Origin of the sequence: Flavobacterium sp. NLM (genome assembly GCF_002210235.1) — a bacterium.
In the GTDB taxonomy this organism is placed as follows: domain Bacteria; phylum Bacteroidota; class Bacteroidia; order Flavobacteriales; family Flavobacteriaceae; genus Flavobacterium; species Flavobacterium panici.
Genome location: NZ_LIAC01000002.1, coordinates 1 through 115,343 on the forward strand (window position 1 = coordinate 1; position 115,343 = coordinate 115,343).

The following is a 115,343-nucleotide window of genomic DNA, read 5'->3' on the forward strand; positions in this document are numbered from 1 at the left end:
GTGGTTATTGCGGCGGGGCTCACCTCTTCCCATCCCGAACAGAGTAGTTAAGCCCGCCTGCGCAGATGGTACTGCAGTATTGTGGGAGAGTATGTCGTCGCCTTTCTTTTAAGAATCCTCATCATGTATTTGATGAGGATTTTTTGTTTTATAATACTTTTGGAAACTAAATCAAAGTTGCCTTTTGTCATATTGACAAGCACAAATTGTTTTTTGAACCCCCAGCAGGTAAATAGTCTATGGAATAGTGTGAATTGTTCATTTTGAATCTCCTTTTTGTGTTGGAATTTTGTTTCGAAATTTTAATCAGCATATATGAAGACTTTATTTGTTAATAGCCTGCGGACTACCTCACCATACCAGATTAAATCTTATATAACAGCTTACGGTCTTATTTTGTTAATGATGGTATCGAAAAAAATGCTTCTTAGACAAAACACTGTAAACCATAAAAACGATCTAACAAATACAATAGTTACGATAGGATATTATGCTTTAATCGATATAAAAGACTGCAAGATAAACTGCAGCAGAATTAGTATATACAAAAGATGGAAGCATGCTGAAGAGGCAGGAGATTTAATTTTTGGCCACAACCAAATGTTAGATCTTGCCTTTTACCAGTTTAGTAAATCAGTTCGTGAATCACCAATTCTGTTTAGCTTATTGACTGAAAGGTTTACTTTAAATCAACTTTCTAAACTTACCAGCAAATTTTCGGGCTGGAAATCCATGAAATGCTATTATGCATGGGCTCCTGACTGTATTAAAAAAATGGTAAATATTATTTTTATTATCCGACAGATCAGGATAACATTGGTGTAGCCGTAATTAATCATCCATATGGGCCGTTTAAAAATCTATTAGGAAAACCATTATTGTCACGAAAATCCAAAGGAGTTATTGCTAATAGGGATTTATTGACCTCAATGTATTTATTGATGATGATGGGCAAGCTTATCTGTTTGAAGGCCAGTTAGAGGTAAACGCTGTAAAGTTGAACGAGGAAATGATTTCTTATAAAGGTGATGTTACAATCATAAAAGGAACTGAAATACCCTGATCATTATTGTAGCAAGAAATATCTCGAATTTTTTACCGGATTATATCTCAGAAACAGCAGTTAAAATATTGCAATATATTCAGCAGAATATTTATAATCCTGAAAAATTAAAAGCGGAACAAATCAGCAATGTATTTTCTGTATCAATTGCTTATGTTGGAAGGTATTTTAAATAGCATACTAACGATACCTTACATCAGTATATCGCTAAATACAAGGTTAACCTGATCGAGCATAGAATTAGGTTTAGTGATAAACGTATGAATGAAATTGCATATGAATTTGGCTTTACGGATGTAAGCCATCTGAACAAATTTTTTCAGAAAACAAAAAGGATATAGTTTAAGGGATGTAAAGAAACTTTAAACAAAAAATGATATTCATCGAATTGATTATTCAGATATTATAAACAAGAAATTATAATATTAAATTATACTCCTTGAACTCAATCAGGATTTGAACTTTTTTTTTCATTTTAATTAAGATTGCAAAAAAGTTTAAGTTTTTAAATAAATTAATCAACAAACTATTAATCAATGTAATATAATTATTATATTTGTTTCATATTTAATTTTACTAATGAGAAAATTTTACTTTTTAGCATTTTTATTATTAGGTTTTTTTATAATGCCTAGTAACACTTTTGCTTGTGTAAGTAAATCTAAAACAGGACATTCCACCACACAAATGTCTTCAACTAATAGTAAAAAAGATTGTTGTGCTGCTGGGCATATGGGTAAAAAGAATCATTGCTGTGATAATAATTGTAAAGATTCTAAATGCATTTGCGCACCATCTGCAGGTGTTTTTTTAGTATTTAATGAAACATCGTTAAAAACCAGAAATTATTTTTTTGGCACTAAAAATCAAAAATTCAATCATCCTGAAAGTTCTGTTTCTTCAGGTTACTCTTCTCTTTTTTTGAAACCAAAAATAGGTTAAATTCAAAAGTGACAGCCATAAGTGTATCAAATTAGCACTTAATATTCTACTGTCAAACCTTTTCTATTCAATTTTTGAGTTAATTACTATTTACAGATTATAAGTATTTCTGTCAATACGTAATTTATTAACTTATTTCATTTTAAAAAAATAACTATATGTATTCATTAAAAAAAATAATGACAGCAATACTTTTATTGGTGTCAATCCTTTCGTTCAGTGCTAATTTTTTAAATTCAGCAAGTACAGCATCAAAAATATCAAATAGTACTTCTAATAATATAATGATTAGCGATTCTCTGGAAAACAATCAGCTGCGGAATGTTTATGATTCCTATTTCCTTGTAAATGAATCTTTGGTAAAAACCGATAGTAAATCAGCTTCCTTAAACGCAGAAAAACTCAAAACAGCTATTACTGCTGTAAAGATGGAAAGTTTAAAAATGGAAGAACATACAATTTGGATGAAACTATCCAAAGCTTTATTAGCGGATGCCGAAAATATTTCTAATTCGCAGGATATAAATAAACAAAGAAAGTTTTTTAAATCACTATCAAAAAACCTGTACGATCTGATTAAAGTTTCAAAATCATCAGAACCCGTTTATTATCAATATTGTCCAATGGAGGATGCTAATTGGTTAAGCAGAGAAAAGGAAATTAAAAATCCTTATTATGGAGCCAAGATGATGACTTGCGGAAAGACCATTGAAACACTTTAAAATATGAAAATACTCTATATATTATTGCTGTTTACTTTAACAGTAAATGCGCAGAGAGTCGTTCGTTATGATTTATATGTAAAAGATACTTTGGTAAACTTCACTGGTAAACCCAAAAGAGCAATTGCTGTTAATGGACAAATTCCAATGCCGACACTTATATTTACAGAAGGAGACACTGCAGAGATTTATGTACATAATGAAATGGATGAAGAAACTTCGCTGCATTGGCATGGCTTGTTTTTGCCCAATAAGGAAGACGGAGTTCCATATCTGACTCAGATGCCTATAAAACCTCATACGGTTTATAAATATACTTTTCCCATTATTCAGAACGGTACTCATTGGTATCACAGCCACAGTGGTCTTCAGGAGCAAATTGGTATGTATGGTGCATTTATAATAAATAAAAAGCCAGAAGATAAAACCTTTAGAAAAGGTATAGATGATTTACCTTCAGTACCGATAGTTTTGAGCGAGTGGACCGACATGAATCCTGAAAATATCCACAGGCTTTTACACAATGCCAGTGATTGGTTTGCAATTAAAAAAGGTACTACACAAAGTTATACCGAAGCCATAAAACAAGGATATTTTTCAACCAAAGTGACAAACGAGTGGAAACGAATGAACGCCATGGATGTGAGTGATGTATATTATAATGCATTTTTAATTAATGGTAAAAATAAAAACCAGCTTTATCAATTTAAAGCTGGTGATAAGATTCGTTTACGAGTTTCTAACGGGGGAGCATCAACCAATTTCTGGCTCAATTATGCAGGCGGTAAAATAACTGTCGTAGCAAATGATGGTAATGATGTCGAACCTGTTGAGATTGATAGATTATTAATAGCTGTATCTGAAACCTATGATCTTGTGGTAACCATTCCGGAGCAAAATACATCTTATGAATTTTTGGCAACCCCTGAAGATCGTACTAAATCAGCATCTTTATATCTGGGAGAAGGAACAAAACAGTCAAGTGTGCCATTACCGAAATTGAAATATTTTGAAGGCATGAAGATGATGAACGGTATGATGAAAATGAATGGCGATTTGGATGATATGGGGATGGCAATGGCACTTAATCAGATGGATATGAATGCAGTTATGTACCCTGAAATTACTGATGGATCTTCTGAGATTAAGACATTAAACTATGCAATGCTGAAAGCGACGTCAAAAACTAATCTTCCTGAAAATGCACCTGTAAAAGAATTAAAATTTGAGCTTACCGGTAACATGAATCGTTATGTATGGAGTTTAGACAATAAAGTAGTATCAGAAACTGATAAAATCCTCATAAAGAAAGGAGAAAATGTTCGTATTATTTTGCATAATGGTTCTATGATGCGCCACCCCATGCACTTACACGGGCATGACTTCAGATTAGTAAACGGGCAGGGAGATTATGCGCCTCTTAAAAATGTGGTCGACATTATGCCGATGGAAACAGATACTATAGAATTTAATGCTAACGCAGATGGAGACTGGTTTTTTCATTGTCATATTTTATATCACATGATGAGCGGTATGGGAAGGATTTTTAGTTATGAAAATTCAAAACTAAATCCCGAAATTCCTAATCCAAAATTAGCCAAGCGTATGCTTTTTGCTGATGATAGAAAATTTCATTTCATGGCAGAAAATGATTTTGCCACTAACGGTAATGATGGAGAAGCAATGTTTCAAAACACACGTTGGAGTATTGGAACAGAGTGGAGGTTAGGCTATAATAATATGCATGGCTACGAAACCGAAACACATATCGGCCGCTATATTGGAAAAATGCAATGGCTTATGCCATTTATAGGTTTTGACTGGAGATCAAGAAAAATGGAAATGAGCGAACAAGAGCAAAATTTATTTGGACAAACCAGTACTAAAGATAAAAGGGCTGTATTTTCTGCCGGTGTAAACTATACTCTGCCAATGCTTGTAGTAGCGCAAACGGAAATCTTTACAGACGGTAAAATACGTTTTCAATTAGAACGCAAAGACATTCCGGTTTCAAAGCGATTAAGAATGAATTTGATGTGGAATACCGACAAGGAATATATGGCAGGATTAAAATATATTGCCGGAAAGAACTTTGGAATTACAACACATTATGATAGTGATATGGGGATAGGATTTGGTCTTAACCTAAATTACTAAGATATCTTATCAACATAATTTAACTAAAACAAGTAATTACATTTTAAATAAATTTTTAAAAATGAAATCAATAATACTACTAATAATATTTCGCGTGATACTGATGCTAAGTGCTTTTACATGTCAGGCAAATATAAACCCTAAGGCAGATTATCAAAATAATAAAATACAAACATTAGACACTATACGAGATGAATTTAATTTAAAAAAGAAAAACATAAAAAACCTTATTAATGGTAAAAGCCCTGATGTTATGCTCAAATTTTATGAATATTATCTGCAGGAAAAAGACATAAGTAAAGCTGATTTGTTGATTCCAAGCATCTTAAAATCAAATGATGATGTTGCTTATAAATATAAAATCAGCTTGATTTCTTATAATTATACTTCAGATGCTAAATCAAAGGCATTATTTGTCTCAGATGCGAATCATATAAAAGAGTATCGAGCCTACTTTTTAAAGTCTGGTATTTCATCATTAAAAACAAATAAGGATATAAGGGCTCACTACCTCGGTTTGGTTGCTTTAGACTCTGCTTATTATAAAATTGCTCCTGATAGCTTAATAAAGAAACAAATGGGGATACATTATAATAGTTTGGCTTGGTACAGCATTGTAACTCAAAAATTAAATGATGTAGAGTACTACTTAAACCAAAGTATGAAGTATGATCCCGAGTCAAAATATCCGCTTTCTAATATGCCGCTCCTGCTTTTATTAAAAGGAAATTATAAGGAAGCAGAGGCTCTTTATATAAAATTAAAGGATCTGCCATTTGAAGAAAACTTAACTTTTAAAGATGAGTTTTTAGAAGATTTAAAGTTAGTGGAGGGAGAGGGAATCAAGATCAAAAACGTAGAAAAAATCAGAAGGATATTAATTGCAAACAAAACTGTAGAAGTAAATATTAATTAGCAATGTAAAAGATGATAAGGTTTTGGTGACTGTTACAGTACCGGAAGTAAAAACTGACGAAGTCATTTATAGTATTCCTAAAACTCTTCCGGGATTTTGTGCTTGAACTGCTGTCATTACAACTAGTGATGCGAACAGGAAAAAATTTAATTTCATAATGTGGTAATTGATTACTGCGATTGATTGACTATTTTTATTGGCTCACAGCGCGCACATCCGTTATAGAAAATTATTATGTTATAATGGACTATTTGAATCTAAATAGCATATATAAATATTTTTATTGTGCTATGTTTAAATTACATTGCAAATTTGTCCTATTATGAAATAAAAGGAAAGGTAGAAAAAAGCCTTTCCATGATACTTTTACGCCAATTTGAGTTTTTCTCATTAATAATATTCAAGCCTAAATCTCTTTCTTGTTTTTATGGATTTTTACTTTTAAAAACACCATGAGAAGTTCCTGTTGCATGATATAACTATGGGAAATAAAAAATCACTATTTATAATGATTTTTTTGGACTTCAATACAGGTAGTTTTGAAAAAAATATCATCCCAGATCTGATGAGTATAAGTGAATGCGATGCTAAACCAATAGGAATTTTAAATATTCCCATTACTGTAATTATGAGCATTCCGAATTTTACTATAAGTATGCGTTTTGCTATGCCGTTTTTATTAAATAAGTTTATATAATATGTTAGTTGCAAGAAATTCAAATTCATTTAAACTTAAATCCAAAAAGGAGTTTTAGTTCCAAACCCGTTGTAATAACAAAACTTCAGCCGTAATGCCAAAAATTCCCCTTGAAACATTGACAGTCAAAAAAAATGAACGAAAATGAGACTACACGACTTTCACGACTGACTGCAATTTTAATACAATTGCAAACAAAACGACTTTTGACGGCAACAACTCTTGCAAACAAATTTAACGTAAGCAATCGGACAATTTATAGAGACATTAGAGCACTTGAACAATCGGGAGTTCCAATAATTACTGAAGATGGAAAAGGCTATTCACTAATGGAGGGCTACAGACTGCCTCCCGTAATGTTCACAGAAGCACAAGCAAATGCGTTAATTACCGCAGAACAATTAGTTCTTCAAAACAAAGACACTTCATTCATTAAAGATTATACTGAAGCTATTGAAAAAGTAAAAGCAGTCTTAAAATACAACATACTAGACAAAGCGAACTTACTTTCAGAAAGAGTACGATTTGACCAGAATAACAATCGGGAAAGAAACAGTAGTCATTTATCTGACTTACAATTTGCATTGACAAATTTTCGTGTTGTAAAAATTGAATACACCAATGCGAAAAATGAACCCACAACCCGAAGCATAGAACCATTTGCGTTGTTGAGTACAGAAAATTGGTTGTTAGTTGCCTATTGTCGATTAAGAAGAAAGTTTCGTTTTTTTCGTTTAGACAGAATCAATGAATTAGAAATACTTACAGACAAATTTGAACCACACAAAATGACCCTGGAAGAGTATTTTAGCACCTATCACTAATTTATTTTTAACCCCTGACATAAGGCTGTCACTTTCCAGCTATAAGTTTGCATCATTAATAATCTTTAAAGGAATAAAAATGACAAACGTAATAAAGACAGGATTTAATCCCATCTCATTTCCTAAGGCTACAATGATTTCAGTTAATAGTGTAGTGCTGGAAGTATTTGAAGCAGGTCAACAAAATTCAGCAAAACCTATCATTCTCTGCCACGGTTTTCCAGAGCATGCATTTTCTTGGCGTTATCAGATACAGGCTCTTGTTGATGCTGGCTACCACGTAATTGTTCCAAATCAACGCGGCTATGGTAATTCATCTCGTCCGACCAAAATAACGGATTATGACATTGAACACTTAACAAGTGACCTTATTGCACTACTTGACCATTTTGGTTATAAGGATGCTGCCTTTGTGGGTCACGACTGGGGTGCAAATGTCGTTTGGAGTCTGGCACTATTGCATCCTGAACGGGTAAATAAAGTAATAAACTTGGCCTTACCTTATCAAGATCGTGGAGATAAACCATGGATTGAGTTGATGGAAGCAATATTTGGAGAGAACTTCTATTTTGTTCACTTCAATAGACAACCAGGAGTAGCAGATGCTATAATGAACAAAAACAAATCTCGGTTCCTTCGTAACATATTTCGAAAAAACATACCTCTCACACCGCCTGAACCTGGAATGCTAATGATTAATCTTGCAAGAGAAGAAAAACCACTTGGAGATCCCTTGATGAGTGATAAAGAACTATCTGTTTTCATTTCTGCCTTCGAATCCTCAGGGTTTACAGGAGGTATAAATTGGTATAGAAACCTTGATAGAAACTGGCATTTAATGGCAGATATAATTCCAATCATTCATCAACCGACTCTTATGATATATGGTAATCGGGATACGATTCCAAAGTCTGAAAACCTAAAAAATATCGTTCCTAATTTAGAGGTTGTTACTCTTGATTGTGGTCATTGGATTCAGCAAGAAAAGCCTGAAGAAACTAACCAATCAATTTTAAAATGGCTGGAACAACAGGATCTTTAATAAGGAAACAGAAACATATTTCGGGTATTTTATAAAGTTTGAAAACTGTTTTAAATGAAAAAAACCTGCGAATCTTACGATTTGCAGGCTTTACCACTTTTTTGAAGGTTTTCAAAGATTGGAAAACTTTCGTTTTTACTTCTTTTACCCTTTCCGTGGGGAGAGCAGGATTCGAACCTGCGAAGTTCACACAGCAGATTTACAGTCTGCCCTCGTTGGCCGCTTGAGTATCTCCCCCGATCTCAATTTGTTGTGCTTTGTTGTTCTAAGCGGTGGCAAAGATAGCAACGTTTTCTAGATTTGCAAACAAAAAAAGAACTTAATTTAAAGTTATTTTAAAGTTATTTTTTAATTCATTGGAATTGAATAAAATAAAAAAATCTCCACAAGGGAGATTTTTTAACTTTATTTCAAAAGTAGGATTATTTTGCTAATAATTCTACGATTTTTGCTTTCAATTCCGGACCTCTTAAGTCTTGAGCAACCACTTTTCCTGATGCATCAAGAATAAAAGTTGCAGGAATAGATTCAACATTATATTGTTTCGCAATTGGTTCATCCCAGAATTTAAGGTTTGAAACATGTGTCCATGTTAAACCATCTGCTGCGATAGCTTCTTTCCAGTGTTCAGCATCTTTGTCTAAAGAAACGCCAACAATGTTTAATCCTTTTGAATGTAATTCTTTGTAAATCGCTACAACGTTTGGATTTTCTTTTCTACATGGTCCACACCATGAAGCCCAGAAATCAACGATAGTAACTTTACCTAAACTTTCTTTAAGCGAAACTACTTTTCCCTGCGGATTTGGCGCAGAAAAATCTGCTCTTCATTTAGCGCTGCCAACTGGAGGAGCTGATGCACCAACCGCAGGCAATTTAGCTTGACCTAGTCTAGTTTTGATTTCTTTACCAGGAGTTGTGTTTTTTACAGATTCGTCTAAAGCGTTGTATAAACTCTCTGTTTTTTTGATATCATTGCTTGGATCATTAATCATACTTTGAATGATCAATGCAGAGATATAAGATTTTGGGTGTCCTTCAGCGTAAGCTAAATACTTCTTTTTAGTACTAGCTTGTACTTCTGTTTGGATTTCCATGTATTGTTTCATCAAGCTGTTGATAGTTGCTGTATCTTGAGCTTGCTGCGCTTGCTGCATTTTTTGAGTATTCTTTTTCTGAAAATCAATTAAGTTTTTTTGAGTTTTTGTAAGATCATCATTGAATTTTACATACTCGTCATTATTGTAAGTTCCAGAAATTTTAGATTTGTGGATACTGTCTTTGTCAATTTCGATATTGATTTCTCCAGTTTCTAAGATAAATGGGATTGGTCCGTTAGCACCTTGAAGTATTAATGTATGGAAAGCTGGTTCTTTAACTTTTCCTTTAATTTCAAATTTTCCATTTTCAACTTTTACAGTATCTAACGCAATTGTCATTCTTGTAGCTGGATCTTGTCCTTGTAGAATGATAGTTTTTCCGTTTTCGATTCCTTTTGCAGTACCAGTAATTAGGTATTCTCCGTCTTTAACTTTACTGCATGAAATGATAGCTGCAGAAGCTGTAAGTAAAAAAAGTATTTTTTTCATTATAAAAAATTAATTAGTTAATTGATTTGTGCAACAAAAGTATCTAAAATTATAAAACATATAGAATTTTGTAACCTAAAATTTTGTTATAGTTTTTTCGTGTCTAAATGTCCTGTAATCAAGTGTTTTGAGACGTTTAATTGATTTAAAACTCTTATTTATTTATTGTTTTGAATGCTAATATAGAGTTTTTTTAATACTAAGCCATAAAAAAAGCACTCTGTAAGAAGAGTGCTTTTTGAATTATTTTCGAATAAATTTATTCTTGATTTGTTTTCTTTCTCCAGGTAAAAGAGTTCAAAATGTGTCTTTTTGCGAATCTTCCAGGAGAATCAGCATTTACCATTTTCACGTAAGTAGCTTTAGGAACACTAATGTATTCGTAAACACTTCCGTTAGAAAAATCAATAATCAAACGCCCTTCTACAAATTTGTAATCTGTAATCGTGCAAGTTGAAATTGTTTCTGTATATTCAGGTAAATTAAGTTTAATAGTATCAGGGTGAATACTTACTAAAAAGTGGTAAGCTTCAATGATTGTTTTGCTTTTTTCTTCTGCCTCTTTTAAACCAGCGTCGTCTCCTACAAATTTATCAGGATGAGATTCTTTCATCGCATTACGATAAATTGTTTTTAAATCTTTTAACTCTGCAGTTTTTTCTACGTTTAGTAACTTGCGGTATTCAACTATTTTTTTCATAAATAAAAGGTAACTACTTGTCTATTAGTTTGAAATCGATATTAATTAGTTCAAATCGACAAATTTTTTGCAAAGGTACACTTTTTTTTAACTTTTCACTTTTGATCGAAAAAATATTAAAAAAAGTTAATGATAACTTTATGTAATTTTTTAACACAAAGTACGCAAAGATTTTTCAACATATAAGGTTTTTATAAAAATGCAAAGCTCGCAAAGCTTTGTATTGATAAAGCTTTGCGAACTTTTTGTTTTCAGCACTACACACACTACGATAAAAAAAACTTAGCGTACTTTGCGTTAAAATTCCCCTCATTTCAACTTGAAACCTGAAACAAAAGAAACCTGAAATAAAAACTTTATTCCGGCTTATGATTCGCCTTATCGAAGTTTTTAGATTTCTTAGGATATTTATCGTAGCTAATGTCGCTTGGATTTTCGATTACAGATTTAATGGTAACCCAGTCTCCAATATTAAAGTTAGTATGAGCGATTTTATAATCTAAAAGATATTCACCACAGAAATAATTGTTGTTTTCATCTTTTTCGATAATGCCGGTATAAACTCCTTTTTGCGGCATTTTTTCTTGTGAATCTTTAGACATAGTTTTTTATTTTAAAATTGAAACGACAAAGTTAATCAATTTAGGTTTGTTTTAGGGAGTTCGCGACAATCTCAGTATATTTGCACATGCAGAAAAATTTTAAGCCACATCCAAATTCTTTTAAGAATACCTTTTGTGTTTTTAATGAAGTGCTTCCAAATGAAATAGAAGGTTTAAAAAAACAGTTTGAAAGCAAGGCAGGAAGTTCTTATTATTATACCGAAGCCGGAATGTATCGCGTATCCAATCATTGGGGAAGATTAGCCAACAGTAAATGGCGTTTAATTGCGCGTGAGCCGGAAACCGAATCAAAAACAAAAATTGGTTTTGCTGCCTGGGAAGAATTTTATCCTGATAATGCCGAAGAAAAACTATATTACATAGAAGCCGATTTTGAAAAGAACCTTGCCAATTATCAGCATAAAAAGAATCCGAATTACGACGGAAAAGCAATTTTGAGAACAAGCTTTGAAACCACAAAACGCTTAAAACAAATTAGGAATCTGCAGCAATTAACTTCGTGGGCAAAATATTTTGATTATGAAGATATAGCCGATTTAAGAAAGCAGATTATCAACGAATTGATTTTTACTGAAAGGAGTTTAGAAGAAATTAAAAGAGAAATATAATGGGACGCAATAACGAAAGAAATATAAAAAAGCATAACGATAAACTTCACAAAGCTCAGGATAAAGCGAAACAAGCTGTAATTGCTCGTAAAGAAAAGCTTAAAGAGATTATAAAAAAGTTTAACGAAGATAAAAAAGAAGAAAAATAAATATTTTTTTGCCACGAATTTCACGAATTCACACTAATTTCTTAATTACTAATCTTAAAAAATTAATTCGTGTAAATTCGTGTAATTCGTGGCAAACAAAAAACAAACCTATATATGAATACAAAATTTGAAAGTTTAAAAGCAAGTGTACAGGAAATCATTGATTTAATTGCTGCGGGAGATTCCAGAGAAGCAAATAATAAATTATTAGATGTAAGTGAAGTATTAGACGAAATGATTGATTTTGCTGAAGAAGATGAAGAAGTGAGAGAAATCAGCAGATATCAGGTTTTATTAAACCAGCTTCATGTAAAGCTTAACGGAGAAGAACAAGTAGATGGCGACGCATAAATGCTTTTGCGATACAGGATTACAGTTTGAAAATTGCTGCGGATTGTATCTCGAAAACAATCAAAAGGCGCCGACAGCTTTGGCGTTAATGCGTTCCAGATATTCGGCTTATGCTACTCATAATGCTGAATATCTTTTGGGAACAACTTATATTTCAGAAAGAAAATATTATTCGAAAGCAGAAATTCTAAAATGGGCCACCGCAAATAAATGGCAAAAATTAGAAATTCTGAGTTTTACAGAAAATACAGTGGAGTTTAAAGCCTATTTTTTAAACTCCAATAATAAACCGCAGACTCATTATGAGTTTTCAACCTTTAAATTTGAAAATAACGCTTGGTTTTATGTCGATGGAAAGTTTGAATAATTATTACATCTAACGCTGTTAGCTGCGAATTTTGGTTAAATATTTTAACTAAAAATTAATAAACGTTTCTATTTTCATAATTCCAAAAAGGCTTAATTTTAGAATTATGAAAAACGAATTTAAAAAAGGTTTTTATTTTAAGTCGTACGAAGCCCCGTTTCAGTCTCCGTTTGAAAAACTTTTTGGTATTTTCAAAGAGCTAATCACCCATACTTCGGGGGATTTTGACGAAGCAATCAACTGGCTTCGGGAATTAGATATAGAATATAAACTAACAGATGAGAACTACACGATCGATGATTTTATCGAAGATTTAAAAAAGAAAGGTTACATAAAAGACGAAGTCAAAGAAGATGGAAGCGGCGGTTTTGGAATCACTGCTAAAACAGAACGCGCAATTCGTCAGCAGGCTTTAGATCAGATTTTCGGAAATCTGAAACGTTCCGGAAACGGAAATCATAAAACAAAACATGCCGGAAATGGCGATGAACATACGGGAGAATTTCGCGAATTTAATTTTGGCGATGGTTTAGAACGTATTTCATTGACCGAAAGTCTGCGAAATGCCCAAATTAATAATGGGGTTGAAAGTTTCATGCTAACCGAAAATGATTTGGTTGTCGAAGAAACGCAATACAAAGCACAAATGAGTACCGTTTTGATGATCGACATTAGCCACAGTATGATTTTGTATGGCGAAGACCGAATCACGCCTGCCAAAAAAGTAGCAATGGCTTTGGCGGAATTAATCACAACCCGTTACCCAAAAGATACGCTTGATATTTTGGTTTTTGGAAATGATGCCTGGACAATCCCAATTAAAGATTTGCCTTATTTGCAAGTTGGTCCGTATCACACCAATACAGTTGCCGGATTGCAATTAGCAATGGATATTTTGCGTCGAAAACGAAATACCAACAAGCAGATTTTCATGATCACCGACGGAAAACCAAGCTGCGTGCGCGAACGGGACGGTTCGTATTATATGAATAGCAACGGTCTCGACGAATATATTGTAGATAAATGTTACACACAGGCACAGCAAGCCAGAAAATTACACATTCCGATTACAACTTTTATGATTGCAAATGATCCGTATTTACAGCGTTTTGTCAATCATTTTACAGAAGCAAATCAGGGAAAAGCATTTTATACCGGATTAAAAGGTCTTGGCGAAATGATTTTTGAAGATTATGAAACGAATAGGAAGAAGAGGGTGAGGTAAGTGTTCAGTGTTCAGTTTTTAGTCACAGTTTTCAGCTGTCACGCTGAGCGAAGTCGAAGCGCTGTTTTTATTGATTTGTGATAATTTTATACACAACGCATATCGTAGAGACGCACAGCAGTGCGTCTACGCAAAGTAATGACACAAAGTTGATTAAAAAAGGTTCAAAGAGGCAAAGGTCCAAAGAAACAAAGGCTTTAAAATAAATTTGCACACAACGCAACAACACAATATTTGTCATTAAAAAAACAATAAACAAAATAGATATTTCATAAAATGGAAATTAATAATATAAAAACATTAGGGCAGTTAAAAGCTGCAGGATATAAAAGCACAAGTATAAAGGACGAATTGCGAAATAACCTTCGTGAGAAAATAAAATCGGGGAAACCGGTTTTTGAGGGCGTTCACGGATTCGAAAATACCGTAATTCCAGAACTGGAGCGTGCGATTCTTTCTCGTCATAATATTAATTTATTAGGACTCCGCGGACAGGCAAAAACACGTTTAGCCCGTAAAATGGTTGAATTGTTGGATGAATATATTCCGTTTGTAACAGGTTCAGAAATCAATGACGATCCGTTGAATCCAATTTCACGTTTTGCGAAAGATTTAATTGAAGAAAAAGGAGATGAAACACCAATTTCCTGGTTACACAGAAGTGAACGTTTCTTCGAAAAACTGGCAACACCAGATGTTACGGTTGCTGATTTAATTGGAGATGTTGACCCAATTAAAGCCGCAAATTTAAAATTATCGTATGCAGATGATCGTGTAATTCATTTCGGGATGATTCCGAGAGCAAACAGAAGTATTTTTGTTATCAACGAATTACCAGATTTACAAGCCAGAATTCAGGTTGCATTATTTAATATTCTGCAGGAAGGCGATATTCAAATTCGCGGATTTAAATTGAGAATGCCGCTTGATATGCAATTTATTTTTACTGCAAATCCGGAAGATTATACAAACAGAGGAAGTATAGTAACGCCGCTTAAAGACAGAATTGGTTCGCAGATTTTAACGCATTATCCTGAAACGGTTGAAATTGCAAGAACAATTACACAACAGGAAGCAAAACTGGACGAAAACCAAAGTGATATAGTTTATGTTCCGAATTTAGCTCGTGATATTTTAGAGCAAATTAGTTTTGAAGCCCGCGAAAGTGAATATATCGACAATAAAAGTGGTGTAAGTGCGAGAATGAGTATTACCGCTTTTGAAAATTTAATTAGTACAGCAGAACGTCGTGCTTTAAAATCTGGAGTTGATAAAACAAATCTTCGTTTATCTGATTTTATCGGAATTATTCCGGCGATAACTGGAAAAGTAGAATTGGTTTATGAAGGAGAGCAGGAGGGAGCTGCTTTTGTAGCGCAGCATTTGATTGGAATGGCAATTCGAACTTTGTTTCCAACGCTATTCCCTAAAATCGAAAAATTAGAAAAGCCGGGAGAAAAAACACCTTATTCTGATTTAATTGAATGGTTTTTTGCAGAAAGCGGTTTCGAATTATTAGACGACGCTACTGATGCTGAATATCAGGCTATTTTAGATGAAGTTACTCCGTTGGATATTTTATTGAAAAAATACCAGCCGCAATTAGATAAAAAAGACGAATATTTTGTAAAAGAGTTTGTGCTGTGGGCTTTGGTAGAATATAAAAAACTAAGCAAAGACCGTTTTGCACAAGGACATCAGTTTAAAGATATGTACGGAAGTTATATTAGTAAATTATAGATTATTAGTTGTTAATTGTTAATTGTTAATTCAGCAGTAGTTATCAAACCCGACAGGTTTTTAAAACCTGTCGGGTTTATTTATGCGCGGAAACAAACTATAGTCTGATTTTTATTATTTCTTAAAAACAGCATTACCAGTTTTAAATAGTCTACCTTGTTCCGTTGGTTGTATTTGCAGTTTGCCTAAAAAAGTGATGGATGATAGTTTTGAGGATTTGATAGCAAGTTATATGGAGAATAAAATTGGAATTTCAGAACGCTTTATAAGTGACGAATTATCAAATAATCTCAAGCAAAATTTAATCGATTTAAATGCTGCCAGTTTACTGTTGGCAGCTGGAATTGGAAATTCTGAAAAGCTTTCTTTTGACGGAAAAATTAGAAACGACGCTATTTATTGGCTAGATAAAAAACACAATAATGTTTTTGAAAATGAGTTTTTCGATAAAATCGATGCTTTTGTACCTTACTTAAACGAAAGTTGTTTTGCCGGAATTACAGGTTACGAATTTCATTATTCCTTATACGAAAAAGGCGATTTTTATCTCAAACACTTAGATCAATTCAAAAATAATTCAAGTCGTAAATATTCGATGATCAGTTATTTAAACAGTAATTGGAAAGAAAGTGACGGCGGAGAATTAATGATTCACCAAAACAACAGCGAGCAGAAAATATCACCCATTCAGGGTAAAACCGTTTTCTTTAAAAGTAATGAACTGGTTCACGAAGTTTTAGTTACACAAAATACCAGAATGAGTATTACAGGATGGTTAAAAAGTGACTAATATGTTTTTTCAGGAACATTCATTATAAGGAGATAAACGTTATTTTTGTATTCAAAATTTAATCCTATGTTGTTTCTTGTTTTAAGTATTTTATGCAGTGTAACGGTTGGTGTTATCTTCAAAATAACCCGTAAATACAATGCAAACCCAATTCAGATTATTGCGTTCAATTATATAATGGCAATATCGCTTTGCTATTTTACTTTTAGCCCGGATTTAAATGTAGTTCATGCAGATGCGCCATGGAATATTTATGCAGCGGTTGGTGTTTTACTGCCTATTGTTTTTCTGTTTTTATTCACTTCCATAAAACATATGGGAATTGCAAAAACTGATGCTGCACAGCGTTTATCGCTCTTTATTCCGATAATTGCAGCGTGGCTTATTTTTAAAGAAGAATTCAATTCGTATAAAGTTATTGGACTAATAATTGGATTTATAGCGCTGTTATTCATCTTAAAAAAACAATCAGGAAACGATCAAAACAAATGGATTTATCCGGCAGCTGTATTTATAGGTTTCGGGATTATCGATATCCTTTTTAAGCAAATTGCACTTTTTACCGCTTTGCCTTACACAACTTCATTGTTTATCGTTTTTGATATTTCATTGGCTGTTTCTTTACTCGTTGTCGTTTATGATGTTGCGGTAAAAAAAGTAAAACTGAACTATAAAAATATCCTTTTTGGAGGTTTAGTTGGAATCTTCAACTTCGGAAATATATTGTTTTATTTAAAAGCGCATAAGGCTTTCGCCGAAAATCCTTCAACTGTTTTTGCCGGAATGAACATGGGCGTGATCGTTTTGGGAAGCCTTGTTGGAATGCTTTTCTTCAAAGAAAAATTATCTAAAATCAATATTTTAGGACTTGTTTTGGCCTTAATTGCCATTGTTTTCATCGTGAAATCACAATTTTAGTACTTTTTTTAATTTCTTAAATCATTAATTTACAAGGGATTTAATGTTAAATTTATACTTTTCTGAAATAAACCCGACTAATTCTATAGAGTTTATAAATATATTTTATAGATTTGCAATGACAATGAAAAACTATAGTCTAAATATCATCCCGTTTATGTGCAGTTTGACGATGTGCTGCATGTCGACCTATGCGATGAAATGGCGTTAATAGAGAAAGTACTTGTTAGTTATTTTTTTTTTTAGCCTTTCATGCACCATGAAAGGCTTTTTTTAGGAACTATTAAATAAAAATAAAATGAGATCGAATAGAAACATAAATAGTATGATGCATTGCTGCCAGATGAAAATTCCGTGTTGCATGTGTTGTTGCTGATTTTATTCAGAAGAAACATTTTATTAAGCCCAAATCGATAAACCAAAAAATTAAAAATAAACACTATGAGTGCAGAAATTATAAAACAGAACCCCTTTCAATCTATGATTGACAGGTTTAATATAGCAGCCGATATTCTTAAATTAGATGAATCATTAAAACAAAAGCTGCAACGTCCTGAAAAACAAATTGTGGTCAATTTTTCTATAACATTAGATAATGGAACCGAACAAAATTTTGAAGGATACCGTGTCATTCACAATACAGCTTTAGGCCCGTCAAAAGGCGGAATCCGTTATGACAATGCTGTTAATCTTGATGAAGTAAAAGCACTTGCCGCCTGGATGACCTGGAAATCTGCTGTAACCGGAATTCCGTTTGGAGGAGCAAAAGGCGGTATTATTTGTGATCCAAGAACACTTTCTAAAACAGAATTAGAAAGAATAACAAGAGCGTATACAAAAGCTTTAGCAGATATTTTTGGCCCTGAAAAAGATGTTCCGGCACCGGATATGGGAACAGGTCCTGACGAAATGGGCTGGTTAATGGATGAATTTTCATTAGTTCACGGCAAAACAATTCATGCCGTTGTAACGGGAAAACACCTGCATTCAGGAGGTTCATTAGGAAGAGTAGAAGCAACCGGAAGAGGAGTGAGCATTATTACTTTGCTTGCGCTTGAAAAACTAAAAATAAGACCGGCAAGATCAACTGCTGCGATTCAGGGGTTTGGAAATGTTGGATTGCATTCGGCTTTGTTTTTATATGAAAAAGGAGTTAAGATAGTTGCTGTAAGTGATGTTTCTGAAGCGTTTTTCAATCCTGATGGAATCAATATTCCTGAGTTGATTTTATATTACAACCTGAATAACAAAACTATTAAAGGATATCCAAATTCAGTTGCGATCAAACATGAAGATTTATTGCTTTTAGATGTTGATGTTTTGATTCCGGCAGCTAAAGAAGATGTTATTACGCAAAAGAATGCCAAAGATATTCGTGCCAAAATAATTATTGAAGCTGCAAATGGACCCGTTTCTTCTGATGCTGATAAAATTTTACACGAGAATAATGTTTTAGTAGTTCCGGATATTTTAGCAAATGCCGGAGGTGTAACCGTTTCTTATTTTGAATGGCTTCAAAATTCATTGTTAGAATCCTGGAGAATTCATCAAATTAATAAACGTTTAGAAGATATATTAGAAAAAGGTTTTGAAACTGTATTTAGGGTTGCTGCCAAATATAGTGTAACGCCGCGAATTGCTGCTTACATTATTGCTTTGAAAAAAGTAGCAGATACACAATCTGTTAAAGAAGTGACTCTGGAAGCCGATAAATACAATCAGAACTAGATTTTTCTAAGAGAAATTCAAGACTATTTTCATCGGTTAATATCAATATATTTGTATCTGATATTGGTTGATGAAAATACCTTTTTTAGTTTAATTAATTGTAGTTTAGTTTCTTAAAATCGATAAAAAGTAATTTTTAAAAATGAAAAACATTAATTTTCTAGCCTTTGCAATGCCTGCTTTCTTTCTGTTTTTATTCCTTGAATATAAGCTGGCACAACGAAAAAAGAGACCTGAAATTTTTAATTATGAAAGTTCTGTTTCTAATATTAGTATTGGAATTGCAGAACGATTGATTAATTTGTTTGTTGCCGCAAGCTTTTACCAATTGTACTATTTGATTTATGATGATTATAGGATTTTTGATGTTCCGAGTAATTTTTTAGTCTGGATTGCCTTAATTCTCGCCACAGATTTTGTCTGGTATTGGTATCACAGATTAGGACATGAAGTCAATTTTTTCTGGGCAGCACACATTGTACATCATCATAGTGAAGAATTTAATTTTACGGCCGCAGCCAGAATTACCACTTTTCAGGCGATAATTCGAACGGGATTTTGGTGTATTCTTCCTTTTGTTGGGTTTCATCCCACAATGGTAATTACCATGCTTATTGTTCACGGAGCGTATTCTTTCTTTACGCACACGCAGCTCGTTGGAAAAATAAAATGGCTGGAATATATTTTTGTAACACCTTCTGTTCACGGTGTTCATCACGCATCTGACGAAAAATACCTTGATAAAAATTACGGCGATATGTTTACCTTTTGGGATCGTCTTTTTGGAACTTTCCAGGAAGAAGAAGAAAAACCAAAATATGGATTAACGCATCCGCTAAAAAGTTATAGTTTTCTTTGGCAGCATTTTCATTATTATTTTGAAATATATGAATTGTGGAGACGCTCAAAAGGATTTAAAGCAAGATGGAAAGCCGTTTTTGGAAGTCCGGCGCATATGGATCAGGATATCCGTCCGACCTTAGAAAAACGCTTTCTGCAGGATAAAAGTAATCCGCACCAAAGACTTCGGTTTAGAAATTACCTTTATATTCAATTAGGAATCTCTACTTTATTGCTAACCGTTTTTACGTATTATTTTGATCATTTAGAGGCGTACGATAAGATTTTTGTATTGTCGATTATTATTATCACTTTAATAAACTGCGGCGCTATTTTAGAGCAGCGCAAATGGATTTATTATCTCGAATATACTCGTATTTTTATGATAACGACGTATTTTTTATACGAAAGAGATCTAACCATATTTTTCTTCGTTCCGCTGGCTGTTATGATTTTTGCTGAGCAATTATTCTCGTTGAGTAAATACTATCAAAATATGATTTTGCAGTTAGAATCTGCAGAGTAAAAAAAGTTAGCCACGAATTACACAAATTTCCACAAATCAGTATGCTCAATTCATTCGTGAATTAGTGACGTTTTTTTTGCCACAGATTAAAAGGATTAAAAAGATTTTAACTGTGTGTGTATTTTTGCTCGAATTGTACGAATCTTTTTTTATCAATTTACAGCATAAAAAATTAGAGGAAATTCGTGTAATTCGTGGCAAACCTTTTTAGTAAGTACACTCTACATAAAAAAATCTTTTTAATCCTTTTAATCTGTGGCTAAACCTTTTTTTATATCGTTTTTATCGCCATAATTTTCTCTTCAAAAGTATCCTTAAAGTCTGATTTACTTTTAATTCTGGTTTTGTATGTATAAATGGTAGCTACAGAAAGTTCCAGAAATTCAGCCATTTGACTACTGTCCTGAATCCCTAATCTATACAAAGCAAAAATGCGGAGTTCTGTATTTAAGAGTTCACCTTTCTTTACAATACATTTATGATCATTCGGAAATAAATGATTAAAATCAGTCACGAAAGTTGGGAATAATTTCAGGAAAATTTCATCAAATTGATGGAACAAATTTTCTCTTTCTTCCTTTACATTGTAACGTTTTAAGCTAGCAATAACTTCATCTGTTTTCTTGGTGATGATTTTATGAAGCGTACTTTTCTGAATATGATCAATCTTATTAATGAAAGCCGAAGTTGCCTTGATAAAATACGTAATATATTCCTCCTTAATCGCATTTGCTTCACTCAGACTTATATTCATTTCCTGAAGTTGCGCGTATGATGAAGCCATTATTTTTCTCGCTTTATTTTTCTCTTTTAATTGCTTGAAAATAATAATCGAAAACAAAATGATAATTAACGTCAGGATCGTTAAAAGAATAATGATTTTTTCGAGTTTATCATTTTTATCTTTTACGTTATTTAACTGCGCTTTTTCGATAATAGGTAATATGGAGGAGATTTCAATTTTGCGATGTCTGGCGTTGTAAAAAGTAGCGTCATCCATGGCAATATTAATATACTCGTTTGCTTTATCCAGATAACCCATTTTAAAGAGTTCATTCGCAAGATTTCTGAGCGCGACAGTTTCTTTCGTCGCATTTTTAACATCGGCAATAGCGGCGAGTGCGAGATAATAAATCGCTTTTTTAGTATAACCTCGTTCCGAATAAATATAACCGAGACTCGAAGTGGCGATTCCGTAATAATCCGGTGGTAAATCGTAATTATTAATCCAGTAACTAAAAGCAAATTCGGCGCCGCGCCAGTCTTGCTGTTTTAAACGCTTTAAACTTTCGGCCGCCCAATATTCATTTGAATTGGTTCCGATTAATTCTAAGGCCTTTTTAAGAAAATGATTTCCCTGCTGTACATAATGAATATTAAAACGCTGATCGCGGTTATAATCGGCTAAATCATAATACGCGCGTGCTTTGATATTATAATATTCAAATTTGTTTTTCTGATCCAGTTTTTGATCGTCAATAACATTCAGCGTATCAATAGCTTCTTTAAATAATCCAGAAGAAAGAAGTACAAAACCTTCCTTAATTCGGCTTTTAGCTAAATATTTAGGATCTTTTAAAACGATGGCTTTGATTTTAGCTTCTTCTAAATAATAATAAGCCGAGTCATATTTGAATGATTTGTATTCTTCAAACAATGACATATAGGTATGATACAATTGCTCGTTATTTTGGCTGACAGTAAATTTTGAAACATTCTTTTTTAAAGTTTCAATTTTGCGATATTTCTGTTTTAAGTAAACTTCTTTTTTTAGCAGTACATTGTCTAATTCTTCAAGAATTGGATTTGTCTCTTTCGCAGTTAGAGAAAAACCCGCAATGAAAAAATACAGTACAAATATTTTTTGCATGGTTTGGTTGTGGTTTTAAGGTAAGGTAATTTATGGTTGAGTTAATTCGTTTAAAAGCAAAATTAATTAAAAACTGATGATTAACAGTTTTAGAAATAGGAGAGTACTGATTTAAGATTTTTTTTCGAAATGCCTTAGTGTGAGTGTCTAAAAGGCTTTAAAATGTTAAAAGTACTCTAATAATTTGCAATTATACAATAAAAAGCGGTTATATATATGTATAGTGAAAAAATATTCACATAAAATTTCCATATTGTCATATTTACCATTATTCTACAGGTACTTTGCATCTATACAAGACCTTGATTTTTATGTTTTTAGTAAAATTTTAAAACGCTGTAAATCAATTAATTAATTACGAAAACGTTTGAATTATATCTTGATTTTTTACAGATATTTTTTTTTAGATTTATTTAACATCTAGTTTCGTACTGTCCTTTTTAAGGGATGAAAAACTAACAAAAACCAAAATTTATGAGAAGTAAAAGTTATTACTGGTTAGCTCTGTTTATTTGTTTTTTCGTGATTAGCTGCGACAATACAGAAGACGGAAGCTACGTTGATCCAATTACGATTTATGAAAAAGTAAACGGAAATTGGGGATTAACAAATCTAAAAATGGTTGACGAATTTGCAAAGGCAAATAAGATCGAACCAAGCGAGGAAAACTTGAGTACTTTTTTTAACTACGAAGATTTTAAAATCAATTTTAGCGTAGACGAAAAAAACAAACCTACAAGTTATGAAGTGACGGGCAATGTTCCTCCTTTATTTGCTCCAAAAGGCTATTGGGAATTAAGCTCAGATTTTCAACAGACCAATGCAAGCGCAGTAAGAATCTACTTGTACAGCGACGCCGCAAAAACTCAAAAAACAGACGAACTTAGAGTAACATCTGTTCCTGGAAACAATGACGAAATGGAATTTCAGTTAGTGCATTCTTCAGGAGGAACTCCGTTTGTGACTTATGTATTTAAATTAAATGCTATTAATTAAAAGTAATATGAAAAAATTTCTATATACAATTTTACTTGCCCTTTTGATGGCTCCAACATTTACAAAGGCACAAGAAAACGCGGGAGCTGTTGGACCGATGTCATCATTTCCGGTTGTTTACAAATATGATGAGCAAGTTACCTGGTACTTTGATCTTTCTGGAACTACGTTTGCAGAAAATCAGGATTTATACATCTGGATTTGGTCACCATCTGAACCAGATGCGGGAAATTGGGAGAATTCTTCTGATTTCGCAAAACTGCACTATGAAGGAAATAAAGTGTGGAGTTTTACTTTAACTCCAACAGTTTATTTTTCTAAAACACCAGCTGAAATTGCAGCAAGTGCAGGATTCTGGTTTCGTTTAAAAGATAAAACAGGATCTAAACAAAGCGACGTGGCAAATATGCCATATACTGATTTCTCTTCTTTTTATACTTCGAATGAGCTAATTAGAGCTTATCCAACAAAACCAACAATTGATAAAGGAGTAAGTATTTTATTTAATGCCAATTTAGCTCCTGGATTTGCGGGAGCAACAAGCGTTCATATTCACAGCGGATTGAACAACTGGGATATTAAACAAGAATACCAATCATGGTTACCGGACATTGTTGAAAAAACCAAACTAAAAGATTTAGGAAACGGATTCTACAAAATGGATCTTGTTCCAAAAACATACTACAATGCACCAGACGGTTACGTGATGGAAAATTTAGTTTTCCTTATGGTAAAAGACGACTGGGCAGGAACAATTCCGGATCAGGTTTTATATGCAGGAGCTTATGAGCCGCCGCCGGCACCAATATTTGGATTTTTTCCTTTACAAATCAGCCAGAAAGATTTCTTAGGAATTTACAGAAAAAACAACGAGCCGGGAGTGAACAAATTGCTTTACACGATTACGGCTGGTGCAAAAACAATTTCTGGTGAGTTTAGCGGTGGAACTGCAGAGATAAAAGGATTTGTCAATTTGGTTTCAGAGCTTAAGGATTCTCCTGTTTTAAGTGAAATTCATGTTTTAGTTAAAGACAACAAAGACAAAACAATTTCAGATACGACGATTCCGCTTAAAACCTTAGACAAATAATTCACTATCAAATTAAAACATCATTCTAATGAAATGAGCATAATCCTAAAATTAGTCATTGAACAAATAATGGATATGCGAATTACATATGACTGATAGAAAAACAATAAATAACTACATATGAATAGTAAAAATAAAAGAATAGTCCTGCATCAAATGTGGACTACTAAATCGCTGGTATTCATGATTTTCATGCTTTTTCTTTCGGCAGGAATGTTTGCTCAGGGAAAAAAGCTGGTAACGGGTACCGTTTATGACAATACAGGCACTGTGTTGCCGGGAGCTTCGATTATCGAAACCGGAACAAGAAATGCAACAACAACAGATTTTGACGGAAAATTTAGCTTAGAGGTAGCCGTAGGAGGCTCAATCGAAGTTTCATTCATCGGTTCAACCACTCAAAAAGTACAGATAACGGCTGCTTCTTCAAAATTAGAAGTTCGTTTACAAAACGACGGTTATCAATTAGCAGAAGTTCAGGTTGTTTCTGTTGGATACGGAACACAAAAGAAATCTGATTTAACCGGAGCTATTTCAACTGTTACGGCAGATAATTTAGTAAAAGGAACAATTTCTTCTACAGAGCAGGTTTTGCAGGGAAAAGTTGCCGGATTAAATATCATTCGTCCTTCGGGAGATCCTGCTGCAGGTGCAACGCTTCGTTTACGTGGAGGAACTTCATTAACAGCAAGCAACAGTCCGCTTATTGTAGTTGACGGAATTGCTGGTGTTGATATCAATGTGGTTCAGCCGGCAGATATTAAATCGATTGACGTTCTTAAAGATGCTTCGGCGACAGCCATTTATGGTTCAAGAGGAGCAAACGGAGTTATCATTATTACAACAAAATCCGGAACAAAAGGAGTTTCTGTAGTATACAGCGGTTTATCAAGCGTAGGTTATGTTGCTGATAATTTAGACCTTTTATCTGCAAACCAATGGAGAGGTTATGTTCGTCAAACCGGAAACATGGATGCTGTTGATTACGGTGGAAATACAAACTGGCAAAAAGCAATCGAGCAGACAGCTATTTCACAATCTCATACTTTAAGTATTAATTCTGGAAAAGTTGACAGTGGTTTTAGAGCTTCAATCGCTTACTTAAACAACGAAGGTGTTATTAAAAAATCTGGTTTAGAAAGAATCAGCGGAAACGTTAGTGCTTACCAATATCTTGGAGACAATAAAGATGTAAAATTTGATATGGGTTTATTTGCTAATATTGACAAATGGCATCCAATTGATTACAGAATTTTTGAGCGCGCTTACAACTTAAACCCAACAATTCCGGTTTATGATGCTAACGGAAACTTTACATCTGTAGGAGGAAATATCTACGAAAACCCGGTTGAGATTTTAACTAACAGAACGGTTGATAACGAAAGACACAGACTTTTAGGATATTTTAAAACAGAAGTTAAATTCTTAAATGATTTTCAGGCAGTTGCTAATATTTCGTTAGAGCATAATGCAGTAGCGGGTGGAACTTACAAACCAACTTACGCTATTATGGAAGGAAGAACTGAAGCTGGTTACGCGCAAAGAACTTACGCAGAATATAGAAATGCACAAGGCGAACTTTATGTAAATTATTCTAAAGTATTTGGAAAACACAGCGTTAGTGCATTGGCAGGTTATTCTTATTTAGAAAATATTTACCAAGGTTTTGGAGCACAAAGAAGCGGTTTCGTGAGTGATGCTTTTGGCTACAATAACTTAGGAGCAGGTTACAACTATCGTTTAGGAGATGTTTATTCTTATAAAGGAAAATCAAATTTAGTTTCTTTCTACGCTCGTGCAAACTACAATTACGACGGAAAATATTTGCTTACTGCAACAGTAAGACGTGATGGTTCAAGCCGTTTTGGAGAAAACAATAAATGGGGAACTTTCCCATCTGCATCTGCAGCATGGAAAATTTCTAACGAAGATTTTATGAGCGGTACAAAAGACTGGTTAGGATCTTTAAAATTAAGAGTTGGTTATGGAGTTACAGGTAATCAGGACGGAATTGGTGAGTACAAATCACTTTCTATTTTAGGAGTTGGAAACGACAGTTACTACGATCCGGTTACAGGAACCTGGAGTTTAGCTTATTCTCCAAAACAAAACCCAAATCCTGATTTGAAATGGGAATCAACAAGACAAATCAACGTAGGTATTGATTTTGGTCTTTTTGACAGAATTACAGGTTCATTTGAATGGTACCAAAAAAATACAGACGATTTATTGTATACTTATGAAGTTCCTCAGCCTCCATATTTAGTAGGAACAATGTTAGCAAACGTAGGTGAAATGTCTAACAAAGGAGTTGAACTTACTTTGAATGCTGATATCGTAAGAGGAGATAAATTCACTTGGAATGCTAATTTAACACTTGGACACAACATCCAAAAAATCGAAAAATTATCAAACCCAACGTATAAAACTGATGTTATTTACAGCGGTTCATTACACGGTTTAGCAGGTATGTCTGGTCAATATTCTCAAGTTATTGCAGAAGGATATCCGGTTGGAACTTTCTGGGGATTCAGAAATGCTGGTCTTGATGAAAACGGAAAAATTCAGTACTACAATGCAGCAGGAAATGTTGTGGCAGAAAGTGCTTTAGTTGATGCTGATAAAACAGATTTAGGAAATATTCAGCCAGATTTGACTATGGGTATCGGAATGAATTTTACTTACGGAAATTTTGATCTTGGTATTACAGGTTACGGAATGTTTGGACAAAAAGCGTTGAATGCTACAAACATGATGTTGAACGATCCAACAAGATTACCATCTTACAATGTACCGGATGATTTCTTAGGAAGCGGAATCACTTCTTCTCCTAAATATTCAGATTACTGGATCGAAGATGCGTCTTTCTTTAGATTACAAACACTTTCTGTTGGATACACAATGCCATTAGGCTTCAAAAATTCAAAATTGAGAATGTACATCATGGGAGAAAACCTTGCTGTATTTACAAAATACAAAGGAGTAGATCCGGAGATTGGTTTAAATGCACAGGATGGTGTTGACCAAACAGGATTAGCAGCGCCTGGTATCGATAAATACAACAATTATCCAAGACCGACTACAATTTCTGTAGGATTAAATTTCACGCTGAATAACTAAGCGATTAACTCAAAAATATAAAAAATGAAAATCAAAATAACAGCAGCAATATTAGTAAGCATGCTTTTTACGATATCATCATGTACCGATCTGGATGAACAATTATATGATAGAGTAGAAGATGGAAATTTTGGAAATACTCCAAAAGAAATTGATGCATTAGTGGGCGGGGCGTATTCTTCGTTAAGAGGTTTTGCAGATGGAATTTCAAACAATTATCCAACCTGCGAATATGTATTCTTTTTGAACGAAACGGTTTCTGATGAAGCTACAATTCCTACCAGAGGAACAAACTGGTACGATGGCGGACAATATCAGGATGCACAAAGACACACCTGGAAAGCTGACAATCGTATGATTCTTTCGGCTTGGCGTTACAACTATACCGGAATTGCAAAAATCAATTCCATCATTTATCAAATCGATAAATCGTCGTTGACAGCTAATGCAAAAGCTCCAATTTATGCAGAATTAAAAGCGTTGAGAGCGTATTACTATTACAATCTTTTAGACTTATTCGGAAATGTGCCAATCGTTGTAGACTTTGCAGATACAGCACTTCCAACAAATTCTACAAGAAAACAAGTTTACGATTTTGTTGAAAAAGAATTAACAGACGCCATTCCGCATTTAACTGGAAATGTAGTGTATTCAAAAATGACAAAAAATGTGGCTTATGCTCTTTTAGCAAGATTATATTTGAACTCAAAAGCTTTTATAGGAACAGAGCGCTGGCAGGATTGTATCGACATGTGTCAAAAAATTTCAGGTTACACATTAGCTCCTGATTTCTTTGCCAATTTTGCAACTCAAAATGAGAAATCTCCTGAAATTATTTTCGCAATTCCTTACGATTCAAAAGCAGGAACAGTTGGAAATTACATGAGTTCAATGTCTTGTCATTACCTTCATAAATTGACAATTTCTCCAGTAGGGGATTATCCTTGGAGTGCAAACGGAATGTGCGCGCAGCCGGGAGTTTATTCTGAATTTGCGGATACAGACAAAAGAAAAAAATGTATGGTTGCCGGAGATCAGATCAATTTAGCAACTGGAACTGTAATTACAATGGATAATGGAGAACCATTAACCTATACAGAAACAGTTACAAGTGTTGCCGATGCTAAAGAAAATGAAGGAGTTCGTTTAGGAAAATACGAAATGAAAGCCGGAGAAACTTGGGAACGTGATCATGATTTAGTAGTAATTCGTTATGCCGAAATTTTAATGATGCAGGCAGAATGTTACGTTCGTTTAGGATCTGCAGATTTAGCAAAACCATTTGTACAACAAGTTACAGCACGTGCAGGAGAAGAAATGCCAGCAACAATCGATCTTAATTTTATAGATAAAGAATTGCTTAAGGAATTTACTTTTGAAGGAAGAAGAAGAACAGACAACATCCGTTTTGGAACTTTCTTCCTGCCATGGTGGGAAAAAGGAACAACAGAAGCTTACAAAGCAATTTTCCCTATTCCAAGTACTGTTTTAACAACAAATAAAAACCTGAAACAAAATCCTGGGTATCCTTTGAATTAGGTTCTAAAATGTCAGTCTTCCATGTTGGTTAGTCGTGGAAGGCTGACATGTTTATAAGAATAATTTTTGCCACAGATTAAAAGGATTAAAAAGATTTAAAAAAAAATGTTTCACGCAGATTATGCAGATTAAAGCAGATCTGATTTTAATGTATAATAAATCTGCACAATCTGCTTAAATCTATTTAAATCTGCGTGAAATAATTTAATCACAGATAGTGAGCAAATAAAATGCAAAAAAAATCATTTTAATCCTTTTAATCTGTGGCAAAAAATAAAAATTAAATCAATATGAAAAGATATATCACATTATTGTTTTTTGGGATACTGAACATTGTAATCGTTTCCGGATGCAGCAGCGATGACAAAAGTCCCGAAGAACCAGTAAAACCAGAAGTACTTAAACCCGTTGCAGTTGAAAAAACAAACAGCACCAAAATTTATGTGCACTATATGCCCTGGTTTGAAACCAATGAAAGCAGTGCCGATAAAAAATGGGGATACCACTGGACAATGGCAAACAAAAATCCGAATACTATAGGCGCAAACAACCGCAGGGAAATTGCTTCTTATTATTATCCTCTAATTGGTCCATATCATTCGGGAGATAAAAATGTGATTGAAAATCATTTATTATTGATGAAATATTCAGGAATTGATGGTGTTTTGATCGACTGGTACGGAACTTACGATGTCAACGATTACAGAATGGTAAAAGAAAACACAGAACAGCTTATTGCCATGCTGGATAAAGTGGGCTTGGAATATGCTATAGTTTATGAAGACAGAGTTACAACAAACGTTGTCAATGCCGGAAAAGCAATTTCTGTAACCAGTGCAGCAAAAACAGATTTAGCTTATATGGAGAAAAATTATTTTGATGATGCAAATTATATCAAAGTAAACGGAAAACCATTGTTATTAAATTTTGGGCCAATTGTATTGCAAACGCCTGCCGAATGGACAAACGTTTTCAATAGCATTACGACAAAACCAACTTTTTTAACCCTTTGGGACCAATCTGTAGAAGCCGGAGCAAATGCATCTGGAGAATATGCGTGGGTTTATAAAAACAGTACATATCTAACAAATTTTTATACCAATACAAAACCAAAACTTTCTGTAGCAATTGGAAGTGCTTACCCAGGTTTTAAAGATTTTTATGCCGAAGGCGGAGGCGGAGATGCAATTGGATGGACAATTGAACATAACAATGGCGCAACGCTTGACGAAACACTTTCTATGGCTAAAAATGCCAATTTAAATTACCTGCAGTTAATTACCTGGAACGACTTTGGAGAAGGAACCATGTTTGAACCAACTGTTGAATTTGGTTACACGTACATCGAAAAAGTAAAAGCATTTGCCGGAGTTAAAAATACCGAATCTGTATTTCCGGATATAAGTAAAATGTACAACCTGCGAGTAGAAAAGAAAGGCAATGCCGACGCTCAGAATAAACTGGATCAGGCTTTTAATTATTTTGTTTCCATGCAGCCAGCAAAAGCAAAACAGTTAATAAACGAAATAAAATAAGAGTTGTAATTAATACAATTAAATAATGAAAAACATAAGATATAGATACTGTATAATTGCTTTAGCGTCAATATTAATTTACGCCTGCAGTGCTGGTACTAAAAAAACATACAAAATTAATTCGCCGGGAAAAGTAACCGAATTAGTTTTTGAATTAACTGTTTCAGGTCAGCCTCAATACAGTTTTACTTCAAACGGAAAATCGGTTATAGAACCTTCGTTAATGGGATTTGAATTTCAGGGAATTCAAAAAATGACTGAAGGTTTTGAAGTGGTTTCGACTGAAGAAAAATCTGCCGATGCAACTTGGGAACAGCCTTGGGGAGAATTCAAAAAAGTTCGCGACCATCATAACGAATTGATTGTTCACTTAAAAGAATCAAAAGGAGAAGAGCGTTTAGTTGATATTATTTTCAGGGTTTTTGATGATGGTGTAGGATTTAGATATGAATTTCCAAAACAGCCTAATTTAGGAAAAGTGAAAATTTCAAACGAAATCACGCAGTTTACTTTTAAATCAAATAATGATGTTTGGTGGATTCCGGTGCACCGCGAAAACAGTTATTATGAAAGTGAATACCGTAAAACGCCAATCAGCAAAACAGATACAATAAATACTCCGGCAACTTTTGAAACAAAAGAGAATTTATACGTAGCGATTCATGAAGCCAACTTAACTGATTTTGCTTCGATGACACTTTTAAAAACAAGTGATAAACAATACAAAAGTGATTTAGTGCCTTGGGCTGATGGTGTAAAAGTATATGCCGAAACGCCTTTTAAAACGCCTTGGAGAACGGTTGTTGTAGGGAAAACTCCGGGAGAAGTGGCAACTTCAACGATTATGCTGAATTTGAACGAACCTTCAAAAATTGAAGATCTTTCGTGGATTACGCCTTCAAAATACATTGGAATTTGGTGGGGGATGCACTTAGAGAAATTCACTTGGGGACAAGGCCCAAAACACGGTGCTACAACAAAAAATACAAAAGAATATATTGATTTTGCTGCGAAAAACAATTTTGACGGCGTTCTGGTAGAAGGCTGGAACGAGGGCTGGGACGGCGACTGGACTGCCGATGGCAAAGCGTTTAGTTTTGTAAAAGCATATCCAGATTTTAATCTGGAAGAAATTACAAAGTATGCTGCCATAAAAAATGTTCGATTAATAGGTCATCATGAAACAGCTGGTGCTTCTAAACATTATGAAGGCCAGCTTGAAGATGCCTTTAAATTGTATCAAAAAATGGGTGTAAACTCAGTTAAAACGGGTTATGTAAACAAATATTTGGACAAAAAAGAATGGCACGACAGCCAGTATGCGTCTCGCCATTACAGAAAAGTAATCGAAACAGCAGCCAAATATCATATCATGATCGATAATCACGAGCCGATAAAAGGAACAGGGATTCAGCGTACGTATCCAAACTTTATGTCACAAGAGGGCGGAAGGGGTCAGGAATATAATGCGTGGTCTGTAGACGGCGGAAACACGCCTCAGCATTTAACAACTTTACCGTTTACAAGAATGCTTTCAGGTCCGTTTGATTACACACCAGGGAATTTCAATTTTGATTATAAAACACCTTCTGGTGCAAGAGTACAAACCACTTTGGCAAATCAGCTGGCATTGTATGTGATTATTTTCAGTCCGTTGCAAATGGCTTCAGATTTACCGGAGAATTATGTTGATAAACCAGAATTTCAGTTTATAAAAGATGTTCCGTGTACGTGGTCAGATACTAAAGTTCTGGATTCTAAAATTGGAGAATATACCACAATCGTTCGTAAAGACTGGGACGAGAAAAACTGGTATTTAGGTTCAATTACAAACAAAGACGCCAGAGATCTTAAAGTAACATTATCTTTCTTAGACAAAGGAAAAGAATACGAAGCCGAAATTTATGCCGATGGAGCAGGAGCAAATTATAAAACAAATCCTTATCCGGTTACAATTTCAAAACAAAAGGTAAATAACCAAACTGTTTTAAATATCAAATTGGCAGCTGGCGGAGGAACAGCTATAAAATTCACTCCAATCGAGAAATAAGAAGTTTAGATTATTTTGAGTTAAGTTAAGTTTGAGTGGATGAACCCGATATCTTGAAAAAGGTGTCGGGTTTGTTTTTTTAAACCATATAAGTTATATAAGTTCATTTAAATGTATTGCGGTTTTTTTTAATGCATAATTTTTTTAACGCAAAGAGCGCTAAGTTTTTTTGATATATATTGCGTTTAGAATGCCCAAAGTTCGCAAAGCTATATCAACACAAGGCTTTGCGAACTTTGGTTTTATAAAAACCTACCTTATTAAAAAAACTTAGCGCTCTTTGCGTAAAAATCTTTGCGTTCTTTGCGTTAAAAAATTACCCGCATAGATCAAAACCTGAAACAAAAACTCAATGTTTATAAAACTTTACATGATTTCCAAAACTATACGTTGCAGCCAAAGTTGGCCCATTATAACCCCATTTAAAGAAACCATCAATTCTTGGTTTAGTTACATCGAGCCTGAAATTTAAACCCGTATAACCTGCCGTAAGACTGAAATTTTTATAAACGTTATATAAAACCGATAAATTATAACTGATAATTCGGCCGTCGATATCATTTATTTTAAGAGCAAAATAATTTATATTCGCATATAAACCCACTTTTTTTCCAAGTACAAATTCACCCCAGATTCCAACATCAGGTAAAGGAGCGGTGAAATCAACATTATCTCTGTATGATGCCTCTATCGTATTTCCTACAAGTCCTATTCCAACATCAGCTAGCATTACGTGCGCACCAATCAATAAACCAAGTTCGTATTTTGGTTTAGATATTATGGCATATCCATAAGCAAATCGAATCATTTGATTGTCTAAAAAAGCAGAAACTCTTGCGTCAACCGGATAAGTATGGTCCTGAAATTCAATTTCTTTTTGAAGTGTTTTTTCCGAATTTCTTTTTAAATAAAAATACTCCAGATTAAAACGGGATCTTCGTGAGGCACGCCATTCAAAAGCACCAAAGAAGGAAACCGTATTTGTTTCAAAACCTAAATCTTTTTCAAAATCAATATCAGTTCCAATTCTGCCACCCGTTCCGTTAACTTCGACTTCGGTATTGTTTACGGGAAAAAACACACCAGCGGTTGCTTTAAATCGCCTTCCATGCCACGGAAGATCATCTGCAGCATAATTCTGGAATTCATCTGAACTATTTTTTACAGTAGTTAAAGTATTTTCGTCTGTTATTTCGGCGGTCGTTTGTGCATTTGTCGAAAAAAAGGAAAGAGGAATTATCAAAAAATAAACTAATTTTTTCATGGTATTGAGGTTTTAGGTTTATTAATGAGATTACAATCATTAAAGTTAACAAAAAAAATCATGCAAATTATTTTTATTGAATTTTATTGTTTTGATTTTCAGGTGTATATAAAAACAGTTATCAGATAATACTTATTTATAAAGGAGATTTAAACACCTTGTACAGATCAAAAATTAAGATTGAGTCTTGTCATTGCCATTGCGATTGCTTATATTTGAGTATAACCTTTAAGATATGAACAAAGCTTTAAAGCAATACCTCGTTAAGTCTTTTATCATTTTAGCAGTAATTCATTTAGCCTATTTTTTATATGGCTATTTTACTTTTGAAGGAATTAAGAAAATTGATATTTATTCAGAGTTTTACCGATTTAAGTTTTATGATGATGTATCGATTTCCCACTTTTTTATAAGCGGTTTATTTTTGCTTTTTTTTCTTATTTTTTTATTGAAGAATCATGCAAGACAACATTATTCTTTTGGAAAAATCCTGAAGATTGGTTTTTTCTTATTACTGATTTCGTTTGTGAGTTTAACCTTTTTTATCAGTTTTAGCTTTGGGCAAAATGTAAAGCTGAAAGGAGAATTATCAGAGAAAAGCTATAACAAAGACAAAGAATTACTGAATGTTTTGAATCCGTTTTTATATAATTCAAGCTCCTATTATTCAGAGAAACTATTTAATTACGAGAATATCTTATATCCAAAACCTTATCCCGTAATTAAAGAAGAAAGACAAGAGCTGATTTATCATGATCAATTTGGTACAGTAACGACTTATTACAGTATTGATACGCTAAAAGTCTTAACCGAAACTTATAATAAAGTTTCTAAAAAGGCAGATTCAATTTTCGATTTTGTCGGATTGGATGTAAATATTGTAAAAGACAGGATAATCAAACAAACAGTTATTGGAGACAGCACACAAATCGTATTTAAAGGAACCGAAGTCAGTCCTGAATATGATAAAGATATTTGTATTTTCATTGAAAACAAATCGCTTTATAAGCCTGTTAACGGTGAACCAATTGATAAGCAGCAATATGAAGCTGCTGTAAAACGATATAAATTGTTGTATAAATTCAAGCAAGATTCGTTGACAAAACAGTTTCAAAAACTCGATACTTTATTTAAAAAATATAATATCGAGACACATATTGTCCCTAAAAAATTAACGTCTCAAGTTTTTTATTACACCAAAAATCAGGAAAGACGTTTAGAAGGAATAGAAAATTACTTCGACAGAAAAGCCCTGAATGAAAAATTCCAGACTTTAGAACGTTATTTCTACCAGCCAAATTATTTGCACCCAAATATTTTGCCTATATTTTTTATTGTAGTTGCGATAGTTTGGTTAGGCCTGTTTTTGTTTTATATTCCTTTTAATTATATGAAAGGTAAGAAGTTATGAGTTATAAGTTATAAGGCTTTTAAAATAATTTAATTCATTGACGTTCCTGCAAGGTTTTCAAAACCTTGTAGGTATAAATGTTCCAAGTAAATTGACATGATATAGAAACCTACAAGGTTTTGAAAACCTTGCAGGAAACGAAAAATCGTTTAATCGAGAGAATCTAAAATCCCTTCCTAAACTCTATTATAATCTGCGCGCCAGTGCACGATAGCTTTTTTTATGGCGTCACCTGTCAGGTTATTTTTTAATGCATCCTCAAGTAACGGAAGAAATTCGTCATCTGGAGCAAATCGTAACGCAAATATTTGATCATCCGTTAATTTATGTTCAAATTCTTCCAGTCTTTTACCCGTTAATGTAAAGTAGCGATAACGAAGTTCTAAGCGTACAATTCGGTTTTGTAAAATAAGCGCATAATGCTGGCGAAGCATATAAGCAAGGAAAAATAAAAACACAAAAACAACGCTTATAAAAGACCAAATAAGAGTATCATTTGTAGTAGAAGCAAAGTAAATACTAAATACAAGAAATACCGTTAAAACAGGATAATACACAAAATGGTGCGGAGTGTAAAACCGAATATGATTGTAGTAAGTTTGAATTTTCATAATTGGAATTTTATGTTAAATGTAAAAAAAAAGAAAGCTACCCTAATAATTTAGAATAGCTTTTTTCTCAAAAATAAACTAACATAACCAATGTTCTCTTTATAATCTAAACTTGTAAAAAGTTTGTCTTAATAATATCTATAATTTTAAAAAGCCTCTTCTTCATCAATCCTTCTAAACCGGGGCTTTGATTTCTTAATTGTAAAATTATAGCACGTTGAGAAATTTCGTGTTATATTTTAAAGTTCAAAAGTTATATTATTCCAATATTTAATGTTTTTTAAATAATTTCTTCAATAACTTTCCATTCCTCTAATTTTGATTGAAATGATTTGCCGGCGTTTGCCGGACTTGTGGACGGAAGTGTAATTAAGATATATTCTTTTTTTAGGTGTACATATTTTTTAAAGAACGCTGCTGCTTTTTGTCCGTTAAATAATATCGTATTTATTTTGGGATGTTGTTTCAGGAATGTCTCAAAATCATTGGCAATTTCATTTTTTATAGCACTGTCTAAACTTCCTACGCGGTCGCAATATTGCAAAACATCCCAAAGCGCAATTTTGTTTTTCAGCAAAAGCGCTTTTTTGGTTTCATAATCATTCGAAAAATCCTCATTAAAAATAGAAAACAAAAACTTCCAGAAATTATTCTGATTGTGTCCGTAATATTGATTGAGTTCTAGCGATTTTGTTCCGGGCATTGTACCTAAAATCAGAATTTTAGAATCATTTGAACTTATAGGGGAGAAGGAATAGCTTTTCATTGATTGAATTAAGAAATATTTTATTTGAGTTAAACTTATATAGATAAGTAATTATAAAACAATTGTAGAAAATTATATAACATTTTTGGTTTGTGATTGAGCGAACTTTGAACATCTGCTTTTTTAAACGAATATGTTAGTTTAAGAATCATTTAAAATTACAGAATTTAAATCGAAACAAAATGAAAATAGTTACTATACATACAGAGAAAATTCAAGACATATTTGAAGAGTTGAATAAAAACTTCGGCGGAAAAGTAACTTTTGACGTTGATGAATATACACTTGAAGTAAATAATAATTTTGCAAAAGGCTCTATTAGCGGTGCTTCTTTTAATGACAATATTTCTTATGTTCAGTTTGATATGACTTTTTCAGTTGATTTAAAACTGAATATTAATAACGGAATTTCATCACCATTATATTTTGCCTATTGTTCTAAGGGAAATCTTTCGCATAGTTTTGGGGTTCATGGTGAAGAACATAAACTAAAAACTTTTCAGACTGCGATTGTAACTTCAAAATTAAACCAGGATAATGTTTTGCTTTTTGAAAAAGATAAAAAAACAAAATTCACTTTAATAATTGTGGGAACACAATCAACTCAGGCAAATTCTTTAAACCAAATGGTTAGGGAAACATTTTTTGAAGAAAACCTTAATGGAGAATTCTTTTATGCCGGTTCATACAATTTAAAAATTGGTGAAAAAATCGAACAGTTAAACGCCGTAACACAAACCGGAGTGGTTAGAAATTTATTGAAAGAAGGTATTTTAAGAATCATTCTGGCAATGGAAATCCAACAGCACACAGACGACTTAAATTCATTTTCTAAAGAAGCAAACTGTTTAACTTTAAGAGAAATGGAAGAAATAAAAGAACTTTCAGAAACTATAAAAGCAAATCCTGAAGAACCTTTTACCATTAAATCATTGAGTAAAAAATCAGGTTTATCGCCAAATAAACTTCAGGAAGGTTTTAAAATGATTCACAACAGAACCGTAAACGATTATATCACGCACATGCGAGTTCTAAAAGCCGAAATCCTAATAAGAACATCAGACTTAAATATTTCTGAAATTGTGTACTGCATTGGTTTTACAAGTAGAAGTTATTTCTCTAAAATCTTCAAACAAAAATTTAACTGCAGTCCAAAAGAGTATAAATTTAATTTGAATCCGTTGGCAGTAACAGCCTAATAAAGTTGCTGAGGTTCTAAGATACAAAGCAACAAAGGTTTAAAAATAGTTGCAAAGGTTCAAAGAGGCAGAGGCACAAAGGTTTTAAACTTTTGTTTCTGAATTAAAAATATAGAGTTAAAGGAAAAGTGACAAAGATGTTAAACCTTTGAACCTTTGCAACTCTCTACCTCTGAACCTCTAAAAAAAATTAATGTCGTTAGCTTTAAGCAACATATATACACAAAAAAATGCTAAGATTCTGAGTCGCTGAGGTTTTAAGTTTAACTTAAAGGCTCCAAACTTAGAATCTTAGTTTTTTTATAAAGTTACAAAGGTTCAAAGGAGCAAAGTGACAAAGGTTTAAACTTTGAGCCTCTGCACCTTTGAACCTTTGTCCCTAAATAAATTTTTGCCAAAAAGATTTTTTTTATACATTTGCATAACTGGTTATATAATTAATTATAATATGGAATTTTTCAACAAAGTAGGTAAAGCGGCTTTAGGAAGTCGTTTGCGATTAATGACTGCGGTTATAACAGATGATGCTTCTAAAATTTATGAGTTATACGGTGCAGATTTTGTTCCGAAGTGGTTTCCTGTGTTTTATACGCTGGCAGAAGAAAGAGAATTAACGATTACGGAAATTGCAAATGAAATTGGACATTCGCAGCCTTCCGTAAGCAAGATTATTCAGGAAATGACAGCTGCGGGATTGGTTCAGGAAAGTTTGAAAACAGATGATAAACGAAAAAACAATGTCGTTTTGACTGCTAAAGGACTTTTGCTAGCGAAAAATATCCAGCAGCAATTAAAAGATATTGATGTTGCGATAGACGGTTTAATTGCCGAATCTAAACATAATCTTTGGGCGGCGCTTGAGGAATGGGAATTTCTATTGGAACAAAAATCAATGTTTAAAAGAGTAAGCGATCAGAAAAAAATCCGCGAAAGCAAAAATGTCAAAATCGTAGAATACAAACCGGAATATCAGGAAGCCTTTAGAACCTTAAATGTAGAATGGATTTCAACGTATTTTGAAATGGAAGAAGCCGATTATAAAGCGCTGGATAATCCCGAAGAATATATCTTAAACAAAGGCGGAAAAATTCTTGTGGCTTTGTATGAAAACGAACCCGTAGGAGTCTGCGCTCTTATCAAAATGAATAATCCGGAATACGATTTTGAAATTGCGAAAATGGCCGTTTCACCAAAAGCACAAGGTAAAAATATCGGTTGGCTATTAGGACAGGCAATTGTTGCAAAAGCAAAAGAATTAGGAGCAAAAAAGATTTATCTGGAAAGCAACACGATCTTAAAACCCGCCATAAACTTATATTATAAATTAGGTTTCGAGAAAGTATTTGGACTGGAAACACCTTATAAAAGATGTAATATTCAGATGGAGCTTAAAGTTTAAGAAAGGTGCAAAGGTTCAAAGGCGCAGAGGTACAGAGACAGAAAGTTTAAACCTTTGTCGCTTTGAACCTTTGCACCTTTGTACCTAAATCAGCGTCCAAACCTATAAAAATCTAAATCCGGATTTTTTTTGTTTTTTATAGAATCAACAATAGAATTCATTCCAATTACGCTGAAAGTGATTCCGTTGCCTCCGAAACCTAAAACGTAATGAATATTTTTTTTCGGGTCTGGTTTTCCAAAATAGGGAAGGCCATCTTTAGTTTCGCCAAAAGTTCCCGCCCAGGAATAATCTAATTTGAATTGTACATTCGGGAATCGTCTTTTAAACTGACGCATTAAAGAAGCTTCTTTTTTTGGAATCAGTTTGTCCCGTTTTTTGGCATCTCTAAATTCTTCATCACCGCCGCCCATAATAATTCGGTTGTCTGCGGTAGCGCGATAATAATAATATGGAGAAGAAGTATCCCAAATAACCGCATTTTTTAAAATTGTAGGTAATTCAGGAACGATTTCAGAAGCCAGCGCATACGTGCTTTTTAAATCAACGATTTTTTCTTCAATAGTTTCAGTGCTTTCATAACCGCTGCAATACACAACATGATCTGCAGTTATCGTACATTTATTTTCGGTGTGTGCAATGCATTTTCCTTTTGTAGTCTGTACAGAAGTAATATTCGTTCTGTCATAAATCTGCATTCCGTTTTGATGGCAGTAAGACAATAAATCGTTTGCCAGTTTAAACGGATCCATAACTGCGGCAGTTTTAGATTCGATTGCTGCAATGGCGTTTAAACCCATTTTTTCGAGCTCATATTTATTGAGCCAGGTTACATCAAAATCGCGCTGTTTTCTGGCTTTAAACTCGTTCTTTAAAAACGGAATATCTTTTTTATAAGATGTAAAATAAATACTTTTTTTGAACTCAAATCCGCAGTCGCTTTCTACGGTATCAATTATATTTCGCAAATCAAAAATAGCTTTCTTACCATTTCTGTAACTGTCTACGGCACATTTTTCGCCTCGCAGTTTAATCAGTTCGTGCAGCGGAACATCAATTTCATATTGAAGCAAAGCGGTACTGGCGGCCGTGCTTCCATTTGCTACGTCGCGGCGGTCAACTAATACTATTTTTTTTCCTGCGGTAATTAATTTATAAGCCATTAAAGCCCCTGTTATTCCTCCGCCAACAATCAAAATCTCAGTTTTAATATCAGAATCAATGGAAGGATAACTGGTATTCATGGCACTTATAAGAGGCCAAAAGGTTTCTGTAGAGCGTAATTTCATTTCTTAGTCGTATTTCGTGAAGCACGATGTTTAGTTCTGTTTTTATCTTTGTACTCATGCTGCGAATGCGCTTCGGTCAGCGAATGAGAAGTTCGGATGCTTTCGTCTTTCTTTGCAAGTTCAGCCAGGTGGCGATAAAACTTTTGGACAATAATCATTTCATCTTCGGTCATATTTTCAATATCAACCAGACTATTGCTTGAATGTTCATTTGAAGCCACGAGTTCGTTTAGTTTTAACTGAATTGCCAGTGAATCTTTGTTTTGTGCTTTTTGAATTAAAAAAACCATCAAAAAGGTTATGATTGTTGTTCCGGTATTAATAACCAGCTGCCATGTTTCAGAATAATCAAAAATAGGTCCCGAAACTGCCCATGCCAATACAATAACAAAAGCACTTATAAAAGCTGTTGTGCTTCCGGCAGCTTTAGACGTTTTTGATGCAAATTTTTCAAATGTGCTTCCGCCATTTTGTTTTTTCTTTTTCATTGCCTTAATAAATTAGGTTTTCTTTTTGCTGACTTTTTCTTTTTTAATCACTTTATTGTTCTTTTCATCATAAACAGCGTCGTAAATTTTCTGACCTGTTTTACTGAAAATTTTAATTTTAGGATCTTCATGAGTTCCGGTTATTACGATTGGAAAACCAATTATTCCGCCCGGTGGAAGACCTAAACGCATTCGTAAATCCAGCAATCCGTCAAAACTGGTAGTTCCTTTAATGGTAGGTCTAAAACTCGCCACACTAAAAGTAAAAGGCTCAATATGAATTAAATTATTATCAATGTTTGATTTGATCTCGATTCCTTCCATTTTGGGATCGCCTAAACCATCTTGTCCTGTTTTAGAACTTACACCTTCAAATAATTTTAAACCTTTAATTTTTACATCACGCAGATTAATAGTTCCGCCCCCTTCAAGTGATTCGTAAATAGGTCCCATATTTCCGTTTAAATCACCTTTAATTTTATAATCAACAGAAATAATTCCCTGCGCTTTTTCTGCCGCCGTAACCATATCATGAAACATTGGAATTTCTTTGTATGCACGCTGAACGCTAAAATCTTTGGCATTAAAATGTGCTTCAAAATGAGCTGTTGTTGGCGTTTCATCTTTGTATCCGGCATTTATGCCTACAATACAATCGATAATATTAAAAGTGGTATTTTCTAGATATAAAGCGCCTTTTGAAATCCCTACTTTTCCGGTAAGTTTATTTAAATTCAATCCGTTATATTCTACTTTATCAGCATTTGCGGTAAGCGAAACATTTAAGTTTTTAGGAACCAAAACTACACCGCTCATTTTTGGGTGGTCTTCTTTGGCATATTCTACTTCCAGTTTTCGGTCTTTATTTTCACCTTTCTCCAGTGCCATAAATTCATCAACATTGATCAGTTTTGATTTCAGGTTGAAGTCTCCGCTTAAAGTTCCGTGCGATTCTAGAAAATAATTAATCGTATTTAAAAGATATCCGTTAATATCAAAATCAGATTTTCCATAAGAAGCGTAGAATTTTTCAAACCACATTTTTTCATTCTGAAAACGGAAATTTCCTTGTTTGATAAAAAAGGATTTCGGAAATAATTCTGATGTTGCTTTTATGTTCTTCAACAGGATTGTTCCGCGATTATCCAGTTTACTATATTGTCCTGTTGTCGCGTAACTTTGTTTTCCTTTAAGAGATAAATCAGCTTTTGCGTAACCTGTTACATCAAGGCCTTTTTGAGAAAATACCTGATAGATTCGGCCAACATTCAATTCGCCTTTAATTTTTGCATTATAAGCCAAATCACTAAAATCAGATAAAGTGGCGTTTACGTACATTGGATTTCCTTCAAAAACAAATGATGCAGGCGCAAAGGCAACGATCAAATCTTGAAAAGTTCCGGCTTTGTTCAAGACATTGGCAATAAAAGTAATATCAGTAATTGGGTTAGGATAGGAGTCTGTTTTCAGCCAGCCGTTTCTAAGCGAAATACCGCCAATTGTTTTAGGAAATAATTTTTTTGAAGTACTAAAAAGTCCTCTCGCCTGAATGTTGGTTTTTAAAAGCCCTTTTAATTCCACAGTATTTAAACCTATTGCAGCATCGACAACGGCAAGATCAAGCGCACCTTTTACACTTGCGTTGATATTCATTTCACTTAAACCTTTGCTGTGTAAATAAGCATTGAAATAATCTTTTTCGCCTACTTTAAAACGCAAAGTCCTAAGATTTACCAATAATTGTTCTGTATCAAGAGAAGGCAGAATGGCATTCAAATCCATTTGAAAATCAGTCAACGGAACGGGCGCGTTTTGATAATTAATCGCTCCATCTTTAACTTTTAGATTAAAAGCTAAATTGGGTTTCTGTTTTTTCGAAACGTTATAATCTCCTTTAAAAGAAAGTACTAAATCACTTTTTCCTGAAATTTCGGTTTCATCAAGCCAGGTTAAATATTCCGGTGGCATTACAGAAAGTAAATCTTTTACAGTTGTATTTTCTGAAGCGGCTTTAATATTTATTTTATAACCGTCTCTTAAAATGGTAAATAAACCTGTAAAGGTTAATGGCAGCTTATTAATCTGTAATTCATTTTTTTGAAGAATAAATGAAAGTGCGTGTGTGTTGATTCTGGTAATTAAATCAGCGCGTACGGCTTTTTTTCTAAGATAAGCTGTTCGGTTATAATAGAAATCTAGAGTGTCAATTTTAGCATCGGTATTTAAATCAAAAATATCTTCGCTTAGATTTCCTTTTCCGATATAATTAAAACCTTTTGCGTCGACCAAAATCTTAGCCGAGCGATCATTGTATTTTACATGACAGTTTTCTAAATCAATTCGTTCCAGTTTTATTGCTGTCCCTTCTTCGGGAGCATTTGGATCTTTTTTTTCGTCTTTTCTGTCTTCTGGCGCGACATAAATATTGTAATTGGCTTGTCCTTTTTCGTTAACCATTACATTTATCAAAGCATTCGAAACGTATAATTTATTGATTTTAACTTCACTGTCAAAAATCAGTCTTTTTAAATTTATCCCAAACGCAACCTGATCAGCTTTTAGTAAAGTATCATTGCTAAAAGGTTTAGAACCTGTCATCGATATATCATCAAGCGAAACAGTAAGCGATGGAAAATGGGTAAAAAACGAAAGTTTAGATTTCGAAAACTCGAGTTTTGTGTCTAAACGTTCGTTGGCAATTTTTTTAACTTCTGAGGCTACTTTTCCGGGAAATAGTAATGGAACCAAAAAAAGTAACAGCAGGATTCCTGCTATTACTATTCCCGTCCATTTGAGTATTTTAAGGCTTATATTTTTAAACGAAGTTTTCATGGCGTAGAGTTTTACTATTTCTTTTCAGCCTCTTTCTTGGCTTCTTCAGCTTTTTGCTTGTCTTGCTTTTCTTTCTCTTCTTTGGCTTTTTCCTGTTTTTCTTTTTCTTCCTTGGCTTTGGCTTCTTTTTCTTTAGCCGCTTTTTCCTGCTGTTCTTCTTTTTTCTCTTTTATTTCTTCTTTCTGTTTTTCTTTTTCCTTTTCTTTTTTCTTAAAGTAACCTCTAAAAAGGAAATTGCTTTTTGCGGCTTCCATATTTTCGCTGAAACCTTTTGTTCCGGTTTCTAAATTTGAAAGCGTATTCGAAACGCTGTTTGCCATTTTATCATCGCGGACTAATCGTGCCAATGCTCCGTTTCCGTTATTCATACTATGGCTGAAAATCGCAAGTTCATCAGATATAACGCCTACATTATCAACGCTTTTCTTAACACTTTTCATAAGGTCAGCCATCTCTATTCCGTTTACAGAAGCAATTGCTCCGCCATTTTCAACTATTTTCTGGGATTTTACTCCCGGAGAAATGGTTAAAACTTTATCGCCCATTAATCCGTCAGAACCAATGCTGGCGCGCGCATCTGTTTTTATAAATTCGCGGACTTCATCTTTTATGACCATCGATACTACAACCGATGAGTCATTTATTAATCTTATTTCTTCAACGGTTCCTATATTAATTCCTGAAAAACGGACGTTGTTTCCAACTTCTAAACCGCTTACGGTTTTAAATTTTGAGGTTAGGTTAAATGTTGAGCCAAACAGATTTTTTTGTTTTCCGATGAAATAAATGGCCATTATAAAAAGCAGCAGCCCAACTGTTACAAACATTCCTAATTTCCAAGTATATCCAGATTGCTTCTCCATGATTTCTAGTTATTTATTTTTGCTGTTTATTCAAAAAATGAGCGTACCCATTCGTCTTCGTCTTTTTCTAATTCTTCGTACGTTCCTTCGGCGTGAATTACGCCGTCTTTAAGCACCATAATTCTATCGGCAGTTAATTTGGCGCAGGCCATATCGTGCGTAATAATGATTGATGATGTTTTTTGTTTGTTTTTGATATCCAGAATTAATTCGCTGATTTCTCTTGATGTAATGGTATCTAAACCCGTTGTAGGTTCATCATACAAAATGATTTCCGGTTTTAAAATCAGGGTTCTTGCTAAACCAATTCTTTTTCTCATCCCGCCTGATAATTCTGCAGGCATTTTTTCGATTGCATCGCCTAAACCCACACTTTCAAGTGCTTCCAGAACTTCTTTTTCTACTTCTTCTTCGGTTAAATCTCGTTTGTGTGCACGAAGCGTAAAAGCAAGATTTTCTCTAACCGACATAGAATCGTATAAGGCGCCGCTTTGAAATAAGAATCCAATTTTGACTCTCATTTTGTTTAATTCATCTTTAGAAAGAGCAAGTAAATCTTCGTCAAAAACTTTTATTTCGCCTTTGTCAGGTACAATTAAACCCACAATACATTTTATGGTTACCGATTTGCCTGAACCGGAACGCCCTAAAATCACTAAATCTTCTCCTTTATTTACGGTAAGACTTACGCCTTTTAAAACCGTATTATCTTTGCCAAAAGTTTTATGTAAATCCTTAATCACAATGATTGGGGTCTTTTTTTTATCTTTTGATTTTGGTTCGATATTTTTTTCTTCTTTAATCATTTCAAATAAATTAAATCGGTTAATTGTACTGCCACCATATCAATAATAAATATGCTTAAAGAAGCTGTAACTACGGCTGAGTTTGCAGCACGTCCCACACTTTCTGTTCCGTTTGCGGCATTAAATCCTTTATAGCATCCAATCATTCCGATGAAATAGCCAAAGAAGAAAGTTTTTACCGTCGCCGGAATTAGATCTGAGAATTCTAAAGACTGAATAATCTGCGTTAAATAGCGATAGAAATTAACGTCGCCGTGAATGTTTATTCCGGCGTAACCGCCAACAATTCCAACGGCATCAGCAAAAATTACCAATAACGGAACCATTAACGTACAGGCTAAAATTCTCGTTACGACCAAATAATTATAAGGATTAATAGCCGAAACTTCCATAGCGTCTATTTGCTCCGTTACTTTCATAGAACCTAATTCGGCTCCAATTCCCGACGAAATTTTTCCGGCGCAGATTAAGGCCGTAATAACGGGCGCAATTTCTCTAATTAAGGACAGTGCCACCATTCCGGGAAGCCAGCTTTCGGCACCAAATTTCACTAAAGTTGGTCTGGATTGAAGCGTGAGCACTAATCCCATAATAAAACCTGTGATTGCCACCAAGGGCAATGACTTATAACCGATGATGTAACATTGTTTCAAAAACTCTTTAGCCTCATAAGGAGGAACAAAAACCTCCTTAAAAAACCTCTTGGCAAACAATGTTGCGTCTCCAATTTGTGCGAATGTATTTTTTAGGCTGAGAATCAAAATGTTTAGTTTTTATAGTTAGGTGTAATTTGAAAATCAATTATTTAACAGTTTATGGTACTTTTTAAATTATATATGAAAGTTACTTCTATACTTGTTAAAATACTTTACACAACTTTTTTTGAGGCTTATATAATTTTCATAAAATCACAATATTTTTATGAATGCTGCGTTACACGAATCCTATAGAAAACAAAAGGGCTGTCTCAATTTTAAGACAGCCCTTTTATGTATCCGGTTATTCATTCCATAGGAATGTTTCATAGGTAGAAAAAAATAAAAATGAACCAAATTTACGTTTCGTAGGAACGTTTGATTTTGAAATCGTTTTTTAATAATCTGGCGTATCAAACGTTCCTACGGAACGTAAATTATAATAACAATATAATTTTTCTACCGATGATATGTTCCTATGGAACATGAAAATATATAGAATAAATGTGACTGTCTCAATAATTGAGACAGCTCTTTTTGTATATCCAGTTATCATTCATAGGAATGTTTCGTAGGTAGAAAAAAATGCAGATCAACGATATTTACGTTCCGTAGGAAGGTTTGATTTGGAAATCGTTTTTTAATAATCTTGGCGTATCAAACGTTCCCTAGGAACGTTTGATTTTGAAATCATTTTTAATATCTGGCGTATCAAACGTTCCTACGGAACGTAAATAATAATAACAATATATTTTTCTACCGATGAAATGTTCCTACGGAACAAAAAAACATATATAATAAATGTGACTGTCTCAATAATTGAGCAACCCCTTTTTTAAATGAAATATTTGTAATTTTTTATTCTTCGAATTTTTTAAAGATGGAACTGGCAACGTGACCTCCAAAACCAAAAGTATTGCTCATCGCATAATTCACTTCTCTGGATTGTGCTTTGCCAAGTGTCAAATTAAATTTATCTGCAAATTCCGGTTCTACGTTTTGTGTGTTTATCGTTGGCGGAATAACATTTTCCTGAACCGCTTTTATACACGCAATCGCTTCAATTGCTCCGGCACCGCCAAGTAAATGTCCAGTCATAGATTTTGTAGCACTAATATTCGCATTCGGGTTTATTCCAAATACTTTTTCTACAGCTTTAAGTTCGCTTAAATCTCCGGTTGGAGTAGAAGTTGCGTGGGCATTAATATAATCAATTTGATCTGGAGAAATTTCGGCTTCTTCAAGCGCAAGTTCCATTCCTAAAACAGCTCCTTCACCTTCAGGATGCGTTCCCGTTAAATGGTAAGCATCTGCGGCTAAACCTCCGCCTACAATTTCGGCCAGAATTACTGCGTTTCTTTTTATCGCATGTTCGTAGCTTTCTAATATCACAACGCCGGCTCCTTCGCCCAAAACAAAACCATCTCTTGTTTCATCAAAAGGTCTTGAAGCTTTGCTGTAATCATCATTTAAGGTAGACAATGCTTTTGAAGCGTTAAAACCGCCAATTGAAGATTCTGTAACCGAAGCTTCAGAACCGCCGGTGATCATCATATCTGCTTTTCCCCAACGTATATAATTGAAAGCATCTATAATTGCAGTATTGCTGGCAGAACAGGCTGCAGCCGTTGTATAGTTAATGCCGCGAAGTCCGTATTTAATAGAAATAACTCCCGAAGCTATATTCACAATTCTTTTCGGAATGAAAAACGGACTGAATCTTGGTGTACCATTTCCTAATTTATATTCTCCAATTTGTTCTTCAAAAGTTGAAATACCGCCATCGCCGCAGCCCCATATCACTCCAATTCGGTTTTTGTTTAAGGAATCAAAATCAATATTAGCATTTTTTACGGCTTCGTCTGCAGCGTACAATGCGTATTGTGTGAAAAGATCGTATTTTCTGATTTCGTTTTTTTCAAAAATAGCCGAAGCATCAAAGTTTTTAACCTCGCATGCAAATTTAGTTTTGAATTGTGTGGTGTCAAATCTTGTTATAGGAGCAGCACCGCTGACTCCGTTAATTAATGAATTCCAAAATTCCTGAACATTATTTCCAATAGGAGTTACTGCTCCTAATCCTGTTACTACAACTCTTTTCATTATTTTTTAGGTCTTAATTCTGTTAATATTGTTTCTCTTACCAAGTCAAAATCACTATCGTTTGTAAGTCTTGAAAGCTGTACAATGGCAACCATATTGGTTACAATCATTATGGCTTTTGTTCTTGGTTCCATTTCAAAATCAAATATTTTGAGTGCTTTTCCTTCGATTAAAACTTCCGTCAGCCAGGTAATTACGATTTGGGCAAAACCTTGCAATTCTGTTTTTATGGATTCGTCGAGCGTATTTAAATCTGTTGCTAATGAACCTACAATGCAGACTTTATTTTCTTTTTTTATTTGTGCCTGTACCTCTAAAAAAGCTTCCAGTTTTATTAGAGGAGATTCATTGGCTACTCTTTTCTTTAAAGCCTCGGTTCTGGCAATATGTTCTTTTATGGTCGCTACGCCAAGATCAGATTTAGTAGGGAAGTGGTAATGAATAGAAGCGGTTTTTATGCCAATATCATTTGAAATATCTTTAAAACTAAACGCATTATAACCTTTGTTTCGAATAAACTGATCTGCTTTTTCTATAATATTTTCCCGTGTTGTCATGGCTGTAATTTTTTGACAAAGATACTACCTATTAGTAGATAGGCAAATTTATTTAGTTTATTTTTAAGATTAATTATTACTGTAAACAAAAAATCCCTTTCATTAAGAAAGGGATTTTCCGGGTTTAATAGAATTTTGGTCAGTCTATTACGTTATAAAATTACAAATTTTAAATTTCAAATCCCAACTTTGGAATTTGGAATTTTTTAATTGGAATTTTTCTATAATTTTTTTAAGAATTGATCGCTACTCCGGTTCTCAATTTATTTAAAGGAATAACTTTAGATTCGTCATGAGCAAATTTTTCCATTATTAATCTTGCGGTTAAGTAACATACGGTTGATTCTGCTCCTTGATTTAAGTTTACATTGTTTTTTTCAAGACCGTCGTAACCGCCGCCGCTTACGGGATTATACATAATTTGATTTAAATGATTTTTTCCTAAAAACCAGTTAAATGCAATTTTCATTTTCTTTCTGTATTCCGGAGTTTCAAATGTGTTATAAAAAGCATTTAATGTCTGAATTGTATAGGTAACATCAATTGGCTGTTCTCCATATTCTTGTGGTTCTGAACCTTTGTGATACCAGCTTTGATTTGAGATTGCTTTAAAATTTCCGTCAACAAATGTTTTCGACAATAAGAAATCTAATGAATCTAAGGCTACTTTTTTGTAAACTGGTTTGTTTGTAATTAAATAAGCGTACAACATAGATTCTGGCAGAATTCCGTTTCCGTACGTTAAATAATTTTCAAACCACTGCCAGTCTTCAGTAGCTGTATCTTCGTAATTTGCCAGTAGTTTTGCATTTAGCTTATTGATAATGGCTGCCACATATAAATTTGGAACGGCATTATGATACAAATACAATCCTTTTGTTGCAAAACCAATAGAACGAGGCGATTGAATATTTTCTGCCCATTTTAAGGAATTAAGGAAACATTTTGCTGCTTTTTTAGAAATGTTTTCAGGAAGGATATCTGAATTTGAAACTACAGTTCCTAAAGCCCAGATTGCTCTTGCATTTGAATCTTCTAAATTAACTTCGGCATTTTGCTCAATATGTTCACGGTTTTCCTGATCGACATAATTGATGAAATTTCCTTTTGGTTTTTGACATCTTTCGATAAAATCCAAATAAATTAAAATATACGGAAGATCGTCTTTGTCCCTGGTTAATTTATAGTGTGCACAAAATGCGATTAAAGCGCGTGCATTATCATCTAAAGTATAACCGGAATCCAGATCAGGAACTGAAATTTTACTAAATTGAATAATTCCAAGATCTGTAGTTAATCTTTTAATATGTCTTAATTGAATATCAGGATAACTGTATTTTACATCTGATGGATTTTCGATTAACTTTTTATAAGTATTCATGAGTGTTAATGCGGCATTTTCCCAAGATGAAGCTCTCATTTTAGTGAATGCATTGATTCCCATTTCACGTCTTAAATTTTCATTTGAAATCAATTTTAAGGTTTCTTCTGCAAATTGATCCACATTTCCAATATCAACCAGAACACCACAGTCAGAAGTTAAAACTTCTTTTGTATGTGCAATTTTTGATGCGACCATAGGGCAGGCGCAGCTCATTGCATAAGCAAAAGTGCCGCTTACAGCCTGGTTTGGATCTTTTGAAGTAAACAAATAAATATCGGTTGCTTTTAAATATTCTAAAAGTTCCTCTGTATCTAAATATTGATTAATGAAACGAACATTATTGTGTAAATTTAATTCGTCAACAAGTGCTTCCAGTTTATCTCTATAAGTATCAACTCCGTCTTTAATTAAATTAGGGTGTGTTTTGCCAATAATTAAATACAATACATTTGGTTCTTTTTCGACGATTTTAGCCAAAGCCTGTAGACCTGTTTCGATATTTTTTCCTTCGCCCAAAAGTCCAAAAGTTGAGAGTACAATTTTGTTTTGAATATCAAATTTTGCTTTTGCTTGTGCCGGTTCTTCATAAATTACAATATGCGTTCCATGCGCCACTGTTGTAATGATATCTTCGTCAATGTTGTAGTCTTGTATTAAAATTTCTTTTGACTGATTTGTCATTACAAAAACAGAATTGCTGTAGCTCAAAAGTAATTTCACAAAAGTTTTCAATTCGTTATTCGGGTTTGGAATAACGGTGTGAAAAGTATAGGTTATAGGTTTTTTTACTGCATTTAAAAAATCTAGTAAATGATCACCATAATTACCGCCAAACAAACCGAATTCATGCTGAATGTGAACTAGTTTCACATTTTTATCTTTATTAATTTCTTCGGCAACTTTTGTGTACTCTGCTCTTTCTTTTGTGTTTAATGTAAAGGCCTGTGTCGAATTTGTCTTTGGATTGTCTACTAATTCACAAATTTCACAAGTTATTGATTTACCAAAAATGTCGGTAATTCCTTTAATTGTATCCTGAGTATAAGTTGCTATTCCACATTGTGTTGGAGGAAATGTTGAAAGAAAAACAATTTTCGATTTATTTGATATCTTCTTCATGGGGATTCTGTTTTAGTTCTGTTAATAAGTCGTCAAGGTTCAAAGTAGCCGCCACAATTTTTTTATTGGCGGCACCATAATAATGTTATACTATTAAAAATGACTTTTTGTTAAGAAAAATACCTTATTTATATAACAGTATCTTTTTATAAGATTCAACTGAGCCAGTTTTTAATTTTGAATAAAATTACCTTGGGAACGCAGCGGTAATTAACTCAATCGATCAAAAAATTAACTCTAAAGCTTCTGGATGGGAATTGTATAACGTTGAGACCAAAATTCTAAAAGAGCCTGATAAATTTATGATTTGTAATGGATTGCGATAATAAATATACCGTTTGAGTTAATTGTTTTTGTAAGTAAAAGAGAACTTTGAGAGACAAACAAATCAGACTTGTAAAAGTCACATTATTATAACTTAAATTTCAATATTATGTTACGTTGGACAGTCACATTTATTATTCTAGCTATAGTAGCCGGAATTTTTGGTTTTGGAGGAATTGCTGCCGGAGCCGCTAGTATCGCAAAAATTTTATTCTTTATATTTTTAGTTTTATTTATTATCTCATTAATAAGCGGAAGATCAAGAGTTTAAAATTTCAAGTTTATTGTTTAAAAAAGCGAAATTAACTGTTGTGTTGATTTCGCTTTTTTGTTTTTAATCTATACTTATAATTTTAACGCAAAGCGGGCTGAGATAGTTTTAACGCAAAGGACGCTAAGATTTTTAATAAGTTAGTTTTTTACTAAAACTCAAAGTTCGCAAAGCTTTGCGAACTTCAGCATTGAAAATGCAGCCTTTTAAAAAATATTAGCGTGCTTTGCGTTAAAATTATTGCGTTAAGCTAATAACTCATATCTCATATCTCATAACTTTTCTTAGTTACAAAAGCAATTGGCAAACCAATGCAGACGATTAAAATTAAAACAGAAATGATTAAGGGAAGATCAAATTCTTTTGATGGAAGTTTTGGAAATACAATTGGAAGCACAATAAGGTTCATTACAATCCAGACAAAAATTCCATAGACAATTCCCGAAACAACAATATTCTTTTTCAAAATAGGAACGTGCGGATATATCTTATAATAAAAATAGGCAAAAGCAAATGCGATAAAATAATGCAGTAATAAACCATAAAAAACCATTTGTGCACCGCCTGTATATGCATGCTGTTTAAAAATGCCACTTGCAATAGACTGCAGAATTTTTTCGGCAGTTGTTTGATGTAATATAACAGAGTAAACTAAAATTGCCGCAAGAATATCTAAAGTTCCTGCGAGTAAACCAGAGTATAAAATAGTTTTAGATTTTGATGTCATTAATTTAGAGTTTGGTTATGTGTTGAAAAATAGAATTTAATTGATGCGTATGTCTTTGGGTGTGAACTAATGCAAAATCAATCCATTCGTACATGGTGAATTTGTCAAAGCCCGGAACCTGAAAATCTAAGCAGGTTAGGGTTAAATCGTATTTTTCGGCACAATCTAATAACTCAGATTCAAGTCTGAGTAATTCTATGTTTAATGCATTTTTATTGTATTCTTTTTTCTCGGGTTTCAGAAATACAGGAGCATCCATTTTTATGTTGAAGTTTAAAAACAGCCCTTCAATATCTTTAATTTTTTCATCGGGTTTTCGGGTTGTTTTTTCCGTATTTCCGGCAAATAATTCGGGAAATCCGGAACAGGCTAAAATAATATGCTGCACAACTTGTCCGGGAGTCCAGCTTCCTTGAAACGGAACCTGATTTAATTCGTTTTCAGAAAATTTTGATAGAATATCATTTAATTTTTTGAATGTTTCAACAATATCTTTTTGAACGTCTGTCTTCATATTATTGATTTTTAAGGTTTAATTTACGGAAGTAATCCACCAGACATTTCCAAAAGGATCTGTTACGCCGCAGGTTCTGCCGTAATCCTGATCGCTTAATCCCATTAAAGAAACGGCGCCGTTTTCTAATGCTTTTAGATAGGTTTTATCGGCATTAAGAACATAAACAAATAAGTTGGCCGTTTGTTTTGACCAGTCTTCAGTTTCATCGGTTACCATAATTGTGCTTCCGTTTAAGGTAATTTCGGCATGCATTATGGTTCCGTCTTCGCGGACTGCCTTCGAATGCGTTTCTGAAGCTCCGAAAACATTTTTTGTAAAATCTATAAATTGCGATGCGCCTTTAAGAATAAGGTAAGGCATTACAGTTTGATGTTCTGCAGGTAAATTCATTTTTGTGGTTTAGATGTTAATATCTCAAAAGTACGATTTTTATTGCAATATTTTGTAAATCAATAAATTGTGATTTTACGGAAGTGCTTCGCAATGAAAACCATGCGAATTTAGAAGTTCGATTATCTTATGGTTTGAAATAGAAGCGGCGTGAACCCGAAGGATTTTATCGCAGTCTTCGAGATCAAAATTGACGATGCTGTTTGGGAAATGTTCAAGAAGTTTCCCAACAATCATTACTGATTGCTCAACTTCCTGAACATTTGTTTTAAAAACTTCTATCATCGCAGGAATGTTTTACAAAGCAATATTTTTGTATCGCTCGATTTTATGATAATAGATATATGAGATTGCCAAAATCACTAAAAAGATTAACGGAAAGAAACTTTGAAAGTTAATGCCATCAACCGCAAAATGACTTATAGAAGCAAATATAAAGTCGAAACCAAATCCGGCGTAAGCCCATTCTTTTACATTTTTAGGAACAGACGGAATTACTAAAACGAGAACTCCCAGAATTTTGAAAATCACCAATGCATTTCCAAAATACTCAGGATAACCTAAATGTCTGATCCCTTCTTTAGCCATTTCAGACTGGGAAGTCAAAGCTGGCATAACGCCTTCGAATAGAAAAATAATAGTAGTTGCAATCCAAAAAATAATTTTTGCTTTTTTCATGTGGTTTATTTTTAAATAGTTATTAGTTAATGTATTACAAATATACTATTCTTGTTTTTTCATGAAATAGTTATTTACGACTATTTTAGGGGCATTTGGGACAAGTTTTTTGATTTAAGATTATTTGCCACAAAGACGCGAAGGCGCAAAGTTTTTTTAAGTTTTTTTTGGAACCGATAGTAGGAGAGAAGTAACCATACAGTTTGTCATCCTGAGCGAAGTCGAAGGATTTTTTCTTCGACTTCGCTCAGCCTGACAAAAAATGAGAATAAAAAAAGCTCTCGCAGATTTTGGAGATTAAGCAGATAAAAATCCTTTTAATCTGAGTAATCTGTGGCATAAAAAAAATCTGGTCAATCTGCAAAATCTGCGAGAAACTTAAAAAAACTTAGCGCCTTAGTGCCTTAGTGGCAAAAAAAACTAAAAAACGCCATGAAACCTAAGTCTCACAGCGTTTTCCTCTCAAAAAATAAATAATTAACGGGTAATGTAACAGGTATTATTTCCAGCCTCCGCCCAGAGCGCGGTACAATTCAGTATTGGCTGTAAGTTGTTGTCTTTTAACATCAGCAAGTTCTAGTTCGCTTTGCAATAAATTTGCCTGCGCTGTTAAAACTTCAAGATATTCTGCCATACCATTTTTGAATAAAAGGTTAGCATTTTTAATTGCTTGCTGTAAAGTTTTTACTTTTTCTTTCAAGAAAGTTTCCTGTTGTTGTAATTTCTCTACTTTAACTAAAGCATCAGAAACTTCGCTTACAGCAACCAAAACAGATTGTCTAAAACTTAAAACAGCTTTTTCTCTTTCTGCAACAGCAATATTATATTGAGTTCTCACTCTTTTGTTGTTCAAAAGCGGTTGTGTTAAACCTCCTGCAACAGTTCCGAATAATGAAGCCGGAATGTTGAACCAATTGCTGGTTTCAAAAGAGTTTACTCCGCCTTGAGCAGTAATTCTTAAAGTTGGATATAAATCCGCTTTTGTGATTCCAACATTTGCGTTTGCCGCTTTAAGAGCTAATTCAGCACTTTTTACATCAGGTCTTCTGCTTACTAATGAAGATGGAATTCCGATAGCGGTATTGTTTTTAACTTCAATCGCACTTAATTTAATTGTTCTTTCTTTCGAATTCGGAAAAGAACCAGTTAAAACACTTAAAGCATTTTCCTGAATCGCAATGTTTTGTTCCAATAACGGAATCAATTGCGCTGAATTTAATTTCTGTGCTTCAGATTGTTGAATCGCCAACGTAGTTACCTGACCAGCATCGTATTTTAATTTGATAATATTAGTTGTACTATCATTTAATTTTAGATTTTGTCTGGCAATTTCTAATTGAGCATCCAGCATTAAAAGATTGTAATATCCTCTTGAAACATTGGCAACAATATTGGTCTGCAATGCTTTTTTAACTTCTGCAGATTGTAAATACCCTGCGTAAGCACCTTTTTTCTGATTTCTGATTTTTCCCCAGATATCAGCTTCCCACGAAAGTGAAGCTCCGGCAGAATAATCATCTATATGTTTAGCACCAATTGCCTGATTTAGGTTCAATCCTGTAAAACTATTGTCTGACGGATTGCTTGTACTTGCATTTACAAATAAATTAACCTGAGGTACATTTCCCCATTTTGATTGTGTAAATCTGTATTGTGCAATTTCAATGTTCTTTTCGGCAATCTGCAAATCGTTGTTTCTTGCAACGGCGCTGTCGATCAATTTGATAATATCTTTTTCGGTAAAGAAGTTTTTCCACTCCACATCAGCAATACTTGTTGTATCACTCGAAGTTGATGCATTCCTGAAATTCTCAGGAAATGCATCTTTTGGAGTTTCAATATCCTTCGAAACTTTACAGGATATTAAGGTCGTGATCAGAATGGCGAAGGTCACGATTTTGGTTATATGATTTTTCATTCTTTCTTTTATTAAATTTCTGTACAAGTCTCTTTAGTTTCAAGATCTTTTGAGATTCTGTACGATATATAAGCGATGCCAATTATGATGGCTACTAAAGCTGTGGTTATATAGTTTTCCATTTATTCTTTTTCTTCATTATGGATTACGGCAACTGGTTTTCCAGAAACCTTTTCTTGTAAATGCTGGAAGATGATGAATAAAACAGGAATGATAAACAAACCTAGAATTACTCCTGAAATCATACCTCCGGCGGCACCAATACTAATAGAGTGGTTACCTTGAGCTGATGGCCCTGTGGCGCTCATCATTGGTATTAAACCTACGATAAAGGCAAGAGACGTCATGATAATTGGTCGTAAACGTAATTTTGCAGCATCGATTGAAGCTCTAACTAACGCTTGTCCCGATTTTCTTTTCTGTACGGCAAATTCGACGATCAGAATGGCATTTTTGGCGAGAAGTCCAATCAGCATGACAAGGGCAACTTGTACATAAATGTTGTTCTCAATTCCAGTTAAACCAATAGCTACGAATACTCCAAAAATACCTGCAGGGATTGATAAGATTACTGCCAAAGGCAAAATGTAACTTTCGTACTGTGCAGCAAGTAAGAAATAAACGAATATCAAACACAGTAAGAATATTGTTGCGGATTGTCCTCCGGATGATATCTCCTCACGAGTTTGGCCCGAGAATTCAAACCCGTAACCTGCAGGTAATTGTTGTGCTGCTACTTCTTCAATTGCTTTAATGGCATCTCCTGAACTAAATCCTGGTTTTGGAATGGCATTAATAGAAATTGAGTTAAATAAATTGTATCGTGATGCGGTTTCTGAACCATAAATACGAGTTAGTTTTACTAAAGTATTTATTGGCACCATTTCGCCTGTTCTGTTTTTCACAAATACACGGTCAATTGCTGTTGGATCAGCTCTGTCTGCAATGTCAGCCTGAACTACAACACGGTAGTATTTACCAAATCTGTTGAAGTCTGATGCTTGTGCGCTACCAAAGTAAGCCTGCATGGTTTGCAGAATGTCTTTTACATTTACGCCTAATTGATTTGCTTTTTCATCGTTAACTTCCAATTGTAATTGCGGATAATCTGCTTTGAAAGAGGTAAAGGCAACTGCAATTTCCGGACGCTTCATTAATTCACCGATAAAGTTTTGAGAAATTCCACTGAATTTATCCAGTTTTCCTCCAGTTTTATCTTGTAAAACTAAATCTAAAGCCTCAACGTTACTAAATCCAGGTACAGTTGGGAAACTGAATACGAAGAAACTTCCGCCAGAAATAGCGCCCAGTTTACCACGAACCTGATTCATGATTTCGTCAATGTTTTTTACTTCGCCTCGTTCTTCGTTTGGTTTAAGCAATACGAATACAACTGCAGAAGATGGACTTGTAGAGTTGGTCAATAAGTTGAAACCTGAAATCGCGGTTACGAATCTTGAAGCGTCTAATGCTTTTAAAGTATTTTCAGCTTCGGTCATTACTTTTTGAGTTCCGTCTAATGATGTTCCAGATGGTGTATTTACGGCAATCGCAATAAATCCTTGATCCTCTGTTGGAATAAATCCTGCAGGAGTTGTTTTTACCATTACAATCGTTGCCACAACAATTAAAGCTAATCCGCCTAAACTCAACCATTTTCTTCTGATTAAGAATTTAAGTCCGCCTACGTAACGATTCGTTAAAGATTCAAAACTGCTGTTGAAAGCGGTAAAGAATTTTTCTTTAAATCCTTTTTTTACATAAGCTGCGTTGTGATCGTGTGCTCCGTGATTATCTTTTAAGAATAATGCCGCAAGCGCCGGACTCAATGTTAAGGCATTAACAGCCGAAATTACAATTGCAATTGCCATAGTAAAGGCAAACTGACGATAGAAAACTCCTGTAGAACCTTCCATAAAACCAACCGGCAGGAATACAGCAGCCATTACCAGCGTAATCGAGATAATAGCACCCGTTATTTCGTGCATTGCTTCATGGGTTGCGACTTTTGGAGACAAGCGTTTATGCTCCATTTTCGCATGCACCGCTTCGACTACCACAATGGCATCATCGACCACAATACCAATCGCCAGAATTAATGCGAAAAGTGTTAAAAGGTTGATCGAAAATCCGAATAACTGCATGAAGAAGAACGTTCCTAAAATTGCTACAGGTACAGCAATAGCCGGGATTAATGTTGATCTAAAATCTTGCAAGAAGATAAATACCACAATAAATACAAGTATAAAAGCTTCTAATAATGTATGCTCAACTTGTTCAATAGATTGGTCAAGAGATACTTTTGTACTATAGAAAATATTGTGTTTTATGCCTTTAGGAAAATCTTTAGAAGCCTTTTCCATCATTTTATTAATGGCAATCTGAATATCATTTGAGTTTGATCCAGCTAACTGAATAACCCCAATTACAATTCCTTTTTTACCATTTAAACGAGTTAAACTGTTATAAGAATATGCTCCAAGTTCTACTCTCGCAACATCTTTTAAGCGAAGTACTGAACCATCTGCATTAGAACGTATAGCAATATTTCCATAATCTTCTGGTTTAGTTAATTTTCCTTTGTATTTAATAACGTATTCAAAAACTTCTTTGCTTCGCTCTCCAAATTTACCCGGAGCCGCTTCCAAACTTTTGTCCTGAATAGCGCCCATAACTTCGCTTGGCGTCACTTTGTAAGTTGACATTTGTGTTGGGTTTAACCAAACACGCATAGAGTAATCTTTTACACCACCAAAAATACTGGCAGAACCTACACCCGGAATACGTTTTAACTCCGGAATAATATTGATTTGTGCATAGTTGGCAACAAATGTCTGATCGTATTTTGCTTCATCATCAGTGTACATACCAATTGCCATGATGAAACTGTTTTGTTGTTTCGCCGTAACAATACCTTGTTGTACAACCTCTGCAGGAAGCTGGCTCGTTGCCTGCGCAACTCTGTTTTGAACGTTTACAGCAGCTTGGTCAGCATCTGTACCAAGTTTAAAGAAAACAGTAATTGCTAAAGTACCGTCGTTACTTGCTGTAGAACTCATGTAAGTCATGTTTTCTACACCATTTATAGATTCTTCGATTGAAGGTGCCACAGAACGTAAAACCGTTTCTGCGTTGGCTCCCGGATATACCGCCGTTACCAAAACCGATGGCGGCGCAATATCAGGAAACTGTTGTAAAGGCAGTTTAGTTAAACCAAGTACTCCAAGAATCACCAATAAAATGGAGATTACGGTTGCCAGTACAGGTCTTTGTATAAATATTTTGAACATTGTCTTTTAGAATTATTTTTTATTAGTTACTTCGGCAACTTTAGTTGATTTTTCTGGCTGAATCGCTTGTCCATCCTGAAGTTTGTCAATACCGCTTAACACGATTTGGTCACCAGTTTTTACACCTTCTTTAATTAAATAATTGGTACCGCTTTTACCCACAACTGTAATAGGCATTTTAGTTACTTTGTTGTCTTTACCTACAGTGAAAACAAATACTTTATCCTGCATTTCAACTGTAGCCGACTGTGGAACTAAAATCGCATCGTCGTGTTGTAATCCTAAACGGATTCTTCCTGTGTTTCCAGAACGTAATGTTCCGTTTGCATTTGGGAAAGTTGCTCTAATTGTGATTGCTCCGGTAGTTTTATCAAACTGTCCGTCAACCATATCAATTTTTCCGGTTTGAGGATAAGCATTGTTATCTGCCAAAATCAAAGTAACTGGAGGTAATTTTTTAATTTTATCACCAAGTGAACTTCCTTTATATTGCTCTTTAAAGTTGATAAAATCAGTTTCACCTAAAGAGAAATAAGCAAATACTTCGTGAACATCTGATAAAGTTGTTAAAGCTTCAACATCAGAAGCAGAAACTAAACTTCCTTGTTTTTTAGGTAATCTTCCTATGTATCCGCTAACTGGAGCTGTAACATTTGTATATCCTAAATTAATTTTAGCAGAACCTACCAAGGCTTTTGCCTGTTCAATATTTGCAGCAGCAATTTTTTGAGAAGCTTTAGCCGTTTTTAACTGATAATCAGAAACTACTTTATTTTGAACTAAAGGAGTCAATTTATCAACTTCTAAATTAGCGTTGATCAAAGCCGCTTCTGCAGCGTGTAAACTTGCTAAAGCATTGTTTAACTGCTCACGAAAAGGTCGTTCGTTTATTTTGAATAAAGTTTGTCCTTTACTTACATAAGCACCTTCGTCAACAAAAATTCTGTCAAGGTTTCCGCTTACTTGCGGGCGAATTTCAACATCTACAGTTCCTTGTATAGAAGCTGGATATTCAGCATCAGTAGTTGTATTTGCACTTGTTATAGCCAACACAGGTAAAACCGGCGGTGGTGGAGCAGTAGGCGCCTGATTTTTGTCGCCACAGCTGCTTAATACTAAAGCCAGAACAAAACTGGTTATAATTATTACATTTTTCATTTTCATATTGGTTTTAATTGGTTGAACATTTTCTCGGATTAAATTCTTAGGTATTCTGGCATTCTCGGGATTCATATCTAATTAAATTAAATTATCTAACGTTGTTAAGTAAATGTGCGCAAACTTTCATACTTTAAGCTTTTTCAATTCTATTTTAATCATTATTAAAATATTTAACGGCGTTAAGTAAAAGTCTAAAAAAAGAGCTTTTATTACTCTATTAAATTTTCTAACAGTGTTAAGTTAAGGTTATAAAAAAAAGGATTTTATATTATCCAATTAAATTATTTTACACTGTTAAGTAAAAATTGAAAAAAAAATCTATTGTATCGATTTGATGATACCACCAATGGCATCTTTCAAAATTTGAGCATTTATTGTTTCTAAAATATCACTTTTGTTAATGATGTTGATGGCGATTAAACCATGAATAACAGAAAAGAAAGTAAAATATTTTTGTTTAATGATATCTTCACTAGGATTGCTGTCTTTCATTACATCAGCAATAACTCCGGTGAATAATTTGTAAGGTCCCTCCTGAGCCGAACATCGCTGTGCGCAGCAGGTCATTTGAACACCAAACATTAGTTGGTACATTTCAGTATTTGTAAAAGCGAAGTCCCAGTAAGTCATCCACATGGCTTCTAATTGATCTTCCGGTTTTTCAAACTTATCTATTGCAACTTGTAGTTCTTTAGTTAGTTTAATAAAACCTTTACCTGTCAATTCTTCAAGTATTGCTTCCTTATTCGAAAAGTATTCATAAATAATAGGAGCAGTATATTCGATTCTGTCGGCAATTTTACGCATACTCAAACCATTCCAGCCTTCATCTTTTACGATATCATAAGCAGCCCCAAGGATATTATTCCTTGTCTCTTCTTTTTGTCTTAAAATTCGATCTTTGCTAGCCATTATATTCGAGTATTAAATTGTTTAACACTGTTAGGCAAATGTATGGCGGTTTTTCTAATAATGAAATAAATTTGTCATAATATTTTCTTATGCAATCATAGAGAGTACTAAAATAGTAGTAAAATAAGGTATTTCGAAAGGTTTTGTGTTTTTGTAAAATTTCATTTTAAGTAAAATTCAACCCAAATTCGAATCAAATTAAGATGATTTTGAAGTTTTTTAATTCTGAAAAAATCTGATTTTCTCAATATCGAATAAAATTTCAATCAAAATTTTCGATTATTTCATTCCCCGAACACTCATTTCTATCGTATAAACACTTTTACCGGCAGTAATAAATAATGTTTTAAATTTTTTTCCTCCAAAACAAACATTAGCTGTCCATGGTTCAGGAACATCAATATGGGCTATTTTTTCTCCTTGCGGATTGAATACAGTAACTCCTTTTCCGCATAAGTAAATATTTCCGGATTTGTCTATTGTCATTCCATCTGAACCTGATTCAGTAAACAGTGTTTTTTTGCTTAAAGAACCATTACTTTCGATAGTATAAGAGTACGTTTTATTTGCTCCTATATCTGCTACGTATAAGGTTTTTCCATCCGAAGTTCCAATAATGCCATTAGGTTTTACAAGGTCATCCCCAACGTTTATAATTTTGGATTTATCCGGAGATAAATAGTAAACACATTCTTTCTCTATTTCTTTCGAGGTATGTTTCCAATAATCCCTTTGGTAAAAAGGATCTGTAAAATAGATTCCGCCTTTTGGGTCAACCCAAAGATCATTGGGGCCATTCAGCCTTTTTCCTTCAAAGTTGTTTAGTACTACAGTATAATTTTTGTTCTTGTCTATTTTCCAAAGCTCATTTTTTTCATCGGCGCAAGCCAAAAGGTTGCCTGCGTGATCAAAATACAAACCGTTCGCCCTTCCTGCATTTTCCATAAAAACAGAAAGTTCGCCGTTAACCGACCACTTCATGATTCTATTATTAGGCTGATCTGTAAAATAAATATTTCCTTTCTTATCTGAAGCAGGACCTTCCGTAAAACTGAATTGATCGGATAGTTTTGTGAGAACTGCGCCTTTTGCTATTAAGTTATAGCTTTTTTCTTTTGATGTCTGAGCAGATATAAAATTTGTAATAGTTAAAGTAATAACAAATATAAGTTGTGATTTTATTTTAAGTTGGAGCATTATAAAAAGGTTTAAAAGTTGCTTTTGAAGCGTTTTTAAAAGTAGTTTTTATTTCTGATATTCTGCAAAGTTGGGTTAAGATTCTTTTGAGGAGCAGAAATTCCGTTTTCAAAAGAACGTTTAGTCCCGCTCTCCACTATATTCCCGATAAACAAAAACTACGGCTAAAAAGCCTTATTTTTCTAAATCGGGAGATGCCGTTTCGATCGGGGCTAGGCGAGAACGTATCTTTTTTATAATTTTTCTAAGCAGCTTTAAAGGAATTTATTTAACATATTAAATTTTAAATGGCGCCTTTTTACGTATAGAAAGTAATATTTTTACGAGACAAATTCAAAGAACACTCATTCAATAATTTAATTATGTCGCTACTGATTCTTATTGCCGGGATTCTCTTATTATTGATTCTAATTTCCGTTGTAAAACTCAATGCCTTTATTTCCTTAATTATTGCCGCTTGCTTTGTCGGTATTTTTAAGCAGATGCCTTTTCCGGATTTAATCAATTCGATACAGGAGGGAATAGGAAGTACGTTAGGTTCTTTAATTTTAATTATTGCTTTTGGCGTTATTTTAGGAAATTTGCTTTCTGATAGTGGCGCTGCACAGCGAATCAGTTCTGTCATGATTAAGTCCTTTGGTATTCAGTATATTAAATGGGCAATGGTTATAACCGGATTCTCTGTTGGAATTTCTATGTTCTATAATGCAGGGTTTATAATTTTGATTCCAATGGTTTTTGCCGTGGCCAAAAGCACTAAACAGCCTATCATTTATTTGGGAATTGCTATGGCATCGGCACTTTCTATTACGCATGGTTTTTTGCCTCCACATCCGGGACCAACAGCAATTGCAGTTATTTTTAAGGCCAATATTGGTAAAACACTTCTTTACGGACTTATAGTTGCGCTTCCGGCACTTTTCATGGCCGGAATCATCTTTCCTGAATTTATAAAAAAAATAAATGCCTTTCCGCCAAAAGGATTATTCGACAGTAAAACTTTCACAGAATCAGAAATGCCTTCTTTTGCAATTAGCATTGTAACGGCTTTAGTTCCAGTTTTTTTAATGGCCACTGCTACGTTCAGTGAATTAATTTTGCCCAAAAAAAGTGCGTTATGTGCCGTATTGCTTTTTATTGGAAATCCGCTGACTTCAATGTTAATTGCAATACTTTTTGCTGTATTTACCTTAGTTATTTTGCGCGGAAGAAAAATGCAGGATATCATGGACAAATCGGGTAGTGCTTTAAGTGCAGCTACGATGATTATTTTAATAATTGCTGCCGGCGGTGCTTTTAAACAAGTATTAATAGACAGCGGAATAGGAACAGATTTAAGTACTTTTTTCGAACAATCCTCTCTTTCCCCTTTATTGTTAGGCTGGCTGATTGCTACTATTATTCGTATTGCTTTAGGATCTGCGACAGTCGCCGGATTAACCGCTGCGGGAATTGTACAGCCCTTAGTGATTGCATCTGGTGTGAGTCCGGAATTAATGGTTTTGTCTATTGGCGCTGGAAGCTTAATGTGCTCGCATGTAAACGATACTGGTTTTTGGATGTTTAAGGAATATTTTGGCATTAGCGTGTCAGACACTTTTAAAACCTGGACGGTTATGGAAACAATTATAGGAGTAATGGGATTAATTGGGGTATTACTTTTAAATTTATGGATCAAATAAATAACATGGAAGCATTGTATATTGGCATTGACATTGGAACAACAGCAACAAAAGCCGTTTGTTTTGATAAAAGGGGAAATGTACTTCGACAAATTGCTAAGTCGTACAGCATGTATCATCCCAAGCCCGAATGGAGTGTTCAAAAACCGCACGAAATTTTGCAAACCGTAAAGGAATGTATTGATGAGATTACAAACGGAATTCAGCCTCAGTTCATCAGTTTTAGCTCGGCGATGCAAAGTGTTATTGCAATTGACGAAAATGGAAAACCACTGACAGATGCTATTTTATGGGCAGATAACAGAGCTGCGGGAATTGCCGAAAAACTTAAAAATTCAGATCAGGGAAAACACTTTTATCAAAAAACCGGAATACCAATTCATCCTTTTTCTCCCTTGACAAAAATTGCCTGGTTCAAAGAATTTGACGCTGAACTATTTTCCAAAACCTATAAATTCATCAGTATAAAAGAATATGTCTGGCATCATTTGACCAATGAATATTATACAGACACCTCAATGGCATCTGGAACCGGATTGTTAAACATTCATACTTTAGATTGGGATGAGGAAGTTTTGGATTTCTTAAACATAAAGCCAGATCAACTATCTAAAGTTTGCGAAGTCACACACCAATGCAAAGGAATTTCAGATGATTTTCTTTATATAATGGGCGGTGGCGACGGTGCGTTGGCCAATCTCGGAACAGGCGCCATGAACAAAAATTGTATTGCTTTGACTATTGGCACAAGCGGAGCAGTGCGACTGCCCATTGACAAACCGTATCTTGATGGCCAAATGCGCACGCAGTGCTATCATTTAATGGATAATCAATATCTTACTTTAGGTGCTGTCAATAATGGTGCGATAGTTTTACAATGGCTGAAAGAAACTTTGCTAAATACAACACAATCTTTAGAAGTTCTTATTGAAGAAGCCGCAAAAATTCCTGCGGGTTCTGATGGACTGCTTTTTGTACCTTATTTATTGGGAGAACGAGCGCCAATCTGGGATGCCTCGGCTCAGGGAACTCTTTTAGGAATGCAGATTACGCATACACAAGCGCACTTGGTACGAGCCACTTTAGAAGGAATTTTATTTGGATTGTTCCAAATCACAGAAATTTTAATTCCGGATCCCGAACATAGAAAAGAAACAAAAGTTATGGCCAGCGGCGGATTTGGTAAAAGCGAACTGTGGCTCCAAATGGTTGCTGATATTTTTCAGATGCAGGTTGAAACTTCGCAAACTATCGAAGGATCTTCGTGGGGAGCTGTTCTTATAGGTTTAAAATCACTCGGCGAGGAGATCACAAATGATAACAAAACGGGACAAACCTATTTTCCTAACACGAAACATAAAAATGTATATGAAGCTGCGTTCAATAAGTTTAAAAAAGTATATCCTTTACTGAAGGATTTTTAAGAGCAAATATTGAATTTGCATTAGAAACATTAAAACATAAAAATTATTTTTTTGCTATTATAAGGTTGGGCGTTGGTAATTTTACACGAATTTACGACGGAATAATTCCCGTTATTAAACTGGACTGAAGTCCAGCTCTACAATATGGATCATTCCTTCGGAATTTTATTCCGTCCAAAAAAAGAGCCAGAGGCTCGGCTAATATTGTAGGGCTGGACTTTAGTCCAGTTTAAAAACGCATAATAAAAACACGCTTTAGACCGGATTAAAATCCGGCGCTACCATATTGGTCGATTCTGTTATTTTTTATCTTATGGATGTTTTTTCTGGATTTTGAGATGTATGAAAAATAGCATTTAAAAATATCGTTTTTGATAACTCATCAACTATAAAAAATGCAATGTATGGGAATTTTTTAAATGGAATATAGCGATAATTATTATCGTGAAATTGACAAAAAGGATTTATTTGTAAGGCTTTGTAAACTTTTTTATAATCATTAAGAAAGCCTAAGGCGACTTTCTTACTAACTTTTGATATATAGTATTCAACAGCTTCTTCAATGTTTTTTAATGCAATTGGAGAAACAATAATCTTATAATTCATACTTCTTTTTTAAATCAGTATATAGTGATTCAGCATCTGTATATTGGCTTTTGTCTGAATTAATTTGACTATCTAAAATTTGCTGCTGTTCTGTAGATAACTCGTAAGGTTTCACATTAGCTATCTCAAATTTGATCTTTAGTGCTTTCATAAAAGCTTTTACAGCTTCTATTTGAGAAGCGTCTTCTGTATATGCTGTGATATTAATTGCTTGCATGATATTAATTTACTAAAGTTGTTCAACAAAGTTAAAACAAAAGTCTAATTTTAATGTTAATCTCTATAATTTATTTCTATTTTCATTTCTACGAATTTTATTTTTTTTCATAATATTTTAAAAGATCGTTTCATATTAAATTAGATTATATGTCTTGAACCGGATTAAAATCCGATCCATACAAATTATGCCTTGAACTGGACTAAAGTCCAGCCCTACAATATAGGCCGAGCCTTTGGCTCTTTTCCTAGCTTCGATAAGATGAACAATAAATACAAAAAATAAAAAGATTTCTTTTTCATGTAATGAAAAACAAAAATTCCGAAGGAATGATCCATATTGTAGAGCTGGACTTCAGTCCAGTTTAAAATGAATTACATTGATGTGAAAATTTGGTACATAAAATTATACCCTAAACCGGATTAAAATCGATACATACAAACTATGCCTTGAACTGGACTAAAGTCCAGCCCTACAATATAGGCCGAGCCTCTGGCTCTTTTCTTAGCTTCGATAAGATGAACAATAGATAAAAAAAAGAAAAAAATTTCTTTTTCATGTAATGAAAAACAAAAATTCCGAAGGAATGATCCATATTGTAGGGCTGGACTTTAGTCCAGTTTAAAATGAATTACATTGATGTAAAAATTTGGTACATAAAAATTACACCCTAAACCGGATTAAAATCCGGCGCTACAAACTATGCCTTGAACTGGACTAAAGTCCAGCCCTACAATATAGGCCGAGCCTCTGGCTCTTTTCTTAGCTTCGATAAGATGAACAATAAATACAAAAAAGAAAAAGATTTCTTTTTCATGTAATGAAAAACAAAAATTCCGAAGGAATGATCCATATTGTAGGGCTGGACTTCAGTCCAGTTTAAAAATGCAATACGATAAAAGCCACAATCTTGTCAGGCTGAGCGAAGTCGGAACCCCGCAATCAACTTACCGACACATGTTTACTGAAATACGCAACCGCCATTTCTACAATTTCGTCTTTGGTTGTAAAACTATATTGTATTCCGTTTTCTAAAGTATAATGATCGCCAATACTTGGAAAATATTCTTTTCCATTTGCGTGAAATGAATTTACAACGGTAAACCACCGATGGCGTTCGTGATCTTTAAAGGAATAGATTAGATTATCTGAAGTAATAAAATTAGTTCCGTTATTTACATCAAGTATAGAAGTGTATTTACTTTTTGGAAAACCGCCATAAATACAGATGTTTGAATTGAATTTTTGTGATAATAGTTGGGTTACTTTTTGGTTATTGAGCATATAAAAATCTTTTAAGTTTTGGTGTAGTTTTGTAAATATAGGACTGTGTTTTTTGGTTACTACACCCTTAAAAGTTTTTATTGTATTAAAATAAGGTATTTTTAATTCTCAATTCTCTTAGTTTTGGTAATTTTTTCTATCTGAATTTTTACCAAATAATATATTCCAACAAATAACAAAAACACCATAATTTTCATTAATAATGCAAGGAAAAAGTTGGAGGGATAAATATCTAAATCACGATACATTGTCCAGGAACTTGGTAAATAATCACGATGTAAAGTAATAATAAAAATCATAAATCGTTCAATTGAAACAATAAGTAAAAAGCTGAATACTATTCTAAATAAAGCGTTTTTACTAACTTTTTTAAAACGCAGTAATTGTGTAAGTGCAAACCATAAAATAGGCTGTGACCAAATCCCAAACCAGTATTCACCAAACATTCTGTTGAGCATAGCGCTTTTTTCTTCTGGATTACTTTCTGCATAAAAAACAAAAATTCCAATTATCCAGACAGTAAAATAAATTACGCCGGCCAAAGAGATAAATTTAACGGCTTCTTCATCTATTTTGTACAGAATTGGTTTCTTTATAAAAATCGAAACAATTAGAAATAGAATTGAATATAAACCAAAGGCTGTAAAAAAATCTACCGTTATTATTTGAAGAAGTAATAGAATGTTTTCTCTCATTATTTTTTCGTTCTTTCTTTTGCCAAACGATTTTTGCTTTTAGAATAACCAGCTTCTTCTACATTAAAAGAATCTAGAATTCTATTCATTCTTTCGGTATATTGTTTTTCTTTACTGGCTTCTGTCCATGACATGATTTGATAGTATCGGTCTTTTCCCTGTACAATTGCGAATCGATAAAAAACATTAAAACCGTCGCTAATTCCAGATACTGAAAAAACAATAGCACTTGAGGAATTAATTTTCTTTTTCTTTACATCGTAGAGCTTAAAATCTTTTAAACCTGATTTTTTAAAATTATTCAAAGTCGCATTGTAATATCCATCGAGATCTGGTGTTGTGTTTAATAAATTATTTTCAATAGCATTTAAAAAATCACTTTTTAATTCATCTATTACAATAACATAAAATTCGTCAAACTGATTCTGTAATTGTAAAGAAGCCTGATCATTTAATTCAGTTGTTACGCCAAGACTTTCAGGAACAGATAATGAATATTTGTTTTCGACTGTTTTCTTTTCAAATTTTTCATTCGAATGATTCTGATCGCATGAAGAAAGAGCTACAAGAAATAGTAAAGAAATAATTTTTTTCATAAGATATTTACTGGTTTTTGGTGATGTAATATTAATCCAAAATCGAATATATATTACATATATAATAAAGAACAAATAAAAGTATTATAACTGCAAATCCAATTATAATTTCTGGATTGACTTTATCAAAAAGTTTGGGTTTTTTAGATAAAGAATAAACAATTGCTGTTATAATAGATATAGAAAATAGGAGTAAAAACCCGAATTTTCCATCATCATTATCTTCTTCATTTCTACATTTAAGGCTTAGATATTCTTTGTTGTTTTTTATTAACGAATGAATTTCACAAGAAGTTTCCGTGTCAAAATCGTCTATATCATCTTTTAAAATGGAAATTGAGATTGTATCTCCGGCTTTTATTTCATTTATTACTTCATCATCATTAACACATCTATAATCATAACTGGCAATCTCAAAAGTAGTTTGATTATTTATACAGTTAATTTCTATCCATTTTTTACTATGTTTCCCTTTTCTTTCTTTGAATTGAGGCGCGGTTGAAGTGATTAGATTTTCATAAACCTGAAGTTCTGATTGTTTTATTATATAACTTCCACTAATGACTTTCATAAAAAAGTAAGTCCCAATGATGAAACAAGTTACAGATACGATTAAATAAGTTTGTTGCTTTTTTTCCCAATCACTAATACTTTCAATCATAAATTTTATTGGCTGTTTGCTTTTCGATTTATATGTATTATTACAGGATTTTCGCCATCTGTATTTCTTTTACTTCTGCCTTCCAGACCAATTTGAACATCATTTGGTTTTTCAGAACCTAGTTCGTTAGGACTTACATACGTATACATTCCGTAGCCATGTCCTGAAACAATCCAGCCTTCGGTTTCCTTTAAATGAATAACGCTAAAGTCTCCGGCGGACCCTCCGACATGTACCGGGCCAAATTCTTTCATTAATTTTACTGCCTCGCTTTCTAAATCTGGAATGGTGTCTGCATTGTCAAAAATTATATAAGTTCCGTTTTTGAATAAAACCCAATCTTGAAATTTTGGATTAATAGCAAGTCTGACGTGATTAAGCAAATCAGCTTCTGTCATTTCGTTAGATTCTTGATTGTCAATTTTCTTTTTTTCAGGATTTTTACAACCCAATGAAAGGAAAGTTAAAAGAGGCAGAATAATTTTAAATGGCTTTATCTTCATATAGAATTTGGTTTCAAGAGGATTTTTCAAATGTATTAATTTTTGATTATGATTTAATACATTTGAATTAATTTGGTTTTCTCTTTTGTTATTTAAATAAGTATCTGTAATTGTAAGAAAATAAATATAAAATAGAAGGATTTTTCTTATATTTGTTTTTCCTAAATATTACGACTTTGAAAATAAATGAAATTTGCCCTTGTATTATGTGTACGGTATCGGAAACGACCGTAAACACTGTCGTAAGTGTTTGGAACACTAAGATGCAAGGGTTTTTTATTCCTAAATTTTACGACATTATGATTACAAACACAATTTCAACAGAAGCTGAAACAAGACTTCTAAATTTTTTCAACACTAAAATTGATCCGCAAGACATGGCCAAAGTAATAAGGCAGGTAAATTATATCCTTGCTTTAGGCGTTATGCGAGAACATGAAACTCTTCAAAACGGAATTGATAATTTAGAAAACAGCTTTTTTTGGCTGAATGAATTGGCCGAAGTTTTGAATCCTTATTTGGATGGAGAATAAATTTTATAAAAAACCTCGATTTGAAAAAATCGAGGTTTTTTTATTGATCGTTATCATTCTTTAATTCACGAGCGACACTTCGCGCACCAAAAGGTATATTCTGATTTCTGGAATTTTTTTTACTTCGTAGTAAACGAATTGTGCAATTATTCTCTATTAAAATCCTATAAAATAGTGAACCAAATTGACATCAATTTTATATAATTTCAGTTTAATTTTTAATAAAAATTTGATTTTCAATTAATTAACTTTTATTAAAGAAAGCTTTAACAGCGTCTTTTTCTGCTGGCTGTTTGAAATAACTAATTTTAATCTAAATCAAATTAATAACGTTTTAAATATTTAAATCATGAAAAAGAATATAGCCATATTAGCCACAAACGGTTTTGAAGAATCAGAATTATCATCACCAAAAGCCTATCTGGAAGAGCAAGGTTGGAATGCAGATATCGTTAGTTTGAAATCTGGAACGATCAAATCTTGGAAAGACGGAAATTGGAGCAAGGAATATAATGTTGATGTAGTATTAGATCAGGCAAATGAAGCAGATTACGATGCTTTGGTTATTCCAGGCGGAGTAATAAACCCTGATTTATTAAGAAGAGAAGAAGCTGCAGTAAATTTTGTACGTTCCTTTTTTGAAAGTAAAAAGCCAGTAGCTGCTATTTGTCACGGACCACAAATTCTGGTAGATGCTGACGTTTTAGAAGGTCGAAAAGTAACTTCGTTTTTCTCTATTAAAAACGATTTAAAAAATGCCGGAGCACAATGGGAAGACTCAGAAGTTGTCGTAGACAATGGATTAGTGACCAGCCGAAACCCTAATGATTTGCCCGCTTTTAATAAAAAAATGGTAGAAGAAATTAAAGAAGGAAAACACGAGCGTCAAACAGTCTAAAAAGATATTTTATTTAGATTTATCAAATTATAGAAAAATGCAAGATCAATTTTGGTCTTGCATTTTTTTATTGAATAGCCCTTAGTTTTAACTAGGAGATTAAAAGATTCAATAATAATAAGGCTTTAGCCAAAACACGCATTTTGGCTAAAGCCTTACTATGATTCTTATTTATACCTCCAGCTAAAGCTGGAGGCAATTGATTTTTTTTAATTAATGGAGGATTAATCTTTGCGTTTCTCTGGTTCAAACCAGAGGCTATGTTTTAAAATAATTGTTGAGTTTATTTTGATTTTTTGTCTTTTGCTAGTGTTAGCGTTCCTATTTACGTCTAGTTTGTCATTTCGACCGAAGGGAGAAATCTCCACAAGTAGCTCGACAAAGATTGTGGACTCACTTTGCGGAGTGTCTAGTGCGATTTCTCCCTTCGGTCGAAATGACAAAATGCAATAGATACCTCCTGAAATATAGATTTCTTATATTTGATAAAAGCAATATATTAATTGAAAGAAAAATCTTTCTTTTTAAAATGTTTTTCTCTACATTTGAAGTTCTTAAATCTTCACATTTAAAATAAAGTAAAATTTGCCTTTTATGGTTGACAAGTAATATGTCTTACCAAAATAGGCTTTAATTCATTAAATGGAAGACATGAAAACAAACACACTTTCCAAAGAAGCTGAAACAAGACTTCTAAATTTCTTCAAAACTAAAATTGATCCGCAAGACATGGCTAAAGCAATAAGGCAGGTAAATTATATCCTTGCTTTAGGCGTTATGCGAGAACATGAAACACTTCAAAACGGAATTGATAATTTAGAAAACAGCTTTTTTTGGCTGAATGAATTGGCTGAAGTTTTGAATCCTTATTTGGAGAAGGAATAGAATTTATAAAAACCTCGATTTGAAAAAATCGAGGTTTTTATTATTTTATGAAATTAGATCTATTTTTAATTTTTTTAAAACATCTACAAGTAAATGTTTTATTGATATTAAATTCTCTTTGTCAAGCGTACATACCATATTAGAAAATTGTTTTTTATAATCATCGCTTACCTTATTTAAGATAAGTAAAATTTCATCTTCAGTAAAATTGTGGTCTCTTAATGTTTTTTCAGATATTTCTAAATTCTTTAATTTTAATAGTGAAGAATCAACTTTAATTTTTTTCAGATCTCTTTGTACTAACCAACCTTTTGCATTTGCAACTTTCCAGCAATCTATCAATATTAAATCTTCCATAGTTGTTGGGAAGGTAATTCCTTTAGATTTAATTGATTTAAGAATAACAGAATATTTATAACTATTTTTTAAAATAGAGAAAGTCTTGCCTTCCGCCGAATTTGAATCTATTTCATTAGTTAAATTATCAATTGCTATCTTTCCTGCTTCATCGTCATCAAATATTCCAACAGCTTTTAAGTATTTGTCTTTTGCTTTTAAGGTTAATGACTTTGCCCAAATAAATAGTTGTCGTTGAACCCAAGAAGCACCGCCACCATAATTTATAGTCTCTAAATAAATTTTGTCAATTTCATTTTCGAAAAAATGTTTTAAGCAGAATTCAATAATAATTTTATCAGTTGGTCCCTCTAAAAAAATTGTTTCAATTTTATTTGTTTTTACACGTGATTTTACTAAACTAATGTGGAATATTAAATCCCTTAAATTATTTTTCCAAATTTCAGAACTTGAATCAAAATGCCAAATTTTCCAAATACCTTCAAAGTTGTTTTTTAATTCTTCAAATTGAGTTAAACCAACAATATACATAGGAACATTAACCCTATTTTTGCTTTTATATAGTTGCTTTATAAGCATGTTACCTCCATTATTATTTGGCTGATCGTCATATTTCAAGGGCATCTGCAAATCAGTAATTAATAGATGAAATTCCTTATTTTGCAGATTTTCAATTGCTTCCTGTACACAGGAAGCTTGTTTAATAGATAAAGTCTCGCTGAAAACTTCTTTAACGGTATTTATTATAGATGAAATTTTATTTAAATCATCATCTACTATAAGAATGCTAATATGATTCATTTTTCTAGTTCTAATATTAAATCAGACATATCTATTTGCCAGTTATCTTCATTAGCATTATAAAAGACTGCTCCAATATAAAAAGAGGTAAATAGGTCTTTAAATATTGCGTTAATTTCGTCGAAAGTTAAGTTACCCTCTTTAGTTGGAAAGACATCGAACATTGTAAATAAGATTGTTGGTAAAAATATTTTTCTGCGCTTCATTTCTCTCAGGATTTTTTCTCCACCAAATTGTTCATAATTACCTCCTAAATCATTTAAACCTTTTTCCCACAATGGAATTGTCATATCTAGAATTAACAAATCATACTCTTCATGATCTCTTTTTAATTCTGACATTCCACTTTGAAAAGATTCTTTGGTTACAATTACATGAGTTTCTAAAAAATTACTTAGTCTTTCAATTTTTATTTTATCATCTTCTATTATTAAAATTTTCATAATTAAGTAATTGGTTTTTTGTAAGGAAAATAAAGTGTTATAGAAATCGAGTTTTTATTTAATTCATAATCAAACTTGTCGGTTTTAGCTAGTGCTTCGTACAAAAGAATTCGTTTTATTTTATCATAACCGCTTTCCCCTTCTTTATTAGATCTTTCAATGTTTTCGTGATTATTCCAATTTTCTTTTATTGCTTCTAGTTTGATTTTATTTGCAGAATAGTCAAAATTTGAATTTAAATTGTTTGTGAATTTTATTAAAACAAATTCATCTTTATCAATTGATGAATCTATTCGTAGTTTAATTTTATTTGTATCTAATTTTGAATGTTCAATAACATTTTTAAACATAATATTGAAAACAAAAATTAAATTACTATATCCTGCAAAAATATTTTTAACATTTATTTCTGGTTTTAAATTAAAGAGAGGATTTATTCTGTTTGTTAAATTTAAGCTAGCATTGATAATAGTTTCAATACTTAGTAAAGAAGATGAGCTAGTCGTATTTAAATAGAACCATTCTGATAGATACTGTAATTCATTTTGGATTTCGGTACTTGATTTAGTTAAATTAGATATCAGTTCACACTCATTAGGTAAATTGAGATTTCTTAATTCCCCAATTGTGTTTTCTATGATTAATTGAAATTGCTTTGGAATGATCGATGAAAATGCATATACGATTTGTTCTTGAAGATTTATTAAAGTGTAATTGACAAAATTATTTAATATCATTTCAATTGTTGACTCGACTGAATCGAAGTACTCTTTTCTTTCATTGTAAAAAGTATATAAAAGTTCATCATTTGTATAGTATTGAAATAATCCTTCGGCCTTATCCGAATTTTTTTCTGTTTGTATCTGAATTAACTTTTCAACAATAAACGTAGTATTATCATCTATTTCTTTAGAGAATTTTTTTAAAATAAGTTGGACAGGAATATTTAATTCAGCATAATTTATTAATTGTGTTCTCCAAATATTATTGTCTTTGTATTGATTATTTATTTTCGAAGTAATAAGATTTAATTTTTCAAAGACACTTCTAATATGATTTTTTAATGCTCCATGCCTAATTCTAGTACTTAAACAACTATCTAAACCATATTCCTTACTGAAAAGAAAATTCTCTCGAGATTCTAAATAAATACTTTTAAAAGCAAGGTAATCAGCACTATTATATTCTTCAATACTTTCATTTTTTTCTGTTAGAGCTTTTTCCCAATTTTTGGTATTTGAAGTATTGAATCCAATTAAATTCTGTGTTGAAGATGAAGCTTCAATTTCCTTAAACCTTTGAAATTGATCATTAAAGTTTTTAGTTTGAATTTCTTTTAAACTACTCACATCAATATAAAGTCTTCCTTCATCAACTTCTTTTAAAACCTTTCTAACAGAATTTATCTTGTAAATTTCATTTATTTCTTTCTCATAGATTAATTTGTTCAATGAATCTATAGGAATTAGCATATTTAAAATTTTAACTCGATCTTCTTCAACATCACTAATAGAATTATATTCCGTTGAATACTTAAGTGTATCTATAGTAGCTACATTATTTAAAAAATAAACTACTTTTTCATGTGAATGTTTTGCGATAAAGGTATTGATATCTAATTCATCAATACTAAAAATATTATTAGCACACATGAAATCATCATAAGATTCATATAAATCATATTCTTTAACAATTAAAGAATATAAGATCGGATATTCTATTAAATTTATAAAATCGTCCTTTTTATAAGTAGTTTTTATTTCTTCGTATAAATCACTATAATTTAACTTTCTAGTAACAATAATACTGTTAAAAAAAATACTTCCAAACAAGATTAAAGCTTCTTTTAATAATTTTAAATTCAAAAAAGAATAAAATAATAAACTAACTTTTCTTTCATAATAATATGATAATTCATCTAAATTTGGGTTTCCATTAAGTGTCTCAATAACCTTATCATATTCTTTTCTTTGATAATTTCTAATTGCATTAAACATGGTTTCTTGCAATGGCGATTTCGAAATAAAACTGGAAAACTGAGCATCATTCCCTTGTTTAAAATATTGAACTTTAAAACTATGATTATAAAGTAAATCTTGGAAATTATCTATAATTACTTTTCTGTAACCTGCTAGGCTTATATTTTTATTAGAATTAAAAGATGAAGATAAAAAACCTATTACATGATTTTTTTCATTTTTACCTTCAATTTCTGTAATTAACCCAGTTATTTGTTTTCCGAAATTTGTATTCATTAAAAGTAAAGAGGTCTTTAATAATTTTTTCCAACTGTTTTCCTTATCATTTTTAAAGGTTAATAATTCATAAGTATCTTTTAATATATTATCAATTGTCTTACTTTTTTCTATGGGTATAAATTCAAGCTCTAAGTTTATTAAAGATTTACAATATATTTTATAGTATTCATACTCTAAAGGATTCTTTTTTATTCCTTCTCTTGATATTTCTAATGCTTGCTCAAAATCCCCAGAATAATATAAGTTTAGGCAATTTAAAATCTTATCACTATTTTCAATAACCAGTAATTCTTTTTTTTCATTAATAATGTTATAAATATTACAAATTCTAAAGTCATTAAAAATACTATCTTTTGCTAGATTTATAAAAGGCAAAAATAATTTGTCATTCTCTATAGATATTGATAAATTATAAAGTATGACATCAATAAGTATGATATATTGATCAATAATTGAGAATATATTTGAAACATATAAAACACTTTCAAGATTTTTATGTTTGTATTCATAATTTGCAATGTTAAAATTTTTAAAAACAAAAAAATCTTTAATTAGTCCATTAGCATTAATAGTGTCAATTTCATTTTGAAAATGGTTTAAATATGTATCATATGAAAACTTTGATTCAATTCTTTTACTGCTAGAATTTATTGTAAATTCATATATGGAATTTTTTATTTCTTTTAAGTAATAAGATAATTTATTCCAATTTGATTCTGAACTATTAACTTTTTCCTCAATGATTAAATTAGCTTCAATACTCCATAAGCTAATTCCAAACAATTTTTCTACATCTTTTAAAATAAAACCAGCATTTTCAAAATCATCTAATATTAGATATTCTTCAAATTTATTTTTTAACGCTATAAAAGAATTAATTTCGTCTAAATAATTTTCTAGGATATTTGTAATCCATTTATATTCTCTTTTAAAATTCTCGGTGAAAGAATATGGTTCTTTTAGATATATATTCTCTATCGATTTAAAAAATGGATCTTTATTTAAATTTTTATTAAAAATAGGATGTGATTTTAATGCCTGCTTATATTCACCTGCATTTATAAATAATTTTATTTGATTAATTTGATCAGGAACAGTTAATTTTCGATTACTCAATATTAATCTAATTGTTTTTTTATATTCCATTTTTAGTTTAATGATAATTTTAATTGAAATAGTAAAAAATAACTTCGTTTTATAAAATAATTTAAAATTTAAATTACTTTGAAGATTTCTAAAAGCTTTTTTACCAAATATATTTATTTTTTCCTATTAAAACTATTGTACACTAGAATCTGTGATTTTAATTTTGTGAGAATAAAGTAAAGAAAAAAGGGCGGCACAAAAAGTACCGCCCCTTAGGCAAATTTTAAATTTGCATTTTAAAATCAGTAACAATTTTAAAATGCCGCATTCAAGAATGCGTACAGTTTTTGGTAATCACTAAATTGAAGACTAAACGCAGGTTATTCGTTTATGACATCGCCTTCCTTAGTTTCTTCGCTGGCAATTTTTACCAGTTTATCTTTAAGGTTTAAATCTCCGAAAATTTCGATTTTATCGTCGATTTCTCTTCCTTTTTTAATGTCAACTCTGTTTGCTTTATGATTCACAACTCTAATTACAAATAAACCTTCAGCAGAATTCACCACCGCCGATTTCGGAACTACAAATGTACTGTCTTTCGCGTTAAGCGGTAATAAAACTTCGGCAACCATTCCAGGTAATAAATCTTTTTTTGTATTGATAACATCCATTTCAACACGCTCAGAACGCAATTTTAAATCTAAAGCTCCAGACATTCTGGTAATTTTAGCTTTAAAAGTTTCAGGTAATGATTTTACATTAAAACTCATTTCGTCGCCTTCGTGTAAATATCCTGTATACAATTCCGGAATAGAAACTGCCAAACGTAATTTATCTTGCTGTTGGATGGTCAATAAAGGCAAATCTGAACCTTTTCCTGCCGGACCAACAAATGTTCCTAAATTCACGTTTCTTGCCGCCACAACGCCATCAAACGGAGCGCGAATTTCAAGATAACCTCTCATAATCGAAACTTCTTTATGCGCTGCAATTGCGGCTTGGTATTGCGCGTAATCAGAATTCTTTTTTCCGCTTGCCATTTCTAAATCGTTTTTAGAAATCGTTCCTTCAACCTTGCTTGTTTCATACAAACGGTTGTAAGTACTTTTGCTCGTTGTATAAATTGCTTCCATCGATTTTAATCTCGATTCGGCAGCAGCCAGCTGTGAACTGATTTCAGGAGCTTCTAAAACAATTAAAAGCTGCCCTTTTTTTACTTTCGTACCAATATCAACTTTCAATAATTTTACGAAACTGCTCACTTTAGCGTATAAATCTACTTGTTGAAAACCAGTTAATTCGGCTGGTAAACGCAATTCTGTACTTAGTTTTTCTTTTTCTAAAAGAAACGTTTCAGTTTTAGGTTCAATTTCTGCCACAACAGGCTCTTCTTTCTTTGAATTACAGCTGTTAAGGAAAAATAATGCTGCAAAAAACAGCGCGCTATATTGTATTTTATTTTTCATTTTTTGGTTTTATATGATTATTAAAGGATAAAAGTTATCGAAGTTTTTTCACCACGATTAGACTTTTAACTTTATGACTTTCCAACTTTCGACTTACTTATTGATGAGATATAATGGATGCTTTCTTCGTCTTCAGGATCTAAAGAAACAGATTGTGTCGATGTTTTTTCTTGTGCCCAGGCAAAAATCTGAGGAAGAATTAATAATACGGCAAAAGTAGAAAATAATAATCCGCCAATAACCGCTCTTCCTAACGGAGAAACCTGATCGCCGCCTTCACCGTGCCCAATTGCCATTGGTAACATTCCCGCAATCATCGCGACAGATGTCATGATAATAGGGCGAAGACGCAATGCCGCAGCTTCACGTGCAGATTCTAATGCGTTTCCGTTTCGTTTACGCAATTGCTCGGCATTTGTGACCAGTAAAACGGCATTGGCAATCGAAACCCCAACCGACATAATGATTCCCATATACGATTGTAAATTTAGCGTAGAACCTGTAAGCGTAAGCATTAATAAAGCTCCTAAAACTACCGCAGGAACCGTTGTTAAAATTACCAATGAAACTTTGAATGACTGGAAATTAGCGGCTAACATTAAGAAGATTACAAAAACGGCAACCAATAATCCTGTTTGTAAACTACTTAATGTTTCGCTCAATACAGTACTTAACCCAATTGGCGAAATAAACAAACCACGAGGTAATTCGCCTAATGAACTAATTGTTTTGCCCACATCTTTTGCAGCCGTACCTAAATCGGTTTGGTTGATGTTTGCCGTAACGGTAATGTATGGCATAGCCCCTAAATTGTCATTTTCTCCACTTACATAAGTTGGTGTAATTTTAGCAACGTCGCTCAAAACCGGACGAATCGAGTTTCTTAATACCGGAATTTCTCCAATATCTGTTCTGCTTTTCATTTTATTTAAAGGAACCTGAACCTGAACGTTGTATGATAATCCCGCTCTTTCGTCAACCCAAGTATTTTTTTCGGTATATCTTGATGATGAAGTCGAAGCAACCAATGAACGTGAAATATCATTCATATCAACGCCTAATTCTGCAGCACGTGTTCTGTCAATATCAATATTCATTGCCGGATAGTGAATTGGCTGACCAATTTGCACATCTCTGAAATACGAAATCGCTTTTAGTTTATCAACAATTTGATTGGCGTATAATTCATTTCGTTTTTTATCTTTTCCTGCAATTCGAATTTCGATTGGAGTAGGAGAACCCTGGCTTAAAACTTTATCAGTCAATTCGATTGGTTCAAAAGAAACTTTAGTATTTGGCAGTACTTTTTTAAGTCTTGCTCTAAAGTCATCTTTAAACTCATCCATATCAACATGATATTCTTTTAAACTTACTTGGAAAACCGCTTCATGAGAACCTGCCATGAACAAATAAATAGGGTTAATGGAGAATAAAGACGGGTGTTGTCCCACATAAACAGAAGTGATTCCGATATGTTCTTTTCCAACCATTTTCTCCAATTCTTTTAAAACAATTCTGGCTTGTTCTTCTGTTCTTTCTAAACGAGTTCCGTCAACAGCGCGCATTCTCAATTGAAACTGACTTGAATTTGTTTTTGGAAATACGTCTTTTCCGATAAAACCAATAAATACAATCGCTAAAGCGGTAGCAGAAACCAGATATATAATACTTGTCGCTTTTTTGTATGGAAATAAACGATCTAAAGTTCTCATAAAACGAACTCTGAATCTTTCAAAAAGGCTTATTTTTCCGTTATTATCGGTATCGATTTTTTCAACGTAACCTTTTTTCTGTGTTATCAAATCTTTTTCAGATTCCGGAGTTAAACCGCAGTCTCTAAATTCGGCTTCATCATCTGTAATTTCCGGGCCATGTGTATGTTTTTCATGACCTTTCATTAACCAGTTTGCCATTACAGGAACAAAAGTCTGAGATAATAAAAACGAAATAACCATTGAGAATCCAATCGCTAAAGCCAAAGGAAGGAACAACGCTCCCGGAATACCAACCATGGTAAACGCTGGTGCAAACACTGCAAGAATACAAAGTAAGATCAATAATTTAGGCAATGCAATTTCCTGACACGCATCCCAAATGGCGAGTGCCTTGGGTTTACCCATATCAAGATGCTGGTGAATATTTTCAATAGTTACCGTACTTTCATCCACCAAAATACCAATTGCAAGAGCCAAACCTGATAAAGACATTAAGTTGATCGTTTGCCCGAATAATTTCAAGAATAAAACTCCCGAAATTACCGAAATTGGAATCGTCATAATTACAATCAAAGCTGCACGACGGTCACCAAGGAAAAGCAATACCATTAATCCGGTCAAAACCGCACCAATAATTCCTTCAGTAATTAAACTTTTAACCGAGTTGATTACATAAACCGACTGGTCAAATTCATAAGATAATTTTACATCTTCAGGAAGTGTACTTTGAATTTTAGGAAGTTCAGCTTTTAATTTCTGAACCACATCCCAAGTCGAAGCATCTCCCGCTTTTGCAATACTAATATAAACCGAACGTTTTCCGTTTACTAAAGCGTAACCTGCCGTAATATCGGCACCATCTTTTACAGAAGCAACATCACCTAATTTTAGATTTTGAACGCCGCCTTTAAATAACGGAATCTGCTCAAAATCCTTAACTTCTTTAATTGTATTATTAGTTGGCGTAATATAGTTTTTGTCGCCCATACGAACGTTTCCAGAAGGAGCCGTTTGGTTGTTTAAACGAATCGCTTCCACAATTTGATCCGGCGTCATATTATGCGAACGCAATAAATCTGGGTCAACATTTACCTCAATTGTTCTTGGGCTTCCGCCAAAGGGAGCCGGCGATAATAAACCGGGAATTGCAGTAAACGAAGCACGAACATAAACGTTAGCTAAATCCTGTAATTCGTTGTTTGAACGTATTTTACTGCTTAAAACCAATTGACCAATTGGCAGAGAAGAAGCATCAAAACGAATAATAAATGGAGGCTGAGTTCCCGGAGGAAATGCCGCCTGAATCCTGTTGGAAAGCGCACTCAACTCGGCAGCCGCCTGAGCCATGTTTGTTCCTTCATAATAGGTTAATTTCATGATCATTAACCCCTGAATATTTTTGGTTTCTACTGATTTGATACCATTCGAAAATGGTAAAACATTCACGTAGTTTTTAGCAAAATAAGCTTCCATCTGGTCTGGCGTATAACCTCCAAACGGATGCGCAATATAAATAACCGGCAAATTCATTTTTGGTAAAATATCTACCTTAATGTCCTTGATGGCACCAATTCCGAAGAAAAATAGACCCGCAACCAATACTAATATGGAAATGGGTTTGCGGAGTGCAAAACGTATTAAATTCATTAGACGTTATAATTAAAATTCATTTATAAATAAGTCAAAATTGCCCGTTGCAGCAACTTTCAGTAAAAACGACTGCCATACATTATTGTTCACAATATCACGATCGATTTCGGCACGATTTAAAGTGTAAATCGTTTGGGTCAAATCAGTTAGATCCGTTAAACCATTTTTGTATAAAGTCGATTTTTGAATGTAAGCTCTTTTTGCCGCATCAACCTGAATTGGCGCTTCGGCATAATTATCAAGTGTAATTTTGATCTTATCTTCGGCAAAAGTCAATTGTGATTTTAATTCTCTGTCTGCCTGATTATATTCTTCCTGTAAAGCTTGAGAAACAAATTTCTGAGCGCTTACTTGTTTACTTGATCTAAAAGGTGTCGTTAAATTCCATGTAATTCCAACTCCAACCAAATAATTGGTACGATCCGGATTTACACCATCCCAGTAATTTCTGCTAAAAGCATGCTGGTCTGTAGCATAACTATTTTCAAATCCCGAAGCTCTGGTTTGTAAAACCCCAAAAGCACTCATTGTAGGGTAATAAAAACGTTTGTATAATTTAACCTGCTGATTGCTGTAATCGATTTTCGTTTTATAGAATTGTAATAAAGGATGCAGGCTGTCTGTAGCTGCATTTGTTTTAATCAATTCTTTTGGAATCTGCGTTACAAAAAGTGTATCGGTAACAAAATCCTGAGGTGCAACGCCCATTAAATCGACTAATTTATTGTTTTGTTCTTTAACGAAATTCTTCGCAAGGTTTAAAGCAATTTTAGCTTTAGAAACTTCGGCTGTAGCCAATGTAGAATCTACGCCGGCTAATAATCCGTTTTTAACTCTCGCAACAGCCGTCTTTTTGAAAACTTCCGCACGATCCAGATTTTTTTGCTGCGAAATCAACAATCTCTGACTCGCCAATAGATTTAAATAAGCAGCAGAAATTTTGATTTCCTGTTGGAATTTTTCCTGCTGTAAATCTTTTTCTTTGGCCTGAACATCAATTTTAGACAAATTGATTTTTTCCTGTGTTTTTCCAAAAGTGAAAAAATCCCAGTTCATGTTGACCAGATAAAGCGCGCCAAAAGCCGAATTCCAGTTTTGTTCCGGCAGCGGTAATCCTGATGAAGCAACTCCAAGACCTCCAAATCCATAAAGCGGTCCGTTTTGACCATTTACAGTTCCGTAATCCTGCTGTGCCGATAAATTAAGGTTAGGCAGGTAATCACGTCGAGATTGTTTTAGAGTCTCTTTTGATGCATTGGTGTAATTGTTTTTTGCCCTGATCGAACCGTAATTTTCAAGCCCAGTTTTTACTGCTTCTTTTAAAGAAAGGGTTTGAGAGTAACCGATTGATGCAAAAATCAAGAAAAATAATAAGGTAATTTTTTTGAAATACATAAACTCAAGTGTGAAATTATAGCACAAATTTATTTCTCTTACACTGATAAAAGTCATGTTAAGTGATGTACTGCAATAGTAAATGACCAATTCAATTGGTCATTTTTTAGAAATGATAATTAAATATTTGTCCGTACTTTGTGAACTATTTAAGTTTAAAAAATGAGCATAAAATTTGATAATATTCTGGATAACAAATGGTGGCAGGAAATTGCCGTCGTCGCGTTTTCCTTTACCATATATACTTTAAAAAACGACTGGATGTTATTTAGTTCTATAACATCTGTTTTAATGGGCGTTTTCTTTTATTGCATTTTGTACATGCACGCCCAGTTCAATCGTTTCTTCCTTTTTCCCATATTATTTAAAACCCGTCGTCCTTTTACTTATTTGGTATTAACGCTTTTTGGTGTTCTTGTTTTCTCGATTGTGTTGTATGAGCTTACGATGCTAGACATGTTTAGAAATCTTTATTTTTATCAAAACTCGCATCAAAGAAGTTATTTATACCAATTAGCCAGCGTTTTAGGAACTTTAGTTTGTATTTTAAGCCCGATTATTGTTTTTAAATTCTACAGAATACACAGAAAACGTACTGAAGAAGCTTTGTTATTCAACCAAATGCAGTTGAATTCTCTAAAAGGACAATTAAACCCGCACTTTTTATTCAATACTTTTAATACGCTTTACGGAATCAGCTTGGAATTCCCGGACAGAACGCCGGATTTAATTATGAAAGTTTCGCAGTTAATGCGTTATCAATTAGAAAGTAACAGCAAACAATGCGTATCTTTAGAAGACGAATTAGAGTTTATAAACAGTTATGTGCAGCTTGAAAAAGAGCGTGTTGGATATCGCTGTGATATTACTTTTGATTCTAAAGTTGATAATGAAAATGCGTATAAAATTTCACCGATGCTTTTAATTGCTTTTATTGAAAATGCTTTTAAACACGGTACCTGCGCGATTGAAAAATGTTTCGTCCAAATTTTTATTACGGTGGAAGACGGACAGCTGCATCTTCATGTAGTAAACTCAATTCCAACGAAACAAACCGATGTTGTTTCGACTAAAATTGGTTTAAAAAATACGATTGAAAGACTGAATTTGATTTTCGGGAAAAACTATACACTCGATATTCAGGAGAATAAAAAAACTTATATTGTTGATTTAAAACTGCAGTTGAAAAGATTTGCATAATGAGAGATCCAAAAAAATGCATTATTGTTGATGATGAGCCGGCAGCGCATTATGTTTTAGCTAATTATATAAAACAGAATCCGCAGTTAGAATTGGTTTTTCAGGGATATAATGGCATTGAAGCAATGGATTATCTTAGGGAAAACAAAGTCGATTTGATGTTTTTGGATATTAATATGCCTGAGATTTCGGGAATGGAATTATTAAAGATTATTCCCAATCATCCTAAAACTATTTTAACGACCGCTTATTCTGAATTTGCACTTGAAAGCTACGATTACGGCGTAATTGATTATTTACTGAAACCTATTTATTTTCCAAGATTTTTAAAAGCTGTAGATCGTTTTTTCTCTACAGAAAATGTAAAAACAAAAGAAGAAGAAGTTGTTGTAAATAAAGTAAGTGTAAAAGTCGACGGTTATTTTATTGATATTGAATTAGACCAGCTTTTGTATGCACAGAGTTTTGGAAATTATGTGAAACTGCACACAACAAAACGAACTTATCTCGCCTCAATAACCACAACGGAGCTTGAAAAATGTCTTCCGGAGAAAAATTTTATCCGAATTCATAAATCTTATATTGTCGCATTAGACAAAATTGATACAACTGAAAAAGATTTTGTAGTAATTAAAAATGAAAAATTACCCGTTGGAATAACCTACAAAAGGGAATTGACGGACAGATTAAAAAAGTAACATTTTTTTTATTAAAAAATATTTGTATTTCATTTTAAAAGTAATAATTTTAGTACTTATTTGAGTTTTTAATTTTAATAGTCAGGATCATGAAAAAAGTATTCTTACTGCTGATTTTACTTTACGGTGGTTTTTTAAGCGCTCAAAATGAAGTAGTAACGCCGCCCGAAAAGGTTCGATTTACTTTTGAAAAAGAGTATCCAAACAAAGTTGCGGTCTGGTCTATAGATTATGTTGGCGATGATAATGATGAAATTAGGTACCAGGCAAAATTTAATACCGATAAGAATACCAAAGCGCTCGCAGTTTATGATAATTTGGGAATTTTGAAAGCGTATGAATTACAAATTCCGTTAAGTCAATTACCTCAAAAAGCGCAGACTTATTTAAAGAAAAATTACGCACCAAAAGCGATTAAGGAAATCGCTGTGATAGTAAATGATAAAAACAAAACTACTTATGAAGTAGGTATAGAAAAAGATTCCAGATTTTATGATGTTGTTTTTGATCAAAATGGAGGTTTTGATGTAATCATCGAAAAAAATTAAAAAGAACACTTACTAATTCAATTATATTTAAAACGGCAAACCCGACAAGTTTTTTACTTGTCGGGTTTTGTTTTTGTTGTTAGAAGATATTCTAAATTTTAACTTTTTAATATGGTTAAAATGTAGTAATTTTATTACTTTATATGCAGATTGTTTAATTTTATTAAAGGTATTATTATGAAGAATTTTTATTTATTTACCGCCTTTTTATGTTTCAATTTTTTAATAGGACAGCAGAGCATTTTGCTTCCGTCAGAAAAGACAGTAAAGGCTTTTGAAAAACAATATCCACAAAAAAAGCCAATTTGGTCTATGGAATATGGAAAGACTGAGAATGATATTTATTTTGCTGCAAAATTTAGTATCGCAGCCAAAACACAGGCTTATGCAGTTTATGACAGTGATGGGAATTTTAAAAAGTATAAAGAACAAATTTCAAGTGCTAAACTTCCAAAAAATGCACAGGATTATCTTGATGCCAATTATCCGATTAAATCAAATTTGAAATCAAAAAGTAAGTCAAAAACAAAAGCTAAAGCCGTAGTGCCGCCAAGAGAAGCTTACTCTGCTCTTGATACTAAAAACAAAACATCTTATGAAGTGAAAGCCGCAAAAGACGGAAAAAATTATAATCTTATTTTTGATGAAGAAGGAAACTTAATTAAAACAATTCAAATAGGGTAAAAAAATACTTACTCAAACATATTTAAAACAGCAAACCCGACAGGTTTCAAAAACCTGTCGGGTTTAATATTTAACGTAAATAAGAATTACAAATTCATTCCACCAGAAGCTTCAATACGTTGTGCATTTACCCAGCGTGCATCTTCGGTACATAAAAAAGCAACAACACCGCCAATATCGTCTGGCAAACCAACTCTTCCTAAAGCTGTAATTGAGGCTAAGTTTTTGTTTAATTGTTCGTTATCACGAACAACACCGCCGCCAAAATCAGTTTCGATGGCGCCCGGAGCGACAACATTGGCTCTGATTTTTCTTTCACCTAATTCTTTTGCCTGATATTTTGTTAACGTCTCGATTGCGCCTTTCATAGAAGCATATGCCGAATAACCTGGAAATGAAAATCTAGCCAAACCAGTTGAAATATTTACAATTCCGCCACCGTCGTTCATTATGCTCAAAGCTTTTTGAGTCAAGAAAAACGGACCTTTAAACTGAATATTAGTCAATTGGTCAAACTCTGCTTCAGTAGTTCCAACAAATGAATTATGAATTCCGATTCCGGCATTGTTTACTAAAAAATCAAATTTATCCGTATTGAAAGTGCTTTTTAAAGTGGAAGAAACTCCTTCAAAAAAGCCATCAAAAGTTTGTGAATCTCCAACGTTTAATTGAAGAGAAGCCGCTTTTTGACCTAAACTTTCGATTTCTTTTACAACAGCGTCTGCTTCATCTTTTTTACTGTTGTAAGTAATGATAACGTCAAGTCCTTTTTTAGCAATTGCAATTGCCATATTTTTTCCTAAACCTCTGCTTCCTCCTGTAACCAGAGCTATTTTTGTATTTACTGCCATTTTTTATAATTGTTGATTATTAATTGTGAATTGTTGATAGTTTGTTTGTTGTTCTGTCAGTCTGAGCGAAGTCGAAGACCCCGCACAGTGTGATTTTTTTAAACACATAGAAACACAGGTTTTATTTTGAATTTAAAAGATTTAAAAAAGAAACTAGTTTCTAACACATAGCGATGTGTTTAGTTATCTTTATGATTTCTCGTTGCTATTCTATGTTTGTTTAGATAAAATGAAATACCTTTTATGTGTTTGCAAAAACTATGTTTCTATGTGTTTAAAAATTAATTTCAGTTACCGTGTAATGCGTTAAATGACGCTTTTAATTCCGGAACGCTTGCGTTTAATCTTGTTTCGCTGGTTCCAAAAGTAAGTTCTTCTTTTCCTTGTTTTATTTGTTCAAAAATGGATAGAATAAAATCACTCACACTCGGATGTGCGTCGTGTAAACCAACTCCGCCAAGATCTGTGTTCAATGCAGGCGGAATAATTTCGATTACTTCGATATTTTTTTCTTTTAATAAATGACGAAGTGAAATTGTAAACGAACGGAAAAATGCTTTTGTAGCCGAATAAACCGGAACTTTTGCAAAAGGTGAAAATGCCAGCCCAGATGTTACATTCATTACCGTTGTTAAAGATTTTAACTCAATAAATAAGGAAGTTAAATGTAGCGGTGCTTCAATATTTGTACTGATTTCCGCTTTCATGCTTTCGTAGAAATCAGCATCTGTAACAGAAACCCATTTTTGAATTCCGGCATTGTTAATTAATACGTTTAAATCAGGATGATTTTCTTGAATCCATTTGTAAAGTGCGATTCTTTCTTCTTCTAAAGATAAGTCGCATACTTTTGTGATTACGGAAGGAAATTTTGCTTTCACTTCGTTTAAAACAGATTCTCTTCTGCCGCAGATAATTACGGTATTGTTTTCCTGAATAAATCGTTCAGTAAGTCCAAGTCCAATTCCGCTTGCACCGCCTGTTATTAAAATTTTGTTGTTTGATAAATTCATCTTTTCGATCTTTTAAATTGATAAGACAAAGGTAGGAGTGAAGTAGTGTTGGGGAATTGTAAATATCAAACCGATGTTTGCGAAATTCAAATCAGGAGTAATGAAATTCCAATTTTTTATCCCGAGGCTTCGGGACCAAATTCCAATTATTACTGGCTCAAATAAAAATTCTCATTTTATGTCATCCTGAGCGAAGTCGAAGGACACGCCCTATAAGAACATACTGTATGAACTCAGCTTGAGATCCTTCGACTTCGCTCAGGAGGACAAGCTTTGTGGGAATCTAAAATCTAAAATCTGCAATCTAAAATAATTATAAAATCTAAAATTATTTAGCTCCTAAAAGCCAGCGGCGTTAAAGTAGTTTGTTTTTTAAAAAAGTTAGAAAAATGCGCTAATTCTTCAAAACCAAGAGAATAAGCGATTTCAGAAATATTCCAATCCGTTTGTTTTAAAAGGATTTTCGCTTCGTTTGTCAATCTTGAACTGATTAATTCAGTTGTGGTTTTTCCGGTATTTTCTTTTAAAACCTTATTTAAATGATTAACGTGAACAGATAATCTCGCTGCAAAATCCTTTGCGGTTCTTAATTCTAATCGCTGATGCGGAGATTCTATTGGAAATTGTCTTTCTAATAATTCGGCAAATAAAGACGAAACCCTCGCTGCAGAATTGTGTTTAGAATAGAGAGCAGTTATAGGCTGTAATTTTTGTCCGAAGTGAATTAATTCAGCCACATAATTTCGGATTAAATCATATTTATAGATATAATCAGAATTAATTTCTTTTTGTATTTTGTTGAAAATCAAAGCGACTTCTTCTACTTCTTCATCTGACAATTGAAAAATAGGATAACCGTCTGAAGCAAAAATAGGAAGTTCGTCTAAGTCAATTCCGCTTTTGTTTTTAGATAAAAACTCGCTTGTAAAAACGCAAAACTGTCCTGATTGATTTGTGTCTTGCGGAACATAATTATACGGAATTTTTGGTGTTGCAAATAACAATCCTTGTTTTTCTATTTCAATTACTTTGTCGGCATACTCTGCTTTATTATGACCTCTTATCAAACTTATTTTGTAATAAGCTCTTCTGTCATAAGGCATTGTCGGTTTTCCCTGAAGACGTTCTAAAAGTTCTTTAATATCAAAAACATTAAAATGACCAATTTCTTTTTGAATGTCATTTGGTAATAATAAGTTAGGTTCAACAGTTTCGTTTCCGGTAATATCCTGGTAAAATGAATCTAGGGATTTCATATTTATGAATTGTAAAATTCAAATATACGAAATTTTTTTTGGCCCGCGGATTTTACGGATAAAACTGATTTGCACAGTCATTGCGAGGAACGAAGCAATCTCACTTGCTGAATCAATTTTATGATTTTTGTTAGTGTGGTTGCTTCGTTCCTCGCAATGACAATACTTTGTAAAAAAACTTTGTGTCTTAGTGCCTTCGTGGCAAAACCTCAAAACAAACTGCCCTGAACAAACTCAGCTTGTGCATTTCCATTAAAAGAAAAAGTATCAATTACAAAAAACTGTTTTTTAACAGGATCTAATTCTCTTAAAACAATTTCCTTGCATAAAAAATCAATATCGATTGTAGTGAAAAGCTGCGAGGCAATTTTAAGATTTTCAGGCGTTAATTTCCTTCCAATTGACATATGTGGATCGTCACTTTTTTTGAGTTTTAAAGGTTTTAAAGATTCCTGAACCTTTTTCATAATAGGTTTCAAGACTATTTTTGATTCTTCATTTGGAGCTATAAAAAATGCTCCGGCATTGTCATAAGAACCAAAATGATCTAAATCAACTTGAAAAGGAGTAAAAGTATCACAAACTTTAAAAAGCTTTTGTTTGTATTTATCAATTTCGGATTCGGTAATTGTGAATTCACAAATCGTAATATGTCCAACAGAATTACAGCTGTTGTACCAATCAATTTTGCTTTTTAAATAATCCTTCATTGTTTTGACAGAATCAATAACATCTTGTGAAGGATAAATGGCAACCGAATACTTTTTCTCCATTTTTAGAACTTTGTGTTACACAAATTTAGAATTTAAATTGTGCTGTCAAAGCGGTATAAAAATAATCTTTTCCAGAACCGGCTTCTTTTAAAAATGCACCCGCATCAAACCATGCACCTTCTACAGAAACAGTTAAAAAAGGATTTACATTATAATCAAAATTTGTGATCAATTGTGTTCCTATAAAACGTTTGGTTGTGTTGTCTCCAGAATACAAAAGTTGCATATTTGGGGCATATAATCCGTCGTGAATGGAACTTCTCCAGAAAATATCATAATCGATTCCGAAGCCTAATTTTTCGGTTAAATCTAACTTAATTGACGGATGAATGTCAATTAAGTTTGATGGGCCAATTAAACCGACTAAACCGAAATAAGCTCCTTTTGGATACAAAGGATTAAATGTCTGCAATTGATTGTCATTGCTGTTTTTATCTCCGGAAATAAACTCTGTTTTTAAACCAATTTCAGGATTGAATTTGACGTTTTCAAAAGTATATGATGTGTTAGATGAAAGTGTCCAAGCGGAAATATTTTGCGATTCGATTTTGCCGAATTGATACAAACCTTCAAAATCATATTTCCAGTTTCCTTTTGTTTTCCAAATTCTTGTTCCTATGGAATGTCTGGTTTCTTCGCCAACAGCATTATCAAAAACAGCGTGGTTTTTCCATAAACCTAAATAATACAAATCGATATTTTGAATAAATGGCACTTTGTGAAATACCGTATAATTTCCCCAAAGTTTAGCGTTATCATTAAAATCATCATTAAAAACTCCGGGTTTATTGGCAACAGGATGCGAGTAAAAAGCATCCGTCTGCCAATTATTGTTTTTGTAGAATAGTTTCATTCCGTCAAAAGCAATTCGGTTGTTGGGACGTTCGCGAACGCTGACTAAACGCTGCGAACCGTATGCGATTTCCTGTCTTCCAACTCTAAAAGTTAACTGCTGATTTTTATTTTGAATGAAATCAACATCTAAAAATGCCTGATGAAAATCAAGTTCGTTTTGATCAACCGGACTTGGGTCAATTTTACTGTTGGCCAGACTGCTTTGGAATTCAATAAAAGTTCTGAACCTTCCTAAATGAACATCGGCATTTAGTAAATATCTTGACAATAAATAACCGTCGCCGCCCGTGGTTTCATCGCCCCATTTGTCATTTACGGTATAAAAATATTGTTCTCTGATTTCTCCGCCAATTGAGGCGTAGTATTTGTCGTTTTTTCCTAACGGAATATATTTGATTTTCTTGTACCAGTTTTTCGTTGAATCGGCTTTTAGATATTGGAAATCATCGTCATATCGCAGCTTTTGGAAAACTGGTTTTTGTTGTGCATTTGCAGAAAAAATGATTCCCAAAAGCAACAATAATCGGAATGTATTTTTCATTATTTAGTTTTTTTGGTAACCTCCAAAGTAATTTACAGGACTCCAATCCGGAATCGCTTTTGGTGTTTCTTTGGCAAAGGTTCTAAATTCATTATCCGCATAAACTACTTTTCCGTTTACGACTGTTAATTTTGATTCTATGTTTAAGATTTTTTCTTCAGGAGTTGCGAAATAATCATCAGAAAGAATAGAAAAATCGGCTAGTTTATCTGCTGTCAGCATTCCGCGATCTTTTTCAATATTGATTAATTGTGCGCTTCCGTAAGTGAATAATTTCAAAGCGGTTGTTCTGTCCAGAATATTTTCATCGTTCATATATTTTAAACCGCCTAAAGTTTTTCCTGTTGTTAACCAATATAATCCAACCCACGGATTGTAACTTGCAACACGTGTTCCGTCAGTTCCCATTCCTACTTTAATTCCTAATTCTAAAATTTTCTTTAGAGGAACTGTATTCGCAGCTGCCGTTTTTCCATATCTTTTAATAAAACTTTCACCTTGATACGCCATTCTATGTTGAATCGCCAATCCTCCGTTTAAAGCTTTTATTCGTTTTAAATTTTCTACAGAAACCGTTTCTCCGTGATCAAAGAACCATAAAAGTCCATTTAAAGGTGTTTCTTTATTGATATCTTCAATTACATTTAAAAATCTTGTAATGCTTTCATTGTAAGTCGCGTGAATTCTAAACGGCCATCTGTTTTTAATTAATAATGATAGAACTTCTTTTAATTGTCCTTCCATCGCCGGACTTAATTCTGGTCTTGGTTTATCAAAGTTTTCAAAATCTCCCGCACTCATAACTAAATTTTCTCCTGCCCCCTGAACATGATATTCTACTTTATCTGAATGATGATCGTCGTCACAGCCTTCGCCAATTTCAACGGTATTAATCCATTTGGTATAATCGTTTAATTCACTTCCGGCTTTTTGAGCAAACAAATAATACGGCATTCTAATCGTTAAATCGCTGTCTTTGCACAAACCATTCGTTACACCATAATCGTCTGGAAAGTTTTGAAATCCGCCTCCTGCATCCATAATCGCTGTTACGCCAAGACGGTTCATTTCGGTCATAAATTGTTTTGTGGAGTTTATTTTTTCTTCTGGAGATAATTCCGGAAGTTTAGAAAGTGTCGAGTATAAAATAAAAGCATTTGGCTCAGCAACTAATAATCCGGTTGGGTTTCCTTCAGGATCTTTTTCAATTAATCCTGCATTTGGATTTGGCGTATTAGCATCAATTTTTAAAGCTTGTAATCCTGCTTTATTTAAATAAGCGTGTCCGTATAAATGAAGAATAAATGTTGGAACATCGCCTGTTGCTTCGTTGATTTCTGCTAAAGTCGGGAGTCTTTTCTCTTCAAACTGATAGGCATTCCATCCGCCTACAACGCGAACCCATTGTCCTTTTGGAGTTCTTTGTGCTTGTTCTTTCAGCATTGCCAAAGCTTTTTTGAGAGAACGAACGCCATCCCAGCGTAATTCGGTATTAAAGAACCTTCCGCCGCGAATAATGTGCATGTGAGAATCGAATATTCCGGGAATAATTACTTTTCCTTTGGCATCGATTACGGTTGTCTTTTTGTCTTTTAATTTTAAGATTTCGCTGTTTTTTCCCGTTTTCAGGATTTTTCCATCGGCGACAGCCATAGCTTCGGCAATTGTATTTTTATCGTCTAAAGTGTGAATTACAGCGTGATGAACGATAAGTGTAGCTTTTTTGCCTTGAGCGAAAATTGAAACAGAAAGCAATAAAAGAAAAGCTAATATTTTGAAAGAGAGTTTCATAATAGTGGTATTTAGTTGGTTTTGGGAGAAAAAAAGACTGTGGGGTTACACAGCCTTTCTTTGTTTTTCTGGAAGTATTTTAGTGCGAAATGGCACGCGGATCTTACTGATTTGCTTTGCAAAGACGCGGATTTACACAGATTTTATTTTATAATTAATGATTTAAAAATCCGTTTTATCCGCGCCTTCGCGATAGCGAATCCGTTTCATCCGCGTTCCATTTACCATTTAGTGTTTCAACATTTCGTGTGCATATTGAACACCTACACCATAAGCACCGCCGTATTTTTTAACTAAATCTGTTACAGGTACATAAGTTTCCTGACGAGCCCAGTCGCGTTGTAATTCTAATAAATATTGTAATGAAGTTACAGGATGTGCACCAGCTTGTACCATACGAGTTACAGCCATTTCGTGAGCTTCTTTAGAAACGTCACCGCTTGCATCTGTAATTACATAAACATCATAACCTTCGTTGATTGCTGATAAAACTGGTCCAACAATACAAACGCTTGTCCATAAACCGCCAAAAACGATTTTCTTTTTACCTGTTGCAATAATCGCTTTGCGTGCAGGAGCGTCTTCCCAAGTGTTCATTGTAGTACGATCGATATAGTTTGAAGTTTTTTGTGGATAGAATTCTTCAATTTCTCTAAAAACAGGTCCGCTGAATGATTTCTCAGCAACCGTTGTTACAATAGTTGGAACTTTGAATATTTTTGAAGCTCCGGCTACAAGAGCGGTATTATTTCTAAGCTGATCGATTGGAATATTGCTTACTGCAAAGGCCATTTGGCTTTCGTAATCAATTAGGACTAATGCATGATTTGTTGGATCTAACAATGCCGGACTTGGTTTTTGAGCAAATCCAATAAATGTTACAAATAATAAAGCTGCGGTAAGGATTAATTTTTTCATGATAATGTGATTTTGTTGTTAATTAAAAGGTTTAAAAAATATTTTGTATTTGATTTTCAGTGTTTAGCATTCAAATTAAATGCCTTGTTTGTAATGTGTTGATTTTAAAAGGATTTTCAGAAAAGGCAATAGTGATCCTAGCGATATATCGTCAATAAAAATTGGATATTCGTTAATGTATTATCGTAAAGCTTTTAATGAATTTTAAAAGAGAAAAATGCTGGTACCTAAATTTTTCCTTTTAGATGTAATCGGTGGAGAATTTCTGATTTTAATAAACCGCTTCCTCCGCCAAAATGTTCAATTACTTCAACTTCCGGCTGCTGTTTTAAGCAAAATGAAGTAAACTCTTTTTCAACGTGATCTTCGATTCCGGAACTCAAAAGAACAACATCGATTTTGTGATTCTGAAAATATTCCTGAGCTTCTTTTTCATTGTTGAAAGAAACTGCGTTCCAATCTTCATATGCGTTTACAAGGCGAAGTAAAATGGCCAGTATATCTTCGTTTTTTCCGAGTAATAAGAATTCAAGTGTTTTCATTTTTTCTAAGTTTCTGAGGTTCTGAGTGACTAAGATTCTAAGTTTTTTACTTTGAATTTAGTTTTAGCAGAACTTCTAATTTACTTTACAAATTTATTTGTTTTATCATGGCTTCAACTTAATCTAGGATAAGAAGTTAGTAAGGTTCTAAGATGCTTAGATTCTAAGTTTTTTCTTTTTCTATTTGGTTTCAGTTTTTGACAGAACTTGTAATCTACTATGCAAATTTATTTGTTTTGTTTTTGCTTCAACTTAATCTAGAACAAGAAAGATTTTTTTAAAGTTTCTAAGATACTGAGGTACTAAGATTCTAAGTTTTTTCTTTTTCTATTTGGTTTCAGTTTTTGACAGAACTTGTAATTTACTATGCAAATTTATTTCTTTCATTACGGTTTCAACTTAACCTAGAATAAGAAAGGTTTCTTAAGTTTCTAAGATGCTGAGATACTAAGATTCTAAGTTTTTTCTTTTCTATTTGGTTTCAGTTTTTTACAGAACTTATAATTTACTATGCAAATTTATTTGTTTGATTACGGTTTCAACTTAACCTAGAAAAAGAAAGGTTCTAAGCTTTAAAAAAAAAAACTTAGAACCTCAGAATCTTAGAACCTTAGCAACTTTAAAAAAAATATACGGGAAACCCGTAATGGGATTTCAAAAGGCTGTATTAGATTTGTCTTGTTGAGATTGAGATAATGATTTACTACCTTTTAAATTATTCCTCAAAGATCTTAACGGTTAAACTGTTTTTGGAGAAACAATTTTTTTAATTTTTAAAAATTTGACATATTCACTTTATCATGGGTAACTTGTAGAAATTTGCAAATAATACAACAGATGTCTAATTTTTTATAGGTTTTTAGATTTGGTTAATTGGTTGGCCTCTTCTAAAAACCTTTTTTTTGTTTCATCCTTTTTTTGCTTTAGTTATAGCCGTTTACTTTTAACCATTCCTGGCAGTCTCTTGTCCAATATTTGCTGGTGTCGTTTACGCCTAAACCAAAACCGTGACCGCCTTTTTCATATAAATGTAACTCCGCTGTAACTCCATTTTTTTTGAGAGCTAAATAATAATCGATACTGTTTTCGGGTAAAACGACCGTATCATCTGTTGCATGAATTAAAAAAGCAGGAGGTGTTTGTGTGGTAACTTTCTTTTCGTTTGAAAAGGAATCAATTAAATCTTGTGAAGGATTGTTTCCCAGTAAATTAATCTGTGAACCTTTGTGCGTAATATCATTTTGCATTGAAATTACAGGATAAATTAGAAGAGAAAAATCGGGGCGGGCGCTTACTTTAAAAGCAGATTCATAAACTTTATCATCATAATGAGTGGATAGGGTAGCAGCTAAATGTCCGCCCGCAGAAAAGCCTAAAATTCCAATTTTGTTAGGATCAATATTCCATTTTGCAGCATTTTGTCTTACGTAGCGAATTGCTTCCTGCGCATCTTGCAATGGACCTACGTTTTTATTTTTCATTATTAAATCACTCGGAAGTCGGTATTTCAATACAAAAGCCGGAATTCCTAAACTATTAAACCATTGCGCCACTTTTGTTCCTTCCTTATCAATAGCCAAATGCTGATATCCTCCGCCGGGAAGAATAATTACAGCAGTCTGATTTGGTTTTGTTACATTCGGGAAAAACGCCGTTAAAGTTGGAATTGTAACTAAACTGGTACTTTGAACTTTTCCGTCAGTTATAACTTCTTTTTCTTTATAATCTGGCGCTTTAATTTCATCCGGAATTTTATTCCAAAGCGGAATTACCTGATTCTGCGCTTTTATATTGAATAATACTCCTGTAAAAAGGATAAAACTAAATACAGTTTTTCTAAAATATTGTTTTTTTGAATTTTTCAATGTTAAATTTAATTAGTTGTTTTACAATTGTTTACTTGTTTGGTCGGGCAGATTTATAAATTTGAATTTGAATAAATGAAAGGTAATTAAAAAACAATTTCATGAGGATTAAATCCCGGGACAATTTTACCCCTAAATACGGATAAATTTCACCTATTGGCTTTTAACAAATATATTGGTTAATGTGTAATTTTGAGTTCTTTTTTTTATGCAATGTCTTAAATTTGGTACTGAAAATAATTTTATATATAATTTATTTGGAATATAAAGATTAAAAACTATATTTGTGCAATCGATTACATTATTGCAATCCTATAATTTTAATCTCTTGATTCTAATGTGTTTAAATTATGCATTTGTATACGGATCTTAAAATTAAATAATCTAACTATAATAACCACAATCATGAGTCAAACCGATGCTGTTACAGTAAATCAAACTATTAAATCCGCAGGAAAATATCGTTGGAGTATATGTGCGCTTTTGTTTTTTGCAACCACCATTAATTACCTCGACAGACAAGTTCTTTCGTTAACCTGGAGTGATTTTATCGCACCGGAGTTTCATTGGACAAACAACGATTACGGAAATATTACTGCGTTGTTTTCTATTTTTTATGCTGTTTCTTTATTATTTGCAGGACGATTTGTAGATTGGTTAGATACTAAAAAAGGATTTCTTTGGGCTATTGGGATTTGGTCTGTAGGAGCCTGTTTACACGCTTTTTGCGGTATTGCAACTTCAGGAATTATAACTGGCAACTGGCTGGTTGGTTTTGAAGGATCAAAAGAAATAATCAGCGGTTTAAGTGATACCGGAAAAGTAATTAATGTAAGTGTTACATTATTCATTTTCGCCCGTTTTATCTTAGCAGTTGGTGAAGCAGGGAACTTTCCTGCAGCAATTAAAACCACTGCCGAATATTTTCCTAAAAAAGACCGTGCCTTTTCTACCAGTATTTTTAACGCCGGTGCAACAGTTGGTGCATTGGCAGCTCCAATTTCAATTCCTTTTATCGCAGAATCATTTGGATGGGAAATGGCATTTATTATCATTGGAGCATTAGGTTTTATCTGGATGGGATTCTGGATTTTTATGTACGATAAACCAGAAAGACACAAAAGAGTAAGTGCGGAAGAATTAGCTTATATTCAGCAAGATGATATTGCAGACAGTAAATTAGTAGGTTACGTTCCTGAAACAACTTCAAAAGTATCTTTTATAGAATGTTTAAAATTCAAACAAACCTGGGCTTTTGCATTTGGTAAATTCATGACAGATGGTGTTTGGTGGTTCTTTTTATTCTGGACCCCGGCTTATTTAAGTTCTGTATACCACATGGATTCTACAGAAGCTGCATTGCCATTATTCGTTTTGTATATGATTACTTTACTATCGATTATTGGTGGATGGCTTCCAACTTATTTTGTTGAAAAGAAAGGAATGAACCCTTACGAAGGAAGAATGAGAGCGATGCTGATTTTTGCATTTTTTCCACTATTAGCTTTAGTCGCACAGCCTTTAGGATATATTAGTTATTGGGTTCCTATCATTATTATCGGAATCGCTGGTGCAGCACACCAATCATGGTCGGCTAATATATTTACAACGGTTGGAGATATGTTTCCTAAAAAAGCAATTGCAACCATTACAGGAATTGGAGGTTTAGCAGGAGGTTTAGGTTCTACTTTGATTAATAAAGGTTCAGGATTATTGTTCGATTATACACATAAAACATTGACAACCGTAAACGGACAGCCGTTTTTAGAGAAATTCCCACAATTTGTAACACAGCCTATTCCGGAAACTTTCTTTAAAGAATTAGAGAAAAGCGGTGCGGTAATTTCTGATGGAATCAATACAGGCTATATGATTATTTTCTCGATTTGTGCGGTATGTTATTTAATTGGCTGGACAGTAATGAAAACTTTAGTTCCTAAGTATAGTCCAATTACAAATCTGTAATTTAGCATTGGTGAAATATTTTTTAGTTGGAATTATGCTTTTTTCAATATAAAAAATTAAATTTGTGCAATCGATTACATTAAAATAAAATTATGACAAAATATAGTTCAAGATACGCGTCAAGCCCAGAAGCAGTTAAAAAATATGACACACAGCAGTTAAGAGAAGAATTCTTAATTGATGACTTAATGCAGGAAGATGAAGTTGTATTGGTTTATTCACATTACGACAGATACATTGCAGGTACTGCAGTTCCTGTAAAAGGTGATTTAGCGCTGGAAACAATCGATCCGCTTAAAGCACCGTACTTTTTAGAAAGAAGAGAAATAGGAATTATTAATGTTGGAGGAAGTGGTTCTGTAGTAGTCGAAGGAACATCTTATGAATTGGGTTTTAAAGATGCCTTATACATTGGAAGCGGCAATAAAGAAGTAATCTTTAAAAGCTCTGACAGCAAAAATCCGGCTAAATTTTACATCAATTCTGCACCGGCTCACACAACTTACCCAACGATAAAAGTAAGCTTGGCAGAAGCCAATAAATTAGAATTAGGTACGATGGAAACGGCAAATCACCGTACGGTAAACCAAATGATTATTGGAAGTGTTGTAACAACCTGCCAATTGCAAATGGGAATGACGGAATTAAGACCGGGAAGTGTTTGGAATACCATGCCGGCACACGTTCACGATCGTAGAATGGAAGTTTATTTTTATTTAGATATTCCAGAAAACCAAGCCGTTTGTCACTTCATGGGACAGCCGCAGGAAACAAGACACATCTGGATGAACAATCATCAGGCAGTAATTTCTCCGCCTTGGTCAATTCACTCAGGTTCAGGAACCAGCAATTATACTTTTATCTGGGGAATGGCGGGTGAAAATTTAGATTACGGAGATATGGATGTTTGTAAAATCACTGATTTAAGATAAGAAAATGACAAACTTATTTGATATAAAAGGAAAAGTTGCCCTTATTACAGGAAGTACACACGGACTGGGAATGGCAATGGCAAAAGGACTTGGAGAAGCCGGAGCAACAATTGTGGTAAACGGAAATTCATCTCAACAAAAAATTGACGATGCTGTAGCGGCACTTAAAAGTGAAGGAATCAATGCGGTTGGTTACAAATTTAATGTAACCGAAGAGCAGGAAGTAAAAGCTGCTGTTGCAAAAATTGAAAGTGAAGTTGGACCAATCGATATTTTGATTAATAACGCAGGAATTATTAAAAGAATTCCCCTTCTTGAAATGGAAGTTGCTGATTTTAGAGAAGTAATCGATATTGATTTAGTAAGTCCGTTTATTGTTTCTAAGCATGTGGCAAAAGGAATGATTGAAAGAAGACAAGGAAAAATCATCAACATTTGCTCTATGATGAGCGAGTTAGGCCGTAATACGGTTTCGGCATATGCTGCTGCAAAAGGCGGTTTAAAAATGCTGACGAAAAATATGGCAACAGAATGGGCAAAATACAATGTTCAGATAAACGGAATCGGGCCGGGATATTTTGCTACAGAACAAACAAAACCAATTAGAGTTGACGGACATCCGTTTAACGATTTTATCATTAGCAGAACTCCTGCTGCAAAATGGGGAAACCCAGGTGATTTAGCCGGAGCAGCGATATTTTTATCCTCAAAAGCGAGTGATTTTGTAAACGGTCACATTTTATATGTTGACGGCGGAATCCTGGCGACAATAGGAAAACCTTCAAACGAAGAATAATTCTCAAAATATATTTTAAAAAGACATGAGCGCGAATCAGACATTCATACACGATAATTTTCTGTTAGAAAATAAATATGCTGAAGAGTTGTATCACAATTACTCTAAAAATCAGCCAATTATTGATTATCATAATCACCTAAATCCGCAGTTTATTGCCGAAGACAAGATTTTTGATAACATTACAAATGTATGGATTAATGGAGATCACTATAAATGGCGCGCCATGCGTACATTAGGAATCAACGAGCAGTTTGTAACCGGAAATGGTTCAGATAAAGATAAGTTCTTAAACTGGGCAAAAACAGTTCCATATACGATGCGTAATCCTTTGTACCACTGGACACATTTAGAATTAGCGCGCTATTTTGATATTTATGATTTACTGAATGAAAAAAACGCAGAGAAAATCTATATCGAAACAACTGAGAAAATAAATTCTCAGGCGTACAGCACACAAAACCTTCTTAAAAAAGTAAATGCTGAATTAGTTTGTACTACCGAAGATCCAATTGACAGTTTAGAGTTTCACCAAAAACTAGCAAAAAATCCAATTGGAACTAAAATGAGTACGGCTTTCAGACCCGATAAAGCCATCTTAATTGCTAATGATGGTTATAATGCATATCTGGACACATTAGGGGATGTGTCCGGAGTTGCAATTAATACTTATGCTGATTTACAAACTGCATTAAGAAACAGAATTGAATATTTTAATGCAAATGGCTGTAAATTAAGCGACCACGGTTTAGATCAGATTTATTTTGAACAATTTACAGAATCTGAAATAAATTCAATTTTCAAAAAGAAAAGAGAAAACAGAATTCTGTCTTCAGAAGAAGCTTTAAAATTCCAAAGTGCTGTTCTATTGTTTTTATCTGAAACTTATCATGAATTTGGATGGGTACAGCAGTTTCACTTAGGTGCGTTGCGTAACAACAATGCTCGTATGCACAGAATTTTAGGGCCAGATACAGGATGGGATTCTATTGGAGATTATCCGCAGGCACAAAAACTGTCAAGCTTTTTAAATGCTTTAGACAGCAAAGATAAATTGTCTAAAACTATTATTTATAATCTAAATCCGGCTGATAACGAAGTTATGGCAACGATGATTGGAAATTTCAATGACGGAAGCGTTCGCGGAAAAGTACAGTTTGGTTCTGGATGGTGGTTTTTAGATCAAAAAGATGGAATGACAAAGCAGTTAAATGCACTTTCAAATATGGGATTAATCAGCTGTTTTGTTGGAATGCTGACAGATTCTAGAAGTTTTTTATCGTTCCCAAGACACGAATATTTCAGACGTATTTTATGTAATCTTTTAGGAGATGAAATCAAACGCGGAGAACTTCCAAACGATATGGAATGGATAGGAAAATTAGTTGCCGACATTTCATATAATAATGCTAAAGAGTATTTTAAATTTTAATTTTTTTAACCATTAAGGCATTAAGAAAATTAAGTTTTGGGTTTGAATAGTTATTTAATAATAAAAAGATAATTAAGCTAGTGTAGGCTTAATAAACTTAACCTTTAATCGCAAAGAGAACATAAAGTACAGCTTAATTTTCTTAATGCCTTAATGGTTAAATTAAAAATATAATATGAGTAGAGTAGTTGCATTTGGAGAAATCATGCTGCGTTTATCGACAGAAAGACATTTACGTTTTTCGCAATCTACAGCATTTGGTGCTACGTACGGAGGCGGAGAATTTAATGTGTGTGTTTCTTTGGCTAATTATGGTGTAAATGCCGAATTTGTTACAAGATTACCCGAAAATGAAATTGGTTCATCAGCATTAAAAGAAATGCGAAAAATGAACGTCGAGACCAAAAGCATTGTTTATGGAGGAGAACGTTTAGGAATTTATTTTCTGGAAACCGGAGCAGGAACACGCGGGAGCAATGTAGTTTACGATCGTGCGCACAGTGCAATGGCAACAATTGAAAAAGGCCAGATAAACTGGGAAAAAGTTTTAGAAGGAGCAGAGTGGTTTCATTGGAGCGGTATTACTCCGGCAATTTCTCAAACCGCTGCAGAAGCTTGTTTAGAAGCTATTAAAACAGCTCACAAATTGGGAATAAAAATTTCCTGCGACTTAAATTACAGATCAAAATTGTGGCAGTATGGCAAAACACCAAGCGAAGTAATGCCGGAAATGTTACAATATTGCAATGTTATTTTAGGCGACATTGATACCGCATATTTTATGTTAGGAATTCCAAAAGAAAACCCTAATTATCAGGATCAGGAATCGCTTCCGGTTTTATACTCAAAGTTGTTTGAATTAATTCCGAATTTAAAAATTGCAGCAACAACGCTTCGTTATTCTGTAAGTGCATCGCACCAAAGAATTGGGGGTATTTTATTTGATGGAAAAACAATTCATCAGGCAGCTGTAAAAGAAGTTACGCCAGTTGTAGACAGAGTAGGAAGCGGCGACGCTTTTATGGGCGGATTGATTTACGGATTGTTAGAATATCAAAATAATAACCAGAGAGCATTAGATTTTGCAGTGGCAGCTTGTTGTTTAAAACACACAATTGCCGGCGATTACAATTTGGTTACTTTAAAAGAAGTTGAAAATATGATTGATGGTGATGGTTCTGCATTAGTATCAAGATAATTAATTAGAGATATGGCAAAATATTCAAGAATAGAGGTTGCGCAGACAATGAAAGATAACGGAATGGTACCGTTGTTTTTTCATTCGGATATTGAATTAAGTAAAAAAGTTTTAAAAGCTTGTTATGACGGAGGTTCCAGATTAATGGAATTTACGAGCAGAGGTGACTTTGCACATGAAGTTTTTGGAGCTTTAAATAAATATGCATTGGCAGAATTACCGGGAATGATCTTGGGTGTTGGTTCTATTACAGATGCGGCTTCGGCTTCATTGTATATGAGTTTAGGAGCTAATTTTATTGTAACTCCGGTATTTAGAGAAGATATTGCAATTGCTTGTAATCGCCGTAAAGTACTTTGGTCGCCAGGCTGCGGAACACTTACTGAAATTGCAAGAGCAGAAGAATTAGGCTGTGAAATTGTAAAATTATTTCCGGCAGATACTTACGGACCAGAATTTATCAAAGCCATAAAAGGCCCATCTCCATGGACAAACATTATGCCTACAGGAGGTGTTTATCCAACAGTTGAAAGCTTAAGTTCTTGGTTGAATGCAGGAGCAACTTGTGTTGGTTTAGGATCACAATTGATTTCAAAAGATATATTAGACAATAAAGATTTCGATGGTTTAACTACTAAGGTTAAACAGGTTCTTGACATTATAAAAGATATTAGAAAATAAATAAGGAGTAATCATGCCAATCCTTATTTATGCGTTTTTTTTAGATTTTAGAGATTGTAATTGAGCATTACGCTTGAAAAATAAATCTTGTCACTCCTCACAGCAAGATCTATTTTAATTACGAGTGTAATGTTTCATTTACAATGTATTAAAATGTCAATAAGGTATTAAGTGGTTATTTAAAACACTTTAAAGCAAAAATTAAAATGGAAAAAATTAACAGATCAAATTCAGAGTTTTCAAACAGGCTTCCTATTAAAATAGTTCAATTTGGGGAAGGTAATTTCTTGAGAGCTTTTGTAGAATACGCTATTCAGAAATTAAACCAAAATGCTGATTTTAATGCCGGAATCGCTGTTGTTCAGCCTATTGATAAAGGGTTGGTGAATATGATCAATGCACAGGATGGTTTGTACACTTTGTTTATGAAAGGTGTAAAAAAAGGCGAGGAAATTCAGGAAAAAGAATTGATAACCAACATTGTAAAAGCAGTTGATCCTTATGCTTCTTTCAAAGAATATCTGGCTTTAGCCAAAGAAGAAGAACTGGCTTTTATTATATCAAACACAACAGAAGCAGGTATCGAATATATTGCTTCAGACTTGCCTACAATGCAGCCTCCTGTATCTTTCCCTGCAAAATTAACCGTACTTTTACATGAAAGATTTAAACATTTTAATGGTGCAGCTGATAAAGGATTAACAATCATTCCTTGTGAGTTAATCAATTATAATTCAGATACTTTAAAAGAAGTTATTTTGAAATATTGTACAGACTGGAAATTAGGGCAGGACTTTGTTTCCTGGCTTTTAAACAGCTGTTTATTCCACAATACATTAGTTGACAGAATCGTTCCGGGATATCCGAAAGATCAAATTGAAGAATATAACAGTCAGTTAGATTATAAAGACGATTTGATTGTAAGTGCAGAAAGTTTCTTTTTATGGGTTATTGAAGGTGATGATGAATTGAAAGCAAAACTTCCGTTTGAAAAAACAGATTTAGATGTAAAAATTGTTGAAGATATGCAGCCTTACAGAACACGTAAGGTGAGAATTTTAAATGGAGCGCACACTGCAATGGTGCCGTTTTCATTACTTTACGGGAACGAAACTGTAAAAGAAACCGTTGATAATGCTTTTACAGGAGAATTCATTAATAAAGCTGTTTTTGAGGAAATCAACGAAACCTTAAACATGGATAAACAAGAACTGGCAAGTTTCTCTGAAGAAATTTTAGACCGTTTCAGAAATCCGTTTATCAAGCACTTATTATCATCAATTGCTTTAAATTCAATTTCGAAATTTAAAGTTCGTGTTTTACCAAGTTTAACAGGATATGTTGATATTCACAAAACACTTCCGGTTCATTTAACTTTTGCATTTGCCGCTTTAATACGTTTCTACAAAGGAACCTGGAACGGACAAAGTTTACCGGTAAATGATAGTGAAGATATTGTTTCGTTTTTTGATGGTTTATGGAAATCAGATGATTATGAAAAAATAGCGAGACTGACTTTGCAAAACAAAAGTTTCTGGGATGAAGATTTAACTGAAATTTCGGGTTTAACAAAAGCGATTACAATTGCCTTAGAAGAAATAGATGCAAATGGAATTGAAGCTGGTTTTGCCAGGTTTCAGGAAAGAATAAAATAAAAAAAAGCAAAAAAACAAAAAGCAAAAAGAATAAGGATTATGGCAGCGCAGAAAAAATTGATAAAAGTTCACCCAACCGACAATGTTGCGGTTGCTTTGGTGAATCTTACAGCTGGCGAAGTAATTGATTTCGAAGGAGAATCAGTTACGATTGAGACAGATGTAAAAATGAAACATAAGATTGCAATGGTTCCTTTTAATGTAGGGGACAGGATCATTATGTACGGAGTTTTAGTAGGGAAAGCTAGTGCAAGAATCGAAAGAGGAGGATTGCTTTCTACTGAAAATGTAAAACACGAAAGTGATAAAGTTACTGGTAAAACAGAAACAATTGGCTGGACTGCTCCAAATGTTGACAAATGGAAAGACAGAACCTGGCAAGGATATCACAGAGAAGACGGACAAGTTGGTACTGAAAATGTTTGGTTGTTCTTCCCGTTAGTATTTTGTGAAAACAGAAACATTGAAATCTTAAAAGATATTTTTGAGAAAGAATTAATGAAACCTAAAGAAAACGATTATCAATTGTTATTGCGTTCTTTAGTGAAATCAGAAACTGGCGGTGCCGGAAATCAGGAAGCTTCAAACGATGCTAACTTATTCAATAATATTGAAGTAAAATTCATTACACACCAAGGAGGCTGCGGCGGAATTCGCCAGGATTCTCATAGTCTGGCTAAACTTTTGGCAGGTTATGTAAACAATCCAAACGTAGCCGGAGCAACTGTTTTAAGTTTAGGATGTCAAAATCTTCAAATTCAAATCTTCAAAGATGCTCTTGATGCTATAAATCCAGACAGTAAAAAACCGGTTTTAATTTACGATCAGCAAGCTATCGGAACAATTGAAACGATGTTGAGCAGTGTGGTAAAAGATACTTTTGAAGCGATTAAAAAAGCAAACGAAATAAAAAGAGAACCAGCTCCATTATCTAAACTTAGAATTGGTTTAGAGTGCGGTGGATCTGATGGATTCTCTGGAATTTCTGCAAACCCAACTTTAGGTGTAACTTCAGATTTATTAGCTGCTTTAGGCGGAACTACAATCCTTTCTGAATTCCCTGAATTATGCGGAGTAGAACAGGAATTAGTAAACAGATGTGTTGAAGACGAAGGCGGAAAACGTTTCTTAGACTTAATGCAATGGTACGAAAAAACAGTTGTTGATGCTGGTTCAGGATTTGACATGAATCCTTCTCCGGGTAACATCAAAGACGGTTTAATTACCGATGCCATGAAATCTGCAGGAGCGGCTAAAAAAGGTGGAACTTCACCTATTACAGGAGTTTTTGATTATGGTGAATATATTACTAAACCAGGTTTAACTTTGCTTTGTACGCCAGGAAACGACGTGGAATGTACAACGGCAATGGTGGGTTCTGGAGCAAACATGGTATTGTTTACAACAGGTTTAGGAACTCCAACTGGAAATCCAATTGCACCGGTTGTTAAGATTTCTTCTAACACACAATTAGCAAACAAAATGTCGGACATTATCGATATTGACACCGGAGGAATCATCACCGGAGAAAAATCAATCGATGAAATGGCAGATGAAATGTTAGAGTTTATTATAGACGTTGCCAGCGGAACAATCAAAACCAAAGCTGCATTATTAAACCAAAACGACTTCATCCCTTGGAAAAGAGGAGTATCGCTTTAGTTTTTAGTTACAAAGGTACAGAGATACAAAGTGACAAAGGTTTATATGTAGAGACGCACAGCAGTGCGTCTTTTTTTTATTTTTTAACCATATAAGTTATATAAGTAAATTTAAGTTTGATTCTTAAAACATAGCAATAAAAAAGCAGCTCTTTATGGAGCTGCTTTTTTATTCTAAGTATATTCTAAAATGAACTTATATAACTTATATGGTTTAAAAAAAACTAAAAGGTGCTTCTTGACGAAGATTTGCGGATGTGTAATTCGGGTGCGAGAACTACCTTTTTTTCTATTTTAATGGTTTCTGTTTTGTCAACTTGTTCTAAGAAAACGCGCGCGGACATTTTTCCCATTTCAAGAGGTGACTGATCTACAGACGTTATAGATAATTCCATGAATTTAGTGAACGGTTCGTTACTGAAACCAGCCACACAAAACTCCTTAGGAATGCTGATATTTCTTTCTTTTAATTCCTGAATCGCGCCTAATGCAGCAAAATCACTCGCAGAAAATATAGCATCCGGCGGCGTTTCTAATTGTAAAAGTTTATCAACTGCTTCTTTTCCGGCTTCAACGGCACTTTTTGTATAAATTACATATTCTTCCTTAAAATCAATTCCGTGATCTAACAAAGCTTGTTTGTAGCCTAAAAACCTGTTTTTAAAGATTTCCAATGACTGATCTCCAGAGAAATGTGCAATTTTTCTACAGCCTTCATTTATTAAATGTTTGGTTGTTAAATAACCGCCTCTAAAGTCGTTTATCGTTACAGAGCTTACGCCTTCAATATGTTTGCTTCTATCGAAAAAAATCAGCGGAACGTTTTTTTGAAGTACATATTGAAATGCAGCATCATTTTCATCGGTTACATCGGTTACAGACATTAAAATTCCGTCGACCTGAGCATCAATTAAAGTATATAAATTTTCGTTTTCTCTTTTTTTGCTTTCATGCGTCTGGCAAATAATTACCTGATAACCATGAGGGTGCAGTTCTTCTTCAATTCCCCTGATCACAGAGGCAAAAAAGTTACTGTCTATACGCGGTACAATCACGCCAATATTGTTACTTCGGCCGCTTTTTAATGCTAAAGCAAGTTTGTTTTGCTTGTAGTTCATTGAGGCAGCGGTTTTAATAACCAACTCACGAGTGCTTTCTTTTATCTTCGGGTTGTTATTCAACGCTCTGGAAACAGTAGCTGCAGTGATATTTAATTTTTCGGCAATATCATAAATGGTTACTTTTTCGCTCATTAAAAAGGGTTTTTACAAGTTAAATTCTTAGACAAAAATACATTTTTTTTAGATAACCTAATATTTAATGTTATCGATTACCGTAACGAATTACTACAACGTTTTTTATTTTACAATGATAATAAATTACAATTATTTTTGCATTAAATGTAATTATAATTCTTAATAAAAATTAAAAATACAATAAATTTCTAAATAAATTTGGTTGGATGGAACATATTTTCTACTTTCGTGTAATCGATTACATGATTGTTCATGTTTTTTCAATGTTTACCTGAAATTCTACAAAAATGATTATAAACAAGGTTATAGCGTATAAATCAATTGTTTTTGCCAGCATAATGGTTGTTTTGACTATATCCTGTGCTAAAAAAGTTGCGAGTGCCTCTGAATCTGATCCGTGGAAAAATATGGAATTGACCATAAAAAGCCTTCCTCAAACAAAATTTCAGGATAAAACCTATAATATAAACGATTTTGGTGCTGTTGCAGATGGCAAAACTTTAAACACTTTGGCATTTGAAAAAGCTATTAAAACCTGTGCTGAAAATGGTGGCGGAAAAGTGCTGGTTCCAAATGGAAAATACTTAACCGGAGCCATTCATTTAGAAAGTAACGTAAACCTTCATTTAGAAGATAATGCCGAAATTCTTTTCAGCTTAAATCCAAAAGATTATCCAATCGTTCATACTTCGTGGGAAGGAACAGAAGTAATGAATTATTCCCCGCTTATTTATGCTAAGAACAAAACCAATGTTGCTATTACAGGAAAAGGTACTTTAAACGGTCAGGCAGACAGCACAAACTGGTGGATTTGGTCTGGCGGAAAAGGATACGGCTGGAAAAAAGGAATTCCGTCTCAAAACGATCCCACAAATCGTGAAGTTTTAGTTGATAAGGCAGAGAAAAATATTCCCGTTTCAGAAAGAATTTTTGGAGAAGGAAGATATTTACGTCCCAACTTTATCGAGTTTTTTGAATGCAATACCGTTTTGGTAAAAGACATAACGGTTATCAATTCTCCATTTTGGATTCTTCATCCTATAAAAAGCAACAATATTGTTATTGACGGTGTAACAGTAAACAGCCACGGACCAAACAATGACGGCTGCGATCCTGAATATTCTCAAAATGTAATAATCAAAAATTGCACTTTCAATACGGGCGATGACTGCATCGCTATAAAAGCCGGCCGCGACGCCGACGGAAGAAGAGTAGCGATCCCGAGTAAAAACATCATTGTTCAAAACTGTAAAATGATCGACGGTCATGGCGGAGTTGTAATTGGGAGCGAGATTTCTGCCGGAGTAAATAATGTCTTTGTAGAGAATTGTGTAATGGATAGTCCAAACTTAGATCGTGCCATTCGCATCAAAACCAATTCAAAAAGAGGCGGTGTCATTGAAAATATTTTTGTTCGAAACCTTGAAGTAGGAACAGTAAAAGAATGTCTTTTACTCGTAACGATGTTTTATAACGTATATGGCTCCCAAACCGGAAATTTTATACCAATAGTACGAAATATAAACCTTGAAAACATTACAGTAAAAAATAGCGGAAAATTTGGCGTTTTGGCAGAAGGTTATCCAGAATCCCCAGTAGAAAATATTACGCTGAAAAATGTAAAAATCGAAAAAGCTGACTCAGTTTATTCATTAAAAAACGTGAAGAATATCAATTTTATAAACACTTATATAAATGGAAAAAAAGTAAACAAATAAAAACTAGTAACTATAACATTTAACCAAACCACGAAACCACTTATGAAAATTAAACAACCATTAAAGAAAAAAACAAAATACAATCTCGTATTTTTATTTTTCCTGAATTTCCTGCTGTGCAATACGATAAACGCACAGTCTACAACAATAGAAGGAAAAATTACAGATGCTTCAGGATTATCCCTTCCAGGCGTTAATATCCAGGAAAAAGGAACTAAAAACGGAACTTCGACAGATTTTGAAGGAAGTTTTAAAATAAACGTAACCAATAGCAAAGCTGTTTTAATAATAAGCTATTTAGGTTTTCAAACGCAGGAAGTAAGCGTTTCCGGAAAAACAAGAATTGATGTAAGCCTTGCAGAACAATCAAATTCATTAAACGAAGTTGTAGTTGTGGGATACGGTTCTGTAAAGAAAACAGATCTTACAGGATCAGTAAGTACCATCAGTGCGGCAACTATTACAGAACGAAATACAACCAGTGCACTTGAAGCCATTCAGGGAAGTACGCCCGGAGTTACGATTTCGTCAACTTCAGGACGTTCAGGCGACGGATTTAAAGTGGTTATTAGAGGAAATAACTCTTTAGTAGGATCGTCTCCATTATATGTTGTAGACGGAGTTCCGGTTGATAATATTGACTTTTTAAATCCGCAGGATATTGCCAGAATGGACGTTTTAAAAGATGCTTCTTCTGCAGCAATTTACGGTTCAAGAGGAGCCAGCGGTGTTATCATTGTTACAACAAAAAGCGGTGCCAACGTAAAATCTGGAATCAATGTAACTTTTGATTCTTCTTACGGAACAAAAACAGCGGCAAGATTACCAAAAATGATGAGCGGTGAAGAATGGTGGAAATTTCACCAAGTTGCTTATATGAGCGCAACTCCGGCAACGCAGACTCCTGCCCAGCTTGCAGCTTTGGCCGGAAATCAAAGTCCGTTATTAGTTTCAAGAGCCAACAACGGTTACAATTTTGACTGGGCCGATGCGGTTCTAAAAACAGGAATGACACAAAATAATTACTTAAATGTTACAGGCCGTTCAGATTCTGGTTTGAGCTACAATTTAGGATTCGGAATTCAAAGTGATGAAGGTCTTATCGATAACGACGGAACTGATAAATATTCTTTTAAACTAGGATTAAATCATAAAATAAACGACAAATTTACAACGGGTGCAAACGTTACAATTGCCCGTGTTGACACGCAGTTAGGAAGTGATTTAGCGATGCAGGACGCTTTTAGACTTAGTCCATTAATGTCTCCGTGGGCAGTTGATGCTGCTGGAAATGAAAAAGTAGGAACGTTGTTTTTCCTTCCCGGAAAACTAACTTATCCTGATGGTTCATGGGCAATTAACAAAACCAGTGCGGTAAACCCGTTAATGGAAATTGCTAATTCTTCGCAGACAGAAAAAACATGGCAGACGGTTGGAAATGTTTTCTTTCAATACCAGGCTTTAAAATGGCTTTCGTTTAAAACTACGTTTTCTGCCGGAATAGAAAATACGGTTACAAGTGCCGCGTATGGTGCACAGTCAAATGCCGGAGTTACCTTAAACGGAAAAAATTCGGCATCCATAAAAAACTTCAATAACTTCAATTATACTTGGGACAATCAAGTTGATTTGAAACATACTTTTGCCGAAGTTCATGATTTCAGCGTTTTATTATTGCAGAGTTTGTATTCAAATGTTGATGAAACTTCGTATTTGTATTCTAATAATCAGCCTTTTAATACGGGGTCAAATAATATGGGATCTGGAGTTCAAACCAGTTATAATATTAGCTCAGGATATCAAAAAAATACTTTAAGCTCTTACGCCGTTCGTTTAAACTATACGTTTAAAGACAAATATTTATTGACTGCTTCTACAAGATGGGACGGTTCATCTGTTTTATCAGAAGGCAATAAATGGCAGAGTTTCCCTTCTGTAGCTTTAGGATGGAAAATCAGCAAGGAATCTTTCTTAGCAAACAGTAATGTAATTTCAGACTTAAAACTTCGTGCGAGTTTAGGTTATACAGGAAACGACAACGTAGCGCCTTATACTTCTCAGGCTTTATTAAATCAGCAGACTTTTTATGCAAACGGAGCCAATGTAGTTTCGGGCTGGCAGTCAGAAAACTTGGCAAATCAGGATTTAACCTGGGAAAAAACACGAGAACTAAACTTTGGTCTTGATTTTGGTTTCTTAAAAAACAGAATTTCTGGAAGCGTTGACGTATACGACAGATTATCAGATAAATTAATCTACAAGCAGCAATTGCCTGCAGAAAGCGGTTGGAAAAATACTTTTGCAAATGTTGGTTCTGTAAGCAATAAAGGTGTCGAAGTTTTATTAACGACAAAAAACATCAAAAGCGAAAATGTAAACTGGGAAACGACTTTCACTTTTACTAAAAACGTAAATAAATTAGAGTCAATTTACAATCAGGATAAAGTTAGTGATATTGGAAATAAATTAATTCTGGGTTCAGAACTAAACCCAAATTACAACTACGTTTACGATGGTGTTTGGCAGGAAAGTGAAGCAGCGCGTGCGGCATCTTACGGACAAGCTCCGGGACAGGCGAGACCAAAAGACTTAAATGGAGATGGTAAATTTAATCAGGATGACAGAACGGTTATTGGAAACGCAAATCCGGATTGGCAGGGAAGTTTATATTCTAAACTGACTGTTGGTAATTTCGATTTCAATTTTTCAGTTTTGACAAGTCAGGGACAAACTGTTCTAAGTACATTTCACCAAAACTTTGCTGATGTAAGTGACAGAGGACGTCAAAAACTGGCAATGGATTATTTTATTCCAACAAACGGAACCGGAATCGAAGCCAATGCCAATAACACAAACCCAAGACCAGGGCCGGTTGCAACGGGTGCGGGAGCTTACTGGACTTCTTTATTTGGCTACTACAGAGATGTTTCTTACGTAAAAATCAAAAATATATCTTTAGGTTATACACTAAATTCAGAATTATTGAAAAGACTTAAAATCAGTAATTTGAGAATTTATGTAAATGTTTTAGATCCATTTGTATTTACAGATTTTGATGGATATGATCCAGAATGGGCTGCTTCTCCTTTTGGGGTAAACCGTCCGGCATCTGTAACAACGCAATTGGGATTAAGTGTTAAATTTTAATAAAGATATCAAATGAAAAAAATAATAATAATATTAGGAATTGCTGCCTTGTCTTTAAATTCATGCAGCAATTATATAGAAGAAGAAAGTCTTTCGAATGTTCCTGCCGATGCTACTTATAAAACCGCATCAGGATATCAGTTACTGATCAATACAAATTATGCATGGCTTAAAAGCATTTATGGCGGAAATCCGTGGTTATTTGAAGCCGGAACCGATATGTATGCCGAAGGAAGAACGCCCGAACCAGCAGGTTTAAGCCAGTATGCACTTTTAATACCATCTTCGGATAACGTTGCAGATTTGTATACACCTTGTTATCAGTTAATTCAATCTGTGAATAAAGCCGTTTATTATTCGACAATAACAGAACAAACGGCTAATTTGAACACTTTAGTAGGCGAAGCTAAATTTTTGAGAGCACAAGCTTATTTCTTGTTAGTTCAGACTTATGGAGGTGTTCCAATTGTAAATGAGAATATTACAACGCCAGTTTTATCTTTCCACAGAAATACTGCTGAAGAAGTATATACACAGATTATTTCAGATTTAGATACAGCTTTAGCAAGTGTGGGAACAAACTCTTACAGCACAACAGGAAAAGTAAATAAAAGAGCTGTAAATGATTTATTGGCAAAAGTGTATTTAACGAGAGGATATGAAACGTTTGGCAAAGCCGATGATTTTGCAAAAGCAGCAGCTTACGCCGATGCAGCAATTGGCGGACAAACTTTAGCGCTTGCTTTCGACCAGTTATTTAAACCCGGAAACGATTTAAATGCCGAAACTATTTTCTCTGTACAATACGACAAAGCTTCAACAAGCACAGACCCAACAAAATTGGGTAACAATCAGTTTTATTATTTCAGTTCGTATTTAGGCGGTGCAGAAACGGGCGCGCCATTAAGAAGTTATAATTTATGTCCAACTGATTATGCTTTAGGTCTTTATGAAAAAGGAGATAAAAGATGGGAAGGGACTTTTATGACAGAAATCTTAGAAGGTCCTGAAACTACAAACGGTGTTACAAAAAACGTGTTGTATTATCCATATTACAGAAGCACAAATCCGGCTTCATTAAAAGTGAGACATTTTTACGAGCCAAAATGGTTTACACCAGCAGACAGAACAGCTTGGGAAACAGCAAATGCAGCCAGAAAATCGGCAACGTTTGTGTACCATCCTTGGGGAGAATATTCTGCGGCGCATACCTTAATTAAAAACTTAGACTGTTATACGATTCCGGTTAAGAAATTTGACGATCCGGATCCTACAACGCCTTCAAGTACAGGACCTGTAAGCACAAGAGATATTATTGTTTCAA

Annotated in this window: 98 protein-coding genes, 1 tRNA gene, 1 rRNA gene and 1 pseudogene (1 of these 101 running past the window's edge); 50 read left to right on the plus strand and 51 right to left on the minus strand. The window is 33.5% G+C overall.

Going from position 1 to position 115,343, the window contains the following annotated elements; all coding sequences use genetic code 11:
• The 10 genes from rrf to APR43_RS02230 form a co-directional block, all read left to right on the plus strand.
• A 5S ribosomal RNA gene (gene rrf, locus APR43_RS02195) occupies positions 1 to 106 on the plus strand; the annotation flags it as partial.
• 314 nt (positions 107 to 420) lie between these two features.
• Positions 421 to 825, plus strand: coding sequence for a hypothetical protein (locus APR43_RS02200; RefSeq protein ID WP_123924591.1), 405 nt, complete (start codon positions 421 to 423; stop codon positions 823 to 825).
• Positions 826 to 1,290: 465 nt separating this feature from the next.
• Positions 1,291 to 1,404: a hypothetical protein gene (locus APR43_RS24755; RefSeq protein WP_305728100.1), complete on the plus strand. Its 114-nt coding sequence runs from the start codon at positions 1,291 to 1,293 to the stop codon at positions 1,402 to 1,404.
• A 238-nt stretch (positions 1,405 to 1,642) separates the two neighbouring features.
• Positions 1,643 to 2,005, plus strand: coding sequence for a hypothetical protein (locus tag APR43_RS02205; protein ID WP_053474406.1), 363 nt, complete (start codon positions 1,643 to 1,645; stop codon positions 2,003 to 2,005).
• Positions 2,006 to 2,163: 158 nt separating this feature from the next.
• Positions 2,164 to 2,727 carry a DUF3347 domain-containing protein gene (locus tag APR43_RS02210; RefSeq protein WP_053474407.1) on the plus strand — a complete coding sequence of 188 codons (564 nt, stop codon included), beginning with the start codon at positions 2,164 to 2,166 and terminating at the stop codon, positions 2,725 to 2,727.
• Between the two features lie 3 nt (positions 2,728 to 2,730).
• On the plus strand, positions 2,731 to 4,884 hold the full coding sequence (locus APR43_RS02215) for a multicopper oxidase family protein (protein WP_053474408.1): 2,154 nt from the start codon (positions 2,731 to 2,733) through the stop codon (positions 4,882 to 4,884).
• A gap of 61 nt (positions 4,885 to 4,945) precedes the next feature.
• On the plus strand, positions 4,946 to 5,800 hold the full coding sequence (locus APR43_RS24395; protein ID WP_053474409.1) for a hypothetical protein: 855 nt from the start codon (positions 4,946 to 4,948) through the stop codon (positions 5,798 to 5,800).
• Between the two features lie 481 nt (positions 5,801 to 6,281).
• Complete coding sequence (locus APR43_RS02220) at positions 6,282 to 6,497, plus strand: hypothetical protein (protein ID WP_053474410.1); 216 nt, start codon at positions 6,282 to 6,284, stop codon at positions 6,495 to 6,497.
• Positions 6,498 to 6,631: 134 nt separating this feature from the next.
• A complete protein-coding gene (locus APR43_RS02225; RefSeq protein ID WP_053474411.1) occupies positions 6,632 to 7,321 on the plus strand; it encodes a helix-turn-helix transcriptional regulator in 690 nt (229 codons plus the stop codon).
• 79 nt (positions 7,322 to 7,400) lie between these two features.
• Positions 7,401 to 8,363 (plus strand): alpha/beta fold hydrolase, encoded by a 963-nt coding sequence (locus tag APR43_RS02230; protein ID WP_053474412.1) that lies wholly within the window; start codon positions 7,401 to 7,403, stop codon positions 8,361 to 8,363.
• A 156-nt stretch (positions 8,364 to 8,519) separates the two neighbouring features.
• Here the strand turns inward: APR43_RS02230 and APR43_RS02235 are convergent.
• From APR43_RS02235 to APR43_RS02255, 5 genes and pseudogenes are all read right to left on the minus strand, one after another.
• A tRNA-Tyr gene (locus tag APR43_RS02235) sits at positions 8,520 to 8,600 on the minus strand.
• A gap of 185 nt (positions 8,601 to 8,785) precedes the next feature.
• Positions 8,786 to 9,172: pseudogene (locus APR43_RS24775) on the minus strand (peroxiredoxin family protein); the annotation flags it as partial.
• Between the two features lie 18 nt (positions 9,173 to 9,190).
• Positions 9,191 to 9,952 carry a DUF4369 domain-containing protein gene (locus APR43_RS02245; RefSeq protein WP_053474413.1) on the minus strand — a complete coding sequence of 254 codons (762 nt, stop codon included), beginning with the start codon at positions 9,950 to 9,952 and terminating at the stop codon, positions 9,191 to 9,193.
• Positions 9,953 to 10,211: 259 nt separating this feature from the next.
• Entirely contained in the window at positions 10,212 to 10,652 is a 441-nt protein-coding gene (locus APR43_RS02250) for a KTSC domain-containing protein (protein WP_053474414.1), read from the minus strand.
• A 356-nt stretch (positions 10,653 to 11,008) separates the two neighbouring features.
• Positions 11,009 to 11,254: a hypothetical protein gene (locus tag APR43_RS02255; RefSeq protein ID WP_053474415.1), complete on the minus strand. Its 246-nt coding sequence runs from the start codon at positions 11,252 to 11,254 to the stop codon at positions 11,009 to 11,011.
• Between the two features lie 86 nt (positions 11,255 to 11,340).
• Here APR43_RS02255 and APR43_RS02260 point away from each other — a divergent pair, with 86 nt between their 5' ends.
• From APR43_RS02260 to APR43_RS02305, 10 genes are all read left to right on the plus strand, one after another.
• On the plus strand, positions 11,341 to 11,883 hold the full coding sequence (locus tag APR43_RS02260) for a hypothetical protein (RefSeq protein ID WP_053474416.1): 543 nt from the start codon (positions 11,341 to 11,343) through the stop codon (positions 11,881 to 11,883).
• The gene (locus APR43_RS24400) at positions 11,883 to 12,032 is read left to right on the plus strand and encodes a hypothetical protein (RefSeq protein ID WP_088636379.1); all 150 of its coding nucleotides are present in this window, start codon (positions 11,883 to 11,885) and stop codon (positions 12,030 to 12,032) included. Before APR43_RS02260 ends, APR43_RS24400 begins: the two co-directional genes overlap by 1 nt.
• A 114-nt stretch (positions 12,033 to 12,146) precedes the next feature.
• Positions 12,147 to 12,383, plus strand: a complete 237-nt coding sequence (locus APR43_RS02270; RefSeq protein WP_053474417.1) for a hypothetical protein — start codon at positions 12,147 to 12,149, stop codon at positions 12,381 to 12,383.
• Positions 12,370 to 12,750 (plus strand): YchJ family protein, encoded by a 381-nt coding sequence (locus tag APR43_RS02275; RefSeq protein ID WP_053474418.1) that lies wholly within the window; start codon positions 12,370 to 12,372, stop codon positions 12,748 to 12,750. Before APR43_RS02270 ends, APR43_RS02275 begins: the two co-directional genes overlap by 14 nt.
• A gap of 106 nt (positions 12,751 to 12,856) precedes the next feature.
• Positions 12,857 to 13,975: a vWA domain-containing protein gene (locus APR43_RS02280; protein ID WP_053474419.1), complete on the plus strand. Its 1,119-nt coding sequence runs from the start codon at positions 12,857 to 12,859 to the stop codon at positions 13,973 to 13,975.
• A gap of 276 nt (positions 13,976 to 14,251) precedes the next feature.
• On the plus strand, positions 14,252 to 15,715 hold the full coding sequence (locus APR43_RS02285) for an AAA family ATPase (protein WP_053474420.1): 1,464 nt from the start codon (positions 14,252 to 14,254) through the stop codon (positions 15,713 to 15,715).
• 196 nt (positions 15,716 to 15,911) lie between these two features.
• The gene (locus APR43_RS02290; RefSeq protein WP_053474421.1) at positions 15,912 to 16,505 is read left to right on the plus strand and encodes a 2OG-Fe(II) oxygenase; all 594 of its coding nucleotides are present in this window, start codon (positions 15,912 to 15,914) and stop codon (positions 16,503 to 16,505) included.
• A 66-nt stretch (positions 16,506 to 16,571) separates the two neighbouring features.
• Entirely contained in the window at positions 16,572 to 17,423 is an 852-nt protein-coding gene (locus APR43_RS02295; RefSeq protein WP_053474422.1) for a DMT family transporter, read from the plus strand.
• Between the two features lie 441 nt (positions 17,424 to 17,864).
• Positions 17,865 to 19,151 (plus strand): Glu/Leu/Phe/Val family dehydrogenase, encoded by a 1,287-nt coding sequence (locus tag APR43_RS02300; protein ID WP_240514913.1) that lies wholly within the window; start codon positions 17,865 to 17,867, stop codon positions 19,149 to 19,151.
• Between the two features lie 142 nt (positions 19,152 to 19,293).
• Positions 19,294 to 20,517, plus strand: coding sequence for a sterol desaturase family protein (locus APR43_RS02305; RefSeq protein WP_053474424.1), 1,224 nt, complete (start codon positions 19,294 to 19,296; stop codon positions 20,515 to 20,517).
• A gap of 271 nt (positions 20,518 to 20,788) precedes the next feature.
• Here the strand turns inward: APR43_RS02305 and APR43_RS02310 are convergent, their stop codons facing one another.
• Positions 20,789 to 22,387: a DUF6377 domain-containing protein gene (locus APR43_RS02310; RefSeq protein WP_053474425.1), complete on the minus strand. Its 1,599-nt coding sequence runs from the start codon at positions 22,385 to 22,387 to the stop codon at positions 20,789 to 20,791.
• A 474-nt stretch (positions 22,388 to 22,861) separates the two neighbouring features.
• On the opposite strand from APR43_RS02310, the gene APR43_RS02315 reads away from it, so the two are divergent.
• From APR43_RS02315 to APR43_RS02340, 6 genes are all read left to right on the plus strand, one after another.
• A complete protein-coding gene (locus APR43_RS02315) occupies positions 22,862 to 23,383 on the plus strand; it encodes a DUF5004 domain-containing protein (RefSeq protein ID WP_053474426.1) in 522 nt (173 codons plus the stop codon).
• A gap of 7 nt (positions 23,384 to 23,390) precedes the next feature.
• Entirely contained in the window at positions 23,391 to 24,473 is a 1,083-nt protein-coding gene (locus tag APR43_RS02320) for a hypothetical protein (protein WP_053474443.1), read from the plus strand.
• A gap of 120 nt (positions 24,474 to 24,593) precedes the next feature.
• The gene (locus APR43_RS02325; protein WP_082356494.1) at positions 24,594 to 27,593 is read left to right on the plus strand and encodes a SusC/RagA family TonB-linked outer membrane protein; all 3,000 of its coding nucleotides are present in this window, start codon (positions 24,594 to 24,596) and stop codon (positions 27,591 to 27,593) included.
• 24 nt (positions 27,594 to 27,617) lie between these two features.
• Positions 27,618 to 29,132 carry a RagB/SusD family nutrient uptake outer membrane protein gene (locus APR43_RS02330; RefSeq protein WP_053474428.1) on the plus strand — a complete coding sequence of 505 codons (1,515 nt, stop codon included), beginning with the start codon at positions 27,618 to 27,620 and terminating at the stop codon, positions 29,130 to 29,132.
• A 290-nt stretch (positions 29,133 to 29,422) separates the two neighbouring features.
• On the plus strand, positions 29,423 to 30,667 hold the full coding sequence (locus tag APR43_RS02335) for a glycoside hydrolase family 71/99-like protein (protein WP_053474429.1): 1,245 nt from the start codon (positions 29,423 to 29,425) through the stop codon (positions 30,665 to 30,667).
• 25 nt (positions 30,668 to 30,692) lie between these two features.
• Positions 30,693 to 32,717 carry a glycoside hydrolase family 97 protein gene (locus APR43_RS02340; RefSeq protein ID WP_053474430.1) on the plus strand — a complete coding sequence of 675 codons (2,025 nt, stop codon included), beginning with the start codon at positions 30,693 to 30,695 and terminating at the stop codon, positions 32,715 to 32,717.
• Between the two features lie 349 nt (positions 32,718 to 33,066).
• Here APR43_RS02340 and APR43_RS02345 read toward each other — a convergent pair whose 3' ends face one another.
• The gene (locus APR43_RS02345; RefSeq protein WP_053474431.1) at positions 33,067 to 33,981 is read right to left on the minus strand and encodes a hypothetical protein; all 915 of its coding nucleotides are present in this window, start codon (positions 33,979 to 33,981) and stop codon (positions 33,067 to 33,069) included.
• Positions 33,982 to 34,216: 235 nt separating this feature from the next.
• On the opposite strand from APR43_RS02345, the gene APR43_RS02350 reads away from it, so the two are divergent.
• Positions 34,217 to 35,392: a hypothetical protein gene (locus APR43_RS02350; protein WP_053474432.1), complete on the plus strand. Its 1,176-nt coding sequence runs from the start codon at positions 34,217 to 34,219 to the stop codon at positions 35,390 to 35,392.
• A gap of 176 nt (positions 35,393 to 35,568) precedes the next feature.
• Here the strand turns inward: APR43_RS02350 and APR43_RS02355 are convergent, their stop codons facing one another.
• A complete protein-coding gene (locus APR43_RS02355; RefSeq protein WP_053474433.1) occupies positions 35,569 to 36,003 on the minus strand; it encodes a DUF6526 family protein in 435 nt (144 codons plus the stop codon).
• Positions 36,004 to 36,283: 280 nt separating this feature from the next.
• On the minus strand, positions 36,284 to 36,769 hold the full coding sequence (locus APR43_RS02360) for a DNA-deoxyinosine glycosylase (protein WP_053474434.1): 486 nt from the start codon (positions 36,767 to 36,769) through the stop codon (positions 36,284 to 36,286).
• A 182-nt stretch (positions 36,770 to 36,951) separates the two neighbouring features.
• Between APR43_RS02360 and APR43_RS02365 the strand changes: the two genes are divergently transcribed.
• Positions 36,952 to 37,968, plus strand: a complete 1,017-nt coding sequence (locus APR43_RS02365; RefSeq protein ID WP_053474435.1) for a helix-turn-helix domain-containing protein — start codon at positions 36,952 to 36,954, stop codon at positions 37,966 to 37,968.
• 448 nt (positions 37,969 to 38,416) lie between these two features.
• On the plus strand, positions 38,417 to 39,367 hold the full coding sequence (locus tag APR43_RS02370) for a bifunctional helix-turn-helix transcriptional regulator/GNAT family N-acetyltransferase (protein WP_053474436.1): 951 nt from the start codon (positions 38,417 to 38,419) through the stop codon (positions 39,365 to 39,367).
• 89 nt (positions 39,368 to 39,456) lie between these two features.
• Here the strand turns inward: APR43_RS02370 and APR43_RS02375 are convergent, their stop codons facing one another.
• The 9 genes from APR43_RS02375 to APR43_RS02415 form a co-directional block, all read right to left on the minus strand.
• Positions 39,457 to 40,656 (minus strand): NAD(P)/FAD-dependent oxidoreductase, encoded by a 1,200-nt coding sequence (locus APR43_RS02375; protein WP_053474437.1) that lies wholly within the window; start codon positions 40,654 to 40,656, stop codon positions 39,457 to 39,459.
• Positions 40,653 to 41,144 carry a low affinity iron permease family protein gene (locus APR43_RS02380; RefSeq protein ID WP_053474438.1) on the minus strand — a complete coding sequence of 164 codons (492 nt, stop codon included), beginning with the start codon at positions 41,142 to 41,144 and terminating at the stop codon, positions 40,653 to 40,655. The genes APR43_RS02375 and APR43_RS02380 overlap by 4 nt, the downstream gene beginning before the upstream one ends.
• Positions 41,145 to 41,156: 12 nt before the next feature.
• Positions 41,157 to 43,976 (minus strand): AsmA family protein, encoded by a 2,820-nt coding sequence (locus tag APR43_RS02385; RefSeq protein WP_053474439.1) that lies wholly within the window; start codon positions 43,974 to 43,976, stop codon positions 41,157 to 41,159.
• Between the two features lie 14 nt (positions 43,977 to 43,990).
• Entirely contained in the window at positions 43,991 to 44,839 is an 849-nt protein-coding gene (locus APR43_RS02390; protein WP_053474440.1) for an MlaD family protein, read from the minus strand.
• A gap of 26 nt (positions 44,840 to 44,865) precedes the next feature.
• The gene (locus APR43_RS02395) at positions 44,866 to 45,645 is read right to left on the minus strand and encodes an ABC transporter ATP-binding protein (protein WP_053474441.1); all 780 of its coding nucleotides are present in this window, start codon (positions 45,643 to 45,645) and stop codon (positions 44,866 to 44,868) included.
• Positions 45,642 to 46,406 (minus strand): MlaE family ABC transporter permease, encoded by a 765-nt coding sequence (locus APR43_RS02400; RefSeq protein ID WP_053474442.1) that lies wholly within the window; start codon positions 46,404 to 46,406, stop codon positions 45,642 to 45,644. The genes APR43_RS02395 and APR43_RS02400 overlap by 4 nt, the downstream gene beginning before the upstream one ends.
• A gap of 792 nt (positions 46,407 to 47,198) precedes the next feature.
• The gene (fabF, locus tag APR43_RS02405) at positions 47,199 to 48,443 is read right to left on the minus strand and encodes a beta-ketoacyl-ACP synthase II (protein ID WP_053474478.1); all 1,245 of its coding nucleotides are present in this window, start codon (positions 48,441 to 48,443) and stop codon (positions 47,199 to 47,201) included.
• Positions 48,443 to 49,000: a TetR/AcrR family transcriptional regulator gene (locus tag APR43_RS02410; protein WP_053474479.1), complete on the minus strand. Its 558-nt coding sequence runs from the start codon at positions 48,998 to 49,000 to the stop codon at positions 48,443 to 48,445. The genes fabF and APR43_RS02410 overlap by 1 nt, the downstream gene beginning before the upstream one ends.
• 232 nt (positions 49,001 to 49,232) lie before the next feature.
• A complete protein-coding gene (locus tag APR43_RS02415; RefSeq protein ID WP_053474480.1) occupies positions 49,233 to 51,503 on the minus strand; it encodes a glycosyltransferase in 2,271 nt (756 codons plus the stop codon).
• A 433-nt stretch (positions 51,504 to 51,936) separates the two neighbouring features.
• Between APR43_RS02415 and APR43_RS02420 the strand changes: the two genes are divergently transcribed.
• Complete coding sequence (locus APR43_RS02420; RefSeq protein ID WP_071638579.1) at positions 51,937 to 52,098, plus strand: DUF1328 domain-containing protein; 162 nt, start codon at positions 51,937 to 51,939, stop codon at positions 52,096 to 52,098.
• Between the two features lie 265 nt (positions 52,099 to 52,363).
• On the opposite strand, the gene APR43_RS02425 is transcribed toward APR43_RS02420, so the two are convergent.
• The 10 genes from APR43_RS02425 to APR43_RS02470 all read right to left on the minus strand — a co-directional run bounded on the left by APR43_RS02425 (position 52,364) and on the right by APR43_RS02470 (position 62,888).
• Positions 52,364 to 52,825: a hypothetical protein gene (locus APR43_RS02425; RefSeq protein ID WP_053474481.1), complete on the minus strand. Its 462-nt coding sequence runs from the start codon at positions 52,823 to 52,825 to the stop codon at positions 52,364 to 52,366.
• Between the two features lie 4 nt (positions 52,826 to 52,829).
• Entirely contained in the window at positions 52,830 to 53,339 is a 510-nt protein-coding gene (locus tag APR43_RS02430; protein WP_053474482.1) for a DinB family protein, read from the minus strand.
• 18 nt (positions 53,340 to 53,357) lie between these two features.
• The gene (locus APR43_RS02435; protein WP_053474483.1) at positions 53,358 to 53,732 is read right to left on the minus strand and encodes a VOC family protein; all 375 of its coding nucleotides are present in this window, start codon (positions 53,730 to 53,732) and stop codon (positions 53,358 to 53,360) included.
• Between the two features lie 75 nt (positions 53,733 to 53,807).
• Entirely contained in the window at positions 53,808 to 54,017 is a 210-nt protein-coding gene (locus APR43_RS02440) for a hypothetical protein (protein WP_053474484.1), read from the minus strand.
• A 12-nt stretch (positions 54,018 to 54,029) separates the two neighbouring features.
• Complete coding sequence (locus tag APR43_RS02445; RefSeq protein WP_053474485.1) at positions 54,030 to 54,410, minus strand: DoxX family protein; 381 nt, start codon at positions 54,408 to 54,410, stop codon at positions 54,030 to 54,032.
• 499 nt (positions 54,411 to 54,909) lie between these two features.
• Positions 54,910 to 56,328 carry a TolC family protein gene (locus APR43_RS02450; protein WP_053474486.1) on the minus strand — a complete coding sequence of 473 codons (1,419 nt, stop codon included), beginning with the start codon at positions 56,326 to 56,328 and terminating at the stop codon, positions 54,910 to 54,912.
• Positions 56,329 to 56,450: 122 nt separating this feature from the next.
• Positions 56,451 to 59,618, minus strand: coding sequence for an efflux RND transporter permease subunit (locus tag APR43_RS02455; protein WP_053474487.1), 3,168 nt, complete (start codon positions 59,616 to 59,618; stop codon positions 56,451 to 56,453).
• 12 nt (positions 59,619 to 59,630) lie between these two features.
• The gene (locus APR43_RS02460) at positions 59,631 to 60,851 is read right to left on the minus strand and encodes an efflux RND transporter periplasmic adaptor subunit (RefSeq protein ID WP_053474488.1); all 1,221 of its coding nucleotides are present in this window, start codon (positions 60,849 to 60,851) and stop codon (positions 59,631 to 59,633) included.
• Positions 60,852 to 61,097: 246 nt separating this feature from the next.
• The gene (locus tag APR43_RS02465; protein ID WP_053474489.1) at positions 61,098 to 61,691 is read right to left on the minus strand and encodes a TetR/AcrR family transcriptional regulator; all 594 of its coding nucleotides are present in this window, start codon (positions 61,689 to 61,691) and stop codon (positions 61,098 to 61,100) included.
• 279 nt (positions 61,692 to 61,970) lie between these two features.
• Complete coding sequence (locus tag APR43_RS02470; RefSeq protein ID WP_053474490.1) at positions 61,971 to 62,888, minus strand: SMP-30/gluconolactonase/LRE family protein; 918 nt, start codon at positions 62,886 to 62,888, stop codon at positions 61,971 to 61,973.
• A 362-nt stretch (positions 62,889 to 63,250) separates the two neighbouring features.
• Here APR43_RS02470 and APR43_RS02475 point away from each other — a divergent pair, with 362 nt between their 5' ends.
• Complete coding sequence (locus APR43_RS02475) at positions 63,251 to 64,570, plus strand: gluconate:H+ symporter (protein WP_053474491.1); 1,320 nt, start codon at positions 63,251 to 63,253, stop codon at positions 64,568 to 64,570.
• Positions 64,558 to 65,994, plus strand: coding sequence for a gluconokinase (locus APR43_RS02480; protein ID WP_082356496.1), 1,437 nt, complete (start codon positions 64,558 to 64,560; stop codon positions 65,992 to 65,994). The genes APR43_RS02475 and APR43_RS02480 overlap by 13 nt, the downstream gene beginning before the upstream one ends.
• Before the next feature lie 306 nt (positions 65,995 to 66,300).
• Here APR43_RS02480 and APR43_RS02485 read toward each other — a convergent pair whose 3' ends face one another.
• The 7 genes from APR43_RS02485 to APR43_RS02515 form a co-directional block, all read right to left on the minus strand.
• Positions 66,301 to 66,600 (minus strand): type II toxin-antitoxin system RelE/ParE family toxin, encoded by a 300-nt coding sequence (locus tag APR43_RS02485; RefSeq protein WP_053474492.1) that lies wholly within the window; start codon positions 66,598 to 66,600, stop codon positions 66,301 to 66,303.
• Positions 66,590 to 66,817: a DUF2683 family protein gene (locus APR43_RS02490; RefSeq protein ID WP_053474493.1), complete on the minus strand. Its 228-nt coding sequence runs from the start codon at positions 66,815 to 66,817 to the stop codon at positions 66,590 to 66,592. Before APR43_RS02490 ends, APR43_RS02485 begins: the two co-directional genes overlap by 11 nt.
• A gap of 942 nt (positions 66,818 to 67,759) precedes the next feature.
• Complete coding sequence (locus APR43_RS02495; protein ID WP_053472030.1) at positions 67,760 to 68,101, minus strand: hypothetical protein; 342 nt, start codon at positions 68,099 to 68,101, stop codon at positions 67,760 to 67,762.
• 101 nt (positions 68,102 to 68,202) lie between these two features.
• A complete protein-coding gene (locus APR43_RS02500) occupies positions 68,203 to 68,796 on the minus strand; it encodes a hypothetical protein (RefSeq protein WP_053472029.1) in 594 nt (197 codons plus the stop codon).
• Positions 68,796 to 69,392, minus strand: a complete 597-nt coding sequence (locus APR43_RS02505) for a hypothetical protein (protein WP_123959107.1) — start codon at positions 69,390 to 69,392, stop codon at positions 68,796 to 68,798. Before APR43_RS02505 ends, APR43_RS02500 begins: the two co-directional genes overlap by 1 nt.
• A gap of 31 nt (positions 69,393 to 69,423) precedes the next feature.
• The gene (locus tag APR43_RS02510; protein ID WP_053472027.1) at positions 69,424 to 70,053 is read right to left on the minus strand and encodes a hypothetical protein; all 630 of its coding nucleotides are present in this window, start codon (positions 70,051 to 70,053) and stop codon (positions 69,424 to 69,426) included.
• A gap of 5 nt (positions 70,054 to 70,058) precedes the next feature.
• Positions 70,059 to 70,556 (minus strand): hypothetical protein, encoded by a 498-nt coding sequence (locus APR43_RS02515; protein WP_053472026.1) that lies wholly within the window; start codon positions 70,554 to 70,556, stop codon positions 70,059 to 70,061.
• Between the two features lie 299 nt (positions 70,557 to 70,855).
• On the opposite strand from APR43_RS02515, the gene APR43_RS02520 reads away from it, so the two are divergent.
• The 3 genes from APR43_RS02520 to APR43_RS02530 all read left to right on the plus strand — a co-directional run bounded on the left by APR43_RS02520 (position 70,856) and on the right by APR43_RS02530 (position 72,872).
• Positions 70,856 to 71,089 (plus strand): hypothetical protein, encoded by a 234-nt coding sequence (locus APR43_RS02520; protein ID WP_053472036.1) that lies wholly within the window; start codon positions 70,856 to 70,858, stop codon positions 71,087 to 71,089.
• A gap of 349 nt (positions 71,090 to 71,438) precedes the next feature.
• A complete protein-coding gene (locus APR43_RS02525; RefSeq protein ID WP_053472025.1) occupies positions 71,439 to 71,987 on the plus strand; it encodes a type 1 glutamine amidotransferase domain-containing protein in 549 nt (182 codons plus the stop codon).
• 651 nt (positions 71,988 to 72,638) lie between these two features.
• A complete protein-coding gene (locus tag APR43_RS02530; protein ID WP_053472035.1) occupies positions 72,639 to 72,872 on the plus strand; it encodes a hypothetical protein in 234 nt (77 codons plus the stop codon).
• A gap of 45 nt (positions 72,873 to 72,917) precedes the next feature.
• Here APR43_RS02530 and APR43_RS02535 read toward each other — a convergent pair whose 3' ends face one another.
• The 6 genes from APR43_RS02535 to APR43_RS02560 form a co-directional block, all read right to left on the minus strand.
• Positions 72,918 to 74,030 (minus strand): response regulator, encoded by a 1,113-nt coding sequence (locus APR43_RS02535; RefSeq protein ID WP_053472024.1) that lies wholly within the window; start codon positions 74,028 to 74,030, stop codon positions 72,918 to 72,920.
• Positions 74,027 to 74,473, minus strand: coding sequence for a response regulator (locus tag APR43_RS02540; protein ID WP_053472023.1), 447 nt, complete (start codon positions 74,471 to 74,473; stop codon positions 74,027 to 74,029). The genes APR43_RS02535 and APR43_RS02540 overlap by 4 nt, the downstream gene beginning before the upstream one ends.
• A gap of 2 nt (positions 74,474 to 74,475) precedes the next feature.
• Complete coding sequence (locus APR43_RS02545; RefSeq protein WP_053472022.1) at positions 74,476 to 77,877, minus strand: hypothetical protein; 3,402 nt, start codon at positions 77,875 to 77,877, stop codon at positions 74,476 to 74,478.
• 320 nt (positions 77,878 to 78,197) lie between these two features.
• Positions 78,198 to 79,283, minus strand: a complete 1,086-nt coding sequence (locus APR43_RS02550; RefSeq protein WP_053472021.1) for an efflux RND transporter periplasmic adaptor subunit — start codon at positions 79,281 to 79,283, stop codon at positions 78,198 to 78,200.
• Between the two features lie 71 nt (positions 79,284 to 79,354).
• Positions 79,355 to 82,645 carry an efflux RND transporter permease subunit gene (locus APR43_RS02555; protein WP_053472020.1) on the minus strand — a complete coding sequence of 1,097 codons (3,291 nt, stop codon included), beginning with the start codon at positions 82,643 to 82,645 and terminating at the stop codon, positions 79,355 to 79,357.
• A gap of 12 nt (positions 82,646 to 82,657) precedes the next feature.
• Positions 82,658 to 84,043, minus strand: coding sequence for a TolC family protein (locus tag APR43_RS02560; protein ID WP_053472019.1), 1,386 nt, complete (start codon positions 84,041 to 84,043; stop codon positions 82,658 to 82,660).
• 162 nt (positions 84,044 to 84,205) lie between these two features.
• Between APR43_RS02560 and APR43_RS02565 the strand changes: the two genes are divergently transcribed.
• From APR43_RS02565 to APR43_RS02580, 4 genes are all read left to right on the plus strand, one after another.
• The gene (locus APR43_RS02565; protein WP_053472018.1) at positions 84,206 to 85,243 is read left to right on the plus strand and encodes a sensor histidine kinase; all 1,038 of its coding nucleotides are present in this window, start codon (positions 84,206 to 84,208) and stop codon (positions 85,241 to 85,243) included.
• Positions 85,243 to 85,941, plus strand: a complete 699-nt coding sequence (locus APR43_RS02570) for a LytR/AlgR family response regulator transcription factor (RefSeq protein WP_053472017.1) — start codon at positions 85,243 to 85,245, stop codon at positions 85,939 to 85,941. Before APR43_RS02565 ends, APR43_RS02570 begins: the two co-directional genes overlap by 1 nt.
• A gap of 89 nt (positions 85,942 to 86,030) precedes the next feature.
• Entirely contained in the window at positions 86,031 to 86,489 is a 459-nt protein-coding gene (locus APR43_RS02575) for a PepSY domain-containing protein (protein ID WP_053472016.1), read from the plus strand.
• 177 nt (positions 86,490 to 86,666) lie between these two features.
• Positions 86,667 to 87,173 (plus strand): hypothetical protein, encoded by a 507-nt coding sequence (locus APR43_RS02580; RefSeq protein WP_053472015.1) that lies wholly within the window; start codon positions 86,667 to 86,669, stop codon positions 87,171 to 87,173.
• An 86-nt stretch (positions 87,174 to 87,259) separates the two neighbouring features.
• Here the strand turns inward: APR43_RS02580 and APR43_RS02585 are convergent, their stop codons facing one another.
• The 9 genes from APR43_RS02585 to APR43_RS02625 all read right to left on the minus strand — a co-directional run bounded on the left by APR43_RS02585 (position 87,260) and on the right by APR43_RS02625 (position 97,578).
• Positions 87,260 to 88,024: an SDR family oxidoreductase gene (locus APR43_RS02585; RefSeq protein ID WP_053472014.1), complete on the minus strand. Its 765-nt coding sequence runs from the start codon at positions 88,022 to 88,024 to the stop codon at positions 87,260 to 87,262.
• 287 nt (positions 88,025 to 88,311) lie between these two features.
• Positions 88,312 to 89,037 carry an SDR family oxidoreductase gene (locus APR43_RS02590; RefSeq protein ID WP_053472013.1) on the minus strand — a complete coding sequence of 242 codons (726 nt, stop codon included), beginning with the start codon at positions 89,035 to 89,037 and terminating at the stop codon, positions 88,312 to 88,314.
• 332 nt (positions 89,038 to 89,369) lie between these two features.
• Positions 89,370 to 90,293 (minus strand): helix-turn-helix domain-containing protein, encoded by a 924-nt coding sequence (locus APR43_RS02595; RefSeq protein WP_053472012.1) that lies wholly within the window; start codon positions 90,291 to 90,293, stop codon positions 89,370 to 89,372.
• Positions 90,294 to 90,502: 209 nt separating this feature from the next.
• Positions 90,503 to 91,066, minus strand: a complete 564-nt coding sequence (locus APR43_RS02600) for a 2'-5' RNA ligase family protein (protein WP_053472011.1) — start codon at positions 91,064 to 91,066, stop codon at positions 90,503 to 90,505.
• A 25-nt stretch (positions 91,067 to 91,091) separates the two neighbouring features.
• Positions 91,092 to 92,462, minus strand: coding sequence for an alginate export family protein (locus APR43_RS02605; protein WP_053472010.1), 1,371 nt, complete (start codon positions 92,460 to 92,462; stop codon positions 91,092 to 91,094).
• 3 nt (positions 92,463 to 92,465) lie between these two features.
• Positions 92,466 to 94,253, minus strand: a complete 1,788-nt coding sequence (locus tag APR43_RS02610) for an amidohydrolase (protein WP_053472009.1) — start codon at positions 94,251 to 94,253, stop codon at positions 92,466 to 92,468.
• A gap of 228 nt (positions 94,254 to 94,481) precedes the next feature.
• Positions 94,482 to 95,171 (minus strand): hydrolase, encoded by a 690-nt coding sequence (locus APR43_RS02615; RefSeq protein ID WP_053472008.1) that lies wholly within the window; start codon positions 95,169 to 95,171, stop codon positions 94,482 to 94,484.
• 227 nt (positions 95,172 to 95,398) lie between these two features.
• Positions 95,399 to 95,713 (minus strand): hypothetical protein, encoded by a 315-nt coding sequence (locus APR43_RS02620; protein ID WP_053472007.1) that lies wholly within the window; start codon positions 95,711 to 95,713, stop codon positions 95,399 to 95,401.
• Positions 95,714 to 96,636: 923 nt separating this feature from the next.
• The gene (locus tag APR43_RS02625) at positions 96,637 to 97,578 is read right to left on the minus strand and encodes an alpha/beta hydrolase (protein WP_053472006.1); all 942 of its coding nucleotides are present in this window, start codon (positions 97,576 to 97,578) and stop codon (positions 96,637 to 96,639) included.
• Between the two features lie 405 nt (positions 97,579 to 97,983).
• Here APR43_RS02625 and APR43_RS02630 point away from each other — a divergent pair, with 405 nt between their 5' ends.
• From APR43_RS02630 to APR43_RS02665, 8 genes are all read left to right on the plus strand, one after another.
• Positions 97,984 to 99,543: an MFS transporter gene (locus APR43_RS02630; RefSeq protein ID WP_053472005.1), complete on the plus strand. Its 1,560-nt coding sequence runs from the start codon at positions 97,984 to 97,986 to the stop codon at positions 99,541 to 99,543.
• Between the two features lie 92 nt (positions 99,544 to 99,635).
• A complete protein-coding gene (gene kduI, locus APR43_RS02635) occupies positions 99,636 to 100,475 on the plus strand; it encodes a 5-dehydro-4-deoxy-D-glucuronate isomerase (RefSeq protein ID WP_082356423.1) in 840 nt (279 codons plus the stop codon).
• A gap of 4 nt (positions 100,476 to 100,479) precedes the next feature.
• Entirely contained in the window at positions 100,480 to 101,271 is a 792-nt protein-coding gene (locus APR43_RS02640; protein WP_053472003.1) for a gluconate 5-dehydrogenase, read from the plus strand.
• A gap of 25 nt (positions 101,272 to 101,296) precedes the next feature.
• Positions 101,297 to 102,703 carry a glucuronate isomerase gene (gene uxaC / locus APR43_RS02645; RefSeq protein WP_053472002.1) on the plus strand — a complete coding sequence of 469 codons (1,407 nt, stop codon included), beginning with the start codon at positions 101,297 to 101,299 and terminating at the stop codon, positions 102,701 to 102,703.
• 175 nt (positions 102,704 to 102,878) lie between these two features.
• Positions 102,879 to 103,901, plus strand: coding sequence for a sugar kinase (locus APR43_RS02650; RefSeq protein ID WP_053472001.1), 1,023 nt, complete (start codon positions 102,879 to 102,881; stop codon positions 103,899 to 103,901).
• Positions 103,902 to 103,913: 12 nt separating this feature from the next.
• Positions 103,914 to 104,582 carry a bifunctional 4-hydroxy-2-oxoglutarate aldolase/2-dehydro-3-deoxy-phosphogluconate aldolase gene (locus tag APR43_RS02655; protein ID WP_053472000.1) on the plus strand — a complete coding sequence of 223 codons (669 nt, stop codon included), beginning with the start codon at positions 103,914 to 103,916 and terminating at the stop codon, positions 104,580 to 104,582.
• A 206-nt stretch (positions 104,583 to 104,788) separates the two neighbouring features.
• The gene (locus APR43_RS02660; RefSeq protein WP_053471999.1) at positions 104,789 to 106,237 is read left to right on the plus strand and encodes a tagaturonate reductase; all 1,449 of its coding nucleotides are present in this window, start codon (positions 104,789 to 104,791) and stop codon (positions 106,235 to 106,237) included.
• A gap of 39 nt (positions 106,238 to 106,276) precedes the next feature.
• Entirely contained in the window at positions 106,277 to 107,899 is a 1,623-nt protein-coding gene (locus tag APR43_RS02665; RefSeq protein ID WP_053471998.1) for a UxaA family hydrolase, read from the plus strand.
• A 223-nt stretch (positions 107,900 to 108,122) separates the two neighbouring features.
• Here APR43_RS02665 and APR43_RS02670 read toward each other — a convergent pair whose 3' ends face one another.
• A complete protein-coding gene (locus APR43_RS02670) occupies positions 108,123 to 109,151 on the minus strand; it encodes a LacI family DNA-binding transcriptional regulator (protein ID WP_053471997.1) in 1,029 nt (342 codons plus the stop codon).
• A gap of 290 nt (positions 109,152 to 109,441) precedes the next feature.
• Between APR43_RS02670 and APR43_RS02675 the strand changes: the two genes are divergently transcribed.
• The 3 genes in view from APR43_RS02675 to APR43_RS02685 are tightly spaced (at most 42 nt apart) and all read left to right on the plus strand, a layout consistent with a single transcriptional unit that may run on beyond the window.
• Positions 109,442 to 110,872, plus strand: a complete 1,431-nt coding sequence (locus APR43_RS02675) for a glycoside hydrolase family 28 protein (RefSeq protein WP_053471996.1) — start codon at positions 109,442 to 109,444, stop codon at positions 110,870 to 110,872.
• Positions 110,873 to 110,914: 42 nt separating this feature from the next.
• Entirely contained in the window at positions 110,915 to 114,019 is a 3,105-nt protein-coding gene (locus APR43_RS02680; RefSeq protein ID WP_053471995.1) for a SusC/RagA family TonB-linked outer membrane protein, read from the plus strand.
• A gap of 12 nt (positions 114,020 to 114,031) precedes the next feature.
• A protein-coding gene (locus APR43_RS02685; RefSeq protein WP_053471994.1) for a RagB/SusD family nutrient uptake outer membrane protein crosses the window boundary here: on the plus strand, positions 114,032 to 115,343 show its 5' portion. 362 nt of this gene lie beyond the right edge of the window; the window shows 1,312 of its 1,674 coding nt (coding positions 1-1,312); its start codon is at positions 114,032 to 114,034; the stop codon falls past the right edge of the window.

Excerpts from the sequence above, each read along its gene's own strand:
- APR43_RS02325 (WP_082356494.1), top strand. The coding sequence starts at position 24,594 with ATGAATAGTAAAAATAAAAGAATAGTCCTGCATCAAATGTGGACTACT.
- APR43_RS02600 (WP_053472011.1), bottom strand. The coding sequence starts at position 91,066 with ATGGAGAAAAAGTATTCGGTTGCCATTTATCCTTCACAAGATGTTATT.
- APR43_RS02535 (WP_053472024.1), bottom strand. The coding sequence starts at position 74,030 with ATGAATCATATTAGCATTCTTATAGTAGATGATGATTTAAATAAAATT.
- APR43_RS02285 (WP_053474420.1), top strand. The coding sequence starts at position 14,252 with ATGGAAATTAATAATATAAAAACATTAGGGCAGTTAAAAGCTGCAGGA.
- APR43_RS02395 (WP_053474441.1), bottom strand. The coding sequence starts at position 45,645 with ATGATTAAAGAAGAAAAAAATATCGAACCAAAATCAAAAGATAAAAAA.
- APR43_RS02675 (WP_053471996.1), top strand. The coding sequence starts at position 109,442 with ATGATTATAAACAAGGTTATAGCGTATAAATCAATTGTTTTTGCCAGC.
- uxaC (WP_053472002.1), top strand. The coding sequence starts at position 101,297 with ATGAGCGCGAATCAGACATTCATACACGATAATTTTCTGTTAGAAAAT.
- APR43_RS24400 (WP_088636379.1), top strand. The coding sequence starts at position 11,883 with ATGGGACGCAATAACGAAAGAAATATAAAAAAGCATAACGATAAACTT.
- APR43_RS02420 (WP_071638579.1), top strand. The coding sequence starts at position 51,937 with ATGTTACGTTGGACAGTCACATTTATTATTCTAGCTATAGTAGCCGGA.
- APR43_RS02665 (WP_053471998.1), top strand. The coding sequence starts at position 106,277 with ATGGCAGCGCAGAAAAAATTGATAAAAGTTCACCCAACCGACAATGTT.
- APR43_RS02510 (WP_053472027.1), bottom strand. The coding sequence starts at position 70,053 with ATGATTGAAAGTATTAGTGATTGGGAAAAAAAGCAACAAACTTATTTA.
- APR43_RS02270 (WP_053474417.1), top strand. The coding sequence starts at position 12,147 with ATGAATACAAAATTTGAAAGTTTAAAAGCAAGTGTACAGGAAATCATT.
- APR43_RS02550 (WP_053472021.1), bottom strand. The coding sequence starts at position 79,283 with ATGAAAAATAAAATACAATATAGCGCGCTGTTTTTTGCAGCATTATTT.
- APR43_RS02520 (WP_053472036.1), top strand. The coding sequence starts at position 70,856 with ATGATTACAAACACAATTTCAACAGAAGCTGAAACAAGACTTCTAAAT.
- APR43_RS02330 (WP_053474428.1), top strand. The coding sequence starts at position 27,618 with ATGAAAATCAAAATAACAGCAGCAATATTAGTAAGCATGCTTTTTACG.
- APR43_RS02365 (WP_053474435.1), top strand. The coding sequence starts at position 36,952 with ATGAAAATAGTTACTATACATACAGAGAAAATTCAAGACATATTTGAA.
- APR43_RS02295 (WP_053474422.1), top strand. The coding sequence starts at position 16,572 with ATGTTGTTTCTTGTTTTAAGTATTTTATGCAGTGTAACGGTTGGTGTT.
- APR43_RS02660 (WP_053471999.1), top strand. The coding sequence starts at position 104,789 with ATGGAAAAAATTAACAGATCAAATTCAGAGTTTTCAAACAGGCTTCCT.
- fabF (WP_053474478.1), bottom strand. The coding sequence starts at position 48,443 with ATGAAAAGAGTTGTAGTAACAGGATTAGGAGCAGTAACTCCTATTGGA.
- APR43_RS02670 (WP_053471997.1), bottom strand. The coding sequence starts at position 109,151 with ATGAGCGAAAAAGTAACCATTTATGATATTGCCGAAAAATTAAATATC.
- APR43_RS02620 (WP_053472007.1), bottom strand. The coding sequence starts at position 95,713 with ATGAAAACACTTGAATTCTTATTACTCGGAAAAAACGAAGATATACTG.
- APR43_RS02380 (WP_053474438.1), bottom strand. The coding sequence starts at position 41,144 with ATGAAAAAGAAAAAACAAAATGGCGGAAGCACATTTGAAAAATTTGCA.
- APR43_RS02680 (WP_053471995.1), top strand. The coding sequence starts at position 110,915 with ATGAAAATTAAACAACCATTAAAGAAAAAAACAAAATACAATCTCGTA.
- APR43_RS02255 (WP_053474415.1), bottom strand. The coding sequence starts at position 11,254 with ATGTCTAAAGATTCACAAGAAAAAATGCCGCAAAAAGGAGTTTATACC.
- APR43_RS02415 (WP_053474480.1), bottom strand. The coding sequence starts at position 51,503 with ATGAAGAAGATATCAAATAAATCGAAAATTGTTTTTCTTTCAACATTT.
- APR43_RS02505 (WP_123959107.1), bottom strand. The coding sequence starts at position 69,392 with ATGAAAAAAATTATTTCTTTACTATTTCTTGTAGCTCTTTCTTCATGC.
- APR43_RS02490 (WP_053474493.1), bottom strand. The coding sequence starts at position 66,817 with ATGCAAGCAATTAATATCACAGCATATACAGAAGACGCTTCTCAAATA.
- APR43_RS02455 (WP_053474487.1), bottom strand. The coding sequence starts at position 59,618 with ATGTTCAAAATATTTATACAAAGACCTGTACTGGCAACCGTAATCTCC.
- APR43_RS02465 (WP_053474489.1), bottom strand. The coding sequence starts at position 61,691 with ATGGCTAGCAAAGATCGAATTTTAAGACAAAAAGAAGAGACAAGGAAT.
- APR43_RS02350 (WP_053474432.1), top strand. The coding sequence starts at position 34,217 with ATGAACAAAGCTTTAAAGCAATACCTCGTTAAGTCTTTTATCATTTTA.
- APR43_RS02370 (WP_053474436.1), top strand. The coding sequence starts at position 38,417 with ATGGAATTTTTCAACAAAGTAGGTAAAGCGGCTTTAGGAAGTCGTTTG.
- APR43_RS02640 (WP_053472003.1), top strand. The coding sequence starts at position 100,480 with ATGACAAACTTATTTGATATAAAAGGAAAAGTTGCCCTTATTACAGGA.
- APR43_RS02595 (WP_053472012.1), bottom strand. The coding sequence starts at position 90,293 with ATGAAATCCCTAGATTCATTTTACCAGGATATTACCGGAAACGAAACT.
- APR43_RS02560 (WP_053472019.1), bottom strand. The coding sequence starts at position 84,043 with ATGTATTTCAAAAAAATTACCTTATTATTTTTCTTGATTTTTGCATCA.
- APR43_RS02655 (WP_053472000.1), top strand. The coding sequence starts at position 103,914 with ATGGCAAAATATTCAAGAATAGAGGTTGCGCAGACAATGAAAGATAAC.
- APR43_RS02220 (WP_053474410.1), top strand. The coding sequence starts at position 6,282 with ATGGGAAATAAAAAATCACTATTTATAATGATTTTTTTGGACTTCAAT.
- APR43_RS02580 (WP_053472015.1), top strand. The coding sequence starts at position 86,667 with ATGAAGAATTTTTATTTATTTACCGCCTTTTTATGTTTCAATTTTTTA.
- APR43_RS02260 (WP_053474416.1), top strand. The coding sequence starts at position 11,341 with ATGCAGAAAAATTTTAAGCCACATCCAAATTCTTTTAAGAATACCTTT.
- APR43_RS02280 (WP_053474419.1), top strand. The coding sequence starts at position 12,857 with ATGAAAAACGAATTTAAAAAAGGTTTTTATTTTAAGTCGTACGAAGCC.
- APR43_RS02470 (WP_053474490.1), bottom strand. The coding sequence starts at position 62,888 with ATGCTCCAACTTAAAATAAAATCACAACTTATATTTGTTATTACTTTA.
- APR43_RS02585 (WP_053472014.1), bottom strand. The coding sequence starts at position 88,024 with ATGGCAGTAAATACAAAAATAGCTCTGGTTACAGGAGGAAGCAGAGGT.
- APR43_RS02515 (WP_053472026.1), bottom strand. The coding sequence starts at position 70,556 with ATGAAGATAAAGCCATTTAAAATTATTCTGCCTCTTTTAACTTTCCTT.
- APR43_RS02615 (WP_053472008.1), bottom strand. The coding sequence starts at position 95,171 with ATGAAAAAATTAATCCTTACCGCAGCTTTATTATTTGTAACATTTATT.
- APR43_RS02480 (WP_082356496.1), top strand. The coding sequence starts at position 64,558 with ATGGATCAAATAAATAACATGGAAGCATTGTATATTGGCATTGACATT.
- APR43_RS02320 (WP_053474443.1), top strand. The coding sequence starts at position 23,391 with ATGAAAAAATTTCTATATACAATTTTACTTGCCCTTTTGATGGCTCCA.
- APR43_RS02555 (WP_053472020.1), bottom strand. The coding sequence starts at position 82,645 with ATGAATTTAATACGTTTTGCACTCCGCAAACCCATTTCCATATTAGTA.
- APR43_RS02530 (WP_053472035.1), top strand. The coding sequence starts at position 72,639 with ATGAAAACAAACACACTTTCCAAAGAAGCTGAAACAAGACTTCTAAAT.
- APR43_RS02335 (WP_053474429.1), top strand. The coding sequence starts at position 29,423 with ATGAAAAGATATATCACATTATTGTTTTTTGGGATACTGAACATTGTA.
- APR43_RS02570 (WP_053472017.1), top strand. The coding sequence starts at position 85,243 with ATGAGAGATCCAAAAAAATGCATTATTGTTGATGATGAGCCGGCAGCG.
- APR43_RS02355 (WP_053474433.1), bottom strand. The coding sequence starts at position 36,003 with ATGAAAATTCAAACTTACTACAATCATATTCGGTTTTACACTCCGCAC.
- APR43_RS02210 (WP_053474407.1), top strand. The coding sequence starts at position 2,164 with ATGTATTCATTAAAAAAAATAATGACAGCAATACTTTTATTGGTGTCA.
- APR43_RS02340 (WP_053474430.1), top strand. The coding sequence starts at position 30,693 with ATGAAAAACATAAGATATAGATACTGTATAATTGCTTTAGCGTCAATA.
- APR43_RS02450 (WP_053474486.1), bottom strand. The coding sequence starts at position 56,328 with ATGAAAAATCATATAACCAAAATCGTGACCTTCGCCATTCTGATCACG.
- APR43_RS02525 (WP_053472025.1), top strand. The coding sequence starts at position 71,439 with ATGAAAAAGAATATAGCCATATTAGCCACAAACGGTTTTGAAGAATCA.
- APR43_RS02575 (WP_053472016.1), top strand. The coding sequence starts at position 86,031 with ATGAAAAAAGTATTCTTACTGCTGATTTTACTTTACGGTGGTTTTTTA.
- APR43_RS02540 (WP_053472023.1), bottom strand. The coding sequence starts at position 74,473 with ATGAAAATTTTAATAATAGAAGATGATAAAATAAAAATTGAAAGACTA.
- APR43_RS02495 (WP_053472030.1), bottom strand. The coding sequence starts at position 68,101 with ATGCTCAATAACCAAAAAGTAACCCAACTATTATCACAAAAATTCAAT.
- APR43_RS02360 (WP_053474434.1), bottom strand. The coding sequence starts at position 36,769 with ATGAAAAGCTATTCCTTCTCCCCTATAAGTTCAAATGATTCTAAAATT.
- APR43_RS02385 (WP_053474439.1), bottom strand. The coding sequence starts at position 43,976 with ATGAAAACTTCGTTTAAAAATATAAGCCTTAAAATACTCAAATGGACG.
- APR43_RS02250 (WP_053474414.1), bottom strand. The coding sequence starts at position 10,652 with ATGAAAAAAATAGTTGAATACCGCAAGTTACTAAACGTAGAAAAAACT.
- APR43_RS02300 (WP_240514913.1), top strand. The coding sequence starts at position 17,865 with ATGAGTGCAGAAATTATAAAACAGAACCCCTTTCAATCTATGATTGAC.
- APR43_RS02425 (WP_053474481.1), bottom strand. The coding sequence starts at position 52,825 with ATGACATCAAAATCTAAAACTATTTTATACTCTGGTTTACTCGCAGGA.
- APR43_RS02605 (WP_053472010.1), bottom strand. The coding sequence starts at position 92,462 with ATGAAAAATACATTCCGATTATTGTTGCTTTTGGGAATCATTTTTTCT.
- APR43_RS02500 (WP_053472029.1), bottom strand. The coding sequence starts at position 68,796 with ATGAGAGAAAACATTCTATTACTTCTTCAAATAATAACGGTAGATTTT.
- APR43_RS02460 (WP_053474488.1), bottom strand. The coding sequence starts at position 60,851 with ATGAATCCCGAGAATGCCAGAATACCTAAGAATTTAATCCGAGAAAAT.
- APR43_RS02245 (WP_053474413.1), bottom strand. The coding sequence starts at position 9,952 with ATGAAAAAAATACTTTTTTTACTTACAGCTTCTGCAGCTATCATTTCA.
- APR43_RS02310 (WP_053474425.1), bottom strand. The coding sequence starts at position 22,387 with ATGCAAAAAATATTTGTACTGTATTTTTTCATTGCGGGTTTTTCTCTA.
- APR43_RS02390 (WP_053474440.1), bottom strand. The coding sequence starts at position 44,839 with ATGGAGAAGCAATCTGGATATACTTGGAAATTAGGAATGTTTGTAACA.
- APR43_RS02230 (WP_053474412.1), top strand. The coding sequence starts at position 7,401 with ATGACAAACGTAATAAAGACAGGATTTAATCCCATCTCATTTCCTAAG.
- APR43_RS02445 (WP_053474485.1), bottom strand. The coding sequence starts at position 54,410 with ATGAAAAAAGCAAAAATTATTTTTTGGATTGCAACTACTATTATTTTT.
- kduI (WP_082356423.1), top strand. The coding sequence starts at position 99,636 with ATGACAAAATATAGTTCAAGATACGCGTCAAGCCCAGAAGCAGTTAAA.
- APR43_RS02345 (WP_053474431.1), bottom strand. The coding sequence starts at position 33,981 with ATGAAAAAATTAGTTTATTTTTTGATAATTCCTCTTTCCTTTTTTTCG.
- APR43_RS24395 (WP_053474409.1), top strand. The coding sequence starts at position 4,946 with ATGAAATCAATAATACTACTAATAATATTTCGCGTGATACTGATGCTA.
- APR43_RS02215 (WP_053474408.1), top strand. The coding sequence starts at position 2,731 with ATGAAAATACTCTATATATTATTGCTGTTTACTTTAACAGTAAATGCG.
- APR43_RS02375 (WP_053474437.1), bottom strand. The coding sequence starts at position 40,656 with ATGAAATTACGCTCTACAGAAACCTTTTGGCCTCTTATAAGTGCCATG.
- APR43_RS02315 (WP_053474426.1), top strand. The coding sequence starts at position 22,862 with ATGAGAAGTAAAAGTTATTACTGGTTAGCTCTGTTTATTTGTTTTTTC.
- APR43_RS02590 (WP_053472013.1), bottom strand. The coding sequence starts at position 89,037 with ATGAATTTATCAAACAACAAAATTTTAATAACAGGCGGTGCAAGCGGA.
- APR43_RS02610 (WP_053472009.1), bottom strand. The coding sequence starts at position 94,253 with ATGAAACTCTCTTTCAAAATATTAGCTTTTCTTTTATTGCTTTCTGTT.
- APR43_RS02410 (WP_053474479.1), bottom strand. The coding sequence starts at position 49,000 with ATGACAACACGGGAAAATATTATAGAAAAAGCAGATCAGTTTATTCGA.
- APR43_RS02440 (WP_053474484.1), bottom strand. The coding sequence starts at position 54,017 with ATGATAGAAGTTTTTAAAACAAATGTTCAGGAAGTTGAGCAATCAGTA.
- APR43_RS02475 (WP_053474491.1), top strand. The coding sequence starts at position 63,251 with ATGTCGCTACTGATTCTTATTGCCGGGATTCTCTTATTATTGATTCTA.
- APR43_RS02430 (WP_053474482.1), bottom strand. The coding sequence starts at position 53,339 with ATGAAGACAGACGTTCAAAAAGATATTGTTGAAACATTCAAAAAATTA.
- APR43_RS02435 (WP_053474483.1), bottom strand. The coding sequence starts at position 53,732 with ATGAATTTACCTGCAGAACATCAAACTGTAATGCCTTACCTTATTCTT.
- APR43_RS02275 (WP_053474418.1), top strand. The coding sequence starts at position 12,370 with ATGGCGACGCATAAATGCTTTTGCGATACAGGATTACAGTTTGAAAAT.
- APR43_RS02225 (WP_053474411.1), top strand. The coding sequence starts at position 6,632 with ATGAACGAAAATGAGACTACACGACTTTCACGACTGACTGCAATTTTA.
- APR43_RS02545 (WP_053472022.1), bottom strand. The coding sequence starts at position 77,877 with ATGGAATATAAAAAAACAATTAGATTAATATTGAGTAATCGAAAATTA.
- APR43_RS02200 (WP_123924591.1), top strand. The coding sequence starts at position 421 with ATGCTTCTTAGACAAAACACTGTAAACCATAAAAACGATCTAACAAAT.
- APR43_RS02630 (WP_053472005.1), top strand. The coding sequence starts at position 97,984 with ATGAGTCAAACCGATGCTGTTACAGTAAATCAAACTATTAAATCCGCA.
- APR43_RS02205 (WP_053474406.1), top strand. The coding sequence starts at position 1,643 with ATGAGAAAATTTTACTTTTTAGCATTTTTATTATTAGGTTTTTTTATA.
- APR43_RS02565 (WP_053472018.1), top strand. The coding sequence starts at position 84,206 with ATGAGCATAAAATTTGATAATATTCTGGATAACAAATGGTGGCAGGAA.
- APR43_RS02650 (WP_053472001.1), top strand. The coding sequence starts at position 102,879 with ATGAGTAGAGTAGTTGCATTTGGAGAAATCATGCTGCGTTTATCGACA.
- APR43_RS02290 (WP_053474421.1), top strand. The coding sequence starts at position 15,912 with ATGGATGATAGTTTTGAGGATTTGATAGCAAGTTATATGGAGAATAAA.
- APR43_RS02485 (WP_053474492.1), bottom strand. The coding sequence starts at position 66,600 with ATGAATTATAAGATTATTGTTTCTCCAATTGCATTAAAAAACATTGAA.
- APR43_RS02305 (WP_053474424.1), top strand. The coding sequence starts at position 19,294 with ATGAAAAACATTAATTTTCTAGCCTTTGCAATGCCTGCTTTCTTTCTG.